The organism is Methylobacterium sp. J-118 (assembly GCF_057836565.1).
The window spans coordinates 3225001-3337322 of sequence record NZ_JBYQFA010000001.1 but is presented as its reverse complement, the minus strand read 5'-3'; the positions used below and the strand labels follow the sequence as shown (position 1 = coordinate 3337322).

109 protein-coding genes and 1 pseudogene (2 of these 110 only partly in view) are annotated in these 112322 nt (G+C 70.2%); 54 read left to right on the top strand and 56 right to left on the bottom strand.

Annotated elements, in window-relative coordinates; genetic code table 11:
- Positions 1-654 carry the 3' portion of an ABC transporter ATP-binding protein gene (locus tag AC3IF3_RS16080; protein ID WP_489229503.1) on the top strand. Its footprint begins 270 nt before the window's first position, so only the last 654 of its 924 coding nucleotides appear in the window; the start codon falls outside the window, past its left edge; the stop codon is at positions 652-654.
- Positions 655-846: 192 nt separating this feature from the next.
- The gene (locus AC3IF3_RS16075; RefSeq protein WP_489229502.1) at positions 847-2448 is read left to right on the top strand and encodes a gamma-glutamyltransferase family protein; all 1602 of its coding nucleotides are present in this window, start codon (positions 847-849) and stop codon (positions 2446-2448) included.
- Positions 2449-2661: 213 nt separating this feature from the next.
- Here AC3IF3_RS16075 and prfB read toward each other — a convergent pair.
- A protein-coding gene (gene prfB, locus AC3IF3_RS16070) for a peptide chain release factor 2 (protein ID WP_489217209.1) occupies positions 2662-3790 on the bottom strand; the annotation gives its coding sequence in 2 pieces (ribosomal slippage) (positions 2662-3720 and positions 3722-3790; 1128 coding nt in all).
- 196 nt (positions 3791-3986) lie between these two features.
- Between prfB and AC3IF3_RS16065 the strand changes: the two genes are divergently transcribed.
- The gene (locus AC3IF3_RS16065; RefSeq protein ID WP_489229501.1) at positions 3987-4325 is read left to right on the top strand and encodes a DUF3140 domain-containing protein; all 339 of its coding nucleotides are present in this window, start codon (positions 3987-3989) and stop codon (positions 4323-4325) included.
- 22 nt (positions 4326-4347) lie between these two features.
- On the opposite strand, the gene AC3IF3_RS16060 is transcribed toward AC3IF3_RS16065, so the two are convergent.
- The 4 genes from AC3IF3_RS16060 to AC3IF3_RS16045 form a co-directional block, all read right to left on the bottom strand.
- Positions 4348-4707, bottom strand: a complete 360-nt coding sequence (locus tag AC3IF3_RS16060) for a hypothetical protein (protein WP_489217207.1) — start codon at positions 4705-4707, stop codon at positions 4348-4350.
- Between the two features lie 114 nt (positions 4708-4821).
- Positions 4822-5034 (bottom strand): hypothetical protein, encoded by a 213-nt coding sequence (locus tag AC3IF3_RS16055; protein WP_243965142.1) that lies wholly within the window; start codon positions 5032-5034, stop codon positions 4822-4824.
- Positions 5035-5168: 134 nt separating this feature from the next.
- Positions 5169-6386, bottom strand: coding sequence for an LL-diaminopimelate aminotransferase (locus tag AC3IF3_RS16050; protein ID WP_489229500.1), 1218 nt, complete (start codon positions 6384-6386; stop codon positions 5169-5171).
- A gap of 107 nt (positions 6387-6493) precedes the next feature.
- Complete coding sequence (locus AC3IF3_RS16045) at positions 6494-6772, bottom strand: hypothetical protein (RefSeq protein WP_489229499.1); 279 nt, start codon at positions 6770-6772, stop codon at positions 6494-6496.
- Between the two features lie 329 nt (positions 6773-7101).
- Between AC3IF3_RS16045 and AC3IF3_RS16040 the strand changes: the two genes are divergently transcribed.
- Positions 7102-8883 (top strand): PHA/PHB synthase family protein, encoded by a 1782-nt coding sequence (locus AC3IF3_RS16040; RefSeq protein WP_489231316.1) that lies wholly within the window; start codon positions 7102-7104, stop codon positions 8881-8883.
- 55 nt (positions 8884-8938) lie between these two features.
- On the opposite strand, the gene AC3IF3_RS16035 is transcribed toward AC3IF3_RS16040, so the two are convergent.
- On the bottom strand, positions 8939-10252 hold the full coding sequence (locus AC3IF3_RS16035) for an OmpP1/FadL family transporter (RefSeq protein WP_243965149.1): 1314 nt from the start codon (positions 10250-10252) through the stop codon (positions 8939-8941).
- A 408-nt stretch (positions 10253-10660) separates the two neighbouring features.
- Here AC3IF3_RS16035 and AC3IF3_RS16030 point away from each other — a divergent pair, with 408 nt between their 5' ends.
- Both AC3IF3_RS16030 and bioB read left to right on the top strand, forming a co-directional pair.
- Positions 10661-11545, top strand: coding sequence for a fumarylacetoacetate hydrolase family protein (locus tag AC3IF3_RS16030; protein ID WP_243965150.1), 885 nt, complete (start codon positions 10661-10663; stop codon positions 11543-11545).
- A 62-nt stretch (positions 11546-11607) separates the two neighbouring features.
- Positions 11608-12624, top strand: a complete 1017-nt coding sequence (bioB, locus tag AC3IF3_RS16025) for a biotin synthase BioB (protein WP_489229498.1) — start codon at positions 11608-11610, stop codon at positions 12622-12624.
- 4 nt (positions 12625-12628) lie between these two features.
- On the opposite strand, the gene AC3IF3_RS16020 is transcribed toward bioB, so the two are convergent.
- The 4 genes from AC3IF3_RS16020 to mnmA form a co-directional block, all read right to left on the bottom strand.
- Complete coding sequence (locus AC3IF3_RS16020; protein WP_489229497.1) at positions 12629-14083, bottom strand: ATP-binding protein; 1455 nt, start codon at positions 14081-14083, stop codon at positions 12629-12631.
- Between the two features lie 218 nt (positions 14084-14301).
- Positions 14302-15078, bottom strand: a complete 777-nt coding sequence (locus AC3IF3_RS16015) for a TVP38/TMEM64 family protein (RefSeq protein WP_489229496.1) — start codon at positions 15076-15078, stop codon at positions 14302-14304.
- Complete coding sequence (locus tag AC3IF3_RS16010) at positions 15075-15728, bottom strand: class I SAM-dependent methyltransferase (RefSeq protein ID WP_489229495.1); 654 nt, start codon at positions 15726-15728, stop codon at positions 15075-15077. Before AC3IF3_RS16010 ends, AC3IF3_RS16015 begins: the two co-directional genes overlap by 4 nt.
- 25 nt (positions 15729-15753) lie before the next feature.
- Positions 15754-16908 (bottom strand): tRNA 2-thiouridine(34) synthase MnmA, encoded by a 1155-nt coding sequence (gene mnmA / locus AC3IF3_RS16005; protein WP_489229494.1) that lies wholly within the window; start codon positions 16906-16908, stop codon positions 15754-15756.
- A 248-nt stretch (positions 16909-17156) separates the two neighbouring features.
- On the opposite strand from mnmA, the gene AC3IF3_RS16000 reads away from it, so the two are divergent.
- The 8 genes from AC3IF3_RS16000 (at position 17157) to flbD (ending at position 25216) form a co-directional block, all read left to right on the top strand.
- Positions 17157-18767: a flagellar hook-length control protein FliK gene (locus AC3IF3_RS16000; RefSeq protein WP_489229493.1), complete on the top strand. Its 1611-nt coding sequence runs from the start codon at positions 17157-17159 to the stop codon at positions 18765-18767.
- 104 nt (positions 18768-18871) lie between these two features.
- Entirely contained in the window at positions 18872-19558 is a 687-nt protein-coding gene (locus tag AC3IF3_RS15995; protein WP_243966897.1) for a flagellar hook assembly protein FlgD, read from the top strand.
- Between the two features lie 91 nt (positions 19559-19649).
- Positions 19650-19925, top strand: coding sequence for a CtrA inhibitor SciP (gene sciP, locus AC3IF3_RS15990; protein ID WP_007569077.1), 276 nt, complete (start codon positions 19650-19652; stop codon positions 19923-19925).
- Positions 19926-20145: 220 nt separating this feature from the next.
- Positions 20146-21780: a flagellar basal-body MS-ring/collar protein FliF gene (fliF, locus tag AC3IF3_RS15985; RefSeq protein WP_243966896.1), complete on the top strand. Its 1635-nt coding sequence runs from the start codon at positions 20146-20148 to the stop codon at positions 21778-21780.
- Between the two features lie 18 nt (positions 21781-21798).
- A complete protein-coding gene (locus tag AC3IF3_RS15980) occupies positions 21799-22845 on the top strand; it encodes a flagellar motor switch protein FliG (protein ID WP_243966895.1) in 1047 nt (348 codons plus the stop codon).
- Positions 22842-23453, top strand: coding sequence for a FliH/SctL family protein (locus AC3IF3_RS15975; protein ID WP_243966894.1), 612 nt, complete (start codon positions 22842-22844; stop codon positions 23451-23453). The genes AC3IF3_RS15980 and AC3IF3_RS15975 overlap by 4 nt, the downstream gene beginning before the upstream one ends.
- Positions 23454-23463: 10 nt before the next feature.
- Positions 23464-23796 (top strand): flagellar motor switch protein FliN, encoded by a 333-nt coding sequence (gene fliN / locus AC3IF3_RS15970; protein WP_243966893.1) that lies wholly within the window; start codon positions 23464-23466, stop codon positions 23794-23796.
- 61 nt (positions 23797-23857) lie between these two features.
- On the top strand, positions 23858-25216 hold the full coding sequence (gene flbD, locus AC3IF3_RS15965; protein WP_489229492.1) for a sigma-54-dependent transcriptional regulator FlbD: 1359 nt from the start codon (positions 23858-23860) through the stop codon (positions 25214-25216).
- Between the two features lie 78 nt (positions 25217-25294).
- Here flbD and AC3IF3_RS15960 read toward each other — a convergent pair whose 3' ends face one another.
- Both AC3IF3_RS15960 and AC3IF3_RS15955 read right to left on the bottom strand, forming a co-directional pair.
- Positions 25295-25579 (bottom strand): hypothetical protein, encoded by a 285-nt coding sequence (locus AC3IF3_RS15960; protein WP_243966890.1) that lies wholly within the window; start codon positions 25577-25579, stop codon positions 25295-25297.
- A gap of 183 nt (positions 25580-25762) precedes the next feature.
- On the bottom strand, positions 25763-27076 hold the full coding sequence (locus AC3IF3_RS15955; RefSeq protein ID WP_243966889.1) for a KpsE/RkpR family capsule polysaccharide export protein: 1314 nt from the start codon (positions 27074-27076) through the stop codon (positions 25763-25765).
- Between the two features lie 174 nt (positions 27077-27250).
- Here AC3IF3_RS15955 and AC3IF3_RS15950 point away from each other — a divergent pair, with 174 nt between their 5' ends.
- The 3 genes from AC3IF3_RS15950 to fliP all read left to right on the top strand — a co-directional run bounded on the left by AC3IF3_RS15950 (position 27251) and on the right by fliP (position 29612).
- Entirely contained in the window at positions 27251-27691 is a 441-nt protein-coding gene (locus tag AC3IF3_RS15950) for a hypothetical protein (RefSeq protein WP_489229491.1), read from the top strand.
- A gap of 65 nt (positions 27692-27756) precedes the next feature.
- Complete coding sequence (locus tag AC3IF3_RS15945; RefSeq protein ID WP_489229490.1) at positions 27757-28824, top strand: lysylphosphatidylglycerol synthase domain-containing protein; 1068 nt, start codon at positions 27757-27759, stop codon at positions 28822-28824.
- Entirely contained in the window at positions 28821-29612 is a 792-nt protein-coding gene (fliP, locus tag AC3IF3_RS15940; RefSeq protein WP_489229489.1) for a flagellar type III secretion system pore protein FliP, read from the top strand. Before AC3IF3_RS15945 ends, fliP begins: the two co-directional genes overlap by 4 nt.
- Positions 29613-29733: 121 nt before the next feature.
- Here fliP and AC3IF3_RS15935 read toward each other — a convergent pair whose 3' ends face one another.
- The 3 genes from AC3IF3_RS15935 to AC3IF3_RS15925 all read right to left on the bottom strand — a co-directional run bounded on the left by AC3IF3_RS15935 (position 29734) and on the right by AC3IF3_RS15925 (position 34248).
- Positions 29734-33114 carry a hypothetical protein gene (locus AC3IF3_RS15935; protein WP_489229488.1) on the bottom strand — a complete coding sequence of 1127 codons (3381 nt, stop codon included), beginning with the start codon at positions 33112-33114 and terminating at the stop codon, positions 29734-29736.
- Positions 33115-33251: 137 nt separating this feature from the next.
- On the bottom strand, positions 33252-33959 hold the full coding sequence (locus tag AC3IF3_RS15930) for an invasion associated locus B family protein (RefSeq protein WP_489229487.1): 708 nt from the start codon (positions 33957-33959) through the stop codon (positions 33252-33254).
- 112 nt (positions 33960-34071) lie between these two features.
- Entirely contained in the window at positions 34072-34248 is a 177-nt protein-coding gene (locus AC3IF3_RS15925; protein ID WP_489229486.1) for a hypothetical protein, read from the bottom strand.
- Positions 34249-34624: 376 nt separating this feature from the next.
- Here AC3IF3_RS15925 and AC3IF3_RS15920 point away from each other — a divergent pair, with 376 nt between their 5' ends.
- The gene (locus tag AC3IF3_RS15920) at positions 34625-36070 is read left to right on the top strand and encodes a homospermidine synthase (protein WP_489229485.1); all 1446 of its coding nucleotides are present in this window, start codon (positions 34625-34627) and stop codon (positions 36068-36070) included.
- 95 nt (positions 36071-36165) lie between these two features.
- Positions 36166-36489: a TM2 domain-containing protein gene (locus tag AC3IF3_RS15915; RefSeq protein WP_489229484.1), complete on the top strand. Its 324-nt coding sequence runs from the start codon at positions 36166-36168 to the stop codon at positions 36487-36489.
- A 99-nt stretch (positions 36490-36588) separates the two neighbouring features.
- Here the strand turns inward: AC3IF3_RS15915 and AC3IF3_RS15910 are convergent, their stop codons facing one another.
- On the bottom strand, positions 36589-37440 hold the full coding sequence (locus AC3IF3_RS15910) for a metallophosphoesterase (RefSeq protein WP_489229483.1): 852 nt from the start codon (positions 37438-37440) through the stop codon (positions 36589-36591).
- An 8-nt stretch (positions 37441-37448) separates the two neighbouring features.
- Complete coding sequence (locus tag AC3IF3_RS15905; protein WP_489217178.1) at positions 37449-38054, bottom strand: cation efflux transmembrane domain-containing protein; 606 nt, start codon at positions 38052-38054, stop codon at positions 37449-37451.
- Positions 38055-38242: 188 nt separating this feature from the next.
- Here AC3IF3_RS15905 and croR point away from each other — a divergent pair, with 188 nt between their 5' ends.
- The 6 genes from croR to AC3IF3_RS15875 all read left to right on the top strand — a co-directional run bounded on the left by croR (position 38243) and on the right by AC3IF3_RS15875 (position 44009).
- Positions 38243-38716: a 3-hydroxybutyryl-CoA dehydratase gene (gene croR, locus AC3IF3_RS15900; protein ID WP_489229482.1), complete on the top strand. Its 474-nt coding sequence runs from the start codon at positions 38243-38245 to the stop codon at positions 38714-38716.
- Positions 38717-38780: 64 nt separating this feature from the next.
- On the top strand, positions 38781-39548 hold the full coding sequence (locus AC3IF3_RS15895; RefSeq protein ID WP_489231315.1) for a TrmH family RNA methyltransferase: 768 nt from the start codon (positions 38781-38783) through the stop codon (positions 39546-39548).
- A 174-nt stretch (positions 39549-39722) separates the two neighbouring features.
- The gene (locus tag AC3IF3_RS15890; RefSeq protein ID WP_489229481.1) at positions 39723-40346 is read left to right on the top strand and encodes a TadE/TadG family type IV pilus assembly protein; all 624 of its coding nucleotides are present in this window, start codon (positions 39723-39725) and stop codon (positions 40344-40346) included.
- Complete coding sequence (locus AC3IF3_RS15885; protein WP_243966874.1) at positions 40346-40960, top strand: TadE/TadG family type IV pilus assembly protein; 615 nt, start codon at positions 40346-40348, stop codon at positions 40958-40960. Before AC3IF3_RS15890 ends, AC3IF3_RS15885 begins: the two co-directional genes overlap by 1 nt.
- Positions 40961-41104: 144 nt before the next feature.
- Entirely contained in the window at positions 41105-42373 is a 1269-nt protein-coding gene (locus tag AC3IF3_RS15880) for a TadE/TadG family type IV pilus assembly protein (RefSeq protein ID WP_489229480.1), read from the top strand.
- A 550-nt stretch (positions 42374-42923) separates the two neighbouring features.
- The gene (locus AC3IF3_RS15875) at positions 42924-44009 is read left to right on the top strand and encodes a glycosyltransferase family 4 protein (RefSeq protein WP_489217169.1); all 1086 of its coding nucleotides are present in this window, start codon (positions 42924-42926) and stop codon (positions 44007-44009) included.
- Positions 44010-44171: 162 nt separating this feature from the next.
- Here the strand turns inward: AC3IF3_RS15875 and AC3IF3_RS15870 are convergent, their stop codons facing one another.
- Positions 44172-45251, bottom strand: a complete 1080-nt coding sequence (locus AC3IF3_RS15870) for a glucosamine inositolphosphorylceramide transferase family protein (RefSeq protein WP_489229479.1) — start codon at positions 45249-45251, stop codon at positions 44172-44174.
- Here AC3IF3_RS15870 and AC3IF3_RS15865 point away from each other — a divergent pair.
- The 5 genes from AC3IF3_RS15865 (at position 45244) to AC3IF3_RS15845 (ending at position 50880) form a co-directional block, all read left to right on the top strand.
- The gene (locus AC3IF3_RS15865) at positions 45244-46476 is read left to right on the top strand and encodes a YbfB/YjiJ family MFS transporter (protein ID WP_489229478.1); all 1233 of its coding nucleotides are present in this window, start codon (positions 45244-45246) and stop codon (positions 46474-46476) included. The genes AC3IF3_RS15870 and AC3IF3_RS15865 overlap by 8 nt on opposite strands.
- Before the next feature lie 181 nt (positions 46477-46657).
- A complete protein-coding gene (locus AC3IF3_RS15860; protein ID WP_489229477.1) occupies positions 46658-48247 on the top strand; it encodes a phytoene desaturase family protein in 1590 nt (529 codons plus the stop codon).
- Positions 48248-48312: 65 nt separating this feature from the next.
- Entirely contained in the window at positions 48313-48693 is a 381-nt protein-coding gene (locus tag AC3IF3_RS15855) for a DUF2141 domain-containing protein (protein ID WP_489231314.1), read from the top strand.
- A 4-nt stretch (positions 48694-48697) separates the two neighbouring features.
- Positions 48698-49675, top strand: coding sequence for an ABC transporter ATP-binding protein (locus AC3IF3_RS15850; protein WP_489229476.1), 978 nt, complete (start codon positions 48698-48700; stop codon positions 49673-49675).
- Positions 49672-50880, top strand: a complete 1209-nt coding sequence (locus AC3IF3_RS15845) for an ABC transporter permease (protein WP_489229475.1) — start codon at positions 49672-49674, stop codon at positions 50878-50880. The genes AC3IF3_RS15850 and AC3IF3_RS15845 overlap by 4 nt, the downstream gene beginning before the upstream one ends.
- Positions 50881-50895: 15 nt before the next feature.
- Here the strand turns inward: AC3IF3_RS15845 and AC3IF3_RS15840 are convergent, their stop codons facing one another.
- Both AC3IF3_RS15840 and AC3IF3_RS15835 read right to left on the bottom strand, forming a co-directional pair.
- The gene (locus tag AC3IF3_RS15840; RefSeq protein ID WP_243966863.1) at positions 50896-51372 is read right to left on the bottom strand and encodes a cache domain-containing protein; all 477 of its coding nucleotides are present in this window, start codon (positions 51370-51372) and stop codon (positions 50896-50898) included.
- Between the two features lie 206 nt (positions 51373-51578).
- Positions 51579-51881 carry a hypothetical protein gene (locus tag AC3IF3_RS15835; RefSeq protein ID WP_243966861.1) on the bottom strand — a complete coding sequence of 101 codons (303 nt, stop codon included), beginning with the start codon at positions 51879-51881 and terminating at the stop codon, positions 51579-51581.
- Positions 51882-52182: 301 nt separating this feature from the next.
- Between AC3IF3_RS15835 and AC3IF3_RS15830 the strand changes: the two genes are divergently transcribed.
- The 4 genes from AC3IF3_RS15830 (at position 52183) to AC3IF3_RS15815 (ending at position 56753) form a co-directional block, all read left to right on the top strand.
- Complete coding sequence (locus AC3IF3_RS15830; RefSeq protein WP_489217154.1) at positions 52183-53025, top strand: type 1 glutamine amidotransferase; 843 nt, start codon at positions 52183-52185, stop codon at positions 53023-53025.
- A gap of 101 nt (positions 53026-53126) precedes the next feature.
- A complete protein-coding gene (locus AC3IF3_RS15825) occupies positions 53127-54656 on the top strand; it encodes a phytoene desaturase family protein (protein ID WP_489229474.1) in 1530 nt (509 codons plus the stop codon).
- Between the two features lie 134 nt (positions 54657-54790).
- The gene (locus AC3IF3_RS15820) at positions 54791-55549 is read left to right on the top strand and encodes a lysophospholipid acyltransferase family protein (RefSeq protein ID WP_489231313.1); all 759 of its coding nucleotides are present in this window, start codon (positions 54791-54793) and stop codon (positions 55547-55549) included.
- A 67-nt stretch (positions 55550-55616) separates the two neighbouring features.
- Positions 55617-56753: a glycosyltransferase family 2 protein gene (locus tag AC3IF3_RS15815; protein WP_489229473.1), complete on the top strand. Its 1137-nt coding sequence runs from the start codon at positions 55617-55619 to the stop codon at positions 56751-56753.
- A 40-nt stretch (positions 56754-56793) separates the two neighbouring features.
- Here the strand turns inward: AC3IF3_RS15815 and AC3IF3_RS15810 are convergent, their stop codons facing one another.
- Positions 56794-57399 (bottom strand): hypothetical protein, encoded by a 606-nt coding sequence (locus tag AC3IF3_RS15810; RefSeq protein WP_489229472.1) that lies wholly within the window; start codon positions 57397-57399, stop codon positions 56794-56796.
- Positions 57400-57574: 175 nt separating this feature from the next.
- Positions 57575-57919, bottom strand: coding sequence for a divalent-cation tolerance protein CutA (cutA, locus tag AC3IF3_RS15805; RefSeq protein WP_489229471.1), 345 nt, complete (start codon positions 57917-57919; stop codon positions 57575-57577).
- Between the two features lie 145 nt (positions 57920-58064).
- Here cutA and AC3IF3_RS15800 point away from each other — a divergent pair, with 145 nt between their 5' ends.
- Positions 58065-58832, top strand: coding sequence for an NAD kinase (locus tag AC3IF3_RS15800; RefSeq protein WP_243966854.1), 768 nt, complete (start codon positions 58065-58067; stop codon positions 58830-58832).
- A gap of 139 nt (positions 58833-58971) precedes the next feature.
- On the opposite strand, the gene AC3IF3_RS15795 is transcribed toward AC3IF3_RS15800, so the two are convergent.
- From AC3IF3_RS15795 to AC3IF3_RS15770, 6 genes are all read right to left on the bottom strand, one after another.
- Positions 58972-59172 (bottom strand): hypothetical protein, encoded by a 201-nt coding sequence (locus AC3IF3_RS15795; RefSeq protein ID WP_243966853.1) that lies wholly within the window; start codon positions 59170-59172, stop codon positions 58972-58974.
- Positions 59173-59207: 35 nt separating this feature from the next.
- Entirely contained in the window at positions 59208-59576 is a 369-nt protein-coding gene (locus tag AC3IF3_RS15790; protein ID WP_243966851.1) for a DUF6481 family protein, read from the bottom strand.
- 107 nt (positions 59577-59683) lie between these two features.
- Positions 59684-59893: a cold-shock protein gene (locus tag AC3IF3_RS15785; protein WP_243966850.1), complete on the bottom strand. Its 210-nt coding sequence runs from the start codon at positions 59891-59893 to the stop codon at positions 59684-59686.
- Between the two features lie 359 nt (positions 59894-60252).
- Positions 60253-61380: a beta-ketoacyl-ACP synthase gene (locus tag AC3IF3_RS15780; protein WP_489229470.1), complete on the bottom strand. Its 1128-nt coding sequence runs from the start codon at positions 61378-61380 to the stop codon at positions 60253-60255.
- Positions 61377-61844 carry a 3-hydroxyacyl-ACP dehydratase FabZ family protein gene (locus tag AC3IF3_RS15775; protein ID WP_489229469.1) on the bottom strand — a complete coding sequence of 156 codons (468 nt, stop codon included), beginning with the start codon at positions 61842-61844 and terminating at the stop codon, positions 61377-61379. Before AC3IF3_RS15775 ends, AC3IF3_RS15780 begins: the two co-directional genes overlap by 4 nt.
- A gap of 25 nt (positions 61845-61869) precedes the next feature.
- A complete protein-coding gene (locus AC3IF3_RS15770; RefSeq protein WP_010683687.1) occupies positions 61870-62178 on the bottom strand; it encodes an acyl carrier protein in 309 nt (102 codons plus the stop codon).
- Positions 62179-62480: 302 nt separating this feature from the next.
- Between AC3IF3_RS15770 and AC3IF3_RS15765 the strand changes: the two genes are divergently transcribed.
- Positions 62481-63614, top strand: a complete 1134-nt coding sequence (locus tag AC3IF3_RS15765) for an AI-2E family transporter (RefSeq protein WP_243966847.1) — start codon at positions 62481-62483, stop codon at positions 63612-63614.
- Positions 63615-63731: 117 nt separating this feature from the next.
- Here AC3IF3_RS15765 and AC3IF3_RS15760 read toward each other — a convergent pair whose 3' ends face one another.
- The 5 genes from AC3IF3_RS15760 to AC3IF3_RS15740 all read right to left on the bottom strand — a co-directional run bounded on the left by AC3IF3_RS15760 (position 63732) and on the right by AC3IF3_RS15740 (position 69943).
- Positions 63732-64358: a class I SAM-dependent methyltransferase gene (locus AC3IF3_RS15760; protein WP_243966846.1), complete on the bottom strand. Its 627-nt coding sequence runs from the start codon at positions 64356-64358 to the stop codon at positions 63732-63734.
- 514 nt (positions 64359-64872) lie between these two features.
- Positions 64873-65784 (bottom strand): glycosyltransferase family 2 protein, encoded by a 912-nt coding sequence (locus tag AC3IF3_RS15755; protein ID WP_243966845.1) that lies wholly within the window; start codon positions 65782-65784, stop codon positions 64873-64875.
- Between the two features lie 594 nt (positions 65785-66378).
- Positions 66379-67158 (bottom strand): SDR family oxidoreductase, encoded by a 780-nt coding sequence (locus AC3IF3_RS15750; protein ID WP_243966844.1) that lies wholly within the window; start codon positions 67156-67158, stop codon positions 66379-66381.
- Positions 67115-68461 carry an FAD-binding protein gene (locus tag AC3IF3_RS15745; protein ID WP_489229468.1) on the bottom strand — a complete coding sequence of 449 codons (1347 nt, stop codon included), beginning with the start codon at positions 68459-68461 and terminating at the stop codon, positions 67115-67117. Before AC3IF3_RS15745 ends, AC3IF3_RS15750 begins: the two co-directional genes overlap by 44 nt.
- A 15-nt stretch (positions 68462-68476) precedes the next feature.
- A complete protein-coding gene (locus AC3IF3_RS15740; protein WP_489229467.1) occupies positions 68477-69943 on the bottom strand; it encodes a UbiA family prenyltransferase in 1467 nt (488 codons plus the stop codon).
- Between the two features lie 499 nt (positions 69944-70442).
- On the opposite strand from AC3IF3_RS15740, the gene AC3IF3_RS15735 reads away from it, so the two are divergent.
- Positions 70443-70829: a hypothetical protein gene (locus AC3IF3_RS15735; RefSeq protein ID WP_489229466.1), complete on the top strand. Its 387-nt coding sequence runs from the start codon at positions 70443-70445 to the stop codon at positions 70827-70829.
- A complete protein-coding gene (locus tag AC3IF3_RS15730) occupies positions 70826-71254 on the top strand; it encodes a GtrA family protein (RefSeq protein WP_243972360.1) in 429 nt (142 codons plus the stop codon). The genes AC3IF3_RS15735 and AC3IF3_RS15730 overlap by 4 nt, the downstream gene beginning before the upstream one ends.
- Before the next feature lie 169 nt (positions 71255-71423).
- Here the strand turns inward: AC3IF3_RS15730 and AC3IF3_RS15725 are convergent, their stop codons facing one another.
- Complete coding sequence (locus AC3IF3_RS15725; protein WP_489217135.1) at positions 71424-72851, bottom strand: hypothetical protein; 1428 nt, start codon at positions 72849-72851, stop codon at positions 71424-71426.
- Positions 72852-73686: 835 nt separating this feature from the next.
- Between AC3IF3_RS15725 and AC3IF3_RS15720 the strand changes: the two genes are divergently transcribed.
- The 3 genes from AC3IF3_RS15720 to AC3IF3_RS15710 all read left to right on the top strand — a co-directional run bounded on the left by AC3IF3_RS15720 (position 73687) and on the right by AC3IF3_RS15710 (position 78812).
- On the top strand, positions 73687-75279 hold the full coding sequence (locus tag AC3IF3_RS15720) for a TolC family outer membrane protein (RefSeq protein WP_489220353.1): 1593 nt from the start codon (positions 73687-73689) through the stop codon (positions 75277-75279).
- 197 nt (positions 75280-75476) lie between these two features.
- Positions 75477-75983, top strand: a complete 507-nt coding sequence (locus tag AC3IF3_RS15715) for a PopZ family protein (RefSeq protein ID WP_489229465.1) — start codon at positions 75477-75479, stop codon at positions 75981-75983.
- 111 nt (positions 75984-76094) lie between these two features.
- Positions 76095-78812, top strand: a complete 2718-nt coding sequence (locus tag AC3IF3_RS15710) for a valine--tRNA ligase (protein ID WP_489229464.1) — start codon at positions 76095-76097, stop codon at positions 78810-78812.
- A gap of 250 nt (positions 78813-79062) precedes the next feature.
- Here AC3IF3_RS15710 and AC3IF3_RS15705 read toward each other — a convergent pair whose 3' ends face one another.
- Positions 79063-79440, bottom strand: coding sequence for a hypothetical protein (locus AC3IF3_RS15705; RefSeq protein ID WP_489229463.1), 378 nt, complete (start codon positions 79438-79440; stop codon positions 79063-79065).
- Positions 79441-79729: 289 nt separating this feature from the next.
- On the opposite strand from AC3IF3_RS15705, the gene AC3IF3_RS15700 reads away from it, so the two are divergent.
- Positions 79730-81271, top strand: coding sequence for a Do family serine endopeptidase (locus tag AC3IF3_RS15700; RefSeq protein WP_243967919.1), 1542 nt, complete (start codon positions 79730-79732; stop codon positions 81269-81271).
- 165 nt (positions 81272-81436) lie between these two features.
- Here AC3IF3_RS15700 and AC3IF3_RS15695 read toward each other — a convergent pair whose 3' ends face one another.
- The 7 genes from AC3IF3_RS15695 to dxs form a co-directional block, all read right to left on the bottom strand.
- Positions 81437-82135, bottom strand: coding sequence for a phosphorylase family protein (locus AC3IF3_RS15695; protein ID WP_489229462.1), 699 nt, complete (start codon positions 82133-82135; stop codon positions 81437-81439).
- Positions 82136-82363: 228 nt separating this feature from the next.
- A complete protein-coding gene (shc, locus tag AC3IF3_RS15690; protein WP_243967917.1) occupies positions 82364-84361 on the bottom strand; it encodes a squalene--hopene cyclase in 1998 nt (665 codons plus the stop codon).
- A gap of 43 nt (positions 84362-84404) precedes the next feature.
- Complete coding sequence (gene hpnE, locus AC3IF3_RS15685) at positions 84405-85706, bottom strand: hydroxysqualene dehydroxylase HpnE (protein ID WP_489229461.1); 1302 nt, start codon at positions 85704-85706, stop codon at positions 84405-84407.
- On the bottom strand, positions 85706-86557 hold the full coding sequence (gene hpnD / locus AC3IF3_RS15680; protein ID WP_489217119.1) for a presqualene diphosphate synthase HpnD: 852 nt from the start codon (positions 86555-86557) through the stop codon (positions 85706-85708). Before hpnD ends, hpnE begins: the two co-directional genes overlap by 1 nt.
- Entirely contained in the window at positions 86554-87480 is a 927-nt protein-coding gene (gene hpnC, locus AC3IF3_RS15675; protein WP_243967914.1) for a squalene synthase HpnC, read from the bottom strand. The genes hpnD and hpnC overlap by 4 nt, the downstream gene beginning before the upstream one ends.
- A complete protein-coding gene (gene hpnA, locus AC3IF3_RS15670; protein WP_243967912.1) occupies positions 87477-88505 on the bottom strand; it encodes a hopanoid-associated sugar epimerase in 1029 nt (342 codons plus the stop codon). Before hpnA ends, hpnC begins: the two co-directional genes overlap by 4 nt.
- 106 nt (positions 88506-88611) lie before the next feature.
- A complete protein-coding gene (dxs, locus tag AC3IF3_RS15665) occupies positions 88612-90591 on the bottom strand; it encodes a 1-deoxy-D-xylulose-5-phosphate synthase (RefSeq protein ID WP_489229460.1) in 1980 nt (659 codons plus the stop codon).
- A gap of 200 nt (positions 90592-90791) precedes the next feature.
- On the opposite strand from dxs, the gene AC3IF3_RS15660 reads away from it, so the two are divergent.
- From AC3IF3_RS15660 to ettA, 4 genes are all read left to right on the top strand, one after another.
- Entirely contained in the window at positions 90792-91046 is a 255-nt protein-coding gene (locus AC3IF3_RS15660) for a hypothetical protein (RefSeq protein WP_243970942.1), read from the top strand.
- A 41-nt stretch (positions 91047-91087) separates the two neighbouring features.
- Complete coding sequence (locus tag AC3IF3_RS15655; protein WP_489231312.1) at positions 91088-91942, top strand: DNA/RNA non-specific endonuclease; 855 nt, start codon at positions 91088-91090, stop codon at positions 91940-91942.
- Between the two features lie 9 nt (positions 91943-91951).
- Complete coding sequence (locus AC3IF3_RS15650; protein ID WP_489229459.1) at positions 91952-92251, top strand: hypothetical protein; 300 nt, start codon at positions 91952-91954, stop codon at positions 92249-92251.
- Positions 92252-92421: 170 nt separating this feature from the next.
- Entirely contained in the window at positions 92422-94074 is a 1653-nt protein-coding gene (gene ettA / locus AC3IF3_RS15645; protein ID WP_243970940.1) for an energy-dependent translational throttle protein EttA, read from the top strand.
- A gap of 66 nt (positions 94075-94140) precedes the next feature.
- Here the strand turns inward: ettA and AC3IF3_RS15640 are convergent, their stop codons facing one another.
- Complete coding sequence (locus AC3IF3_RS15640; protein WP_489229458.1) at positions 94141-95088, bottom strand: NAD-dependent epimerase/dehydratase family protein; 948 nt, start codon at positions 95086-95088, stop codon at positions 94141-94143.
- A 257-nt stretch (positions 95089-95345) separates the two neighbouring features.
- Between AC3IF3_RS15640 and AC3IF3_RS15635 the strand changes: the two genes are divergently transcribed.
- Both AC3IF3_RS15635 and AC3IF3_RS15630 read left to right on the top strand, forming a co-directional pair.
- Positions 95346-96530 (top strand): OpgC family protein, encoded by a 1185-nt coding sequence (locus AC3IF3_RS15635; protein ID WP_489229457.1) that lies wholly within the window; start codon positions 95346-95348, stop codon positions 96528-96530.
- Between the two features lie 28 nt (positions 96531-96558).
- Positions 96559-96732: a DUF2256 domain-containing protein gene (locus tag AC3IF3_RS15630; protein WP_243970936.1), complete on the top strand. Its 174-nt coding sequence runs from the start codon at positions 96559-96561 to the stop codon at positions 96730-96732.
- Between the two features lie 4 nt (positions 96733-96736).
- On the opposite strand, the gene AC3IF3_RS15625 is transcribed toward AC3IF3_RS15630, so the two are convergent.
- From AC3IF3_RS15625 to AC3IF3_RS15610, 4 genes are read right to left on the bottom strand one after another with little or no spacing between them, the layout of a single operon-like run.
- Positions 96737-97336 (bottom strand): nucleotidyltransferase family protein, encoded by a 600-nt coding sequence (locus AC3IF3_RS15625; protein WP_489229456.1) that lies wholly within the window; start codon positions 97334-97336, stop codon positions 96737-96739.
- A complete protein-coding gene (locus tag AC3IF3_RS15620; RefSeq protein ID WP_489229455.1) occupies positions 97329-98372 on the bottom strand; it encodes a molybdopterin-binding protein in 1044 nt (347 codons plus the stop codon). Before AC3IF3_RS15620 ends, AC3IF3_RS15625 begins: the two co-directional genes overlap by 8 nt.
- Positions 98369-99070, bottom strand: coding sequence for an XdhC family protein (locus AC3IF3_RS15615; RefSeq protein ID WP_489229454.1), 702 nt, complete (start codon positions 99068-99070; stop codon positions 98369-98371). The genes AC3IF3_RS15620 and AC3IF3_RS15615 overlap by 4 nt, the downstream gene beginning before the upstream one ends.
- Positions 99070-99393, bottom strand: a complete 324-nt coding sequence (locus AC3IF3_RS15610; protein ID WP_489217100.1) for an XdhC family protein — start codon at positions 99391-99393, stop codon at positions 99070-99072. The genes AC3IF3_RS15615 and AC3IF3_RS15610 overlap by 1 nt, the downstream gene beginning before the upstream one ends.
- Before the next feature lie 229 nt (positions 99394-99622).
- Here AC3IF3_RS15610 and AC3IF3_RS15605 point away from each other — a divergent pair, with 229 nt between their 5' ends.
- Entirely contained in the window at positions 99623-101017 is a 1395-nt protein-coding gene (locus tag AC3IF3_RS15605) for an ATP-binding protein (protein WP_489229453.1), read from the top strand.
- Between the two features lie 6 nt (positions 101018-101023).
- On the opposite strand, the gene AC3IF3_RS15600 is transcribed toward AC3IF3_RS15605, so the two are convergent.
- Positions 101024-101329 (bottom strand): hypothetical protein, encoded by a 306-nt coding sequence (locus tag AC3IF3_RS15600; RefSeq protein WP_243970908.1) that lies wholly within the window; start codon positions 101327-101329, stop codon positions 101024-101026.
- 174 nt (positions 101330-101503) lie between these two features.
- On the opposite strand from AC3IF3_RS15600, the gene AC3IF3_RS15595 reads away from it, so the two are divergent.
- Positions 101504-101695, top strand: a complete 192-nt coding sequence (locus AC3IF3_RS15595; protein WP_243970906.1) for a hypothetical protein — start codon at positions 101504-101506, stop codon at positions 101693-101695.
- Between the two features lie 23 nt (positions 101696-101718).
- Positions 101719-102900, top strand: a complete 1182-nt coding sequence (locus AC3IF3_RS15590) for a pyridoxal phosphate-dependent aminotransferase (RefSeq protein ID WP_489229452.1) — start codon at positions 101719-101721, stop codon at positions 102898-102900.
- Positions 102901-102975: 75 nt separating this feature from the next.
- Here the strand turns inward: AC3IF3_RS15590 and AC3IF3_RS15585 are convergent, their stop codons facing one another.
- The 3 genes from AC3IF3_RS15585 to AC3IF3_RS15575 form a co-directional block, all read right to left on the bottom strand.
- A complete protein-coding gene (locus tag AC3IF3_RS15585) occupies positions 102976-103995 on the bottom strand; it encodes an esterase (RefSeq protein WP_489229451.1) in 1020 nt (339 codons plus the stop codon).
- A 261-nt stretch (positions 103996-104256) separates the two neighbouring features.
- Positions 104257-104772, bottom strand: a complete 516-nt coding sequence (locus AC3IF3_RS15580; protein WP_489229450.1) for a DUF533 domain-containing protein — start codon at positions 104770-104772, stop codon at positions 104257-104259.
- Between the two features lie 68 nt (positions 104773-104840).
- Entirely contained in the window at positions 104841-105176 is a 336-nt protein-coding gene (locus tag AC3IF3_RS15575; protein ID WP_489229449.1) for a hypothetical protein, read from the bottom strand.
- 237 nt (positions 105177-105413) lie between these two features.
- Between AC3IF3_RS15575 and AC3IF3_RS15570 the strand changes: the two genes are divergently transcribed.
- Positions 105414-106298 (top strand): transglutaminase-like domain-containing protein, encoded by an 885-nt coding sequence (locus AC3IF3_RS15570; protein ID WP_489217089.1) that lies wholly within the window; start codon positions 105414-105416, stop codon positions 106296-106298.
- Between the two features lie 60 nt (positions 106299-106358).
- On the opposite strand, the gene AC3IF3_RS15565 is transcribed toward AC3IF3_RS15570, so the two are convergent.
- Entirely contained in the window at positions 106359-107387 is a 1029-nt protein-coding gene (locus AC3IF3_RS15565; RefSeq protein ID WP_489231311.1) for an alpha/beta hydrolase, read from the bottom strand.
- 170 nt (positions 107388-107557) lie between these two features.
- On the opposite strand from AC3IF3_RS15565, the gene meaB reads away from it, so the two are divergent.
- Complete coding sequence (gene meaB, locus AC3IF3_RS15560) at positions 107558-108544, top strand: methylmalonyl Co-A mutase-associated GTPase MeaB (protein ID WP_489229448.1); 987 nt, start codon at positions 107558-107560, stop codon at positions 108542-108544.
- Positions 108545-108782: 238 nt separating this feature from the next.
- Positions 108783-109160 carry a CsbD family protein gene (locus AC3IF3_RS15555; protein WP_489217085.1) on the top strand — a complete coding sequence of 126 codons (378 nt, stop codon included), beginning with the start codon at positions 108783-108785 and terminating at the stop codon, positions 109158-109160.
- A gap of 46 nt (positions 109161-109206) precedes the next feature.
- Here AC3IF3_RS15555 and AC3IF3_RS15550 read toward each other — a convergent pair whose 3' ends face one another.
- From AC3IF3_RS15550 to AC3IF3_RS15535, 4 genes and pseudogenes are all read right to left on the bottom strand, one after another.
- Positions 109207-109992, bottom strand: a complete 786-nt coding sequence (locus AC3IF3_RS15550) for a 3-hydroxybutyrate dehydrogenase (protein WP_489229447.1) — start codon at positions 109990-109992, stop codon at positions 109207-109209.
- Positions 109993-110023: 31 nt separating this feature from the next.
- Positions 110024-110767, bottom strand: a complete 744-nt coding sequence (locus AC3IF3_RS15545; protein ID WP_489229446.1) for an acetoacetate decarboxylase — start codon at positions 110765-110767, stop codon at positions 110024-110026.
- A gap of 64 nt (positions 110768-110831) precedes the next feature.
- Positions 110832-111963 (bottom strand): annotated as a pseudogene (locus AC3IF3_RS15540) (patatin-like phospholipase family protein).
- Positions 111964-112124: 161 nt separating this feature from the next.
- A protein-coding gene (locus AC3IF3_RS15535; protein WP_489229445.1) for a sensor histidine kinase crosses the window boundary here: on the bottom strand, positions 112125-112322 show its final stretch. The gene runs 1275 nt beyond the window's last position; the window shows 198 of its 1473 coding nt (coding positions 1276-1473); the start codon falls outside the window, past its right edge — the gene reads right to left on this strand; the stop codon is at positions 112125-112127.

The window sequence follows — 112322 nt, the reverse complement described above, 5'->3', positions numbered from 1 at the left end:
CGGAAGATGCGCGCCCGGATGCAGACCGTGTTCCAGGACCCCTACGCGGCCCTCAACCCGCGGATGAGCGCCGGGGACTACGTCGCGGAGGCGTTCAAGCTGCACCGGCGGGACATGCGCAGGGCCGAACGGCGGGAGGCGGTCGCGGCTCTGTTCGAGCGGGTCGGGCTCGATCCGCGGTTCATGGGGCGCTACCCGCACCAGTTCTCGGGCGGCCAGCGCCAGCGCATCTGCATCGCCCGGGCGATCGCCCTCAAGCCGAGCTTCATCGTCGCCGACGAGCCGATCGCGGCGCTCGACGTCTCGATCCAGGCGCAGGTGGTGAACCTGCTCCAGGACCTGCAGGACGAGATGGGCCTGTCCTACCTGTTCATCTCCCACGACCTGCGGATGGTGCGCTACCTCTGCCACCGGGTGGCGGTGCTCTGGCGCGGGCGCATCGTCGAGCTGGCCGAGGCGGACGCCCTCTACGCGGATCCGCGCCATCCCTACACCCGCCGCCTGCTCGCCGCCGTGCCGGTGCCGAACCCGGCCGAGGAGCGCGCCCACCTCGCCGCCCGCGACCTCGGCGGCCACGACCAGCCGCCGGACGGGCCGCTCACCGAGGTGGCGCCGGGGCATTGGGTGGCTTTGCCGGAGGGGAGGCCCGCGTGACGGCCTTCACGGCCTCCCCCTATCTCCACCTCATCCTGAGGCGCGAGCGCAGCGAGCCTCGAAGGAGGGCTCCAGCCAGCCGCGCGATCCCTGGAGGGCTCCTTCGAGGCCTCCGCTTCGCTCCGGCGCCTCAGGATGAGGTCGCGTTTCGGATCCGCAGACTCTGAACCGTTCAGCACAGCAGGACATCCCGTGAGAGACTTCTCCGCCCCCGGCCGCTCCCCGGTCTACGCCGCCAACGCCGCCGTCGCGACCTCGCATCCGCTCGCGACGCTCGCCGCCATCGAGGTGCTGCGCGCGGGCGGCAACGCCGTCGATGCCGGCATCGCGGCGGTGGCCGTGCAATGCGTGGTCGACCCGCTGATGACCGGCATCGGCGGCGACTGCTTCGCCCTCTACGCACCCGCCGGGGCCACGACGCCGATCGCGCTGGACGGCTCGGGCCGGGCGCCGGCGGCCGCGACGCCCGACTGGTACGCCGAGCACGGCGTCGCCATCACCCCGACCTCGCCGCACGCCGTCACGGTGCCGGGCGCGGTGGGGGCCTGGGACCTGCTGGTCCGCGAGCACGGCACCCGGTCGCTGGGCGAATTGCTCCAGCCGGCGATCCGTTACGCGGAGGACGGGTTCGTGGTCCAGCAGCGGGTCGGCTGGGACTGGCAGCGCTGCGTGCCCCGGGTCGCGTCCGACCCCCACGCCGCCGCGACCTACCTGCCCGGCGGCGAGGCTCCGGCCATCGGCAGCGTGATCCGCCTGCCCAAGCTCGCCGCCACCCTCCGGCGCATCGCCGAGGGCGGGCCGCGCGGCTTCTATGCAGGACCCGTCGCCCAGGATATGGTGAGCCGGCTCAACGAGCTCGGCGGCCTGCACACGCTCGACGACTTCGCCGCCGCCCGGCCCGACGTGGTCGTGCCGGTCTCGACGCGCTATCGGGGCTACGACGTCTACGAATGCCCGCCCGCCGGCCAGGGTCTGGCCGCGCTGATGATGCTCAACGTGCTGTCGCATTACGACGTCGGCGCCCTGTCGGAGCTCGACCGGCTCCACCTCTTCGCCGAGGTGTGCAAGCAGGGCTATCACCACCGGGACGTGCTGTTCGGCGACGCCGCCCTCGCCAACGTGCCGGTAGAGCACCTGCTCTCCGACGCCTGGAAGGCCGCCGCCCACGGGGCGATCGACATGGGCCGGGCGCAGGCGCCGGTGATTTACCCCGAGATCGCCCGGGAGATGGAAGAAGGCCGCGCCCACAAGGATACGGTCTACCTCTGTGTGGTCGACCGGGACGGCAATGCGCTCTCGCTGATCAACTCGATCTTCCAGGGCTTCGGGTCCGGCATCCTGGCCCCCGAGAGCGGCGTGCTGCTGCACAACCGGGGCCTGTCCTTCCGCACGGAGGGCGGGCACCCGAACAGCGTCGGCCCGGGCAAGCGGCCGATGCACACGATCATCCCCGGCATGCTGATGAAGGACGGACAGGCGGTCGCGCCGTTCGGCGTCATGGGCGGCCATTACCAGGCCATGGGCCATGTCGAACTGCTCTCCGGCATCCTCGACCGCGGCCTCGACGTCCAGGCGGCCCTCGATGCCCCGCGCAGCTTCGCCTACGGCGGCAGCCTGGAGGTGGAAGGCGGGGTCCCCGATGCCGTGATGGCGGGACTGGTCGCGCGCGGCCACGCGGCGATCCGCGCGCCCCTGCCACTCGGCGGCGGCCAGATCATCTGGATCGACCGCAAGGCCGGGACGCTGACGGCCGGCTCGGACCCGCGGAAGGACGGGGCGGCGCTGGGGTATTGAGGGGCGCTTCGCCCTCCCTCCCCCCTCTGCGGGGGAGGGTGGCCCCTGCGTCAGCAGGGGTCGGGAGAGGGGAACCCGGCTTCAGGACGGGACGCTACCTTCACACCGAACAGAGTTTCGTTCTGCACCGTCGCTCCCCTCTCCCGACCCGCTCCGCGGGCCACCCTCCCCCGCAAAGGGGGGAGGGAAATCCTGCGGAGCCGGCAGCCCGCCTCAGTCGATGTCGTCGACCACGTCGGCGCCGCCATAGAGCCGCTGGGCGAGCGACGCCTCCATGAACGGATCGAGATCGCCGTCGAGCACCTCGTCCGGATCCGTCGACTGGGTGCCGGTGCGCAGGTCCTTCACCAGCTGGTACGGCTGCAGGACGTAGGATCGGATCTGGTGGCCCCAGCCGATATCGGTCTTCGACGCGGCCTCGGCGTTGGCCTTCTCTTCGCGCTTCTTCAGCTCAGCCTCGTAGAGGCGGGCGCGCAGCATGTTCCAGGCGGTCGCTCGGTTCTTGTGCTGCGAACGCTCCTGCTGGCAGGCCACCACGATCCCGGTGGGATTGTGGGTGATGCGCACCGCCGAATCCGTGGTGTTGACGTGCTGGCCGCCGGCGCCGGACGACCGGTAGGTGTCGATCCGGCAGTCGGATTCCTTGATCTCGATCTCGATCCGGTCGTCGATCACCGGATAGACCCAGACGCTGGCGAAGCTGGTGTGCCGCCGGGCACTCGAATCGTAGGGCGAGATCCGCACCAGCCGGTGCACGCCCGACTCGGTCTTGAGCCAGCCATAGGCGTTGTGGCCCTTGATCAGGAGCGTCGCGCCCTTGATCCCGGCCTCTTCGCCGTCGGTCATCTCGACGACATCGACCTTGTACTTCCGGCGCTCGGCCCAGCGCGCATACATGCGCTGGAGCATGTTGGCCCAGTCCTGGCTCTCGGTGCCGCCGGCCCCGGCATGGACTTCGAGATAGGTGTCGAACCCGTCGGCCTCGCCGGACAGCAGGGTCTCGACCTGCCGGCTCGCGGCCTCCTTCTCGACCGCCAGGATCGACGCCTCGCCCTCGCGGATCGAGGATTCGTCGCCCTCCATCTCGCCGAGTTCGATCAGGGTGGCGCCGTCCTCGAGGTCGCGCTCCAGCTTCTTGATCGCCGTGACCGCCTCGTCGAGCTGCTGGCGCTCGCGCATCACAGTCTGGGCGGCCTCGGCATCGTTCCAGAGGTCGGGGTTCTCGGAGGCTGCGTTCAGCTCCGCGAGGCGTTTATCGACTGTATCCCAGTCAAAGATGCCTCCTCAGCAGTCCTATAGACTGCTTGGCGGCATCCGAGGCTTGCTCGATCTCGGCGCGCATCTGGTTTTTCGGGGGTGGGGTGTGGGAAAGGGGTTCTGTATCGGGCCGGGGTGATACCCCCCGGGGACCAGCCTGTAAACGCCGCCCCGCCGCCGCGGCCTCTTCCCGTGCGGCGCCCGACCGCAGGGATGCGCGCGAGCCGGTCCGCCCCGGGCGCGTTGTCGGGCACGAACGGCATCCGAGCGGAGGTCCGCGAATGGCGGAGGACGATCACGCAACGACGTGGAAGGACTTCAACGAAGCCGTCAACATGACGCCGGCGGCGCTGAGGAAGCATCTCGACAGCGACGGCAGCAAGGAGGTCGGCCAGAAGAAGGACGGCGATGAATCGACCGGCCACGCGATGGGCCGGCGTATCCTGGCCATCAAGGACAAGAAGAAGGCGGACCTGACGAGCGACGACTACGCTGCCATGGGCAAGGTCGTGAGCTACGTCCACCGCCATCTCAAGCAGGGCGGTGCGGCCCGCAAGGACCCGGACTCACCCTGGCAGATGTCGCTGATGAACTGGGGCCACGATCCGCACAAGGATTGAGGCCCCGGAGAGTCAGGATGGCTCAGTAGCGCGGCGGCACGGTGTAGGACGGGGCGATCACGTATTCCTTCGGCCGCTTGCGCGCGCCGAACCGGCTTTCGGTGATCTGGTCGTTAAAGTAGTCGAACCCGGTGTAGCCGAAGCCGCCGCCATTCATCACCTCGGCCACGGGAACCGGCGGCACGGCGAGATCGGAGCGCCCCGGCGGCACGACACCCTGGCAGCAGGTCTCGGCCTGAAGGACGGTCGGGCCATCCGGGGCCGTGAACACGTAAGCGCGCGGCCGGTACGGCGCCGGCGCGTAGGCGGCGTCGGCGGCGGAGGCACCCTGCCCCGTCACGAGGGCCAGCAATCCGGCGGCGATCAGGGTCTTGGTGCTCACGCGGTGCTCCGTCACGGGGCCGGTCGGACCGGCAGGTTTCCTGCAGTCTAGCGGATCGCCAGCGGATTGTCCGGCCCGTCCGAGCGGACCGGTTACCGAAATGCCGTTCGCGGATCAGCCGCGGGCGCGCAGGACAACCTGCGGGCTCGCCGGCACCGGGCGGCAATCCGAGATGAAGGCGTTGACCGGCAACGGCTTCGAGTCGCAGGCATAGACGTCCGTGGGGCCCGGCGCCGGGATCGGATCCCGGGCGATGATCGGGTTCGGCGCGCAGGCCGAGGCCGCGGCGGCGAGCAGCAGGGCGGCGATCAGGTTCAGGCGGCGCATGCGGCACTCGGGACGCGGGAAAACCCCCGTCCCTGACCCTGGCCATCGCGGTCCGCCCTGACAAGCGCCGGAGTGGGCCGACGGTGCCTTTGGCGGAGCCTGTCGCCCCGCGGCAACAACTTCAGCCGGTCCGATTACCCGGCGCGGGCCATCGGCACGACGTTGTGCAGGGTTTTGTCGGTGCCGTCGAAGAACCGGCGGACGTTGCGCGCCGCCTGGCGGATCCGCTGCTCGTTCTCCACCAGGGCGATGCGCACGTACCCGTCGCCGAACTCGCCGAAGCCGATGCCGGGCGCCACCGCCACGTCGGACTTCTCCAGCAGAAGTTTCGAGAATTCGAGGCTGCCCATCTCCCGGTAGCGCTCGGGGATCGGCACCCAGGCGAACATGGAGGCTGCCGGCGCCGGAATGGTCCAGCCGGCCTTGCCGAAGGATTCCACCAGGGCGTCGCGCCGCTTCCTGTAGATGCCGCGCATCTCGTGGATGCAATCATCCGGCCCGTTGAGGGCCGCGGTCGCGGCGACCTGGATCGGCGTGAAGGCGCCGTAATCGAGGTAGGACTTCACCCGGGTCAGCGCCGAAAGCAGGCGCTCGTTGCCCACCGCGAAGCCCATGCGCCAGCCGGCCATGGAGTAAGTCTTCGACAGGGAGGTGAACTCCACCGTGCAGTCGATGGCGCCCGGCACCTGGAGGACCGAGGGCGGCGGGTTGTCGTCGAAATAGACCTCGGCATAGGCGAGATCCGACAGCAGGATCAGCTCGTGCTGCTTCGCGAAGGTCACGAGGTCCCGGTAGAAGTCGAGGCTCGCCACGTAGGCGGTCGGGTTCGACGGGTAACAGACCACAAGGGCGACGGGCTTCGGGATCGAGTGGCGCATGGCCCGCTCGAGGGCCGGAAACATCTCAGGGGTCGGCTCGGCCGGCACGGAGCGGATCACCCCACCGGCCATCAGGAAGCCGAAGGCGTGGATCGGGTAGCTCGGGTTCGGCACCAGCACGACATCACCCGGGGCGGTGATCGCCTGAGCCATGTTGGCGAAGCCCTCCTTGGAGCCGAGCGTCGCCACCACCTGCGTTTCGGGATTGAGGCTCACGCCGAACCGGCGCTGATAATAGCCGGCCTGCGCCTTGCGCAGCCCCGCGATGCCCTTGGAGGCCGAGTAGCGGTCGGTGCGCGGGCGCCCGGCGGTCTCGCACAGCTTGGCGATGACGTGCTTCGGAGCGTCGAGATCCGGATTGCCCATGCCGAGATCGATGATGTCGGCGCCCTGCGCCCGGGCGGCGGCCTTGATCCGGTTGACCTGCTCGAAGACGTAGGGGGGCAGTCGCTTGATGCGGTGGAAGTCGGTCATCGGCGTGTCCATCGGCGCGTCCCGAATCTGGCGTCTTTCGTAAGCCGGTCGCGCGAACCATCTGCTGTAGCAGACTTGCACGTCGCCGCCGACCCACAAAAGCGTGGCTATTGCGGGGGCGCCGGGGCCGGCTTGATCGTCGCGGCGGCGCCCTGACCGGCGCTCGCTGCCGCACGGCCGCGGGCCTCGTTGCGGCCGCGGGCGCCCTCGAGCTCCGCCTCAAGGGCCTTCTGCCCGGTGACGGTTTTTGGCCGGATCGGGCGTTTGGGCGCGTCGACGCCCACCGGCATGTAATCCTGCGTGTCCTTGTTGCGGGATCCGGTCACGAAGTCCGGTGCCGCCACGACCCGCGGCCCGTATCCCGCATCGGTTGCCAGCGTGCGCACGGCGTCCCCCGAGCAGCCGGCGAGCGGCCCCGCCAGGAGGGCGAGAATCGCCGCGCGGGCGAATCCGGGGCGGCAAGCCCGGACGTCACTGTTCGAAAAGGCACGATCCATAGTCACACGGCCATGAGACGAGGAATAGGCATGAGAAGATCGGCCGGATGTCTCGGTCACGTTCCGGGGCGGGGTGGCGAAATCCCCGGTGCGTTCCTTATTTTAACGAAAACGTGGCCCGCGCGACAGGGTCGACAGCCCATATCAGGGAGGTACGCGTGACGAGCCCGCAGGCGCCGGACCAGACTGCTCCGCCGAAGCCGGCCCCCAACGGCGCGATGCCGGACGGGACGACCGCGCCGATGCCGGATTTCGAGGCCTTGTCCCGCAATGCCGGACAGTTCGTCGAGGCGATGGGCCGCAACGTCGCCAAGCTGCTCGGCCCCGACGGGCAGCCGGGCACATCCGGCAGCGAGCTGAACGAGGCGGCGAAGGTCCTCGGGCAGGTCGCCGAGTCGTGGCTCGCCGATCCGAGCCGCAGCGCCGAGGCCCAGACCCGCCTCTCGCAGGCCTTCCTGTCGCTGTGGGGGTCCACCTATCTGCGCCTGCAGGGCCAGCCGGCCGATCCGGTGGCGCTGCCGGAGCCCCGGGACGGCCGCTTCGCCCACACGGAATGGTCGACCAACCCGTATTTCGACTTCATCAAGCAGGCCTACCTCCTCGCCACCCGCTGGGCCGAGGGCCTCGTGGACGAGGCCGAGGGGCTCGACGCGCATACGCGCCACAAGGCGCAGTTCTACCTGCGCCAGTTCACCAGCATGCTCTCCCCCTCGAACTTCCTGCCGACCAACCCGGAATTGATCCGCCACACCCTGCAGGAGAACGGCGCCAATCTCGTCCGCGGCCTCAAGATGTACGAGGAGGATCTGGCGGCCGGCGGCGGCCAGCTGCGCGTGCGCCAGACCGACCCAAGCGGGTTCGAGGTCGGCCGCAACGTGGCGGTCACCCCCGGGGAGGTGGTGTTCCGCAACGACCTGATCGAGCTGATCCAGTATGCGCCCACCACCGAGACGGTGCTCCGGCGCCCGTTCCTGATGGTCCCGCCCTGGATCAACAAGTTCTACATCCTCGACCTCAACCCTCAGAAGAGCTTCCTCAAGTGGATGGTCGACCAGGGCCTGACGGTCTTCTGTATCTCCTGGGTGAATCCGGACGCGCGCCACGCCGACAAGGACTTCGAATCCTACATGCGCGAGGGGATCGAGGCGGCCATCGACGCGATCGGGGTCTCGACGGGCGAGAGCGCGGTCACGGCCGCGGGCTACTGCGTCGGCGGCACGCTGCTGTCCGTGACGCTCGCCATGCAGGCGGCCACTGGCAACCGGCGGATTAAGAGCGCGACGCTGCTGACCACCCAGGTCGATTTCACCCATGCCGGCGACCTGAAGGTGTTCGCCGACGAGGACCAGATCCGACTGATCGAGGCGCAGATGTCCGAGCGCGGCTACCTGGAAGGCGCCCGGATGGCCAACGCGTTCAATATGCTGCGGCCGAACGACCTGATCTGGTCTTACGTCGTGAACAACTACATCAAGGGCAAGGCACCCTCGGCCTTCGACCTGCTGTACTGGAATTCCGACGCCACCCGGATGCCGGCGGCCAACCATTCCTTCTATCTGCGCAACTGCTACCTCGACAACACCCTGGCGCAGGGCCGGATGGTGCTCGGCAACGTCCGCCTCGACCTCGAGAAGGTGCAGGTCCCGATCTTCAACCTCGCCACCCGCGAGGACCACATCGCCCCGGCGATCTCGGTGTTCGAGGGCTCGAAGATTTTTGGCGGCAAGGTCGATTTCGTGCTCGCGGGTTCGGGCCATATCGCCGGCGTGATCAACCACCCATCGAAGCCGAAATACGGCTACTGGACCGGCGGCCCGGTCCGGGGGACGCTGGAATCGTGGATCACCGCGGCGGTCGAGACCAAGGGTTCGTGGTGGCCCTATTGGTTCCAGTGGATCGAGGCGCAGGCGCCCGAACGGGTGCCGGCCCGGAAGCCCGGGGGCGACGCGCTGCCGTCGCTGGGACCGGCGCCCGGAACCTACGTGCGGATGCGCGCCTGAGGCGCATCCGCCCGCGCAGGGTGTCCCCCGGTCACGGGCGTCCCGCGGGCTCGCCTCAGTACTTGCGCACCAGCGGCGCCGGGGCCGGGGCCGGCGGAGCGCCGAACACGTAGCGGAAACCGACCGAGACGATGTCGGCGCTCGAGTCGACCACGCCCGCGAAGGCGATGTTGGCGACGTTGTAGTCGCGCCCGAGGCCGGCGAGGATCCGCGACCGATTCAGGAAGAAGTGCGAGTAGGCGACGTTCAGGGTCAGCTGCTGGCTCCAGCGATAGCTGGCGCCGACCGAGACGTTGTAGCGGTCGCCGTCGGGCAGGCGCACCGAGCGGTTCGAGAAGTCGATCGGCGAGCTTTCGTAGGCGAAGCCGGTCCGCAGCGTCAGGTTCGGCGCCGCATCGTACTCGGCGCCGATCGAATAGGTGTAGCCGTCCTTATAGTTGAGCGGCAGGGAATTCACCGGCAGTCCGAGCGTCTTCGACACGATGCCGATGTTGCCGAGCCTCGACCAATTGTCCCACTCGAAGCCGAGATCCACCCGCGCCACCGGCGAGAGCGCCTGGGTGAGGCCGACACTCACCTTGTCGGGCGTGTTCAGCTTCGAGCGGACCTGCCCGGCCAGCGGCGCCAGGGCGAGCAGCGGCACGCCGATCGAACCGTCGATCTCGTGATGCACGGAGGAGCGGTAGCCGATGCCCAGCACGGTCCCGTCGCGGGGCGTCAGCGTGGCGCCCGCGGTGAAGCCCGCGCCCCAGGACTCGCCCTTGAGGAAGGAGCTCGGATAGACGGTCGGCTGGAGGCCGGGGATCGGCAGCGCCTGCCGCAGGGTCAGGCGGAAATACTCGATGTTCGGGCCGGCCGCAAGCGAGAGCCACTCGTTGACCTTGAAGCCGATGACCGGGTTGATCGCCAGGGAGAAGATCCGGGACGAGCGCCCGTAGACTTCGCCGGCCCAGACCTGCCGCGGCTTGGTCACCAGGCCGAAGGGGGCGCCGGTGGAGAGGCCGAGCCAGAGGCGGTCGTTGAGCTGATAGGAGGTCGCCCCCGCCGGCACCACGGCGCCCTGGCCGATATCGCCGGAGCCGCCGAGGCGCGCGAAGCCGGGATTGGTGCCCGGCGCGGGACGGATCTCGGAGGAGAGGCCGATATAGGTGAAGTTCTGCTCCGCGACGAAGCCGGGATTCATCGTGATGGTCGCGGGATTCCAGAAGATCGACGAGACGCCGCCCGATCCCGCCGCCGCACCCGCGAAGGCGAGCCCCTGCGCCTCGGTACTCTGCTCCCGGATGCCGAACGCCCCCGCACGCGCCGCCCCGGCGCCGAGGATCATCGCTGTCGCCGCGAGCAACGCCGCGCGCACCGTCCCGCCCATCTTCTCCCCCAACGCTCGACCCGGCGCCGTCGATTGACCACGACTCGTGATGCGGCACCATTTCAGGCATCGTGCCGGTTCGCCGCACAGATTCGCAATGCCGATCGGCATTTCCCGCGCAAAGACGAAGTTCAATGGAAAGCCCGCACGAGATCCATCTGTCCTGAGCGCATCCCTGCGACGGTGGAATTTTATCATCCGACGTCTGTATTCGCAGGGTCGACCGCGCCCATGAATAATATGTCCTTAAACGGGCATATATGCACTTTCCCGCCGATATGTTGCCATAATGCGACATCGGCTTCGATCCGCGGCGTCGCCGATCACGCTTGCGCCAGGACCGGGGCCCGGCCATGGTCCCGCCAACCGGCGCAGACCGGTTCCAGGGTAAGGATCAGGAGCGCGGCGATGAAGCTCTTCCGGCACGGCCCGAGCGGCGACGAGAAGCCCGGCCTCGTGGACGCGAACGGAGGCTTGCGCGACCTTTCGAGCATCGTGCGCGACATCGCCGGACCGGCGCTCGGGCCCGACTCGCTGGCGCGGCTGCGCGCCCTGGATCCCGAGACCCTGCCGAAGCTGCCGCCGGACGTGCGCCTCGGTCCCTGCGTCGGCGGCACCCGCAACGTGGTGGCGATCGGCCTCAACTTCGCCGACCACGCCGCCGAAACCGGCTCACCGATCCCTTCTGAGCCGATCATCTTCAACAAGGCGCCGTCCAGCCTGTGCGGGCCGAACGACACCGTGATCATCCCCAAGGGCTCGTCCAGCACCGACTGGGAGGTGGAGCTCGCGGTGGTGATCGGCCGGCACGCCAGCTACGTCCACGCCAACGAGGCGCTGAGCTACGTGGCGGGGGCCTGCATCTGCAACGACGTCTCGGAGCGCGAGTGGCAGATGAACCGCGGGCCCACCTGGACCAAGGGCAAGAGCGCGCCGACCTTCGGGCCGCTGGGCCCCTGGCTGGTGACGCTCGACGAGATCCCCGACCTGAAGACCCTCGCCATGAGCCTCGACGTGAACGGCGAGCGCCGCCAGACCGGCTCGACGGCGACGATGATCTTCGACGTGCCCCAGCTCGTCGCCTACGCGTCGCACTTCATGCTGCTCGAGCCCGGCGACGTGATCACAACCGGCACCCCGCCCGGGGTCGGCCTCGGCATGAAGCCGCCGCGCTACCTGAAGGCCGGCGACGAGATGGTCCTCCGGATCGAGCGCCTCGGCGAGCAGCGCCAAAGGGTGATCGCCTTCGACGACTGGACCGCCAAGGTCTCGGCCGGCGAGCCGACGGACTGAGCGGACACGCTTCGGCCGCCCGGACGCTTGATTTCTGGCCGCCGATCCGGCTCAAACGCAGGATGAGCGCAACGTCCCTCCCCGCTTCCCCGCAAGACGCGTCCGGCCCGATCCGCCATGATTGGAGCCTGACGGAGATCCGGGCGATCCACGACCTGCCGCTGCTCGATCTCGTGCATCGGGCCGCCACGGTCCACCGGGCGCACAACGATCCGGCCGATGTTCAAAGGGCGAGCCTGCTCTCGATCAAGACCGGTGGCTGCCCCGAGGATTGTGGCTACTGCTCGCAATCGGCCCACCACAAGGAGACCGGCCTCGCGCGCCAGCGCCTGATGCCGGTGGACACGGTGCTGGCCGAGGCCGCCGCCGCCAAGGCCGCCGGCGCCACGCGCTTCTGCATGGGCGCGGCCTGGCGCAGCCCCAAGGACGGGCCCGATTTCGACGCCGTGCTCACCATGGTCCGGGGCGTGCGGGGCCTCGGGATGGAGGCCTGCGTGACCCTCGGCATGCTGACGGCGAGCCAGGCCGAGCGCCTCGCGGAGGCCGGGCTCACGGCCTACAACCACAACCTCGATACCGGGCCGGGCTATTACGACAAGATCGTCTCGACCCGGACCTATGAGGACCGGCTGGACACGCTGGAGCGGGTCCGGGCGGCCGGGATCGGCGTCTGCTGCGGCGGCATCATCGGCCTCGGCGAGGGGGTCGGCGACCGCGTGGCGATGCTGCAGGTTCTGGCCAACCACGCGCCCCATCCCGAGAGCGTGCCGATCAACGCCCTGGCCGCCGTCGCAGGAACGCCGCTGGGCGACACCGCCGCGGCGATCGACCCGTTCGACATGGTGCGGATGTGCGCCACCGCGCGCATCGTGATGCCCCGGGCGCGGGTCCGGCTCAGCGCGGGCCGCCGGGCGCTCAGCCGCGAGGCCCAGGCCCTGTGCTTCCTCGCCGGGGCGAACTCGATCTTCTACGGCGAGCGGCTGCTCACCACGGCCAACAACGAGGCGGATGCGGATGCGGCCCTGCTGGCCGATCTCGGCATCCGCGTCGCCGAGCCGGTTCTCGCCGCGGCGGAATAGGGCCTCAGCCCTCCGGCAGCACGATCCGGAACCGCGCCCCGCCCTCGCAGGTGTCGAGGGTCAGCGCGCCGCCATTGATGCCGATCAGTTCGGCGGCGATCGGCAGGCCGAGCCCGGTGCCGCCGGAGCGCGTCGAGCCGGCGAACGGGGCGAACAGGTTCTCCCGCGCGCGCGCCGGCAGGCCGGGGCCGTTGTCGGCGACCCAGATGGTCACCCGGCCCGGCTCCTCGCGCACGGCCGCGACCTGCACTGCGGCCTCCGCGACCTTCGCCCCGTCCAGCGCCTGCACGGCGTTGCGCACGAGATTGGCGAGGGCCCGGCCGAGCTGCTCCGGATCGGCCAGGACGGACAGGTCGTCCGCCGCCACCCGCACCGCCACGGGGTGGGTCGAGAGCGCGGCGAGGTCCGGAAGCTCCGAGAAGATCGGCGCCAGCTTCGTGCTGGCCAGGCGCGGCGCCCGCTCGGTGACCCGGCCATAGGCCAGGGTCGCCTCGCAGAACCGGATCGCCCGGGCCAGGGTCCCCACGAGCCGCGGGGCGACGCGCTGGACCGTCGGATCCGCGGTGCCCTCCAGGCGGTCGCCCAGGAGTTGCGCTCCGGTGAGCAGATTGCGCAGCTCATGGCTGATCTTGCTCACCGCGAGCCCCAGCTCGGCCAGCCGCCGCTTCTGGCGAAGCTGGTCGGCGAGGCTGCGCTGCATCCGCCCCAGCGCCAGCTCGGCCTGGCCGATCTCGTCGCTGCGGCGGGACGGCGCGATGATCCGGCCGGCATCCTCCGGATCGTCCGCGAAGGCCGTGATGCTGGTGACGAGCCGCCGGACCGGGCGCACGATCAGGACCTGCAGGACCACGAAGACGAGGCCCGCCGCCGAGGCCGCGATGATCAGCGAGGAGACCAGCAGGCGCAGGGCGTAGTCGACCATCGCGGCCCGCAGCGGTGCCTCGTCGAGGAGGATCTCGACCCGGTCGAAGCCGATACCGCCCTCCCCGACCACGCGGATCGGCTCGCGCATCGGGGCGACGAGGGTGCGCCAGGCGCCGCGGACCGCCGAAAAAGCCGTGACGTCGCGTAAATCGACGGTGTCGGCGACCCGTTCCGGCACCGGCTCGATGGCGAGCAGGCGCTGCGTGCCGCCGCCGCGGACCGCGATGGCCCGGGCGTTGACCCCCGCGAGCAGCCGGCTCTCCAGCGCCTCCGAGACCGGCTCGGCCGTCCGGCCGTCCAGGACGAGGGCGGCGACCTGAGCCGCCGCCAGACGGTCGGACATCCACTCGATCCGGTAATTGGCCACCGCCGGCACGTAGGTCAGCACCTCGGCCGCCACCACGAAGGCGACGGTGACGAGGAACAGCCGGCCGGACAGGCCGAGGCGCAGCCGCCGCCGCTCGGGCCCATCGCGGGTCGGCGCGGCAACCGGCAGGGCGGGAGCCGCGACGGTGGTGTCGGAATCAGCGGCCATGCCGGTCACGCTCCGCGCTTGCATCGCGGATCGGGATCGGCGGGGTGGAGGGTGCAGATGCTCGAGCCGGGTCCGGCCTTCGCGGGAGACATGTTCGCAAGCCACAGTTTTGCAGGGGATACAGGCTCTTGCCCGTCAGCACTATACGGTAGCGACCCGCAAGCGGTTGCATGTGCCCTTCGACATCGGAGATCGCCCGCCGCTGCGGATGGCGGATCTCAGCCGCGCCGGGCGCGTCGGCTCAGGATCATGCTGGCCAGGGCGAAGACGCCGAGCATCGCGAGCCCGGCCACCATCCTGGGCGTGATCAGGTCCCGCAGCGTCAGGGCCCTGTCGCAGCCGCTCCCGTCGGCTGCCAGGCAGGCGGCCCGGGCGGCCTCGTGGGCCGCGACCACCTCCTCGATCCCCGCCCCCGTGGTGGCGTACACGAAGGCGCCGGGCAGCAGGCCCAGGACGGTCGCCGATACGAAGACCCACATCCTCACCCCGAACGCCGCGGGGGCGAGGTTGGTCACCCAGAACGGGAACAGGGGGAGGAGCCGCAGCACCACGATGTAGCCGAAGGCGTCGCGCCGGAAACCCGCGGCGAGACCCGCGAGGCGGTTGCCGCCCATCCGCCGGAGCAGGTCGGCCCCGGGGCCGCGGCCGACGGCGAACACGATCGCGGCCCCCGTCGTGGCGGCGCAGACCGCCGTCAGCGCCCCCGGCACGATCCCGAACAGGAAGCCGCAGATCATGGTCAGGATCAGCGTCGCCGGCACCGACACCACCACGGCCCCGACATAGAGGCCGTAGGCCGCCGCCAGCGCGCGGACATAGTCCGCCTCGACGAGCCCGCGCAGCCAGGCCCGGGAGGCGAGCAGCCGGTCGAGGCTCAGGATCTGCGCCGCGCCCGAGACGAGCACGAAACCCGAGATCCCGAGCAGCAGCACGAGCGGCAGCCAGCGCCGCACGCGGGTCCAGCGGCCCTCGGCGACGGGTGGGGCTTCGCTCACCCGGGCTTGCGCATCCGCAGGATCTTGAAGAACCCGCCCGGGAAGGTCGGTTTCAGCCCGACGACCTCGACACCGTTGCGCCGGGCCCAGGCCTCGATCCGCGTCGCCTTGAAGTCCGACGACCAGCCGATCTTGGTGCAGAGCGGCGCCACGATCTCCTCGACCCTGGCCACGGGGCCGTCGCTCTGGCCGAAATGATTGGCCAGCACGATGCCGCCGCCGGGGCGCACCACCCGCAGGAACTCGGACAACGCGGCCTCAGGGTCGGGCACCAGGGTGATCAGGAACTGCGCCACCACGGCGTCGAAGCTCGCATCGGCGTAGCCCAGGTGGCAGACATCCATGACCTGCAGGCCCTTCACGTGGGCCAGGTTGCGGCGCCGGACCTTGGCGCGGGCGCGCTTGAGCATGTCCTCGGACAGGTCGACGCCGCAGACGAAGCTCGACCGCGGGTAGTAGCCCAGCGCCAAGCCGGTGCCGACGCCGGCCTCCAGGATCCGCGGGCCGTGCTCGGCCGCCGCCTCGACCGCGGCGCGGGCCGCGGGCTCGGTGAGCTTGTCGTAGACCACGTCGTAGACGGGGGCCCAGCGGGCATAGGCCTTGCGCATCAGGGCCGTGCTCGGCCCGGCCGTCTGCGGCTCGCTCAGCATCGTTCGGTCTATCCTGGGAATGGGATCAGGCGGCCTCTCGGGGCCGGGCCGACAACGCGTCGACGCGCCGGATGGTGCCGCCGCCGAGCACCTGGGCCCGGGGCCCGTCATCCGCATAGATCGCACAAGCCTGGCCCGGTGAGACCCCGTCCTCGGGCTCGGCGAGCACGATTTCGGCCGCGCTGTCCGGCCCGACCGTGAGCGTCGCCGGGCGCGGCGGCCGGGTCGAGCGCACGCGCACCGCCACGGGCAGGTCGCGCACGGCCTCGGCCGGGCCGGCGCCGAGCCAGTTGAGATCCGAGAGGCGAATGCGGGTCGTCGCCAGCGCCGTACGCGGGCCGACCACAACCCGGGCGGTATCCGGCTCCAGCCGCACCACGTAGAGCGGCTCGGGTCCCGACAGGCCGAGCCCCCGGCGCTGGCCGACCGTGTAGTGCACGATGCCCGCGTGCCGCCCGACGACCTGACCCGCGAGGTCGACGATCTCGCCCGGGCGGGCGGCGTCCGGGCGCAGGCGGGCGATCACGTCGCTGTAGCGGCCCTGCGGGACGAAGCAGATGTCCTGACTGTCCGGCTTCTCGGCCAGGGACAGGCCGAGATCCTTGGCCAGCGCCCGGGTCTCAGGCTTGGTCATGTCGCCGAGGGGAAAGCGCAGGAAGTCCAGCTGCTCGGCCGTGGTGGCGTAGAGGAAATAGCTCTGGTCCCGGGCGGGGTCGAGGGCGCGGTGCAGCGCCCGGCCGCCCCCCGGCAGGGCCCGGCTCGCCACGTAGTGCCCGGTGGCGAGGGCGTCGGCGTTCAGGTCCCGGGCGAGGCCCAGCAGATCGCGGAACTTCACGGTCCGGTTGCACTCGACGCAGGGGATCGGCGTCTCGCCGGCGAGGTAGCTCTCGGCGAACTTCTCGATCACCGCGTCGCGGAACCGGTCCTCGTAGTCGAGGACGTAATGCGGGATGCCGAGATGCGCGGCCGCCCCCCGGGCGTCGTTGATGTCCTGGCCGGCGCAGCAGGCGCCCTTGCGATGGGTCGCGGCGCCGTGGTCGTAGAGCTGGAGGGTGACGCCGACCACGTCGAAGCCCTGGCGCTTCAGGAGACCGGCCACCACGGAGGAATCGACGCCGCCCGACATGGCGACGACGACGCGCGTCTCGTGGGGGGCTTTGGGAAGATCGAGGGCGTTCATCACATGGGTCCGCAGCCGCCGGCCCGGAAGCTTCCCGGCTGCACGCCGCGTCTATAGCGGGACTCGGCCCGGCTTTCCAGGGCAACGCGTCCGCCGGCCCGGATACCCGGCAGATCCTGCCGGGTATCCGGCAGCTTCGGCCGCATCGCGGCGCGCCGACAGCGAGAGAAACGTCGTGTTCTCAGCACCTTGGCCCCACCGCGCCGGTGGCGCGCACCTTGCTGCATCGGATCCGAGAGGAACCCGGCATGGCGAGCGGTGCGGCGGATCGGTTGAATGTCACCGCGTGGGCTCCGTCCACGCGGACGGGCTGGGACGCGGCGGGGGTCGCGGCCCGGGCCGGCGACTCGTCGCAGGACCGGTTCGGCGCGGCCCTGACCGAGGCCCGGACCCGGGACGCTGCCGCGGCGGCGCAGGCCCGCGCGGCCAGCCAGCGGGACGCGACCGATGCCGGGCGGGCTCGCCAGACCGCCCAGCGCGACGAGGCCGACGCCTCCCGCGCGGCCGCCGAGCGGGCACGGGACGCCGCGGTGCGGGCCGATACCCGGGCCGCGGACCGGCGGCCGGTTGCCGCCAAGTCGTCGGACGCGTCCGCACAGGCCGCCGCCCCCCCCCGCCCGAAGGAGCCCCCGGTCGATTCGGGCCCGCACCCGGAGACGTCCGAGGCCGCATCGCCGAGGGCGCCTTCGAGCGCGCAGGCGCAGACCGATCCCGCTTTGTCGAAGACCGCGAAGGCCGATCCCGCCGCAGAGCAATCCGGGACGGCCGCGGCGAATCCCGCAGCCGACGCCCCGGCCGCGGGCACCGACATGTTCGCCCGGACCGAACCGGCCGTGCAGACCCCGCAATCCGATCCCGCCGCGCAGGCCGCAGGCTCCAATCCCGCCGCCACGTTGTTGACGCTTCTCGCGGCGCTGTCCAAGGGCGGCGGCCCGGCCGGCGCGGCGGCCGTCGCGTCCGGGGACCAGGCGTCCGGGTCGGGGGAGATAGCCGCCAAGGGTGTCGCGACCCCGGCCGGCGCCGGGGCGACACTATCCGGGACGGCGACGCCCGCTGCGGGCCCGGTGGAGGCCGCCGCCGCGCAGTCCACGGGAGTTTCGGGAATCGCCCGGGCGGGCACCGGGGCGAAAGCTCTCGTCAACGCCGCAGGATCCGGGCAGCTCGATCCGAGTGCCGCGGTCGGGGCCGTTGCCACCGGCGCGGGCGATCCCGCATCCGCCGCCTCCGGCCCCGGCAAGGACTTCCTGGCCGCCCTGGCCGATGCCGGTCAGAGCGGAGGCGCGGCGCAGGCGACGGCCCCGTCCCCGGCCCCGTCCTCTGCGGGTGGATTGCCCGCGACGCCCGCGGCATCCGTCGGAACGACCAACGCCGCGCAGGCCGCCAGCGCGACCACGCCGAGCGCGGCGCCCGCCCCGACCGATCCCCCCATCCCCATCGGACAGGTGCCGATGGCCATCGGCCTGCGCTCGCTGAACGGGTCGAACGAGTTCCAGATCCGCCTCGACCCCATCGAGCTCGGGCGGATCGACGTCAAGCTGGAGATCGACAAGGCCCGCGGCACGGTCACGACCCACTTGGTGGTCGACCGGCCGGAAACCCTGGCGCTGCTTCAGCGCGACGCCGGCCAGCTGCAGCAGGCCCTGTCCCAGGCCGGTCTCGACCCGTCGGCCGGCGGGCTCAACCTGTCGCTGCGGGGCGACGGCAGCGCCCAGAGCAACGGCGGCGGCGGCGACGGCCGGTCGGGCGGCTCCCCCCAGGGCGGTTCGGCAGGCTGGACCCGGGATCAGGCGGAGGCCCCGCAGGAGACCGCCCCGACCCGGTGGCTGCGCGGCTACGGCGGCCTCGACATCAGGATCTAGGGCATCGGCCCGGGCGGCGGATGCCGGCCCGGCGCGCCTCGCGGATCGACACGGAATCATCGCGCCCGGGCCCAGCGCTCAGGCACGGCACAGGAGAGAACGGCATGTCCAGCGGCATATCCAGCCTCACGAGCACGGCGGCCACGACCAACACGGCGTCGAGCGGCGGCGCAAACGCCACCGAGATCGCGAGCAACTTCACGCAGTTCCTGACGCTGCTGACCACGCAGCTCAAGAACCAGAACCCGCTCGACCCGATGGACACCAACCAATTCACGCAGCAGCTGGTGCAGTTCGCCGGCGTCGAGCAGCAGCTCAAGACCAACGACCGACTCGACAACATCCTGACCGCGTCGCAGTCGGCCAGTTCCGCCTCGGCCACCAGCTATATCGGCAAGACCGTCACGGCAGACGGCAGCACCTCCCAGCTCGCCGGCGGCTCGGCCTCCTGGAGCCTGACGCCCGCCCGGGCGGCCTCGAAGGCGGTGATCACGATCCTGGATTCGAACAGCAACGTGGTGGCCACCCAGACCACCTCCCTCGCCGCCGGAAGCCAGTCCTACACGTGGAACGGCAAGACTTCGGCCGGGCTGACGGCAGCCAACGGGAACTACTCGATCAAGGTCGCGGCGACCGATGCCACGGGCGCCAACGTCGCCGTCGACACCAGCCTGTCGGGGACGGTGGACGAAGTCGATCTCAGCGGAACTTCCCCGGTCCTGTCGATCGGCTCGCAGAAAGTGCCCCTGTCCAGCGTGCAGACGATCGGGTTGTCCACAAGTGGCACTTAACGAATCACATCCGAGTGACTCGCTTCAACATCTCTTAAGCGGGCGCAAGTACCTTGGACTCTCGACAGGTCAGTCGAGTGTAGAGCGTATCATGACCGAACCTAGCCGCCCGAGAGTGAAGTATGTCATCGGGCCCGACGGCAGCCCCCTCACCATTGCGGACCTTCCGCCCCCGAGCACCCGCCGCTGGGTGATACGCCGCAAGGCCGAGGTCGTGGCCGCGGTGCGCGGCGGCCTCCTCAGCCTGGAGGAGGCGTGCAAGCGCTATACCCTGACGACCGAGGAATTCCTGAGCTGGCAGTTCTCCATCGACCAGCACGGTCTGGCCGGCCTCCGGACCACGCGGATCCAGCACTACCGGCACTGATCCCGGCGGCGGCGGTGATGGAACCGAACGCCCGCGCCCGCCGGTCCCGAAACATCACGAAGCCGTGTCCCGATCCCGGGCGCGGCTTCGCGGCGTTTCGGAGACCCCTTCGTGCGTCCGCGAGCCCCGGCATTAACGGCCCGCTAACCACGGCCTGGGCAATTTCTGCCGAGCGGGCCGCCAGGGACCGCCTCGCGTTCAGAGTGCAGCGAATCCGCCCGTGAAGCCGGTCCTCGATCTCGTTACGAAGTTCGGACCGGCCCGCATCGCCGCCATGGCGGCGGTGACGCTGACGCTCATCGGCTTCTTCGCCTTCATCATCCTGCGGGTCTCGCGCCCGGACATGGGCGTGCTGTTCTCGGACCTGTCGATGCAGGATTCCAGCGCCGTGGTCCGCGAACTCGACAGCCGCGGCATCCGCTACGAGACCCGGGGCGACACGGGCCAGACGATCATGGCGCCCCGGGCCGACCTCGCCAAGCTGCGCATGGACCTGGCCGGCAAGGGCCTGCCGACCCAGGGCGGGGTGGGCTACGAGATCTTCGACAAGGGGGACGCGTTCTCGTCCACCAATTTCGTGCAGAACGTGAACCACCTGCGCGCCCTGGAGGGCGAGCTCGCCCGCTCGATCCGGGCGATCGGCCGGGTCCAGGCGGCCCGCGTCCACCTGGTCCTGCCGGAGCGCCGCCTGTTCGAGCGGGACCGCGAGAACCCCAGCGCCGCCATCGTGCTGAAGCTGATGGGCGACCTCGATGCCGGGCAGGTGCGGGCCATCCGCCACCTCGCCGCCTCGGCGGTGGAGGGCCTGAAGCCCGAACGGGTCTCGATCGTCGACGAGCGCGGCCGGCTGCTGGCCGACGGCGCCCGGGACGCCGAGTCCGACGGCGCCAGCGGCTACGAGGACCGGCAGGTCACCCTGGAACGGCGCCTGCGCGGCCAGATCGAGGACGTGGTCGCCGGCATCGTCGGGCCGGGGCGCGCCCGGGTCCAGGTCAATGCCGAGCTCGATCTCAACCGGATCGAGAGCCGCTCCGAGACCTTCGACCCCGAGAGCCGGGTGGTGCGCTCTGCGCAGACCCGGACCGAATCGGCGCTCACCGGCAATGCCGACGGGCAGGTGAGCGTCGGCAACGAGCTGCCCGGCGCCAACGGCGCCGACAAGGCGCCCGCCCCCAAGGACGCCACGAACAAGAACGAGGAGACCACGAACTACGAGATCTCCAAGGTCACCAAGACCGAGATCGCCGAGGGGGGCCGGATCAAGCGCCTGTCGGTGGCGGTGGTGGTCGACGGCGTCTACGCGACGGCGGCCGACGGCAAGCAGGCCTACACCCCCCGGGCTCCGGCCGAGATCGAGCGGATCACCGCCCTGGTGCGCAGCGCGGTCGGCTTCGACAAGGCGCGCGGCGACCAGATCGAGGTGGTGAATCTGCGCTTCGCGGAGGCGCCGAGCGTACCGCAATTCGCCGAGCCGACGCTGATGCAGGCACTGCTCACCCCCACCAAGGAGGACGTGCTGCGCATGGCTGAACTCGCCGTGCTGGCGCTTTTGACCCTGATCGTCCTGCTCACCGTGGTGCGCCCGCTGATACGGCAGGTGCTGGCACCCATGCCGGCCGCGCCGTCCCTGGCCGGGCCCGGGATGGGAGGCGCGCTCGATGCCGCGGCGATCACGGGCGCCGGGGCGGGGACCATCACGGTGGTGGAGCGGGACAACCCCACCGCCCGGCTGATGGAGTTCGCCAAGATCAACGGCCAGGTCCAGGCCGAGACCGTCCAGCGCGTTGTCGACATGGTCCGGGCCAGCCCGTCCGAGACCGTTGAGGTGCTGCGCGGCTGGATCCAGGAAGAGTAAGGCGTCGAGGAACGGACGATGGCGGCAGGTCTGGCGAATACCCTAGCGAATGTGGGCGGCGACTCCTTCGCGACGATGCCCGGTCCGCAGCGCGCGGCCGCGCTCCTGCTGATGCTCGGCGAGGAGGAAGGCGCCCCGATCTGGCAGATGCTGGAGGAGGAGGAGGTCAAGAAGGTCAGCCACGCGATGGTCCAGCTCGGCACGCTGGAGGTGCAGACCGTCGAGAGGCTGATCATCGAGTTCGTGACCAAGCTCGGCAACAGCGGCGGCATCTCGTCGAATTTCGAGCGGACCGAGGCGCTGCTCCTGAAGATCTTCCCCAGCGACCAGGTCTCGCTGATCATGGCGGAGATCAAGGGCGCGTCCGGCAAGCGCGTCTGGGCCTCGATCGCCCAGGTCGACCCGGAGATCCTCGCCTCGTTCCTGCGCAACGAGTACCCGCAGACCGTCGCAGTGGTGCTCTCGCGGGTGCGCGCCGACTACGCCGCCAAGGTGCTGACCATCCTGCCCGAGGATTTCGCCATCGATTGCCTCAACCGCATGTTGCGCATGGAGACGGTCCAGAAGGAGGCCCTGCGCCACATCGAGGAGACCCTGCGGGTCGAGTTCGTGTCCACCATCGCCCAGACCCAGCGCCGCGACGCCCACGAGATGATGGCCGACGTGTTCAACGCCTTCGACCGGCAGACGGAGGGGCGTTTCCTCGCCGCCCTCGATCAGGCGAATCGCGGCTCGGCCAAGCGCATCCGCGAGCTGATGTTCACCTTCGAGGATCTGCTCAAGCTCGATCCGGGCAGCGTCCAGACCCTGATGCGCGCGATCGACAACGAGACCCTGTGCCGGGCGCTCAAGGGCGCCAACGAGCCGACCCGGGCCTTCTTCATGAAGCAGATGTCGACCCGCGCGGCCAAGAACCTCACGGACGAGATGGCCTCCCTCGGCCCCGTCCGCCTCAAGGAGGTCGACGAGGCGCAGGCCAAGATGACCGAGATCGCCAAGGACCTCGCCGAGAAGGGCGAGATCATGATCGCCAAGAATAGCGCCGAGGAGGAGCTGGTCTATTGAGCGCCCAAGCGTCCCGGAGCGCGAAGCCGTTCCTGTTCGAGACGGATTTCCGCAGCGCGCGTCCGAGCGCGGATGCGCTGCGCGCCACCGAGGCCGCCCTGCGCGCCGAGGCCGAGGCCCATGCCCGCGGCCTCCAGGACGGACGGATCCAGGCCGAGGCGCAAGTCCAGGGCCGGCTCGCCGACGCCATGACCCGCCTGGCCCTCGCCGCCGCGGGCCTGATCGCCCAGGCCGACGCGCGCGATGCCGAGCGTGAGGCGCAGGCCGTCGAGGTGGCCGTGCTGATCGCCCGGAAGGTCGCGGGCGACGCCCTGGAGGCCGCCCCGCTCGCCGGCATCGGCGAGGCGGCGCGCGCCGCGCTCCAGCACCTACGCGGCGTGCCCCACCTGGTGGTGCGGGTCCATGACAGCCTCGTCGAGGAGGCCGAGACCCTGATGAAGCGCCTGGCGCGCGAGCGCGGCTACGAAGGCCGCCTCGTCGTGCTCGGCGACCCTGACATGGCGGCGGGCGATGCCCGCATCGAGTGGGCAGACGGCGGCATCGTGCGGGAGCGTGCCCGCATCGAGGCGGCGGTGCTGGACGCCCTCGGCCTCCCGACGCGCCCGTGAAGGAATCCCGATGTCCGACGATTTCAGCCTGCCCCAGCTCGGCGAGAACGATCCCGACTACGCGGCGGGCTCGATCCGCGACGCGCCGACCACCCCGAAGACCGCCGCCGACCTGGAGCAGCTCTTCGACGTGCCGGTGATGGTCTCGGCGGTGCTGGGCTCCGCCCGGATGCCGATCGGCGATCTGCTCCGGATGGCGCCCGGCGCCGTGCTGGAGCTCGACCGGAAGGTCGGCGAAGCGATCGACGTGTTCGTCAACAACCGGCTGGTCGCCCGCGGCGAGGTCGTCCTCGTCGAGGACCGGCTAGGGGTGACGATGACCGAGATCGTCAAGGGCGAGTGAACTTTTTTCGGCACGGACGCCGGGGGGCTGTCCGCGCCACTATGGTTGAGAGGGACGAACCATGCGGCTCCTGATGATCGGGCGGCTCAACGGCGAGCTGATCACCGCCTCGAAGATCGCCATGCAGCGCGGCGCCGCCGTGACGCAGGCCGATGCCGTGCCGCAGGGCCTGAACGTGCTGCGCGCCCGCGGCGCCGATCTCATCATGATCGACGTGGCTCTGCCCATCGCCGACCTAGTCGCAGCCCTGGAGGCGGAGCGGATCCGCACCCCCGTGGTCGCCTGCGGGGTCTCGGCGGACGCGCAGACCGCCGCGGCGGCGATCCGGGCCGGCGCCAAGGAGTACATCCCGCTCCCCCCCGATCCCGAGCTGATCGCCGCGGTGCTTGAGGCGGTCGCCACCGACCGCGCCGCCTTCGTCTGGCGCGACCCGTCCATAGAGCGGGTGGTCAAGCTCGCCGAGCAGGTCGCCCGCTCGGAGGCCTCGGTGCTGATCACCGGCGAGAGCGGCACCGGCAAGGAGGTCCTGGCCCGCCACGTCCATCAGAAGTCGAACCGGGCGGCCAAGCCCTTCGTCTCGGTCAACTGCGCGGCGATCCCCGAGGCCCTGCTCGAATCCGAGCTGTTCGGCCACGAGAAGGGCGCGTTCACCGGCGCGGTCGCCCGGCGCATCGGCCGGTTCGAGGAGGCCAATGGCGGAACGCTGCTCTTGGACGAGATCTCAGAGATGGACGTGCGCCTGCAGGCGAAGCTGCTGCGGGCCCTCCAGGAGCGGGTGATCGACCGGGTCGGGGGCACCGCCCCGGTGCGGGTCGACATCCGCGTGCTGGCGACCTCGAACCGCAACCTCGCCGAGGAGGTCCGGAAGGGCACGTTCCGCGAGGACCTGTTCTACCGGCTCAACGTCGTCGCCCTGCGGCTGCCGCCGCTGCGCGAGCGCCCGGCCGACATCCTGGAGCTCGCCGCGCATTTCGCCAAGAAATACGCCGCGGTGAACGGCGTGCCGGCCCGCCAGCTCGACGCGCAGGCGCGCGCCCTGATCCTGAAGAACCCCTGGCGCGGCAACGTGCGCGAGTTGGAGAACACCCTGCACCGGGCGGTGCTGCTGGCCTCGGGGGACGCGATCGGCCCCGAGGCGATCCTGTCCCCGGACGGCGAGGTGATGAGTGCCGAGGGACCGGCGACCCGCGCCGCCCAGGCCGCCGAGGCCGCGACCCGCGGACTGGTGGGGCGGACCGTGGCGCAGGTCGAGTGCGACCTGATCCTCGACACCCTCGACCATTGCCTGGGCAACCGCACCCATGCGGCCAAGATCCTCGGCATCTCGATCCGGACCCTGCGCAACAAGCTCAACGAGTACGTTTCATCGGGCCTCGACGTGGCCGAGCCCGGCGGCGTTCGGAGCGCGGCCTGCGGCTGAGCGGCCGGGCCGGGTGACGCGGCGCAGGCGGGCATCGTCCTTCTCCGCAAGCCGGTGACTGGCTTTCGCGACGCTGCTTCAGCGGCGCCCGGCCTGCTCGGCGCGGTTGGCCTCGTTCTGGGCCGCGAAGGCGGCGTCGAGCTTGCGCAGCGATTCATAGCGGGCGACGTCGCTCTCGACGTCGCGGATCGTCTCCTCGACGAGGTGGCGCTGCAGCGCGACGCGCGGGTCCTCCGGCGGGAACGCCTCCCGCTCCTGGAGGCGGAGCACGGCCTGCCGCACGACGGTGTAGACCGCCTCACGCTCCGCCCGGGTCATCGACGGCTGGATCGCCTTCGCGACGAGATCGGAGAAATCCGACATGGACCGTTAGACTTCGCTCTTCCAGCAGGGCACGGGCGCCGCCACCCTCTATAGACCGCGCCGTGCGGGATCCAGAGGCTCGCGCATCATCCTCAGAGGTGGCCGACGGCTTTCGGCACGATGCGAACCTGAAAGCCCGCGCCTCGTACCGGTTCCGACATCCGGCCTATTGCGCGCGGCAACCTACATACGCTGGTCGCGGATGCCCGCCAGCAGGAGCGAGGACGAGCTCCAGATCACCAGGAAGCAGAAGAACGACACGATCAGCGTGTGACCCCGCTCCGGGTAGAGGCTGTCGGTCGGCAGGACCGGCGGCACGAAGGTTGCCAGGAAGATGTGCTGCTTGCTGGCCGAGACCCGCGCGCGGTCGAGCAGCATGTTCGCCGATTCCTCCAGCTTCTCGGCGATGGTCCGCTCCACGAGCAGGCCCTCGTACTGAAGCAGGGCCTCGGTCAGGTTCGAACCGCCGCCCGCGGCGCCTGCCGCACTCGTCAGCTCGTCCTGCAGGGTCTTCATCTGCTGGTCGATGGCGGCGAGATTGGCGACGAGGATCTGGATCGAGCGCGAACGCTCGTCCAGGCTGGAGCCGCGCAGGATCTGCAGGTCGTTCTCCGCCTTGAGCTTGTCCTTCCGCAGGAGCGTCAGGGTGGCCAGCGTCCCCTCGGCCGTCTTGACCGGATCGATCACGCCCCACTGATTGCGGAAGAGCTGCAGCGCGAGGTGGGCCTTGCGCAGGCGCTCCTGGGCGGTGGTGGCATCGGCCTGGGCCTGGGCGACCATGTCGGCCTGCGCCCGCTTCGAGATGTCGTTGATCAGCGCCTCGGAACGCGCCACCACGGCGCGGGAGATCGTCAGGGCGTCCTCGGGGGTGAAGGCCCGGACCGTCAGACGGATCACGCCCGAGATCGAATCGATATGCGCATCGACCTGCCTGCGCCAGTACTTGGTGAGATCCTCGATCGGGCCATTCGGATTCAGCCGTGTCCAGAAATCGGCCTGGCGGCGGGAGAACATCGTCGACAGGCCAATGCTCTTCTCCAGCGCCTCGACCATCGTCTGGCTGCCGATATAGTCGCGGACGATGAAGCTATCCTGGCTGTTATGCTTCTGGATCAGGTTGGTGTACTGGCCGAGCGCGATGTTCTCCATCGGCTCGACGTTGCCGCGGACCGCGAACTGGGCCTCGGCGACGTATTGGTCTGAGGCGAAGCCGAACAGGTACAGCCCGATCACGAGGGTCGGCAGCAGGACGAACAGGCTGACGCGGCGGACGATCCGCGAGCCGTAGGTCGACGTGTCCTCCTGGCGCGGGCGCAGGCCCGGCAGGCGGGTCCAGTCCAGGCGCCGTCGAATCGAGGCGGCCAGGGCCCGGGCGCTCCGATCGGCCGGGACCGGGCGGATCGTCTCCGCACTCCGCCGCAGCTCGCTCCTCGTCGGTGCGCCGAACGTCACGATCTCGCCTTCGCGCGTGTCGTCTTTGACGTCGTCGAAGCTCATCCGCTCATTGTTCCTGGGTCTGCGCCGGTTCCGCTCACGCGGCGCCGGCCGGAGGGCGGCCCGTGCGCGGAACTGGAATCCCGTTCTTTTCGGCCCTTTTTATGGCGCCCGGCCCGTCCGCCGCGGCGACGGAGGCCGTAGCCCGACAGGGGTATCGCGCCCTACAATCTCCCGATGATGACAGAACCGTCAATTGCGAGCGACACGGATCGCCGCCCTCCTGGCCGTTCGGCCGGCCGGTCCGCCAAGACCAAGCTCACCGAGATCGTGGTCGTCTGCTCCAAATGCGCCAAGCGGCAGGGGCTGAAGCCGCGCGCGGTCCGCGCGCTCCTGAAGAAGGCCGGGAAGCAGGACGGCCCGGATGCCGCGGGCGCGCGGCGGAAGCTCTGCATCGTCGAGTCGGGCTGCCTCGGCCCATGCCCTAAGCGGGCCATCGCGGTCGCCACCGGTGCGAGCCTGGCGGCCGGCCGCGTCGTCCTGCTCGATCCCGCGGCGGGCCCGGCGGAGGCGCTCGCGGCCGTGCTCCATCCGGTGCCGCGGCGGCCGCCCCCCGAATTCGGCCCCAATACCGCACTAGCGGCGGTACGACCCGCCGAATCGCCGCCGGCTCGCTGACCGGCACAACCCCTGGAGCCGTCGCTCTTGCCCGCCTCCCGACGCGCCATGCGCACGCCGCGGCCGTGACAGGCACGCACCTATCCGGGACACGCCGGGTCGTCCGCGCCCTGGTGCGCCGTCTTCCGCTGCTCGGCACCCTGATCGGGCTCGGCTTCGCGGTCTGGCTCGTGGCGACCAACGATCTCGACGCCGTGGCGACGGCGTTCGGGCGGATCGGCGTGGCGGGCTTCGTCGGGGTGACCCTGGTGCGGGCGCTGGTGTTGGTGCTGTGCGGCATCGCCTGGGCGCGCATCCTGGACGGGCTGTCGCCCGCGCCGGTCTCGGCTTGCCTGATCCTGCGCTTCGTGCGCGAGGGCATCAACGTCCTGCTGCCGGTCGCCTCGGTGGGGGGCGAGGTCGTCGGAGCGCGTCTCCTCACCTTCTGGGGCGTCGCCGGCTCCTTGGCGGCCGCCTCGGTGCTCGCCGACCTGCTGTTCCAGGTCGGGACCCTCGCCCTGTTCGCCGGCCTCGGGGCGGGGCTCCTCCGGCGGGTCGAAGGGGCGCAGGCGGCCGAACTCGCCGATTGGACCCTGCGGACGCTCGCCGTCGCCGCATTCGCCGTCGCGGCGCTCTTCGCCCTCCAGCGGACCGGGATCGTGCAGCTGGTCGAGGACCGGGTCACGGCGCTCGGTCGACGCTTCGTGCGCGAGGCCGAGGCTGGCCCAGAGCCGACACCGCGGATCCAGGGGGCGCTGGACGCGGTCTGGGCGGCGGGCCGGCGCGGCCGCCTCGCCCAGTCCTGCGCCCTGCACGCGCTGGCCTGGCTGCTCGGCGCCACCGAGATCGCCGTCGTCCTCACCTGCATCGGGATCGACAATGTCGGCCTGACCGACATCCTGGTGATCGAGGCGCTGAGCCAGGCGATCAAGGCCGCGGCCTTCCTGGTCCCGAGCGGGCTCGGCGTTCAGGAGGGCGGGCTCGTGCTGGTCTGCGGCCTGTTCGGCATTCCGCCCGGGACGGCCATCGCCCTGTCCCTCGCCCGCCGGGTGCCCGACGTGGTGCTCGGCCTGCCGGCGCTCCTCGTCTGGCAGAACCTCGAGGCGCGCCGCCACAGTGTGCGCCCCGCCGCGCCGACCTGCGACCGTCCGTGACCCCGATGCCCGACGCCCCGTCCGTCCCGACCCGCATCGGCCCGAGGCGATTGCGCCGGCGCCTCCGCCTAACCGCGATGCCGGCGCTCGCCGTCGCGCTCTTCGCCGCCGGGCCGGCGCTCGCCCAGAGCGTCACCCTCGACCTCGGTGCCGGCGGCACCACCGAGCGCGCCCTCCAGCTCGTCGCGCTGATCACCGTCCTGGCGGTGGCGCCCTCCGTGCTGGTGATGGCCACCGCCTTCACCCGGATCGTCGTGGTGCTCTCGCTTTTGCGCTCGGCCCTGGGCACCCAGACGGCGCCGCCGACCGCGGTGCTCGTCAGCCTCGCGCTGTTCCTCACCGCCTTCGTGATGGCGCCCACCGGCCGCGCGGCCTACAGCGCCGGGATCGAGCCCCTGATCGCCGGCCGGATCACGCAGGCTCAGGCCTTCGAGCGCGCCTCGGCGCCGTTCAAGACCTTCATGCTGCGCAATGTCCGCGAGAAGGACCTCAAGCTGTTCCTCGACCTCGCCAAGGTGCCGACGCCCAAGGGGCCGGAGGATGTCGGCCTGGAGATCGTGACCCCAGCCTTCATGATCTCGGAGCTGCGCCGCGCCTTCGAGATCGGCTTCCTGCTGTTCATCCCGTTCCTGATCATCGACCTCGTGGTCGCCTCGGTGCTGATGGCGATCGGCATGATGATGCTCCCCCCGGCCACGGTCTCCCTGCCGTTCAAGCTAATCTTCTTCGTGCTGGTGGACGGATGGACCCTGGTGGCGGGCTCGCTGGTCCAAAGCTACAGCGGATGAGGGCGCCGGGGCCGGCGATCCAAGGGCTTTGCCGATCACGCCTCGGCGTTCCGCTCCGGGGTCCAGACGCGTCCCGTCTCTGTCTCCCGGACGGCGTCCGGATCGATGACGCGCGGCCCGCTCACCCCGGCGGCGCGCCGGCGGCTCCGGCGCTGCTCTGCTGATCCGCGCCCTGCGGCTCGGCGCCCTCGGCAGCGACGGCTCGCCCCCGGTCGGGGATGGCGGTCTCCGGGTAGCGCTTGCGGTACTCGGCCAGGAAGGACGACAGAGTCTCGGCCTTCGTGGCGCGGGCCGCCACGGCGCGGAAGCCCGGCGCGCGGGTCGGATCGGTGCCGGTGAGGAGCGCGAAGGTGCGCGCATCCGGGCTCGCCGCCATAGTCTCCGAGAACTTCGCCTTGAGCCGTTCCAGGCCGATCGCCTCGCCGGCCAGGTCGTAGGCGATCGCCGCGCGCACCGCATCGGCCCGGGACTGCGCGTCCAGGGGCTGCCCGGACCGCCACGCCTCGCCGAGCAGCGCCTCGTGCGTCTCGCCGGCCTCGCGCCACCGGCGGGCGCCCCAGTAGATGTCGGCGCGCAGGCGGTCGATGTAGGGCCCGCTCTCCCCCTCGATCGTCTCCAGGGCGAGGTCGGTGCGGGTCAGGTCCGACAGGGCGCGGGCGCGGATCAGGCCGCGGGCCCGGTTCAGGTCGCGCGGCAGCTCCGGCATCTCCGTCGCGTCGAGGGCCTTCAGGGCCTGCAGCGGCTTGTCGTCCATCAGCCGCACGGTCGCCAGCCGCGCCGCGACGGCGGACCGGGCCGGGCCGGTGAGCCGGTTGTCGATCTGGTACTGAAGGAGGTCGGCGGCGGAGTCCAAGAGATCGAGGCTCACAAGGCGATCGGCCAGCCGGCGCACCACCTCGTCGCCGCGCCGCCCGATCGGACTCAATTCCCGGAAATCGAAGAACAGCGCCACGGCCTCGATCCCCGGCAGCGCGTCCCCCTTGTCGGTGAGATACAGGTTCTCGAAGGCCACCTGCGCCTCGCGCATGAGCGCCGCAGCGGTGTCGCCGTTGGGCGCGATGGCGTTGGCCCGGCGCGCGGCCGTGAAGGCATCGCGCCAGCGCCCGGCGGCCAGATAGAGGCGGTCGAGCCCGGCGGTGATGCCGTCCTCGATCGCGCCGCCGTGCCACGTCAGGGCGAGACGTTCCAGCCGCTCCGTGGCGGCCTCGGCCGTCAGCTTGCCGGCGGCGCGGGCCAACAGCGTCCTGCGCAGACTCGCCTCGACCGAGACCGGACGCACCGCAGCCGTCTCCAGCCCGGCATAAGCGTCCAGGGCGGCTTCGACCTGCCCCGTCGCCTCGGCCACGCGGGCCCGGACCAGGGCGAGCCGGTCGCGAATCCACGGGGGGAGGTCCCGGGCGTCTTCGGCGCGGGCAGCGGCGGTCTCGGCATCGCCGTTCTCGATGGCCGATTCCGCCGCGGCGGTTCGAATCAGTTGAGCGAGGTCAGGGGGGTAACTGTTGGCGAGGGGCAGGACCTTCAGGAATCCGGTCTCGGCGGCCTTCCAATCGCCCGCGCCGGCCGATGCCACGGCCCGCCACAGCACGGCCTCCGGATCCCCGGCGAGCATCGGCAGGGTCAGCGCCTTCAGCGCTTCGGCGTTCCGCCCCATCCGCACGAGCGCCAGGCCGCGCAGGAGGGCGGTGTCGCGCTGGGCGGCCAGCAGCGGATCGTCGGCGGCGGCCGCCTCGAGCGCCGTGAGGCCCTCGGGATCGAGCCCGTTGGCGAGGTCGGCGCGGGCGAGCGCGAGCCGCGCCGGGCCGCGTTCGGTCGGCGTCGCGGCGGCGGCCGCGTTGGCGAACCCGCGCAGTGTCTCGCGCACGTTCCCGGACCGCGCCCGCTCCCAGGCGTCGGGCGCGATGGCGAGCATCCCGGCCTCGGCCAGGACTATCTCGGCCTTCCGCGCCACCGCGGAGGCAGCGAGGCCCCCCGCCCGGCCGATCGTCACGGTGTCGAGGTCGGGGCGCACCGCGAGGTCGTCGGCGCCGGCGAGAACCGCCAGGCCGTGCCGGCTCGGCAGGATCTCGAAATCCACGAACCGCCGGTTCTTCGGGTTGCCCACGGGGCGCTGGGCCGCCGAGGTCACCACCGCGATGCGCTCGCCGTCGAGGTCGAGCCACGTCGCCGAGCCGGGCCGCGGCAGGCCGAGCGAGACCGCGATGCGGCCCGAGGGGTCGGGCTTGCGCTGGGGGTCGATCGTGTCGCTCGGGCTCAGGGTGTCGCCCGCCGAGAGTTCCCAGGCGGGCCCGCTCTCCGTGGCAACCGCGGTGAGATCGACCAGGCGGCCCTGGGGCACCGAGAACCGCAGGAGCGTGAGCGGTCCCGTCCGACCGGGCGCGCCGACGGGCACGAGACCCTGGCTCCCGGCGGGGACCACGACCGGCTCGGCGGTCTCGAAGGCCAGCGTGGCGACGCCGCCCCGCTCGAACAGGACGGCCGGCGGCAGGGCGTGGAACGGGAAGACCAGGCCGGACCCGGCCCGGCGCTTCGGCGGCGCCTCGGGGGGTCGATCCGGACCGGCCGGCGCCTCCGCCCGGCGCGGCGGTTCGGATGCGGATGCGGGGGCAGACGGCGTCGCGACCGCCGGCTCCGGCTTCGGGGGCCCGGGTACCTCGACGGCGGTCCTGCCGGGCTCGGGCGGCTTGCGGCGGACCACGTCCAGGAGGAAGGCTCCGTCCTCGCGCTCCGTGCCGATGCCGAACCCCTCCTCGGGGGTCACGAGCAGACTGGCCGACGTCGCATCCGTCTCGGTCGCCAGCTTGGCGATGCCGGGCCGGGAACGGCCGCGGGTCAGACCCGGATCGATGGTCCAGGGTCCGACGATCCGCAGCCGCGTCGCGGCGCCCTCGGCGGTGAGGGTGGTGACCGCTTCCGCGGGCAGGCGCAGCGACAGGCGCGTCAGCGTCGGGAGTAGAGCGAGTTCCAGGGACAGGGGCTTGCGCACCGGTTCGGGTACGCGGGCCCTGAGCGCCTCCTCGGCGGCCCGGGCGCGGCGGGCGAGATCGGCCACCACCTCGGGGGGCAGCGGCGGCGGCAGGCCGGACCAGCCCTCCGGCAGCAGGTCGACGAACACGCGCTCGCCGGCCGATTGCAGGTTGATCCGGTAGGGCCGCTGGAGGGCGACCCGCAGGCCGGTCCCGTCGGGATCGCGCCGGACGCTCGAGACATAGGCGGGCATTTCCTCGGCCAGGTGCTCGGGGCCCGGGGCGACGCGCTCGCTGTAGCCGAGGAGCAGGACGCCGCCGGCGAGCTTGGCCTTGACCGCGACGGGCTTGTCGAAGGTGAGCACGATGCGGCCGTAGCCGCCGGGGCCGGCGCCGGTCTCGCCGCCCTTGGCGCCGACCAGCTGGGCGGCCAGGGACGGATCGATCGCCGCCAGCAGCGCCACCAGCGACAGCGCCGCGCGCAGAAGCCGGGCCCCGAGCCCTCGACCGATCCGGGGTCGCCCGCCCACCGCTCTCATCGCCTCGCCGATCCGATTCCGGCGCGCGGCTCCGGCGGGGCCGCGGCGCGCGGCGCCACATGTCCCGAACATCCTGCGGCGGCGCGGCTAACGCTGCCTTAACCGTACCCCGTAAATCCGCCGGACCGCCGGGCTTTTCAGCCGCTCAGGGCGACGGCGCGGTCGAGGGCCCGGGCGAAACCCTCGAGCGGAACCGTGATCGTCGCCGCGTCGCTGCCGCCCGACTTCTGGCCGATCACGAAGAGCGTCTTGGCGGCCCGCATGCCGTCGAGGGCCAGCGTCGGGAAGCTGATCGGGACGAAGCAGCCGTCCGGCCCGCAGGCCGTGTAGGGCGCACCCTTGCCGAGGGCCTGCTCGTCCAGCTTGAAGGTGACGCCCGGCTCGATCGACAGGCCGAAGGGCATCAGCACGATCCCCTCGGAGCGGCCGTTCGCCGGGGTCTGGAGCTCGAAGCCGAACTTGCGGCGGCCGGTCTGCGAATCGCCCTGCGACTGGGCGACGATGCAGGTGATCTTCTCGCTCGGGCGCGTGCAGGTCATGGTCCAGTCGCCGTAGCTCTCGCTGACGGTACTGGCGCCGGTGGGCCACGCGGCATGCGCCGGGGCCGATGCGGCGGCGGCCGGCGCGGCGTCCGCCGCCGCAGGCTTGGCTTCCGCGGGCGCGGGCTTGACCGCCGTCTTCGGTGCGACCGGCTTCGGACGGGGTTTGGGCCGGGCCTTCGGCGGGGCATCGGCCGGGGCGGCGGCCTCCGGTTCGGCATCCTGGGCCCGCGCGGCCGCCAGTGGAACGGCGGTCAGCAGCGTCACGGTCAGGCTGAGGCGCAGGAACGCGCGAATCGTCGGCATGGAATCAACAACCCCGGGACCATGGAACGGCACAGCCGCCTAAAGCCCGAACGGGGACGACGCAATCGCCCCGGTATCCACGCCGGCGAAAGCACTCCGCCGGGGGGACCCGTCAGAGCGGGTTCGGACCACCGGCGGCGCGGGCCAGGGCGCAGCGCCGGGCAAAGGCGGCCTCGGTCCCGCTGCGGACGGCGCGGGCGCAGACGAACACGAGGGTGAGGATCCCGGGATCGCGATCCACGGTCTCGTTGACCGGGCCGGGGATCCGGGATGTGATGAGTGCGAGCATGACGGACTCCGACGGGCTGGATCTCGGACGTTTCCGTGAAAACCCCTGCCGAGCGGCCGTCTCGGCGGCCTTGTTGCAACGCAATATGAGGCCTGCGGCCGGCGCCGACCACAGGAGTGGACGCTGACGGCGCATGCATTCGGATCATGGCTTCGGGTGCTGTCCGTCAACGATGCGTTAACGGCCCGGTGCGCCGGACGGTTGACCGTGCCCGGGTGAGCCGCCATTGAGCCCCCTGCCCGGCAACGGGTCCGTCGACCGCGCCGCGATGCCGGGGCGGGCTTGTCGCCGCAGTGTCACATGCCCGCCATAACCCGCCCGCTGGCCAGACCACGCGGACGCCCGCGGCGCCCGTCAGAATCCGAGGATCTCCCGCATGTCCGAGCAGCCGACCCATCACCCGATCCATGGCCGTATCAGCGGGCCCATCGTGATGATCGGCTTCGGCTCGATCGGCCGGGGCACGCTGCCCCTCATCGAGCGCCATTTCGAATACGACAAGGCCCGGTTCACGGTGATCGACCCGGTCGACACCCACCGGGCGCTCGCCGAGAGGCACGGCCTGCGCTTCGAGACGGTGGCGCTGACCCCCGAGAACTACCGCGACGTGCTCACCCCGCTCCTCACCGAGGGGGGCGGCCAGGGCTTCTGCGTGAATCTCTCGGTCGACACCTCGTCGCGCGCCATCATGGAACTCTGCCGCGAGCTCGGCGCCCTGTACATCGACACCGTGGCCGAGCCCTGGCCGGGCTTCTACTTCGACAAGACCAAGAGCCAGGGCGACCGCACCAACTACGCCCTGCGCGAGAACATCCTCGACGCCCGCGCCCAGAAGCCGGGCGGCACCACCGCGGTTTCGTGCTGCGGCGCCAATCCCGGCATGGTCTCGTGGTTCGTCAAGCAGGCGCTCCTGAACATCGCGCGGGATACCGGCCTCCAGCGGCCCGAGCCGAAGACCAAGGCCGAGTGGGCCGCGCTGATGAAGGATCTGGGCGTCAAGGGCGTCCACATCGCGGAGCGGGATACGCAGCGCGCCAAGACCCCGAAGCCGCGCGGCGTCTTCGTCAACACCTGGTCGGTGGAGGGCTTCGTCTCCGAGGGCAATCAGCCGGCCGAGCTCGGCTGGGGCACGCACGAGACCTGGAAGCCCGCCAATGCCCGCGGACAGGAGAAGGGCTCGGCCTGCGCCATCTACCTGCTGCAGCCGGGCGCCGACACCCGCGTGCGCACCTGGGTGCCGACCGCCGGCTCTCAGTTCGGCTTCCTGGTGACCCACAACGAGGCGATCTCGATCGCCGACTACTACACCGTACAGGAAGGCGGGACGCCGGTGTACCGGCCGACCTGCCACTACGCCTATCACCCGGCCGACGACGCCGTGCTGTCGCTCCACGAGATGTTCGGCAAGGCCGCCCAGGTGCAGGAGCAGCAGCACATCCTCGACGAGACCGAGATCGTCGACGGCATCGACGAGCTCGGCGTGCTGGTCTACGGCCACGCCAAGAACGCCTACTGGTACGGCTCGCAGCTCTCCATCGAGGAGACCCGCCGGATCGCCCCCTACCAGAACGCCACCGGACTGCAGGTGACCTCGGCGGTGCTCGCCGGCATGGTCTGGGCCCTGGAGAACCCGGAGGCCGGCATCGTCGAGGCCGACGAGATGGATTTCCGCCGCTGCCTCGAAGTCCAGACCCCGTATCTCGGCCCGGTGGTCGGGGTGTACACGGACTGGACGCCGCTCACCGACCGCCCGGGCCTGTTCCCGGAGGACATCGATACGAGCGATCCCTGGCAGTTCCGCAACGTGCTGGTCCACGGCTGAGGTTGCCCGGGCCGGCGGATCGTTCCCGCCGGCCCGGTCCTGCCATCGGTCGCCCCTGTCTCAAAGCTTGACCGTACAAGCGGGGGACAGAACGGATGAGTGCGACGACCCAGGACCAGATCCTGATCGAACAGCGTGTCACCAATGAGCAACCGAGCCTGATCCCAGCCTATATCCCTTGGTTCTTTCTCGGCCTCTTCTCCGTTCATCGCTTCTATCTCGGTCTTACCGGCAGCGCGATCTTCCAGATCGTCCTGAATTGCATCGTCATCGGGGTGATCTGGCTCGTCGTCGCCCTGTTCCTGATGCCCGGGATGGTGCGGGCGAACCAGGCGAGCGTCCGCGATCGCCTGATGCGGAACCTTCAGACGTCGCGACCGGCGTCCCGCGCGGCTCTGTCCCCGCCCGACCACTTCTGAAGACGCGCCGGGGAGTGCGGCACGCGGGTGCGGCTCGACCTCGGCCGCGTCCCGATACGGGGGCAAGCTTAGGCGCCGGCCGCCCCGGGCGAGGCCGGATCAGCGCCGCGCGACCTCGACGAAGCGATCGCTTCGGTAGCCCGCCCCCTCCACCGGGTTCGACACCCAGCGGCAGCGCCCGATCGCCAGGTCGTGGCCGGCGTGGAAATGGCCGGAGATCCACAGATCCGGCCGTTCGGCATCGGCGAGGTCGTCCAGCGCCGTGCTGGCGTAGAAGGCCGGGACCCACCAGGGGACGCCGGGCGCGTCCCGGAACCGGTCCGCCGCAAGCGGGCTCGCCGGATGGTGCGTCACCACCACGGTCGGGCCGTCATGCGGGATCCGGAGCGCGGCGTGCAAAGCCGCCCGCTCGGCCCGGTGCGCCGCCATCGCGTCCGCGGGCTGCCAGGGGCTGCCGTCGGCCTTGCGGATCGAACCGAGATATTCCCGCGAGCCCGTGACCGGATCGGTCATGCGGTCGGCCGCGTAGGCCACCGGATCGACGGGCCGGTCCGGCGCGTCCGGGGCGAGCCAGCGCCCGGCGAGGGCCCAGTCGCTCCACAGGGTGGTGCCGACGAAGCGCACCCCGTCGACGATGCAGGTCTGCGCCCCCTGGAGCAGTTGGATCCGGGCGCCGAGGCCGTTGAGCCGCTTCACCTCGGCCTCCAGCGCCGCCAGCAGCTCCGGCGCGGTGCGCCTGTCCCCGGTCGGGGCGTAGCGCTCGTGATTGCCCGGAACCAGCACGATCGGGCGGCCCTGCGCGAGGTGCAGCAGCGCCGCGAGACCGCGCTCGGGATGCCCCTCGTAGAGGTCTCCCGGGCAGGCGAGCAGATCGAACGGCTCCGCGGGCGGCGGGATCAGGTCCAGCCGCCGCCGCTCCAGATGCAGATCCGAAATGGGGAAGATTCGCATGGCTTCGGTTATCGTGCGGCTCTGCGCTCGGCCGCGGCGGCCTTGAGGATGTCGGCAGCGGATTCGGCATTGAGGATCGCGATGCCCGCCGCCACGGCGAGGTCCGGCCAGGGTGTGGGATAGGCGGCGGTCACCAGCCCGGCGGCGATGATCGCGAGGTTGGCGAAGGTATCGTTACGCGCCGAGAGATAGGCCGCGCGGGTCAGGCTGCCCGATCCGGTGCGGTGCCGGGCGAGCATCAGCGCGCAGGTGAGGTTCACGGCGAGCGCCCCGAGGCCGGTGAGCGTCAGCGGCAGGGCGGCCGGGGCCACGAAATCCGAGACCTTGGCGTAGGCCGCCCAGGCGCCCGCCACGGCCGGCAGGAGCAGGATGCCCGCCATGGCGGTCCCGAGCCGCGCCCGGTTGCGCGCGCCCCAGCCGAGGCCCGCGACAATCAGCAGGTTGATCGCCGCATCCTCCAGGAAATCGAGGCTGTCGGCGATCAGCGCCACCGAGCCGATGGTCAGCGCCACCGCGATCTCGATGCCGAAATAGCCGAGGTTCAGCGCCGCGACGCGGGCCACGACGGGGCGGAGGGCGGGCGGCGCGGGCCGGGCTGCTTCATCGACGGTCACGGGACGCGTCTTCGCCGAGGCCGGCACGCCTGTCGAGGGCCGTTGAGAAATCCCTGTCCGCGACTCAAGAAAGTTCGACGGCCTTCCGCCTTCGTCCGGGTGGATTCGCCGCCGCGATCGTGCGAGGCCGGTTCCGGAGCCGGCTGCGCGGAACGCGTCATCGGCCGGAAGCGGAGGTCTGCCGAGCCATGCTGCCCGAATTGCGCGTGCTCTATTTCGAGGATCTCGAGATCGGCCTGTCGGAGACCCTGTCGAAGACCATCGCCTCCTCGGACGTGGTGGGCTTCGCCGAGATCACCGGCGACCGCAACCCGATCCACCTCTCCGAGCACTTCGCCGCCCGCACGCCGTTCGGCACCCGCATCGCCCACGGCCTGTACACGGCCGGGTTGATCTCGGCGGTGCTGGGCACCCGCCTGCCGGGACCGGGCGCGGTCTACATCTCGCAGACCCTCAACTTCCGCGCGCCGGTGCGCATCGGCGACGTCGTGGAGGTCACCGTGACGGTCGCCGAGCTGATGCCCGAGCGGCGGCGGGCGCGCCTGGCCTGCCAATGCTCGGTGGCGGGGGAGACGGTCCTCGACGGCGAGGCGCTGGTGAAGGTGCCGACCCGGGCCGAGGCCGACCCGCTCGCCAGCCGGACCGAGCGGTCGCAGAGCTGAGGTGGGCGCGGTCCCGGAGACGGTCACCGACCCGGACGATCCCCGCCTCGAACCCTACGCCCGCATGCGCGAGCGCGACCTCGTCGGCCGCGCCGGACGCTTCATCGCCGAGGGCGAGGTGACCCTGCGGCTGCTGCTCGGCCGGCGCAGCCGTTTCCGCGCCGAATCGATCCTGCTGCTGCCGGAACGCTGGCCCGGCCTCGCCGAGGCCGCCGCCGCATGCCCGGAGCCGCCCCTGGTCCTCCTCGCCGCCAAGCCGGTGATGAGCGCCGTTACGGGCTTCCCGATCCACCGCGGGGTGCTGGCAGTCGGGCTGCGCGGACCGGACCCCGACGCGGCCAAGCTGGTGCCGCCCGCGCCCGCTCCGGCCCTGGTGCTCGGCCTCGCGGGGCTGACCAACCACGACAATGTCGGTGCCGCTTTCCGCAACGCCGCCGCCTTCGGGGCGGACGCGGTGCTTCTCGACGCGGCGAGCTGCGATCCGCTCTACCGGAAGAGCATCCGGGTCTCGGCGGGGGCCGCCCTGATCCAGCCCTTCGCGCGGCTCGCCCCGGGGGAGGATTGGCTGCGCCTCGCCGATGCCCTCGACCTGGAGGCGCTGGCGCTCAGCCCGGGGGCGGCCGAGGCCCTGGACGAGCGCGCCGCACCGGCGCGGGCGCTCCTGATCCTCGGCACCGAGGGGCCCGGGCTGGAAGCAGCGCTCCTCGCCCGGGCGCGGCCGGTTCGCATCGGGATGGCCGCGGGCTTCGACTCCCTCAATGTCGCCACCGCGGCGGGGATCGCTCTGCACAGCATCGCCCGCGGCCAAAGGCGCCTCGCCGGTGGGCGATGAGCGCCGGGATGCCGCCCGGGCGGCGCATCTCGGCAGGACAACACGCTGCGCGATGATCGTGGATAAGGATCGGCGCGATCGGACGATCGATCGGGTCTTCAGGGTGGCATACGGAAAAACGTAAGACTTCCCTGGTCTAGTCGGTCCGACAACCCCAACCCGTTGGGTCAGACCGTGAGATCATTGCGCTACGCCGCTACCCGATGGCTGAGGCCACGGCCCCTCGTCGCACGGCTGTGGCGCGAGCGGAGCGGCGCCACCGCGGTCGAGTTCGGTTTCGTCGCGCTGCCGTTCCTCGCCCTGGTCGGTGCCTGCCTCGAGAACGGGCTGGTCGCCTGGGAGCAGGAGATCCTCCAGCAGGCCGTCGTCGAGGCGGGGCGCCAGATCTACACGGGCTCGTTCCAGACCTCGAATTCCGGCACGACCGATGCGGCGACGCTGATCAGCCGGTTCCGGACCGCGATCTGCACCCAACCGAGCGGCGCCGCGCGGGTGACGATCTTCACCTGCGCCAATGTCCGCGTCAGCGTCACGCAGGCGTCCAGCTACGCCTCGGCCTCGGCGGTCTCGCCGGTGGCCACCAGCAGCAGCGGCGTCAGCGACTGGAACCCCAACTTCCAGAGCTACACCTGCGGGGGGGCCTCCACGATCATGGTGGTTCAGGCCGCCGTCGACATTCCGGTCTTCTTCCCGCTCCTCGGCTTGGCCACGGCGAGCCTGCCGAACAAGCGGCGCGTGCTGCAGGCCGCGACCGTCTTCAAGATCGAGCCCTACACCACCCAATCCGTATGCTCGTGATGGCGGCCCCCGCGAAACGCCTGAAGCGCTTCCGCAGCGATGCGCGGGGCGTCGCCGCGGTGGAGTTCGCGCTCGTCCTCCCGGTGCTCATCGTCATCTATTTCGGCACGATCGAGCTGACCCGCATCCTCGATGCGAACCGCAAATTGACCCTGTTCGCACGGACGCTCGGCGATCTGTCGGGGCGCGCGGACAATCCGAAGCCCTCGACCGGCGACATGGCGACGATCGCCGGCGCCGCGACCACGATCCTTCGTCCCCTGGACGCCTCGGGCCTCCAGATCGTGGTCAATGCCATGGGCGTCGAGTCCATCTACGGCACGCTCTACGGCGGCGTCTGTTCCAGCTGGGCCCAGAACGCGACGCAGCGCCCGGCCCTCCAGATCAACGGGACGAACGGCTTGCCGGCGACGCCGGCCGCCTACCAGTTCGACGGCGCCCGCTACATCCTGGCCGAGGTCACGATGACCTACACGCCGATCATCGGCAGCGCGCTGTACAAGTGGATCTTCGGTGCGGGCGGTCTGACCTTCACCCGGCAGATCCCATGGTCGGAGCGGACCGTGAACGAGATCGTCATGCCGGGCGGAACGGCCTGCCCGAACTACAGCTAGAGCCATGCTTGATCGCGGGCTCTGCGTCCTTGTTTCAGCGCGCGCGGCGAACCGGCAAGCGGTTCGGCCGGAGCGCGCTCACGATTGCGGGAGGGTGCCCTGTCCTCGTTTCCTGGCCGGGTGAACCGGTACGTCAGACATCGGGTGCTGAACTACGGCCGCGCCCGGTCCGGGCAGGTCGCGATAACCCTCGCCCTGGTGGCGATGCCGATCCTCTTCGCCTCGGCCGCGGCGATCGATTACGGCCGACGCAACGCCGTCAAGGCGCGGCTCGACACGGCCCTCGACGGCGCCGTGCTCGCGGTCATGTCGCAGAAGACCAATTCCATCTCGACGACCAATCTTCAGAACATGGAGACGCAGTTCCGCGCGGAGGCCGCCAAGGTCCCCGGCGTGACCGTCACGTCGTTCACCCCCGGGACGCCGGTCAACGGGGCGTCGACCTTGAGCCTCACGGCGAGCTACACCGCGACCGTGAAAACCAGTCTCGCCTCGATGATGAAGGTCGTGACGATGAATATCGGCGGGACCGCTTCGAGCACCCGCAATTTGTTCCAATATATCAATTTCTATCTTCTACTCGACAATTCCCCATCGATGGGGCTGGCCGCGACCGACACCGATGTCAACAACATGAAGAATGCCACCGGCGGCTGTGCGTTCGCCTGCCATCAGCATACCTTCGATTCCTCGGGCAATGTGACCGGCGACAACCTGAACGACAATTATCACATCGCTCAGAAAAACAACATCAAGCTGCGGATCCAGGTCCTGCGCGATGCTGTGTCGGCGCTGGTCGATCAGGCCAATGCCAGCATGTCGCTGCCGCAGCAGTTCCAGATGGAGATGTGGACCTTCAACGATTCCACGACACAGACGCGCCTTCAGGCGATGACCGCGACCCTGAGCCAGATCAAGACGGCGGCTGCCAATATCGACATTGCCTACGCGTATTATAATCAATCCGACAATCAGTCCGATTTCGAACGCGCCATCACCAAAATGAATACGACGATACCGGCCAGCGGCACCGGCTCGACCGCGGCGTCGCCGATCCGGTTCCTGTTCTTCGTGACCGATGGTGTCGAAGATACCGGGGGCACCGTCACCAATCAGAGCGCGGGCTTTCAGTATCAGAGCAATCGCTTCATCGGACCCTTCAGTCCGTCGACGTGCAAGGCGCTGAAAAACAACAACGTCCGCATCGGCATCATCTACACGCAGTATCTTCCGCTTTATGACAACAGTTTCTACAACTCCTATGTCCGACCCTACGAAAACCAGATCGGGCCGTCGCTGAAATCGTGCGCGTCGGACGGGTTGTATTTCCCCGTCGCGTCCGGCGGCGACATCACGGCCGCCATGCTCCAGCTGTTCTCGACCGCCGTGGCGTCGGTCCGATTGAGCAACTGACGGGGTCTTCGACGCGACGCGCGCCGCGCCCCCGGAAAGCGGCACGGTGTCGGGTCCGAGACCGGCGACGCGGACGGGCGCGACGGTGAGCGCGCGATCCCTCGCGCCCCATCTTCGACGCTCGATGTCCGCACGCGAAAACGTCGGGGCGGCTGGGGCGTTGCGCTGGCCGTCCCGGAGATGCGTGGTCCCTTTGCGCCCCCCGGCGACCATGCAAGCCCGGCCGAATCGCGGTTCAGCGCCGCGTCGAGGGAAACAGGCCGCGGCTCGCCTTTTCAGGCGCCACAGCCGGTCAGGCGGTGTTGCCGCGGCGACGTTTCATGCAACCGCCCAAATTTTATCCGGCAAATACCGGGCGGTATGCGCGATTAGAGTCGTGTTACGTAGTTACTGCCATCATAATACCGCTGGAAATTAGGCCATACCGTTTTGCCACTCCCAAGCCCCCGGGCAATGGAAGTTTCAACGGCGCGCATCACAACCAGCTCAAGATGTTAATCGTATTGGCAAAACTTATTACCGGCACGACAAGCTCGATACGGAGCCGTGTATGAAAATCTTGCACGCCGCGAACGAGTTGGTCAATAAAGGCAACGGAATTGTCAATTCGGCCGTCGATCTGGCCTGCATGCAATCGGAGGCCGGACACGACGTGTCGTTCGTCAGCTCCGGAGGCGGGTATTTAGATCTTTTATCTGAATTTAATATTCATCATGAATACGCGAACATGTACATTCGATCCGGTTGGCCATTCTTCAGAGCTCTGCCTCGACTCCGGGAGATCATCAGGTCACGCAAGCCTGATATCGTCCATGCCCATATGATGACCGGCGCCGTGCTGATGCGACTGGGTCGAGATCTGGCCGGCTTCGGAGACTATGGTCTGATCACGACCGTCCACAACGAGTGGCGATTGACATCGAATCTGATGCAGGCCGGTGACCGCGTCATCGTTTTATCGGAGAGCGGGCGGCGCGCTTTTCACAAGCGGGGTTTTCGCTACGACAAGATGCACGTGGTCCGGCACGGCATCCTGCAATCGCCACGTCGCCGGGCGGAGGTCCATGCACGGGAGGTGCGTCCTCCGGGTCGCAGGCCGCCCGTGATCATCACCGTCGCGGGCCTGTACCGCAGGAAAGGCGTCGGTGATCTGATCTCCGCGTTCGGGGACATTGCGAACGAGTTTCCGGACGCCACGCTCGAAATTCTGGGATCGGGACCCGATCGCGACTATTTCGAAGCGCTCAAAGCCCAGACGACCGGTTCGGATCGCATCCACTTCCAAGGCTTCATCGCCAAACCCTACCGAGCCTTGCGGGAGGCTTCGGTCTTCGTGCTCGCATCGCATACCGAAGCCTTTCCCCTCGCCGTCGCAGAGGCGCGAGAGGCCGGATGCGCCGTCATCGCGACCGCCGTGGGCGGCATCCCGGAACTGCTCGATCATGGCCGCGCCGGCATCCTGATCCCGCCGCACAACCCGGCTTTCCTGGCGCAGGAGCTGCGGCGCGTGCTGCGCGATCCGGTGGAACTGGAACGGTGGCGCCGGGCCGCGAGAACCAACCTCGATTGGCTGTCCTGCAAGCGCATGGCCGACGAGACGATCGGCGTCTATCGATCGCTGCTTCAACCCTCGTAGCGCGTGGTCCCTCTCCCGAGACCCGACGGCCAGCCCTCGGGACGACGGTCTGAGGCCCTGGCCGAGCACGTCGGATCGGACCACGGCGCGCACGCATCGCTCGATCGCGCGCCCTAAGCACCATCGGCGTCCCCGTCGCCAGGAAGCACCCTGCGCGGCGGTTCAGGTCCCGCCGGCAAACGGCGACCAGCGCAACACATTGGCCGAGCCGTCGATGAATTCGAAGCCGCCGCACTGGCTCAGCGTGTGCAGCCGCCGCCCGGGCCAAGCCTGGCACGGGGCGAGCGTGTTCCGGACATTCTGTTCGTAGCCGGCCGTGTCGAGGCGCGTGATCTCGGCCAACCCGACGGCGGCGCCGTAATGGTGGCTGCAATCCTGGACCGGTCTCCACAAGCAACCGTCGCGACGCACGATCGGCCCCGCCGAGCGCGCGGTGCGGACGTCGTGCAGCACCGGGTTGCCCGGATGGGGGCGCCACGGGCCGAAGAGGCTCGCCGCGTGGAACAGGCACAGATCCGCCGAGGCGGAACCGGGATTCTCCAAGGTCGCGAGCAGCCAATACAGACCGTCGTGCTGGACGAGGGTCGCGTCGGTCAACGGCATTCCGTCGATGAGCACGGCCTCGCGGGTCCAGCGATCCGGGAACGGGTCCGCGCGATAGAGGACAACCTCGCGGTTCTCGCAGCTTTCTGGAATCATCCAGATGGCGCCATCGTGCTCGAACACGTGCGGGTAGGACAGGTGCCAGGGTTCTTCGAGCACTGGGCGCACCGGCCCGACGGGTCCGGCCGGGGTCAGCTCGACGGCCGAGATGACGCCTTTCTGCCGGTGATGGTGGAAATCCTCCACGAACAGGATCGTCCGCCCGCCATGCGCAATCGCCATCGGATCGGCGAAGAAGCGGATGCCGGGATCCGGCAGGCGGTTCCAGCGCGTGTCCGCCAGCGATTGCGTATCCCACAGGTCGGGACCCGAGACATGCCGCCAGCCGACGCGCCAGTGCGGGGACCGGAACAGCTTCGCGTAGACATTCTCTGCAACGAATTGCCGTAGACGACCCATGAAACGCATCGTGATGGCGGATGATCTCGACACGTAAGGCGGAGACAGAATTCGGCCAGCGATTCGCACGTCCAAGGCGCAGGTCGTCGAGATCCATCGGTCGCCTGGAAGCGCGGCGCAGCGCGAGAATTCGTTTTCCAAGGGCGGTCGGCGCGTGTTCAATCGGCGGTCGATGAGCACGACACGTTCCATCCCCGCCGCCCCGCGCCGCACGAACTGGCCGATCGTCGGGAGCGGTCTCGTAGTCCTCGCGGTCGCCATGGGGATCGGCCGCTTCGCCTTCACGCCGCTCATGCCGCTGATGATCCGGGACGGCACCCTGAGCGCCGCGTCGGGCGCGGAATGGGCGGCCGCCAACTACGTCGGCTACTTCCTCGGCGCCTTGACCGCCGCGTGGTTCGCCGGCGACCCGCGTCGCGGCCTGCTGCTGAGTCTGGTCGGCGTCGCGCTGACGACCCTCGCGATGTCCGGGGTCGATGCCGGGGCGACCGCGCTGCTCGGCCTCGCGTTGCGGGGGGCGGCCGGCGTGTTCAGCGCCTGGGCGCTGGTCTGCGCGAGCGGCTGGTGCCTCGCCGAACTCGCACGAAAGCGGGCCGGACGGTCCGGGGCCTGGATCTACACGGGCGTCGGGCTCGGCATCGCCCTGGCCGGCGTGCTGACATGGCTGGGGGGACGCCAGCCGGCACACCGGCTGTGGCTGGAACTCGGCGCGGTCGCCGGCGCCGGCGCGCTGCTCGTCTGGGCGCTATCCGCGCTGCGGCCCTCCGGGCCCGACACGGAAACGGCCCCGCTTACGGAGCACGCGGCCGCGGCGACCGTGCCGCGCCGCCGGAGCAGGCAGCTGAGCCTCGTCCTCTGCTACGGGACGTTCGGGTTCGGCTATATCGTCCCGGCGACGTTCCTCCCGTCGATGGCGCGGGCGCTGGCGCCCGATCCGCTCGTCTTCGGGCTGACCTGGCCGCTCTTCGGCCTCGCCGCCGCCCTGTCGGTCGCGGCCGTGGCACATTTCGCGCCGCACGGGTCCCGCCAGCGGATCTGGGCCCTGGCGCAGGGAATCATGGCGCTCGGCACCGCCCTGCCCCTGTTCGTCCAGAGCCTCCCGGCCATCGCCACCGCGGCGGTGCTCGTGGGCGGCACCTTCATGGTCGCGACCATGGCCGGTTTGCAGCTGGCCCGTGAGGTGCGGCCCGAGGATCCGACGCCGCTGCTGGCGCAGATGACCACAGCGTTCGCCGCCGGACAGATCGCCGGCCCGCTGCTGGTGCGCGCCCTCGGATCCGGCCGCTGGGCCGGCTGGGGCGCCCTGGAATGGACCGGAGCGGCCGCGACGCTGTCGCTGATCCTGACCGCGCTGTGGCTGTGGCGCACGGTCCAGCCCGGCCCCGACAGGCCGCGTCCGGCATGAGGGGGTTTGCCCCGGTTCCGCCCCTCCGATGCGATACCCCCGCGGGGACCGGTCGACGGCCCTTCACGGGTCTCGAAGCCTGTGCTGTTCTGCGCGCGACAAACGGCAGCAATTGCCGCGCGCGACGAGCGGTCTAGCTTGACGGTTGTGGTTCGGGGGATTCTGGCAGGAGTCGGCGGCGTTGCTTCAGTCTGGGAATGGGTTGCGGGCGCTCACCGGACGCCGGGTAGCCGTGGTCGGCGCCGGTCCGGGTGGCTTGGCCACCGCCCTTCTGCTGGCGCGGGCCGGAGTCCACGTGACGCTGTTCGAGAAGGACGCGCAGGTCGGTGGCCGCACCAAGACCGTGGCGGCGCCGGGCGGCTACAAGTTCGATATCGGGCCGACCTTCTTCCTCTACCCCCAGATCCTCGCCGACATCTTCGCGAGCTGCGGTGAGCGGCTCGAGGATCACGTCAAGCTCGAACGGCTCGATCCGCAATACCACCTCGTCTTCGAGGGCGCGGACGGCATCTCGGGCACGATCCGGGCGACCGGCGACATCGCCCGCATGGAGCAGGAGATCGCCCGCCTGGCGCCGGAGGACGCCAAGCACGTCAAGGCGTTCTTCACGGAGAACCGGACCAAGCTCGACTACTTCAAGCCGATCCTCCAGCAATCCTTCCACACCCTGCGCAGCATGGCGAGCCCGGCGATGCTGGCGGCCCTGCCCTACCTGCATCCCGGGCGCAGCGTCGACAAGGATCTCAAGCGCCACTTCGCCGACCCGCGGGTGCGCCTCGCCTTCTCGTTCCAGACCAAGTACCTCGGCATGTCGCCGTTCCGGTGCCCGAGCCTGTTCACGATCCTGTCGTTCCTCGAATACGAGCACGGGGTCTACCACCCGGTCGGCGGCTGCGGCGCCGTCTCGAATGCGATGGCGGGATTGGCCGGGCGCATGGGCGTCGATGTCCGGCTCAACAGCACCGTCGAGCGGGTGACCTTCGACGGCAAGCGCGCCAGCGGCGTCGTGGCGGATGGCGAGACCTTCAACGCCGACGCGGTGCTGATCAACGGCGACTTCGCCAAGGTGGTGCGGGCCCTGGTCCCGGAGCGGCACCGCCCCCGCTGGCGCGACGCGAAGATCCACAAGGCCCGGCTCTCCTGCTCGACCTTCATGCTGTATCTCGGCCTCGAGGGGTCCATGCCCGACAGCCTCGGGCACCACACGATCCTCCTGGCCGACGGCTACGAGAAGAACATCCGCGAGATCACCGAGGGCACGCTGCCGATGCAGCCGTCCCTCTACGTGCAGCACGCGGGCTACACCGACGGCGGCATGGCCCCCCCGGGCCACACCGCCCTCTACGTGCTCGTACCGGTGCCGAACCTGAAGGCCGGGATCGATTGGCCGTCGATCCGTCAGACCTATCGGAGCCTGATCCTGGAGCGGCTGAAACTCCTCGGCCTCGGCGATATCGAGTCGCGGATCCGCTACGAGCGAATCATCGACCCGACCCAGTGGGAGGAGGATTTCGCCGTCCACGAGGGCGCCACCTTCAACCTCGCCCACGACCTGATGCAGATGCTGTATTTCCGGCCCCACAACCGCTTCGGGCCGGGACTCTACCTCGTGGGCGGCGGCACCCATCCGGGCTCCGGCCTGCCGGTGATCTACGAGGGCGCCCGGATCACGGCCCGGCTGCTGATCGAGGAACTGGCCGGCGCCCGCGCCGCCGCCACCGCGGGCATCCCCGAGACCGCACCGCTCGCCACCTCCGGCGAGGCTTCGTGACCAAGCCGGCGGGCCGGCGGAACGGTCTCGCCGGGTTCGTCCTCGCGGTCTGCCTCAGCGCTACCCTGCCGGCGGCGGCCGCGAGCGTGCAGGTCGAGATCGACGGGATCGAACCCGGCGGCGGGCCGGTGCGCATCGCCCTCTGCCAGGGGAGCCTGTCGGAGGCCGCCTGCGCCCGGGGCGACGAGGCGCCGGCCTCCGGCGACCGGATCCAGTTCACCTTCCGCGGCGTGCCGGCGGGGACCTACGCGGTGGCGGCCTTTCAGGACGCGAACGGCAATGGCCGCCTCGACCGCACCGGGCTGGGCCTGCCCCTCGAACCCTACGGGTTCTCAGGCCTCGCCGGGCGGCGGGCGCGGCCGGATTTCGCCGAGGCGGCGTTCGTGCTGCGGGAGCCGGGCGCAGCCCTGCGGGTGCGCCTCGCCCGCGCCCTGCCCCGGCGCTGAGGCGATGGCCGATCCCCTGGTCCGAATCGCGGGCGTCGATCTCGACCTCCGCGGACGGCGGGTCCTGGAGCGTGTCGACCTCGATCTCGAACCGGGCGAGACACTGGCACTGCTCGGGCCGAACGGAGCGGGCAAATCGTCTCTGATGCGCCTCGTGGCCGGCCGCCTGCGCCCGAACGCGGGATCCGTGCGCGTCGCCGGGGCCGATCCGTACCGGGAGGGCGGTGCCCGGCGGGCCATCGGCTGGGTGCCGCAGGAGATCGCCCTCTACCCGAAGCTGACCGTGGCTGAGAATCTGGGCGTGTTCGGCCAACTCGCGGGCGTCCCCCGGCGCGACCGGCGGGCAGCGGTGGAGGCCGCCCTGACGATGGCCGAGATCGGCGGGGTGGCGCGCCGCCCGGTCGGGACCCTGTCGGGGGGCTACCGGCGCCGGGTCAATATCGCGGCTAGCCTGATGAACCGGCCGCGCCTCGTCCTCCTCGACGAGCCAACGAGCGGAGTCGACCTCGCCGCCCGGGCGGCGATCCACGCCGTTCTCGACCGGCTTAAGGCGGCCGGCACCGCGATCCTGATCGCCACGCACGACTTCGCCGAGGCGGAGCGCCTCGCCGCGCGGGTCGCGTTCCTGGCGCAGGGGCGGATCGTGCGCGCCGGCCGCCTCACCGATCTGCTGGCGCAGCTGCGCACGGGCGTCCCCGAGCGGGAACTGAGCCTCACAGTCCCGGCCGACGAACCCGCAGAGGCGGCCCTGCGCCGGGCCGGCTTCGCGGTCGCGGAGCCGGGTGGCCTGACCTGGCGCTCGGTGGAGCGGTCCGGCCTCGACGGCGCGGCCCTACTCGGCAGCCTGCGCGCCCAGGGCGTGCCGGTGGCCGAGGTCCGGGTGCGCGCCCCCCGATTGGAGGCCCTCTACCTCGACGCGCTCCGGCCCCGCGCGGTGACCGACGCAGAAATCCCCACCCTGCGGGACGGGACGGCCGGGTGATCGGCGCCGCCTTCCGCGTGATGGCCCTGAGCCTGCTGCGCGACCGCGCCGCCCTGGTGATGGCGTTCGTCCTGCCGACCGTGATTTTCTCGATCTTCGCGGCGATCTTCTCCGGGGCGACCGGCGAGCGGATCCGCATCCAGCTCGGACTCGCCGACCTCGTCCAGACCGCCGCGACACGCCGCCTCACCGACGCGCTCGCTGCCGATCCGTCCCTGCGGGTCACGCGCTTGCCCGAGACCGACCTCGCGGGCGTCGTCCGGGCCGTGCGCTCGGGCGAGGTCGACGTGGCGCTCGCCCTGCGCGGCGATCTGATCGCGACACCCTCCGAGGGCGCCCCGGGCGCCGCCGACCGCCCGGTGGTGCTGGTGGAGAATCCCGCCAAGGCCCTGGCGACGCCGATCGCCCTGGGCCAGTTCCAGCGCGTTCTGAACGAGTCACTGCCCGACGTGGTCCTCTCGCGGATCGTCGCCGACGTGGAGCGCACCGGCAAGATCGGCCCGGACGAACGGCGCTTCCTCGACGAGGCCTTCGCCGAGCAGCGGGCGAAGAAGGAACCGTTCAGCTTCGCCGACATGGTCGAAAGGCGCAGTACCGCGGCCAGCACCACCAACGCCCGGATCAGCTACTATGCGGGCGCGATCACCGCGGTGTTCCTGCTGTTCGCCGCGATGCAGGGGGCGATGTCGCTGGTCGAGGAGCGCGAGACCGGGCTCAGCGAGCGGCTCATGGCCGGGCCGGGTGGGCTGCCGGTGGTGGTGCTCGGCAAGTTCGGCTTCCTGACGCTCCAGGGCGTCGTGCAGGCGGGCCTGATCTTCCTGGCCGCCGCGCTGCTCTACGGGGTCGAGATCGGGCCGCACTGGCCGGCCTTCCTGGCCACGTGCCTGCTGGTCTCCGCGATGGCGGCGGGGCTGGCGCTCGCCGCCTGCGCGCTGGCGGCCTCGCGCCAGCAGGCGCACCTCGCCTCGACCTTCGGGGTGCTGCTGCTGTCAGCGGTGGGCGGCTCGATGGTGCCGCGCTTCCTGATGCCGCCCTGGCTCCAGCGGGCCGGCTGGCTCACCCCCAACGCCTGGGCGATCACCGCCTATCAGGACGCGCTCGGCGAGGGCTTCACCGCCGCCGCCCCGGCGCTGGCGGTCCTGGCCGCGCTGGCCCTCGCCGGCCTCGGCTTCGCCCTAGCGCTCGCGGCCCGACGGACGGTCTGAGCGGGCGAGGCAGCGCTATTCGACATAGACGCCGGCTCCGATGAGCGCCTCGGAACCCGCCACGTGCGTCTGGCAGACGTAGCTCCATTTCACGGTGGGGACGGACTGACCCGGCTTCGGGAACATGTAGTCGATCCAGCCGGACCCGAACCGGCTGACGGTATCGATGAAGTCCCGGTGGAACTGCTTCCCGTTGGCGTCGCGTTCGCCGAGCAGATCCCGCCCCTCGCGGTCGGGCTCGGCGGCATTGAACAGGACGATCCCGCGCATGTCGACGACGAACAGGTAGACGTCGCCATACCGCCAGGGGCTGCCCTTGCTCCTGAAGTCCGCAAAGGCGCCGGTGCCGCGCTCCTCCAGGAAGTCGGACGCCCGGTTGACGAGGGTCTCGATCTCCGGAGCCTGATGGACGACCGGTCGCAGCCGCTTTCCGAAGGCCGGACACGCCGCGCCGATCAGGAGCAGCACGGGCCATATCAACAGGGCTCTCATCACGGCGTCGCCTCCCTGAACCACCCTTCCAGGCCGCACGAACTGCCGGGGACCGCCGACGGCTGTCGCGGGGTTCCGCCCCCCGCTCTCGGCGTCGCATGTTCGTGGCCGTCAGGCCCCCGACAGGGCGGCGAAGCCGGGGAGGCCACCATCCGACATGTCCGCCCGGCGCAGGACGGACGAGCGTGCGCAGCGGCCGGAGCGGATCAGGCCTGCGTTTCCAGGGCGCGGCTTCCGCTCGAGAGGTGCCGCCGCATGACGGACAGCCAAGTCCGTCTGGGCGGGACGGGCTGGCTGACGGCGTTGGGCAGCGCCTCGAAGGCCAAGCGGTTTCGGTGCGTTTCGATGATCCTGTGGAGGTGCCGGATCGCCACGAGGCCTTGCGTCGCCATCAAACGATGCCCGTCGCAGGCCTCGCTCTGGCCGAGGCGATTCGCGGCATCCTCGGCGCGTGCGATGAGTGCGCGGGCCTCTAAGCAGTAGAGTTCAACCTGAGCGAGATCGTGCATCCCAACCCCCCGTCGATCCTGTAACCGCATTCGCGATCGCTGGATACAATCATAACCAGCCATGGCGCATCCTCTGTTTGGATGTCGCCGCATATATCCGCCGATCACAGCGGCAGACCGGCCGATCCGATCATCGGATACTGTATTCTGCCATCCTGAATACCGGGAGCCGAGGCACCCGCTCGGCATCGCTTCGAAACGGGCCGGGGCGCGACGATCCGCGCCCGCCCTGCGACCAGCCGCGCGCGGACACGGTCGCCGCGATCGGGCACGGTCCGGGCCCGCTCGACGAAGGAACCCCATGCTGCGCCTGCTCATCGCCGACGGCAACGATCGCGCGGCCCGCGACCGGCACGTCGCCGCCACGGGCCGGACCTCGGCCGAATCCTACGCGGCGGTCGTGCGGGATCTGGCACCCGGGACCACCTGCCGCCTCGTCAGCCCGGCCGATGCCGACGCCGCCCTGCCGGCGGGCCTCGCGGATTTCGACGGGCTGATCTTCACCGGATCGACCCTCAAGGTCGCGGAGGACACGCCCGCGGTGCACCGGCAGCTCGACCTGATGCGGACGGCCCTGGAGGCGGGGCTCGCGGTCTTCGGCTCGTGCTGGGGCGTGCAGGTCGCCGCCACGGTGACCGGCGGTACGGCCGCCGAGAACCCGCGCGGGCCCGAATACGGGTTCGCCCGGGCGATCACGCCGACGGAGGAGGGCCGAACCCATCCGCTGCTCGCCGGCCGCCCGGCCACCTGGGACGCCCCGGCGATCCACTCGGATGCCGTGCTGGAGCCGCCCCCGAACGCCCGCGTGCTCGCCGGCAATCGTGTTCTCGGCATCCAGGCCCTCGAGATCCGGCACGGCGCCGGCTGGTTCTGGGGGACGCAATACCATCCGGAACTCGCTCTCGACGAGTTGGCTGCGATGCTGCGCCTCTGCGACACGGCCCTGGTAGAGGCCGGTTTCGCGGAGGATCCAAGGGCCGTGGCCGTCTATGCCGACGAGATCGCCGGCCTGCAGGGGACAGACCCGGAGGCGGCCCGTCGCCTGGCTTGGCGGCACGGGATCGGCCCGGAGGTCCTCGATGCGGATCTGCGCCGCCGGGAAATCGGCAACTTCCTGGCGCAGTTGTCGACGACGGCCCGCTGAAGATTCGTCACCGCGACGGGGTGGCGCGTTGACCCGCCCGGTCCCAGGTCTAGCTTCGCTTCTGCGGGCCGGTTCCACGGCCCGGGGAGCGACACGTCAGGATGAGCCAGGATTCCACGGTCGCCGTCATCGGCAGCGGGCTCGGCGGACTCGCAGCCGCGTGCGTCGCGGCGGCGCGGGGCCACCGCGTGACGGTCTACGACAAGAACGGCTGGCTCGGCGGCAAGGCGGCGGTGCTGCACGAGGGCGGCTTCCGCTTCGACATGGGACCGACCATCCTGACCGTGCCGCGCGTCCTGGAGCGGATCTTCGCGGAGGCCGGCCGCTCGGTCCACGATTACATGGACCTGCGCCGCCTCGACCCGCAGTGGCGCTGCTTCTTCGACGACGGCACCCATATCGACCTGATGCAGGACATCGAGCGGATGGCCGGCGACATGGATCGCTTCGCCCCCGGCACCGGTGACGGCTACAAGAAATTCCTCACCATCTCGGAGCACCTTCACGGGGTTTCAGAAAAATTCTTCTTCTGGAAGCCCGTGGAGGACCTGTTCGATACGATCAACATCCGCGCCAACATGAATCCCGGCACGCTGCGCGACGTGCTGTCCCTGCGCATGCACGCCTCCGTCGCCTCGACGATCCGCGGCAAGGTCAAGGACGCGCGGCTCGCGCAGATGCTCGACCACTTCGTGCAATATGTTGGCTCCTCGCCCTACGGCGCGCCGGCGGTGCTCTGCGCCATCGCGCACATGCAGACCGCCGACGGGGTCTGGTACCCGATGGGCGGCACCCGCGCGGTGGCGGAGGGGCTGGCGAAGCTCGCCCAGGAACTCGGCGCCACCTGCAAGACCGACACCGAGGTGACCGGGATCGAGACCGCGAACGGCGCGGTCCGGGGGGTGCGGACCGCCACGGGCGTGACGCCCTTCGACGCGGTGATCTCCAACATGGATTCGGTGCGCACCTACCGGGAACTCGTCGGCGGCGCGGCCGGCAAGGCCTACGCGAAGAAGAACCCCGAGCCGGCCTGCTCTGGCGTGGTGCTCTATCTCGGGCTGAACAGGCGCTACGAACACCTGAACCACCACGATTTCGTCTTCTCCCGGGACCCCGAGGAGGAGTTCGACTACATCTACAACAAGGGCGAGCCGGCCCCGGACCCGACCGCCTATCTTGCGGCCCCCTCCTCCACCGACCCGAGCGTGGCGCCCGAGGGCGGGGAAGCCCTCTACGTCCTGGTGCACACGCCCTATCTCCGGCCGCACCACGACTGGCGCCCGGACGGGCCGCTGTTCCAGAACTACCGGCGGACCATCCTCGACAAGCTTAAGCGCACCGCCGGCATGCCGGACCTGGAGGAGCGCATCGTGGTCGAGCGCCACCTGACGCCGCAGGACATCCATGAGCGCTATCGCGTCCTGAACGGCGCGATCTACGGGCTCGCCTCGCACGGGCGGGTGATGGGCGCGTTCAAGCCCGGCAACCGCTCGCGGCAGGTGCGCGGGCTCTATCTCGCCGGTGGCGCCGCCCATCCCGGGCCCGGCATGCCCATGGTGATGATGTCCGGCTGGATCGCCGCCGACGCGCACGATCAGGACGCCCGCGGCGCCCTGCGCGAGACGGCGTGACAGCGGCGGCCGCGCCTCCCCCCGCCCCCGATCCCGGTTCGGGCTTGCCCGGGCAGGCCCCGGACCGGCCGGGGGGCGGGAGACGGACGCGCATCGCCGCCCTGCCCCCGGTCTCGCGCCGGATCCGCGACTTCATGGTGGCGTGGTTCGAGCGCTACCTGCATCGCCACCTCGACGCCCTGCGCCTGCCGCTCTGGAGCACGCCGCCGGCACGCGACCATCGCGGCCCCCTGGTGATCTACAGCAACCATCCGGCCTGGTGGGACGCGGCCGTGATCCTCGTCCTGGCCGGCCGCCTGTACCCGGAGCGGCTGAGCCGGGCGCCCTTCGACGCCGCGACGCTGGCGCGCTACCGCATCTTCGCGCGGATCGGCGCCTTCGCGGTCGACCTCGACAGCCCGCGAGGAGCGGCGCAGTTCCTCGATGCCGCCCGGGCGATCCTGGCGGCGCCGGACGGCATGCTCTGGATCACCGCGCAGGGCCGCTTCGCCGACGCCCGTACAAGGCCGCTGGGCCTGCGACCGGGCGTGGCACGCCTGGCCGAACTCGCCCCCGACGCCCTGTTCGTGCCGCTCGCCCTGGAATACGCCTTCTGGGACGAGCGTGGCGCCGGGGCCTTCGCGGCCTTCGGGCGCGGCATACCCGGAGCGGAACTCGCCGCCCTCCCCCGGCCGGCGCGGCTCGCCCGCCTGGAGGGCGATCTGACCGCGACCCTGGATCGGCTCGGCGCCGATGTGATCAGCCGCGAACCCGAACGCTTCCGAGCCCTGGTCTCGGGTCGCAAGGGTGTCGGCGGCGTCTACGACTTCTGGCGGCATCTGGCGGCCCGGCTCTCCGGGCGCCGCTTCGACCCGGCCCACCGCCCCGCGGACGGGCGGGATCGCGTCGCATGACCGCTTCCGCCCGGCCCGCCCGGCATGGTCTAGGAACCGGCGACGTCCCATCCCGGTGCGGTGAACCATGACCGACTGGATTCTCACCGCCCTCGCCCTGCTCGGCCTGGTCCTGACCCTCCTGCCGGCCGTCGTGGCGGCGGTGAACCTCGCCGTCCTGCGCCGGCCTGAGCCGGAGGCGGATCCCGGCCTCGTCTCGATCCTGATCCCGGCCCGCAACGAGGCCGGCAACATCGCCGCCACCGTCCGGGCGGCGCTCGCCAGCGCGATGGTGCCGGTGGAGGTGATCGTCGGCGACGACCATTCCACGGACGCGACCCCCGAGATCGTGCGCGCCATCGCCGATCCGCGCCTGCGCCTCGCCGCCGTGCCGCCGCTGCCCGAGGGCTGGACCGGCAAGAACCACGCCTGCAGCCACATGGCCGGTCTCGCGCGCGGGCGCCACCTGCTGTTCATCGACGCCGACGTGTGCCTCGCCCCCGAAGCCGCCGCCTCCCTGGCGGCGCGGGCCCGCCGCACCGGCGCGGCGCTGGTGAGCGGCGTTCCGCGGCAGCGCGTCGATACGCTGGGCGAGAAGCTCACCGTGCCGATGATCGACTTCCTGCTGCTGGGCTACCTGCCGGTGCCGCTGATGCGCCGCCTGCCCGACCCGTCCCTCGGGGCGGCCTGCGGCCAGCTCATCCTGTTCGAGACGGCGGCCTACGCGGCCACCGGGGGCCACGGCGCCATCCGCGCCGCGCTGCACGATGGCGTCCGCCTGCCGCGCCTGTTCCGCGCAGCGGGCTACCGGACGGACCTGGTTGCGGCAGCCTCCCTGGCGACCTGCCGGATGTATCAGACCTTCGCACAGGCCTGGGCGGGCTTCTCCAAGAACGCCCACGAGGGCATGGCCACGCCCCGGGCCCTACCGGTCTGGACCCTGCTGCTCGGAGCCGGACAGCTGCTGCCGCCACTCCTCGTGGCGGCCGGCCTGCTCGGCCTCGCACCGCCCGCCGCCCTGGCCCTCGCGTCGGCCGCTTTCGCCCTGTCGCTGGCAACCCGGGGCGCCATCACCCTGGCGGTTCGGGCCCCCCTGGCGACGATCCCGCTCCACCCGGCCGCGGTCGCGGTGGCGCTGGCGATCCAGTGGAACGTGCTGCTGCGCCGGGAGCGCGCCGGCGCCGCGACCTGGAAGGGCCGGAGCTATCCGGTGAGCGGCGTCTGAGAAGCCCCTGCGTCCCGCTGGCTCCGATCCGCGCGGCCGGTCATTTCGGGGCCGGCTCGCAGGGACCGGTGCCGGAGGCCTGCCCCGGCAGCGGCTTCTTCGACGACACGATGAGCTGCACGGTCGGCGCGGCGCCGACCTGCCGGGTGAGGTGCCCGGCCCGGCCATCCGGCCCCTGAGGGGTCGACCCCGCATCGGCGTTGAACTGGACCTCCCCCGGTCCCTGCTCCAGCACGGTGCCGTCCGTCGCCTCCACCGACCAGCGTCCCGAGAGGGTGATCACCCATTGCGGGCCGGGCGCGCTGTGCCACGGGCCGACATAGCCGACCGGCAGCACCGCGTAGGCGATCGCCGCCACGTCGCCCGGCGGCGTGCCGACGTATTGCGGTGGCGCGGGCGGGGCGTAGCTCTTGAAGGTGAAGTTCGTCAGATCGCAATATTGGACATGGCTGCGTCCTGCGGCGTCAGCGTAGAGGACGCCATACCGGAGGGCGGGCGGATCGGCGGTGGCGAGACCCGCCGGACCGGACGGCGCCGGCACGATGGTCATCGGCGGCGGGCCGTCGGCCGCCCGGACACCCGCGCAGCCTGGAGCGACCGCCATGAGGAGCGCAGCGACGCGACGTCCGGTCTTCGATGATGCCATGGTGTCATCTTCCCCATCGTGCCGGCCACGGAGCGTTCGGCCCGCCTTCGGCACGCGTGGTCACGGCCGGCTTGCCGAGGTCGCGCGGACGGACCGGGGGAGAACGCGGCAGGCGCGGGTTCGAAGCATCCGGATCGCCCCGGCCCCGCGGGCGCTCTCCGGGCGGGGCCGCCGATCAGGTCGAAGGCCCCGGCGCCCCAACGAACCCGGTCTCGGCCAGGATCCAGGCCGCGGTATCGGCGTCGGCGCCGGCGACCGGCAGGTGCAGGATGATCGGCGTCTCGTAGGGATGGCGCGCCTTGAGGGCGGCCGACAGGGGCTCGGCCAGTCCCTCGCGGCTCTTGAGGATCGCCGCCACCTCCTCGCTGCGCTCCACCGCGCCCTTCCAACGGTAGACCGAGCGCATGCCCGGCAGAACGTTGATGCAGGCGATCAGGCCTTCGCGGACGAGGGCCTCGCCGATGTCGAGGGCCGAGGCGGCATCGGGGAAGGTGGTGTAGACGAGGAGCGGACGCTCCATGCTATGCCTCCGGGTCGCGCATGCGTCCGGTGAGAGAGGGACATGCGGGGCACCGACGTCAACCGGGCGGTTCGCTCGTCAGCACTGGAGCCGTGACGTGACCTCCGACGCGACCTCGACGCCCCCGCCCGGCCTCGCCTGACCGATGCCGCATTTCAAGAAGATCGCCTTCGTGGCGAGCCCGACCGGCTATGCCCGCGACGCCGCGGCCGCCCTGATGCGCCGCTACGACCACGTCTCGCCCGAGGAGGCGGATGTGGTGGTGGCGCTCGGCGGCGACGGTCTGATGCTTCAGGTCCTGCACCGGTTCATGGACAACCCGAAGCCAATCTACGGGATGAACCGCGGCACGGTCGGCTTCCTGATGAATGAGTTCCGGGACGACGACCTCCTGGAGCACCTGGACAGCGCGCAGCGCAGCGTCATTCATCCGCTGGTGATGGACGTGCTCGACACCGAGGGCCGCTCGCACCGGGCGCGGGCGATCAACGAGGTCTATCTGCTGCGCCAGACCCATCAGACGGCCAAGCTGAAGATCGCCGTGGACGGTCATGTCCGGCTCGATCTGCTGATCGCAGACGGCGTGCTGGTCGCCACGGCGGCGGGATCCACCGCCTACAACCTGTCGGTGGGGGGGCCGATCCTGCCCCTGGACGCCAAGCTGCTGGCGCTGACCCCGATCTCGGCCTTCCGGCCCCGGCGCTGGCGCGGCGCGCTGCTGCCGGACTATGCCCGGATCCGGATCGACGTGCTCGACGCGCCCCACCGTCCAGTGGCGGCGGTGGCCGATCACACCGAGTTCCGCCGGGTCTGCACGGTGGAGACCTCCCTCGACCGCGCGACCGAGCTGGTGCTCCTGCACGATCCCGGGCACAGCCTCGACGAGCGCATCCTGCGGGAGCAGTTCGGCTGACCGGCTGCCGCCCGCTGGGGTTCCATCACGCCGGAGCAAGGTTCGGCCCGTTCCGGAGACCTGTCGGAGCGGGGAGCATCGCCGTGGCGACTCACCCCTCGCGGCCTCCCGTGGTGGGCCGGTCCAGGACCGGCATAGATCAGAGGTGGGGCGCGGCCACCAGGTCGCTCTCGCGGATCGCCCGCTCGCCGGACTGGGTGCGGATCCGGTAGCTGGGCTCGCCGGTCTGATCCGCCGGCATCAGCCGGAGGACCTCGAACACCTCGCCCTCGCCCTTGTCGCCGGGCAGGCCCAGCCGGGGACGGCGGACGCGTTCGCCGATCTTGAATTTGTGGGACATGCCGGCCTCCTGGGACGCGATATCGAAGCGGCGGTTCAGCGCCGCTTCTGGGCCTTGGCCTTGCGGGCGAGGTAACGCGCGTCGCGCTGCGCCTTCTGCTCGGCCTGAAGGGCCTTGGCGCGCTCCTGGGCGGCCAGCTGCTCGGCCTGCTTGCGCTCGATCTCGGCAAGGCGATCGGCCTCGGCCTGGGCGGCGCTGCGCTCGATCTCGGCCTGGCGCTGGGCGGCGCGCTCGGCCATGCGGGCCTCGCGGGCATCGACCACGGCGCGGCGGGCCGACTGACGGGCCAGGACGGCCGGATCGTCGGCCGTCGGACGTGCCCGGAACCGGGCCAGCATCTCGGACCGCGCCTTGGCGGCCGTCTCCAGGCGATCAACGACGCCCTGTTTGTTCGGAAAGCTCACAGACACTCCTGGGTCGGGCGCGGCGAAGGCCACGCCCCGAAAGGGATGGTCGATACGAAGAAGCCGCTCTTGGGGAGCGGCTTCGGAGAGAGACGTCCGGTCGGAGATCAGGCCGTCTGGAGCTGGCCGGCGGACTGCTTGCCGCTGCGGCGGTCGGTCTCCAGCTCGTAGGTGACCTTCTGGCCCTCGTTCAGAGCCCGCAGGCCGGCGCGCTCGACGGCTGAGATGTGGACGAACACGTCCTTGCCGCCGTCATCCGGCTGGATGAAGCCGTAGCCCTTGGTCTCGTTGAACCACTTCACGGTTCCGGTGCTCATGGCAGTCCTTGATCTTCGCAGGCATAGTGAGTGATGGCTCCTACCCGTTTGGGTCAGCGCCGGTATCGACCGATAGCGATAGGAAAGTCAGAACCGCCCTGCGAAGGCGTAACGGTCCAAGATATCCGGACACGTGCCGATGGCGTTGAGATAGCGCCGTCTCGGTTTTTTGGCAAGCGCAGAGGCATGTTTCCGCGGGTGTTCGGGTCTGCGCGGGGGCGCTTTCTGGCCCGATGAATCCCGGTGCTGGGGCTGGAACGGGTCGCCCGCCCGGGGCCGAAGCGGATTCGGCCCCGCATCGGCATCCAAATGCGATGGTCGGCGGGTGTCATTCGGCACGCCCTGCAGACCGGGACCGGTCAGGCCGGAACGACGCGGAGGACGCCCTCGCCGCGGCGATGCCCGACCGTCGTCACGACGACCTCGCGGGCGCGGCCGGCGGCGACCAGGGCGGCCGCCAGGGCCGCCCCGAAGGGGGCCGCCACTTCGAGCCCGTGCCCGATCACGTCGCCGAGGGCGCACAGGTGCGCCCCGGGGGCGAGCCGCGCCAGGGTGTCCCGCTCCTCCGCGGTGATCGGCACCACCCCGGTCGCGCCGGACAGGACCCGGTCCGGAGCCACGAGTCCCGCCTGCCCCCACAGGGCTTCGAGGCTGCCGGCGACGCTGCCCGGAGCGCGCCGGGTGCGGTCGCTCGCCACCGGGTCGAGCCGGGCGAGCGGCCGGGCGCCGCGGGCGGCGGCGTGGGACTCCGATTCGAGCATCAGGAAAGCCGCGCAGCTGCCGAGGATGAACCCGCCCCGCCCCGCGCGTTCGAAGACCGGCCGGAACGCGTCCCGGGCGAGGTAGCCGCCCATCTCGTGGATCACCAGCACGTCGGGCCGCTCGGCGCTGTACGAACCGCCGACCAGGATCGCGTCGATCTGGCCGGAGGCCACCCGCGCCTGGGCGATCCGCAGGGCGTCGACCCCGGCGGATTCCTCGCCCATGAAGGTGCGCGACGCCCCCGTGACCCCGTGCACGATGGCGATGTTGCCGGCCAGCAGGTTGGAGAGCTGGGCGAGGAACAGGGTCGGGCGCAGGTCGTTCTGCAGCCGCTCGTTCAGGTAGGCGCCCGGATCGGCGGCATCCCGCAGCCCCGTCAGGATCGCCCCGTCGACCGCGTAGTCGCGCTCGCCGCCGCCCGCCGCCACCACGAGGTGGAGCGCCTGCTTGAAGGCGGCGTCGTCCTTCACGCCGGCCGCGTCGAGGGCGAGGCCCGCCGCGTAGACGCCGAGGCGCTGCCACGCCTCCATCTGGCGCTGGTCGCTGCGCTTGGGGATCTGTCCGTCCCAGACGATCGCCGGCGCGGGATGGACCGGGTAGGGCGCGAAGGTCTCGGCGTCGGTGCGGGGGGCGACCCCCGCGTCGAGGGCGACAAGGTGGGCCTCGACGCCCTCGCCCGCGCAGGAGACTAGGCCGAGGCCGGTGACGACGACAAGGCGGCTCACGGCTGCACCCGGTCCGGGAACAGGCCGATCGCCCGGGCGCGGGCGCGCATCGGCGCATCGAGCCCGTCCGGGAACGGCATGGTCCGGAAGCGCAGCTCCGCGTCGCACAGCGCCTTCCCGGCGTGGCTGATGGCGGCCTTGGTCACCGCATAGCCGGAGCCGTCATGCTCCAGATGCGCCGTCACCACGAGATCCGCCCCCGGCCCGACGAAGGACCGGAACCGGGCCTTGTCGACCCCGGTGAGGAACGGCATCCGGGCGAAGTCCAGATGGGCGAGCACGAGATAGCCCGAGGCCTGCGCCATCGTCTCGGTGAGGAGCACCCCGGGCACCAGGGGATGGCCGGGGAAGTGCCCCTCGAAGACCGGGCTCTCCAGGGGCACCCGGGCGAGCGCCTCGATGCGGCCGGCGGCCCGGTCGAGGAGCCGCACGGAATCGATCATCTCGAAATATTCGAGGCGCATGGCGGGGCGGACCGGGCTGCCGGCCTCAGACCTTGGCGGCCTTCTCTGCCACCAGGCCGTCGATGCGCGCGCACAGGTTCTTGAGGACGAAATACTCTTCCGCCGGGACCTTGCCCTCGTTGACCTCCTGGGTCCAGCGCTCCAGGGGCAGCTTGATCCCGAACGCCTTGTCGACCGCGAAGGCGATGTCGAGGAAGGCGAGGCTGTCGATGCCGAGGTCGTCGATGGCGTGACTCTCGGGGGTGATCTTGTCCCGGGGGATGTCGGCGGTCTCGGCTATGATGTCGGCCACGCGCTCGAAGGTGGCGCTGCCGTGGGCGGGCTCGTCGGACATGTCTTCTCGCGGGCTGGTCGGATTCCGGATCGGTCGGGCGGGGCGCCCCCTGGCGCCGGGCAGCCCGGCGCGCGCACCCCGCGCGGTCATCCTACGCGTCTGCGGGCCCCGATACACGGCCCCACTGAATGGCGGCGACCTCTACACGAGGGTATCAGGGGCGGCAACCGCAGCGGTTCCCCGGCGTTTCAGCGCGTGTCCACCATCGCACGCCGCCGCGTGCGAAGACGTGCGTACCGTACGGCGGCGCAGGCCCGAGCGAACGGGCGCGACCGACTGCGCGTCCCCAGGAGATCAGACGGATGCCACCGATCACAAAGCCCCTCGCCCCGCCGGCGCGGATCGAGGCGCCGCCTCCGGCACTCCAGGATGGACCGCCGCACGAGCGCGCCCGCTCGCAGGGCGCGGCCCGCGTGCTGCTGGTCCTGGCGCTCTCCGCCCTCGGCCTCTGGATCCTGCACGGGTTCCTCCCGGCCCTCGCCTGGGCGCTGGTGCTCGCGATCGCCCTGTGGCCGCTCTATGCCCGCCTGGAACACCGGTTCCCGCCGGGCAAGCACAACATCCTCCTGCCGAGCCTGATGACGGTAGCGGTGGCGCTGGTCTTCCTGGCCCCCCTGGCCATCCTGGGCGTTCAGGCGGCCCGGGAGGCCCACGACGTGGCCGATTTCGTCCGCAACGCCGAGGCGAACGGCGTTCCGGCGCCGGAATTTCTCCAGCACCTGCCCTACGGGGCCGCACAGGCGACCGATTGGTGGAACAACAACCTCGGCCACGCCCAGGCCGGCTCGGACCTGCTGCACCGGTTCGAGAACAATTCCGTGATCGGGGCCTCCCGCAATTTCGGGCGCGAGGTGATGCACCGGATCGTGCTGTTCGGTTTCAGCCTCGTGGCCCTGTTCTTCCTGTTCCGCGACTGGCGGACCGTGCGGGACGAGTCGCTCACCGCCTGTCACCGCCTGTTCGGCCCGCGCGGCGAGCGGGTCGCCCGCCAGATGGTCGCCTCGGTCCACGGCACCGTCGACGGCCTGGTCCTGGTCGGCCTCGGAGAAGGGTTCATTCTCGGGATCGTCTACTACTTCGCCGGCGTGCCGCACCCGGTCCTGCTCGGCGCCTTCACCGCCGTGGCGGCCATGATCCCGTTCGGCGCCGCCCTGGCCATCGCCATCGCGGCCATCCTCCTGGTGGCGGCCGGCGCGACGAAGGCCGCCATCGTGGTCGCGGTGGCCGGTCTCGTCGTCACCTTCGCGGCCGACCACTTCGTCCGGCCCGCGCTGATCGGCGGCACCACGAAGCTCCCGTTCCTGTGGGTGCTGCTCGGCATCCTCGGCGGCGTGGAGACCTTCGGGCTGCTCGGACTGTTCCTCGGCCCAGCCGTGATGGCGGCCCTCGTGCTGCTGTGGCGGGAATTCACGGAAGGTCCCGAGGCGACGGCCTGACCCCCCCGGGCAGGCCATCCGGAGGCTGCGCCCCGGCGCCGACCACGGCGCCAATCGGCCGGCGCCTCGTCGGCGCCGGCCCAGACTCTGTCCCGGTGCCCCTATAGGGCGACCGGGTCAGCGTCGGGCAAACGCCCAGACCGTGACGGGGAAGTTCTTCTCGTTATGGAGCGGCTTGTACCAGCCGTATCGCGGCCAACGGCGGAAGTTGGCGCGCACGCAGGCCCGGTTGCCCCAGGAGGCGGTCTTGATGTTCTGCGCCTCGAAGCCGCATTCCTGCAGGAGATAGGACATCCCCGTCTCGGTCCAGCGCGAGCAATCGATCGGGCTGTCGTGCAGCCGGATCAGGAACGGCGTGGTGACGATGAAGGTGCCGCCCGGCTTGAGCATGGAGAAGACGTTCTTCCCCGCGCGCTGCGGCCATTTCAGGTGCTCGAAGACCTGATCGGCGATAATGAGATCGAACGTCCGGTCGAGCCGACCCTCGCAGATATCGAATTCCGGATAATCGGCCGCGGTATAGGACTTGAATTGAAACCTGCGCTTCCATTGCGGACCGGCCGCGATTTCGAGCGTATCGAGCCGATGCGGGGACAGGCTCTCGATGAACGAGAAGCACTCCCGGTACATGACCGTCCGAACCCAATCCGTCGTATCGTAGCCCAGCCTGTTGACGAGCGATCTGACGCGCGACCGCCCCCCCATCAGACCGGAAATCCTGTCGACGACATCCACATCGGCCATTCGATAACTCCGGTCCTCAGCCTATAGAGCGGCCGTTTCATCACCAAATATAGGATTTCGGCACGATGCCAACAAAGATTTTCTCGATCTCAACAGCATGACATTTCCTGCCGATCTGTGCAGGATCTCTACACCGGCCTCCGGCCACCGAGCCGGCGGCTCTTGCTTGACGTCGGCTGAACTAGGGCAAATCAATCCGTTGATTGATGTGCCAACAATATTAAGCCTTACCGATCCGGGAAAGCGCGCTTTTCGGACCATCAACATGATTTAGCGGTCTACTCTTAACGTTAAGATCTCATACATTACACCAATCCCGCCCAGATCACACGACACGGCCCCGACAAGCCCCCGCGCGGCTCCTGCAAATGGCCCCCGGACACTGAGGAAGGAGTCGGAGGACCGGCTTTCGACGCCCGCTCGTCACCGCAGCAAGACCCGGCGTCGCGCAGATCTGGCCCTCTGGAAGACGTTGCTTGCCGCATCGGTTTCATCCAGGCGCTCGCGTTCAGTCCTATAGGACCATGCGTTCGCCCGGTCTCGGTCGATCCAATAGGGCCACCGCCTGCGGATTGATCCGTCCGCGGATCACATCGCACAATCCGAGAATGTTGCCCAACAGCCTGCCTCTCCTGTCGAGATACGGCTCGGGAGAAACACTCCGCGTCACGTTCATCGCCATGTTCCGCAGCATGAGGAACAGCGCATGTCTCTTCTTCATGCTCCCCTTCTGGATCAGATAGATCGGATTGACGATCTGCGAGTATCCGAACTTCTTCCCGGGCGTGCGACCCATCTTGATCCCGAGATGGACGCCCGCGACCGCGGACACATCGACGATCTTCCCGGTTCTGCTGAGCTGGTGCGAGAAGTCGACATCCTCCAGCCAGCCATAGAGCGGCAGATTCTCATCGAACCGGACGCTCCTGGCGTGTTCGAGCCGAATCGCCATGTTGCAGCCGTAGCCGACGATCTTCTCCTGCACGGTCACCGGGCGCGCGGGATCATGCTGCGTCTCCTCCAGCATCCTGTTCGCCTCCGCCACCGGGATGCCGGGACCGATGATCCCGTCCTTGATGATGAAGCCGTTGGCCAGCGCGATATCCGGACGGGCCAGCATGATCGTCTTAATCGCGGCGAGATAGGTCCGATGCACGAAAAAGTCGTCGTCGATGATGAGCAGGATCCCGTCCTCGCCCTTCAACATGTCCAGCATCGCGTTGCGCTGCGAGCAGGATCCCTTCGGGGCCTGGACATGAATCAGGTTCAATGTCGGGTCGTATTCCGGCGTCTGACTCTCTTCATCCTCCGGGGTGCAGAGGATCACTTTGTCGGGACGCAGAACCTGCCGGCTGAGATGCTCGATCGTGCGGCTCAACAACTCCTTCCGACCCGAACTCGGAATGCCGACAACCAGACTCGCCATCTAATTTCTCTCTCTCAGGATTAAGCGATGAGAATATGCAGATCTGAACAGGCATATTGAAACACGATCAATGATCTCCCAGGGCAACCTCCGTCTCGAAAGCACCGATGGCCGGAATTCGTCGTTCCAATGCATGGGCAGCCGTTCCGAGCGGGAGCTGAAATACTCGACGCGGGATAGGAGGTTTTTCTGTCAATCTTCGGCGCTGGCGACCGGAGACGGCTTACGGCAAAGCCCGGATTTATCAAGTCCCGAACCGTGCTGAGGCCTGGTGTCGCCCAAGCCGGCGCGGGCAGCCCGTGCGGTCTCGACTGCGGCCGGGCAGCCCCGCGGCGACGGCCGGACGTTCGACCCGTCTCATCACCCCGCGGTGCGGCAAACCTGCCCCGACTTAAACCGCCGGGGGATCCAATCCGCGTTTCGCGCAAACACAGGGCTTGAAATCACGCTCCGATGCCGACGATGCACGCAATCATAAGTGCGCCGTCGCCACACCATCCACGAACGCTCAGCAGGAAATGGACAGCATCAACGAAAACCACATGGCAACCAATTCGGCGGCGATAGAGATGACGTCTCTAAGAACCCTGTACATTACATGGAGAGCCGCTTGAACACGATTTCCGGCACGTTCCGGATCACCGCCATGATCAGCCGCCAGATCGGCCGGACGTAGATCGTGTCCTTGCCCTTGGTCACGGCCGTGAAGATTGCCTGTCCGACCTCGTCCGGCTGCGCGGTCAGCAGCGGCGGAAGCTTCATCCCAGCGGTCATCGCGGTCGCCACGAAGCCCGGCTTGACCGTCACCACCGTCACGCCCCGGCGGAAGAGGCGGTTGCGCAGTCCGGCCAGGAAGGCGGTGAAGCCGGCCTTGGCCGAGCCGTAGACGTAGTTGGATTGCCGACCCCGGTCGCCCGCGACCGAGCTGATGCCGACGATGCAGCCGCTGCCGCGCATCGCCATCCGCCGGGCCGCGGCCAGGAGGTAGCAGGCCGGCCCGGTGTAATTGGTCGCCATGACGGCGCTCGCGGCGTCGAGATCCGCCTCGCTGCGCGGCTGATCCCCGAGCAGGCCGACGACCATGACGACGGTGTGCGGCAGTTCCGGGAGCGCGTCGAAGAAGCGCTCGGCCTCCCCGTCGGTCACGTCGAACTCGATCGCCTCGGCCGCGACCTTGAAGCGGATCCTGAGATCCGCGAGTTCGTCGGCCAGGCCGTCGGCGCGCCGGGCCGCGAGGATCACCGAGGCGCCGCTCTGGGCGAAGCGCCGGGCGACGGCGCGGCCGATATCCGAGCGCGCGCCGAGGATGAGGACGGACGATGGCGTCACACTAGATCTCCAGGCGATCGGAGAGGGCCGATCGGAAACGCCCATCGAGGCCGTAGCTTCGCCGGACGGCGTCGAAGCGCTCCAGCCGGGGATAACCGGAGCGCAGCATCGGCGCGCGCATCCGCGCGTCCTTGGCGAGGTAGAGCCGGCCGCCGCCCTCGATCACGATGCGGTCCAGCCGCTCAAGGAGCGCGAAGGTGTCGGCATGGGCCGGGAAGTCGAGGGCCAGGGTATAGCCCTCCCGCGGGAAGGAAAGGTAGCCGAACGACTCGCGCCCGAGCCGCTTGAGCACCGCCAGGAAGGAGGCCTGCCCGACGCGGGCGATCTCCGTGAGGAGCGCCGTCAGCCCGTCCCGGCTCGTTTCGAGGGGCAGCACGCACTGATACTGGACGAAGCCGTGGCGCCCGTAGATCCGGTTCCAGTCCTGGATGGCGTCGAGCGGGTAGAAGTACGGATCGATGTCGACGACCTTCCGGCCCGGCGTCTGGAGCCGGTAATAGACCTTGTTGAACAGCGAGACCGAGAGCCGATTGAGGGCGACCGTGGGGAAATCCACCGGGACGCGTTTGCGGCGGGGGGCCGGGCGCGCGAAGGGCGTCGCCCGCTGACCCGGCTCGATGTCCGCGGGCGTGGCGTGCTCCCCGAAGATGATCACTGACCGGCCGAGATCGGCCCCGGAGGCGAGGCAGTCGATCCAGGCGACCGAGTAGGTGCGCGCGGCCCCCGCCTCGAACAGATCGATCGCGGTCGCGAGATCGGGCGCGCGGACCGTCTCCTGCAAGATCTTGGACGAGTGCACCGGGATCAGCCGGAAGGTCACCGTCAGCACGGTGCCGGTCAGCCCCATTCCGCCGCAGGTCGCGGCGAAGAGATCCGCATGTTCCGTCGGGGAGCAGGTCAGGATCGTCCCGTCGCCCAGTGCGAGGCGGACCGAGAGGACGTGATCGCAGAACGAGCCCGCCCCGTGGTGGTTCTTGCCGTGCACGTCCGAGGCGACCATGCCGCCGACGGTCACGAACTTGGTGCCGGGCGTCACCGGCGGGAACCAGCCGCGCGGCGTCAGCACCGCGATGATCTCGCTGAGGAGCGTGCCGGCCTCGCAGGTCAGCACCCCGGTCGCCTCGTCGAAGGCGACGAGCCGGCCCAGGCGGCGCATGTCGAGGGTCAGGCCCGGGCCGAAGCTGGCATCGCCGTAGGAGCGGCCGTTGCCGCGGGCGATGAGCGGCAGGCTCGGGGAACGCGCGGCCGCCGCGGTGGCCGGGTCGCCCGGTGCCGCGACATCGCAGTCGCGGCGCGGGTACCGGCCCCACCCGCTGAGCGGGACGCGCGGGCGGTCAGGTTCTGGCACGTCGGGGGCCTGGGTTCAGATGGAGATGGCCAGCACGGCGGCGACGCAGGCCCCCGTCGCGAGGCTGATGCGATCGGTCAGGGCGTAGACCACCGGATCGCTGTGGAGCTGGTTCCGGTTCGCGAGGAGGAACATGCGGCTGACCCAATAAATGAGCAGGGGGCAGATCAGCCACAGCCGGTTGGGGTGCGTGTAGAGCGCGGCCACCTCCGGGCTCGACATGTACAGCGCGAAAACGAAGACGGAGCCGTAGCCGGCCGCAGCGCCGAGGGGGAACAGGACGCGCAGATCGTCGGCTCCGTAGCTGCGGCCGTTAAGCGTCTGCTTCTCGCCGGGCGCCTCGTTCCGGAGGGTGGCCGTCAGCTCGCTACAGCGCTTCACGATGGCGAGGCTGGTGAAGAGGAAGAGTGAGAACATCAGCAGCCAGGGCGTCTGCGACAGCCCGAGGGCGGCGACGCCGCCGAAGACGCGGATCGCGTAGAGGCCGCCGAGCACCACGATATCGATCATCATCCGGCGCTTGAGATAGAACGAGTAGGCGAGCGTCAGGACGAGGTAGATCAGGAGCGCCAAGCTGAACTTCAGCGGCAGCAGGAACGACACCGCGAAGGCCCCGGCGCCGAGGAGCGCCGCGAGGACGACCCCGTACAGGACCGGCACCGCCCCCGACGCGAAGGGCCGCCGGGATTTGCTCGGGTGGGCACGGTCGGCCGGAAGGTCGAGCAGATCGTTGATCAGATACGCGCTCGACGCCGCCATGCAGAAGCACAGAAAGGCGGTGAGGGACTCGAGGGTGCTCGGCGCATCGAAATGATGACCGGTCACCAGCCCTACGAAGACGAGGGCGTTCTTCGCCCATTGATGCGGGCGGAGCGCGCGGACGATGTCCCGGGGCCGGACCCGCGGCACGGCGACGATGCGGGCCTCCGGGAAGGACTCCATCACCTTGCGGGAGAAACCGCGGCCGTGGGCGACAGCCAGTACATTGCGCGCCGCCCGCCACACCGGAAAGTCCACGGGGGCGTCGCCCACGTAGTCGAACCCTTTCTCGCCGAGTTCCGTCACGAGGCGCTGGGCCTTGGCGGCACCGGCCAGGTTGACGCCCGCCTCGGTCGAGAACACGCCGGCGATGCCGCCGACCCGGTCGGCCAGGGCCTCGACGAGGCGTCCGTCGGAGGCCGAGGCGAGATAGACGCGGCGCCCGGCCGATTGCGCGTCCCGGATCACCGCGATGGTCTCAGCGCGCAGCGGGATCGTCGCGATGCTCGGTTCCGCGCGCTCGGCGAGATGCCGCTTGAGCTCGGCTCTGCCGCGGGTGAACAGCCAGTGCGGCAGCCGCCAAGCCTCGAACGGGAAGCGGGCCAGGAACTGGAGCGCCGACTCGTAGAGCAGGTCGCTCTTGATCAGCGTGCCGTCGACGTCGACGACGAGCGGAACGTCGCCCACGCCCTCGTCACGGATCGCTGCGATCGCGGCGCTCATGCGGGCACTCTCAGCAAGTCGTTTCCAACTGTTAAGCCGGCCGCTCTCTACTATTTTCCTCGGTAATCAGTGGAAAATCGGAGAACCGTACATGGAGAAATACGTGAGCTACCCACGATGAAAATGTCAAGGCTCAGGCGGAAGGCGTCCCACCCAAAGTGCCCTGGCGTGGCGGCGGTAACAACTGAGACGCTGCGAGATCGCCGGGTTGGAGCGTTGGCCCACGAAGTAGATACCGGTTCAGCACCAGGGAAAGTGTCAAATCGAGGACTGGGATCAGTTTCCGATCGTCACGCGACCGGCGACGATTCTGGCAACTCAGCAGTCTCGAAGTCACAATCTATACCGCGGCCCGACCCATTCCGCGTACAGCGGTAACGCTAATTCGTTGCGACACAATTCAATAAAGCGCCACCGAACGCGGGAACGTCCTTGTTGACCTGCGGCATATTCGATAGGGGTCCCGCACGGTTCGGCTTGTATCGAGAGATTCTCGCGGATGGGACGGATTGTGATCACGAGCGGTGCGGGCCTCGTCGGTCAGAACCCGATCCCGTTCGTCCAGGCGGGCGGCTTCACCGCCATCGCGATGGTCGACAAAGCCGCCGCGAACGCCGCAATCCTGAAGGACAGCCACACCGTCATCGACGCCGTCGTGGCCGACATCGCCGTCGATGACGGCCGGCAGGACAGGCTTGCTGGGGTCGGTGCGCTGGTCCGCGCCCAGCCGCTCCGCGAGCGCGGTTTCGCCGCGCCTCTGCCCACCGCGCAGGGGTCGAACGCCCGACTTCCCATCGCCGACATCCCCTTCGCCTGCTCGGAAAACCGTAGGATTTTGCCGAGCGTCCGGCGCGCCAACGCGATGGGCGCGGGGATCTCGGCATGAGCGCAGCGGCTACCCGACAGAGCGACAGGCGGCAACTCGCCAGCTTCGTGGTCACGGGCGGCACCGCGGCCCTGGTCAACCTCGTGAGCCGGTGGCTGCTGAGCTTCGTCGTCGTGTACGAGCTGGCCGTCATCGTGGCCTACCTCATCGGCCTGAACCTGGCTTTCGTCCTGGCACGGCGCTACGTCTTCACATCCACGGGTCACTGGCTCGGCGAATACGGGCGGTTTGCTCTGGTCAATGTCGTCAGCTTCCTGATCGTGCTCGGTGTCAGCAGCAGCTTGGCGCGCGCGCTGTTCCCGATGCTCGGGTTCACTTGGCACGTGGAGGACGTCGCCCACTTCATCGGCGTCGCGAGTCCGATCCTGATCAGCTTTTACCTTCATAAATACTATTCGTTCGGCAAGGTGGCACAGCGAGCCTGACCGTCAGGGCCGCCAGCGGCTCGTCGAGGTCCCGACCGGGATGCCCCGACCGGAGCGTCATCATGGCCGGAACCGGATCGGTCAGGACGTCATCCCGAGCGGGCCCGCCGGCAGCGCTGTTCCCGGGACTTGCCATGCCTCGGCCTCGAGGATCCGGATCGGACGGCCCTCACGTGGCCGGCACGCGCCGCGGCTTTATCCCGGCCGGCACTGCGGACGCGCTCTGTTCGCTCTCACTGACGGCCATCGACATGCCGGCGCAGATAAAGAACAGCAATCCGAGATCGACGAAGGGCGAGCCGATCGACGATAGCACGACCTGGCTGATGCACGCCGAGCGCGTGGCCTTCTGAAAGCTCTTCGTCCGTCCATCGCTGGCAGGCCGTGCGAAGAAGAACAGGAGGACAAAGGCCAGATAGGTGATCGTCCCGATGACCCCGAGGCTTGCGAGGACCGCGAGGGGCCAGCTGGACGTGCGCGTGCTGCCCACGCCAACCCCGAGCCCATGGGTTTCAAAGAGGTTTTGCAGCCCCTGGTAATTCCAGGAGCTTCTCTCGACGCCGGAGTCCGAACTCAGCTTCTCCGAAAATGCGGCTTGGTAGATGTTCTGGCCCGCCGTCCAGACGGCTTCCTGGAGGGCGGCGAACATGACGATGAACACCACGACGAACGGGCCGAGAAATATGAAGATCGTCGCGTTTCTCGTGGAGTTGCGATGAATGACGAGCATGTACAAGCAGGTCAGGTATTCAAAAGCCACGACGATCGCCAGCCCGGCATAGGCAGTGGTGGACGTGGAGGCGATGACCGCGATCAGCGACACTGCGGCCGCGATGCCGGCTCTGCGGGGAAACACCCCTTCGAGCCACAACCGACCCGTGAATGTGAAGAAGAACAGCGACGCCGACCCGTAGGTGGAGGCTTCGGAGAAGGAGCCGACCACTCTCTTGAAGCCGGCCATCTCGACTTCGACGAGCATTGTATAGCCCGCATTCCGGAGGAACGACAACAATTCTCCGGTGCCGGTCAGATAGGTCGCGACGTCGATCAATCCGAACGCGAAGTTCGCGAAGGCACAGACCACCACGGCGGAACAGAGCACCTCGAGATTTCGCGACCCCAATTCGCGAGAACAGGCGTAGAATGCGACATAAGTCAAAAGATCTGAAGCAAAATATAGGCTTTGTGTTATGTTTCCGGTCGTCGGAACCAATGGCACCAGCGCGATCCGCACGCCATCACCGAGGCGCGCGATCGCGTAGACGTTGGTGCTTCCGGCGAACAGTCGCGTGAGCAACACCGCTCCGACCAACGAATACAGCACTGTGATGAGAAGCCAGAAGCCCGGGCGCGGAAAACTGAGGGAGGAGAGGCCGTCCGCGAGCCGATAGGGATTGGAGCCGATCTTCAGCAGGACGAAGAGGAGCATGAGATGTGCCGGCTGCAGGCTCGCTCCGCCCAGGAAGGTGAGGATCGCCGCAGCCGACGCGCCGAGGAGCGTACTGAGGAAGATCATGTAGACCGAAAACCCGGGGCCGCGTCCCAGGCTGATGAGCCCGACGACGAAGGCGATGACCCCGATCAACTCAATCTGCATGATGCTTCAGCTCGAGGACGAGGGCGCTTTGGACCGATAGCCGGCTTCGGGCGGCTGTTCTTGCCTGATCAGGGCCGGCATTCCTGCGAGCGCCGGATGATCGAAATTCCAATCTCGCGGCCCTGATATCGATATCACGGGCGGCGATCAGGTGTGAAGCGATCAATCCCGCGCATCCCTATAGCTATCGAGAACGCCTGGATCTCAGGCTTGCGCGACGATGCGCCCGATCGATTCAGGCGTTCCGCTGGCGGGAGGATGCCCGCACGCGGCGATGCGCGGTGACTGATGCACGCCCCTGCCCCGCCCCGGGCAATCGCGACGCCCGGAGCGATACACGGGTCAACGCAGCGATGGCCACGCCGTCACGGGCACGGTCGAGGCGGCCGCGGGCGCATTCTATAGGGGCGGCGCGGCTGCGGAAGGCGGCCACGGCGCTCCGGGACATTCGCAGCGTCGAGGCGGGTCGCCTGCCCCTGGGACAGCGGATGCTCCGATCGACAAGCCGGTCGGCGCCCATCGGATCCGGGCCTCGGCCGAGCGCATCGGAGCCACACTTCGGACACCCGCACGACCAACAGTCCGCTGGCGGGCGGTGTGTCACCTTAATGCCCCAACCCCCGCACATTCTGACTCCCCCAACCCACCAGCCCGAGCCAAAGCGAGGGATTTGCGCTAAGCGTGACGGTGGGGTGGGCTTGATCGAATTCCAGCGGAACGCCGTACCTTGGCTGTTTGCTTTGCGCGTATTCGGATCGGAAGAGGCCGGAAGGGCTTGTTCATCGTGACACGACGTCCGCCAGCGAGTCGCTCCACATTCCGCACGGTCGGGATGATGGTGTCCGGTCTCGCGATCTCGGCAGCGGCCCCGGCCACCGCCGAGACGCTGGAGAGCGCTCTCGCGAAGGCCTATCAGGGCAATCCAACCTTGAATGCGGGCCGCGCGGGCGTGCGCGCGGTCGACGAGAACGTGGCGATCGCCCAATCCGGGTATCGGCCGCAGGTCAATGTCGGCGCCTCGATCGGGGTGCAATATCTCCAGACCCGCAGCGGCAGCACGGTCGCCGCCGCCGCCGGCGCAGCGTCCACCGGCGCGACGACGGCGAGCACCGGCACGTCCATCGGCGGCACGTCCGGGACCTCGGCGGGCACGACCGGCGTCGGCACGTCGACGGGCACGACCGGCATCGGGACGACCGGCACGTCGACCTCCGGTGTCTCATCGGGGACGAGCGGTTCAACGGGGTCCGGCGGCGGTGTCTCGACGTCCTCGACGGCGACCACGACCCAAGCCGTCACCTCGAGCCGGACGCTCCGAGAGACCTACCTCCCGTCGACGGCGAGCCTCACCGTCACGCAGACGCTCTTCAACGGGTTCCAGACCGACAACCTGACCCGCCGCGCCGAATCGACCGTCTACAGCCAGCGCGAGACCCTGCGCTACACGGAGCTCACGGTCCTCTACAACGCCGTCCAGGCGTATATGAACGTCCTGAGCAACACCGCCACCCTCGAACTCAACCGGAACAACGTCGAGGTCCTGGAGGAGCAGCTCCGGCAGACCCGCGACCGCTTCAATGTGGGCGAGGTGACCCGCACCGACGTCGCCCAGGCCGAGGCCCGGCTCGCCGGCGCGCGCTCGCAGGTCAGCTCCGCCGAATCGGCCCTCCGGACCAGCATCGGCATCTATCGGCAGAACATCGGCGTGGAGCCGCGCCAGCTCGCGCCCGGACGCCCGCTCGACCGGTTCGTGCCGGGCTCGCTGGATTCGGCTATCGCCGTCGGCCTGCGTGAGCATCCGCAGATCGTATCGGCCATTCACTCCGTCGACGCGGCGGAAGCGCAGGTGAAGGTTTATGAGGGCCAGCTGGCCCCGAACCTGAGCCTGCAGGGCTCGCTCAGCCAAGTCTACGACCAGACCGGCCCGAACCAGGCTTACTTCGTCGGTTTCGTCGGCGGCAAGCTGAACATCCCGATCTACGAGGGCGGCCAGACCTACGCTCAGATCCGGCAGGCGAAGGAGCAGGTCGATCAGGCCCGCATCCAGGTGGATCAGGTCCGCGACCAGGTGCGCGCGCAGATCGTCGATTTCTGGGGCCGGCTCGAAGCCGCCAAGGCGCAGGTCATCGCCGCCCAGGCGCAGGTCCAGGCCAACGAGGTGGCGCTGAACGGCGTGCGCGAGGAAGCCCGCGTCGGCCAGCGCACGACCCTCGACGTGCTGAACGCACAGCAGGAGCTCCTGACCTCGCGGGTGAACCTGATCGTCGCCCAGCGCGACCGCGTGATCTACTCCTACGGCGTGGTCCAGGCGATCGGACAGCTCACCGCCCGGTTCACGGCCCTGCCGGTCGAGTACTACAGCGCCAAGGTTCACTACGATCAGGTCAAGGATCTGTGGTTCGGCCTGCGCACACCCGACGGGCGCTGACGCCTTTTCCACGGGGAGTGTGTTGCGGGCGCGCTTGCCGCGGTGAAACGGCCTGGAATACTGATTGAACACCGACCCGTTCGGGTCACATTCCAGTCTCCCATGCCCGAGTGCACCTGCCGATGAGTGCAGCTAGCCCCAAAATCCCGGACTCGAAATTCCAGGACAAGGCTGCCGATAAGGCGCAGGAGCCTTCGATGGAAGAGATCCTGGCCTCGATCCGGAGGATCATCGCCGACGACCAGGCCACCAAGCCGGTCGAGGTCGCCCCCGAGCCGGAGCCGGAGCCGGATGACGTGCTCGACCTCGCCGAGGTCGCCCAGCCGGTGGCGCGTCCCCGCGCCGTCGTGCCGGAACCCGAGCCGCTCGATTTCGACACGATCGACTTCGACGCGCCGGCCTTCGCCGAGCCCGAGCCGGTTCCCGAGCCGCCCGCGCCCCCGCCCCCGCCGGCGGCGGTCCAGGCGCCGCGGCCGGCCGAGCCGGCACCCGAGGCCCTGGTTTCGCCGGCGACCGATGCCAGCGTCGGCAGTGCCTTCAACCTGCTCGCCCACACGGTCCTGACCCAGAATGCCCGGACCCTGGAGGATCTCGTCAAGGAGATGCTCCGGCCGATGCTGAAATCCTGGCTCGACGACAACCTGCCGGCCGTGGTCGAGCGGCTGGTGCGCGCCGAGATCGAGCGGGTCTCGCGCGGCCGCTGAGCCCTGTCCCCGGCGGTGCGGGCGTCGCGCCGCCGCCGGCGTGTTGACGGGAGCGGCCCGACGGTCGAAAGCGGGTCCAACCCTGTTGGACAAGCGCCACCCGTATCCGCGATGATGGACAAGACCTTCGAGCCCGCCTCCGCCGAGGCGCGGATCTCCGCCGCCTGGGACGAGGCGGGGGCCTTCCGCGCCGGCCGGCCCGAGCGCGCCGGCGCCCCCCCCTACTGCATCGTGATCCCGCCGCCGAACGTGACGGGCTCGCTGCATATGGGCCACGCCCTGAACAACACGCTCCAGGACGTGCTCTGCCGGTTTGAGCGCATGCGCGGCAAGGACGTGCTCTGGCAGCCGGGCACGGATCACGCCGGCATCGCCACCCAGATGGTGGTCGAGCGCCGCATGGCGCAGGCCGGCGAGCCGAGCCGCAGGGAGATCGGCCGCGCGGCCTTCCTCGAGAAGGTCTGGGCCTGGAAGGCGGAATCCGGCGGCGCCATCGTCAACCAGCTGAAGCGGCTGGGCGCCTCCTGCGACTGGTCGCGGGAACGTTTCACCATGGACGAGGGCCTAAGCCGCGCCGTGCTCAAGACCTTCGTGGACCTGCACCGGCAGGGCCTGATCTACCGTGACAAGCGGCTGGTGAATTGGGACCCGAAGTTCCAGACGGCGATCTCGGACTTGGAGGTCCAGCAGGTCGAGGTGAAGGGCCATCTCTGGCACTTCGACTATCCCGTCGTCGACGAGACCGGCGCCGAGACCGGCGCCATCATCACGGTGGCGACCACGCGTCCGGAGACGATGCTGGGCGATACCGGCGTCGCGGTCCATCCCGGGGACGCGCGCTACACGGCGCTGGTCGGCCAGCGCGTGCGCCTGCCCCTGGTCGGCCGCCTGATCCCGATCGTGGCCGATGAGTATTCCGACCCGGAGAAGGGCACCGGCGCGGTCAAGATCACCCCGGCGCACGATTTCAACGATTTCGAAGTCGGCCGGCGGCACGGGCTCGGCCTGATCAACGTGCTCGACCCCGAGGGGCGGATGCTGCTCGAGGGCAACGCTGCCTTCCTCGACGGGACCTCGCCCGAGCCGGAGGCCCTGGCGCTTCACGGCCTCGACCGGGCGCAGGCCCGAAAGGCGGTCGTCGCCCTGATGGAGGCGCGTGAGCGCCTTCGCCTGATCGAGCCGAACACGCACGCCGTGCCCCACGGCGACCGCTCCGGCGTGGTCATCGAGCCCTATCTCACCGACCAGTGGTACGTGAACGTCAAGCCGCTGGCCGAGCGCGCCCTCCAGGCGGTGCGCGACGGGCAGACCAAGTTCGTGCCCGAGAACTACGAAAAGACCTTCTTCCAGTGGCTCACCAACATTGAGCCCTGGTGCATCTCGCGCCAGCTCTGGTGGGGCCATCAGATCCCGGTCTGGTACGACGACGCGGGCGCGGTCTTCGTGGCCGAGAGCGAGGCCGAGGCCCTGGCCCAGGCCGAGGCGAAGCACGGCCGGCCGGTGCGGCTGAACCGCGACGAGGACGTCCTCGACACGTGGTTCTCCTCGGCGCTCTGGCCGTTCTCGACGCTCGGCTGGCCGGATTCGACCCCGGAACTCGCGCGCTACTACCCGACCAACACCCTGGTGACCGGCAAGGACATCCTGTTCTTCTGGGTCGCCCGGATGATGATGATGGGCCTGCACCTCACCGACCGGGCCCCGTTCGACACCGTCTACCTGCACACCCTGGTGCGGGACGCGTCGGGTGCGAAGATGTCGAAGTCGAAGGGCAACGTCGTCGATCCCCTGGAGCTGATCGAGAAGATGGGGGCGGATGCCCTGCGCTTCACCCTGTGCGCGCTGGCCGTCCAGGGCCGCGACATCAAGCTGTCGGAGGACAGGGTCAGGGACTACCGCAACTTCGCGACCAAGCTCTGGAACGCCGCGCGCTTCGCCGAGCTGAACGGTTGCCATCTCGATCCCGCCTTCGACCCGCGGAAGGCAACCGGGGCGATCAACCGCTGGGCGCTCACCGAGGCCGCCCGGGCGGTGGAGGAGGTGACGGCGGCGCTCGACGCCTACCGGTTCAACGACGCGGCGGGGGCCGCCTATCGCTTCGTTTGGAACATCTTCTGTGATTGGTACCTGGAGCTGGCCAAGCCGGTGCTGCAGGGCGAGGGCGTCGATCCGGCCGTCCGGGCCGAGACGCAGGCGAGCGTGGCGTTCCTGATCGATCAAGTCGCCAAGCTCCTGCACCCGTTCATGCCGTTCCTCACGGAGGAGCTGTGGGCGATCAAGGGCGCCGGCCTGCCCGACCGTGGCCTCCTGACCCTCGCCGCCTGGCCGGACCTCGGCGGCCTCGCCGACGCGGCCGCCGAGGCCGAGGTCGGCTTCGTGGTCGATCTGGTCACCCAGGTCCGCTCGGCCCGTTCCGAGACGAACGTGCCGGCCGCGGCGCAGATTCCCCTGGTGATGGTCGGCGCGGCTCCCGAGGTCCGGGCCCGGGTCGCGGCGTGGCGGGACACGCTGCTGCGCCTCGCGCGGCTGTCGGAGATCACGTTTACGGAAACGCCGCCGAAGAACTCGGTTCAGCTTCTGGTGCGTGGCAGCGTCGCCGCGCTGCCCTTGGAGGGCGTGGTGGACCTCGCCGCGGAGGTCGCCCGGCTCACGAAGGAGAAGGGCAAGGCGGAAGGCGAGATCAAGAAGATCGACGCCAAGCTCGGCAACGCCGATTTCGTCGCCCGCGCCCCCGAGGAGATCATCGAGGAGAACCGCGAGCGGCGGGAGGTCGAGGCCGCGCGGCTCGCCAAGATCGAGGAGGCGCTGGCGCGGTTGAGCGGAGATTGATCGCCCCGATCGGATCAGCAACGTTCCCTGCGTCGATGTCCCTCGGCCGGCGACCTTTTGGCGGCTCACCGCCGGGGTGTCGACGGGCGCAACGAGGCATGGATAACCGCATCACACGCGGTTATTTTTGATGCCGCGCGGGGGAGAACGTTATGCGTACGACGATCAACCTCGATGATGATTTGATGCCGAAGGCCCGGCATTCCACTGGGATATCGGACCACTGAGGCGTCGGGACCGGGCAGCCGCCTCACCGGCGGGTGCCGAGGGAACCCGCGAAGGGATTGGGCGCGCTGACGCTGCCATACGAGTCATCGATCGAGCTTCCGAAGCCGTCACCCGACGAGCCGCGCGGATGGGTGGAATAATCGGGCGGCACATAGATCCCGGCCCGGATCCTGTACCCGGCTTTCAGGGTATCGGGATTCGTGGCGCCGACGCCATTGTCGTAACGCCGAGCATCGACGTCTTCGATCGAGCGGTTTTTCGTCTTGGAAACTTTCGAATTCATTCGAGCGTTGGGAGCCGGGCCGGCGTCGAAGTAACGCCGATAATCCGAATAGCCGTCAGCGGCCATCGATCCGACCGTCGATCCCAAAAGTATGGCTGCCGCCAACAGCGTCTTCATTGCCGGATCCTCACGCCTCTCGCACCGCAGTGACCGACTGGGTCGATGCTTACGGCGCCCTGCCGGGACTCGTGACAATCTATTTCGTCTTCCCGGATGCGCAGGTGACAAGCGGCACGCGCCTCGGGTTTTTCCAATGCCGGAATCCCGCGACGCGCCCGTGCCCCGCACATGTCCAAACCGTAATTTGACCGCCACGCCCGGGTCAGGGGCCGCCCTCTAGACCGATCGCATCGACCGCCGCGTGACCCGGCGTCGTCCAGATCCGTCCCCAGAGGTTGAGCCCCCTATGACCGAGACCCGTCCCGCAGGCCGCACCACGCGCCGCGCCCTCGCCTCCGTGGCCGCCGCCGCCCTGATCGCCGGTGGCGCCCTCGGCAGCGTCGCCCTGCCGTCCGTCACCCCGGCCTACGCGCAGGCCCTGCCCAAGACGCCGATCGAGGCCCCCGAGCATCCGCCGGGCTCCTTCGCCGGCATCGTCAACAAGGTGAAGCCGGGCGTCGTCTCGGTGAAGGTCAAGCTCGACGATTCGGCGAGCGGCGACGACGAGGACGGCCAGGGGCCCGGCCAAGGGCAGGGGCGCAATCTGGAGAACGTGCCGCCGCAGCTGCGCGAGTTCTTCAAGCGCTTCGGCCAGAACGGCCCCGGCGGCATGCAACCCCAGCACCAGGGTCCGCGCGGCGCGGTCGGCTCCGGCTTCATCATCTCGGCCGATGGCTATGTCGTGACCAACAACCACGTGGTCGATCACGCCAAGACCGTGCAGGTGACCCTCGACGACGGACGGACCCTCGACGCGAAGGTGATCGGCAAGGATTCCAAGACCGACGTCGCGCTCCTGAAGATCAACGAGGGCTCGAACTACCCCTACGTTCAGTTCGGCAAAGCCGCCCCACAGGTCGGCGACTGGGTGGTGGCGATCGGCAACCCGTTCGGCCTCGGCGGCACCGTGACAGCCGGCATCGTCTCGGCCCGGGGCCGCGACATCGGCGCCGGCCCGTACGACGACTTCCTGCAGATCGATGCCCCGATCAACAAGGGCAATTCGGGCGGCCCGACCTTCAACGTCAACGGTGAGGTGGTCGGCATGAACACCGCCATCGCGTCCCCGTCGGGCGGCAGCGTCGGCTTGGCCTTCGCGATCCCGGCCGAGACCGTTCAGGCGGTGGTCGATCAGCTCCGCACCGACGGCAAGGTCGCCCGCGGCTATCTGGGCGTCCAGATCCAGCCGGTGACGCAGGACATCGCGGAGGGTCTGGGCCTCGACAAGGCCAAGGGCGCCCTCGTCGACCACGCCGAGAATGGCACCCCGGCCGCTCAGGCTGGGCTCAAGGCCGGCGACGTGATCGAGAAGGTCAACGGCGACACGGTGGACAGCGCCCGTGAGCTCTCGCGCAAGATCGCCGGCATGAAGCCCGGCGCCAAGGTCGAGCTCGGCTACCTCCGCGGCGGCAAGTCCGACACCGCCACGGTGACGCTCGGCGCCATGCCCACCGACGGCACCAAGGTGGCGAGCCGCGGCGATGACGACTCGGCCAACGGCCAGCCGCGGCTCGGCCTGCAGCTCGCGCCGGCGAGCGAGGTCGGCCTGTCCGATCAGGGCGTTGCGGTGGTCCAGGTCGATCCCGACGGGCCGGCGGCCGCCAAGGGCATCGAGGCGGGCGATCTGATCCTCGACGTCGGCGGGCAGAACGTGTCGCGTCCCGCGGACGTGGCCGCGCAGATCCGGGCGGCCGAGTCGAACGGACGCAAGGCCGTCCTGATGCGGGTGAAGAGCAGCAAGGGCCAGACCCGCTTCGTGGCGGTCTCGCTCGGTAAGAAAGCCGGCTGAGGCCGGCTCCTCCCGGCGCGGGGCTTCGGCCCCGCGCCGTCTCGTGGTGACCTCCGACTCGCGCCGGCTGAACAGGCCGGCGCTTTTTCGTGACTCGATCCGCGCCCGCCTTCGAGAGGCTGGGTGGCCTCGCTCCCCTTACAGTGACGGCGAGTCTGCGGCGTCTCAGCCCCCTGCCGCCGGTATTCCCAGCCCCGGCCCGAGCCGGGCGCGGCAGCGGCCGAGCGCCGCGAAGGCGGCGTTCGAGTCCCGGGCGAGGCGCATCAGGTCGCCCAGCCGCGCCCGGCCGCGGGCGAAGGCGAAGAACACCGCGGCGATATCGGGCTCGCCATCCGCCGTCAGCGCTTCCGCCGCGAAGGCCGGCAGCGCCTGACCGGCGGGGTCGCAGATCACCCGCAGGGCCGCGAAGGGCAGACCGTGCCGGCCGGCAAAGGCCGCGGCCACGTGCGATTCCATGTCCACGGCCGCAGCGCCGGTGGCGGCCCGCAGTTCCGTCTTGCCCTCCACCGCGAGGATCGCCGTATCGACCCCGGCGAGATCCGCCGGGATGACCCGGGGTCCAACCCCCGACAGGATGTTGAGGAGCACGGCGGAAAGGTCGAGATCGGCGGTCCGGCGGCCCTCCTCGCCGACCACGCCGGTGCCCACCACCACATCGCCGGGCTTCAGCGACGGATCGAGCCCCCCTGCGATGCCGAAGCTCACCACGGCGCGGCAGCCGGGCGGAATACGTGCGTCGAGAAGCTGGCGCAGGCGATGCGGGTTGCCGCCGGCGCCCACCGCCTCGACCCCGTCTCCAGCGGCCATGCGGCGCTCACGGGCGAGGCCGGTGACGGCCAGGACGGGGGCGGCGGGATCGATCATGGCGCGCTGGTGGACCAGTCCGGCGAGGTCCGCAAGCAGGCGCGCACGCCGCGGCGGTGACGCGGGCCTCGGATCCGCCGCGGGGCGGGGTTCGCCCGGTCCCACGGGGTCGGTGTCTGTGGAGGCCACGTGTCGGATACCGGGCTCGCGGGTCGGTCACCGGGACGGTCGAACGCGCTGCGATCCGGTGGAGCAAGAGGCCGGTCCGTCGGGACCGGCCCCGTCGCATCACATGCCGAACTGCACGCGCCGGCTGTTGGCGCGCTTGAGGTTGCGGTAGCGCGCCATCGCCCAGAGCGGGAAGAACTTCGGGTAGCCATGATACCGCAGGTAGAACACCCGCGGGAAGCCCGTGGCGGTGTAGCGTTCTTCCTTCCAGAACCCGTCGGCGCCCTGCGTCCGGGTGAGGAAGTTGATGCCCCGGGTCACGGCCGGATCGTCGACCGCGCCGGCCGCCATCAGGGCCAGCAGCGCCCAGGCGGTCTGCGAGGCGGTGGACGAGCCAGCCTCGAAAGCCGGATCGATCTTGTACGAGTTGGCGTCCTCGCCCCAGCCGCCATCCGGGTTCTGGATGCGGATCAGCCACGAGACCGCCCGTTGGATCCGCGGATCCGCCGGATCGACCCCGGCCGCGTTGAGGGCGCAGAGCACCGACCACGTGCCGTAGATGAAGTTCATGCCCCAGCGGCCGTACCAGGAGCCGTCCTCCTCCTGGTCGTTCAGGAGATAGTTCACGCCGCGGTCCAGCGCCCGGGAGCTCTCCCGGGTCTCGCCGAGCTGGGCCAGCATGCCGACGACGCGGGCGGTGACGTCCGCGGTCGGCGGATCGAGCAGCGCGCCGTGGTCCGAGAACGGGATGTGATTGAGATACATGTGGTTGTTGTCGGCGTCGAACGCCGCCCAGCCACCGTCCTCCGATTGCAGCCCCTCGACCCATTCCCGGGCCCGGGCGATCGCGGCCTTGTAGTCCGGCATGCCGGCCACCAGCCCGTGCTGGTGCATCGCCCGGTCCATGGCCATCACCACCACGGCGGTGTCGTCGAGGTCGGGGTAATGGGGATTGGCGTACTGGAACGCCCAGCCCCCCGGCCGGACCTTCGGCTTGCGCGCCGCCCAGTCGCCGACGATGTCGAGCACCTGGCGAGGCTTCAGCCAGTCGAGCCCGGCGCGGGCCTGAGCCTCGGCCTCGGGGCCACCGGCCTCCAGGAGGGCGTGGCTGGCCAGCGCCGTATCCCAGACCGGCGAGACGCAGGGCTGGACATAGGCCTCGTCGGCCTTCTCGACGACGAGCTTCTCGATAGCGTCGCAGGCGACGCGGACCTGCGGGTGATCGGGCCGGTAGCCCATCACCTCGTACATCAGCACTGAATTGACCATGGCGGGGAAGATCGCGCCCAGGCCGTCCTCGCCGTTCAGGCGCTCGCTGACCCAGGCCCGGGCCTTCTCCATGGCGCGCTGCCGGCTCTTGCGCGGCATCCGGTCCTCGACGAGCTGGAGGATCCGGTCGATGAAGCCGAAGATCGGCGTCCAGGGCCATGTCGCGTGCGGGGAACCGGGCCAGGAGCGCACGCTCTCGGGCGGCGTAACGAACAGCTCCTGCACGCTGACGCCGCGCGGGTTGCGGGCCCGGGGCTTGGTCGCCTGGAGCACGAACAGCGGCACCACGGTTGTGCGGGCCCAGTAGCTGATCTTGTCGAGGTGGAACGGGAACCACTTCGGCAGGAACATCACCTCCACGGGCATCACCGGCACGGCGCGCCACGGCACCTCGCCGTAGAGCGCCAGCATGAACCGGGTGAAGACGTTGGCGTTGGCCGCGCCGCCGCGGGACAGGATGCCCTCGCGGGCCCGGCGCATGTGCGGCGCCTCGATGTCCTCGCCGATCATCTTGAGGGCGAAATACGCCTTGACCGTGCAACTCATGTCGAAGGGCCCCTCGTGGACGAGGGCCCAGCCGCCGTGCCGGCCTTGCGTGCGGCGCAGGTAATTGCCGATCTTGGCCTCGAGGCCGTCCGGGACCGGCGTGCCGCGGAACTGGTGGAACAGGATGTACTCGGACGGGATCGTCGCGTCCGCTTCGAGCTCGAAGCAGATATGCCCGTCGTCCTGCGCCAGGGCTGCGAGGGCACGCGTCGCATGCGCGACGCCGCGCTCGACATCGTCGAGCGAGATCCCCTGAGTCTTCGAGCGCTGCAGCGCCTCGACCTTGCTTACGGCCTCTCTCATAGTCCTCGACCTCGAACGACCGCCTCGCGGCGGACGTTATGCCTCAAGCTGCGCCGCGCGCCCGGGTTCCGGAGCGCGCGACCGATCCGGCGCGCAGGGCGCGCGCGGCAGTCATGCCCGAACGGATCGCTCCCTCGATCGTCGATGGCAGGCCGGTGGCTGTCCAGTCGCCTGCCAGGACGAGATTGTCGTAGGCGGTTCCGGCCGCCGGGCGCCGCGCGGCCTCCGCCGGCGTCGCCGCGAAGGTCGCACGCTTCTCCTTTACGATCTGCCAGCTGGGCAGTTCCGGTGCAAGATTGCAAAGCTGTGCGATCTCGGACCAGATCCGGCGCGCGAGGTCCTCCCGGGGCACGTCGAGCAGCCGGTCGGCACCGCTGATCGTCACCGAATAGCGGTCCGGATAGGCGAACAGCCACTCCGTGAGCGCATTGACCACGCCGAGGACGAGCGGGCTGCCGGGCTTCGGCGCCAGGGCGAAATGGGCGTTCACGATGGAGCGGAATTCCACCGGGGCGAGGAGACCGGGCAACACCTCGCGGGCCACCCAGGGCGGCAGCGCCAGCACGATGCCGTCGTCGGGCCCGAGCGTCTCCGCGCCGTCCGAGAACAGGAGCTGGCCGACGCGGCCCTCCGCCAGGTCGAGCCCCCGCAGGCGACGCCCGAACCGGACCTCGCAGCCGCGGGTCGCGAGGTGGCGCAGGGCCGGGTCGACGAAGGCGTAGGACAGGCCTTCCACCGCCACCAGCGGCCGGCAAGCCTTCCCGCCGGCCCCCAGGGTCTCGCGCAGGATCCGGGCGGCGAGCCCGACATCGCTGTCCCGCGGCTCGGTGTTGAGGGCGGCGAGCAGCACCGGATGCCAGAGCCGCCGGTAGAGGTCGCCGTCGCAGTCCATATGGGCGCCGATCGTGCCGCCGGCCCCCTCCGGCTTGCCGGAGGCCGCCCGCAGGATCCCGAGCGGGGCGAGATAGTCCCGGGCCCGGGTGCCGGGGACGCGCCGCGACGGGCTCATCACCCACCAGGGCAACCGCCCGGCATTGGGGCGCAGGCACCAGCGCTCGCCGGACGCGAGGTCGGCGAAGTCGAACGCGGCCTCGTCCGGACCAGTGAGCGCGTCGGCGGGCGCGCCGATGGTCTTGAGGAAGCCCAGCGCGTCGGCATTGCCGGAGAGCAGCAGGTGGTTGCCGTTGTCGAGGGTCAGGCCCAGCGCCGGGTCGTAGTAGGACCGGCAGCGCCCGCCCGCTTGCTTGGCGGCCTCGTGCAGAACCACCCGGGTGCCGGTCTCGGCCAGGGCGACGGCGGCGGACAGGCCGGCCAGGCCGGCCCCGACGACGTGGACAATGCCCATCAGATCAGGCCGTGGCGGAGGACGACGCCGAGCAGGGCGAGCTTGCCGGGCTTCACCCGAGCCCGGGGCATCGCCCAGCCGCGGGCGATCACCGCCTTCAGGTAGAGATGATACGCGGCGGCCATCAGCCGGGCGGCCTTGGTCGCCTTCCGGGGGCTGCGGCGGATGATCTCCCAGGTCGCCTGGTAATGCTCCTCCGCCTCGCGGGCCAGGGAGGCGCAGACCTCGCCGATGCGCGGATGCGCGATCGCAGCGGCCGGGGTCGGCTCCGGGAGCCCGATCGCGAAAAGCTTCTCCCGGGGCAGGTAGAGGCGGCCGCGCTCGGCATCCTCGTCGATGTCGCGCAGGATGTTGGTGAGCTGGAGCGCCCGGCCCTGGTGCCAGGCCAGCCGGATCCCGTCCGCCTCCGGCATGCCGAAGATCCGCACCGACAGCCGGCCAACCGCGCTCGCGACCCGGTCGCAATAGAGGTCGAGGGTCTCGGCATCAGGGGCGACGATGTCCGCGACCGCATCCATGGCCATGCCGTCGATGACCGCCTGGAAATCTTCGCGCTTCAGGCCGAACCGGCGCACCGGCTCCACGAGGTCGCGGACCCGCGGGACCGGACGGCCGGCATAGAGCGCGTCGATATCGGCCCGCCAGCGGTCGAGCTCGGCCTGCCGTACGGCCCGGGTACCGCCGTCGTCGGCGACGTCATCGACGGCCCGGCAGAAGGCGTAGACCGCGTACATGGCCTCCCGCCGCTCCTTCGGGAGCAGGCGCATCGCCGTGTAGAAGGAGGAGCCGGCGGCCGGCAGCGCCGGGGCGGATTCCGCCCCGGCGGCGGCGGGGGTCGCGGTGGCACTCACGGGCGGCTTCCCTGCGCGCGGCTGCGCTGCGCGCGGAGTCCCCGGTCGGCGGCCCGCACGACCCGGCCCCGGAAGGGGCGGCGCGCCAGCGTCGCGGCGACCCCGCCGAGCGCCGTGAGGGCGAAGGCGCGCTTGCTGTGGTGGACCTTTTCCGAGAGCGGATCGCGCTCCAGCAGGCCGCGGGCGAGGACGACGGCGAGGCGGTGGATCGCGGCGATCTCCATCGAGAGGCGCAGGTCGTCGATCAGGTCCGGCAGGACCGCGCCCTCCTCGAGGAGATCGAGGCACTTCTGCGCCAGTTCACGGATCACCGCCTGGAGCTGCGGCGGCGCCGTATTTTCGCCCAGCATCGCCACCGTGGCGCCGTGGCGGTCGAGGGCGTCCTGCGGGAGATAAACCCGGTCGAGGGCGGCGAAATCCTTGCCGCAATCCTGGAGGTGGTTGATCACCTGCAGCGCCGCGCAGATCGCGTCGGACGGGCCCCACACCCGGATCGGATCCTCGCCGTGGACGTCGAGCACGAAGCGCCCCACCGGCATCGCCGAATAGCGGCAATAGTGGAGCAGTTCATCCCAGGTCGCGTAGCGGTTCTTCCGGGCGTCCATTCGGAAGGCGTCGAGGAGTTCCAGCGCGTGGCGGGGCGGCAGGACGCGGCTCGCCAGTTCGCGCTTGAGCGGAGCCGCCTCCGGATCGGACGGGCCGGCTCCGGTGAGCGCGTCGGCCAGCCGGTCGAGGAGTTCAATCTTGCGCTCCGGGGACAGGTCCGGATGGTCGGCCACGTCGTCGCCGGCGCGGACAAAATCGTAGAACGCCAGGATCGCCCCGCGGTGATGCGGGTGGATCAGGTGCGAGGCGACCGGGAAGTTCTCGTCGCGGTGCCCCTTGCCGGAGCGGGCCGCGGTGGCGCTGTCGAGGGTGCTCATGCGAGATACCCCGCCTCCCGGAACCAGTGAATCGCGTCGGACAGGCCCTCGCGGTAGGGCCGTGCCGTGTAGCCCAGTTCCGCGCGGGCCTTCCGATCCGAAAAGAACATGCGGTAGCGCGACATGCGGATCCCATCGATGGTCGCGAAGGGCTGCCGGCCCGTGACCCGGGCGGCAAGCTGGGCGAAGAACGCCACCGGATAGACCGCCGCCCGCGGCAGCCTCACGGTCGGCGGCTTGCGCCCGACCATGCCGGCGATGTCGGCGAGCATCTGCGACAGGAACACGTCCTCGCCGCCGAGGATGTAGCGCTCGCCGATCCGGCCCTTGCGGAGGGCGAGGAGATGACCCTCGGCCACGTCGTCGACATGGGCGAGGTTGAGGCCGGTATCGACGAAGGCCGGCATCCGGCCGAGCGCCGCCTCCTGGATGATCCGGCCGGTGGGCGTCGGCTTCACGTCCCGGGGTCCGATCGGCGTCGACGGGTTGACGATCACGGCCTTCAGGCCGTCCCGGGCGATCATCTCCTCGACCACCCGCTCGGCCACGACCTTGCTGCGCTTGTAGGCGCCGATGGCGGTCTCCGGCGTCAGCGGCATGGTCTCGTCGGAGGGCGTCGCCCCGTCGGCGGGCGGCCGGATCGTCGCGACGCTCGACGTGTAGACGACGCGCTCGACCCCGGCCTCCAGGGCCGCGCGCATCATCAGGCGGGTGCCGTCGCGGTTGGTGCGGACGATCTCGTCCCTATCGGGCGCCCAGAGCCGGTAATCGGCCGCGGCGTGGATCAGGTAGCGCTGTCCGCGCAGGGCCGCCGCCACGGCGGCCGGGTCGCGCATGTCGCCCTCGGCGATCTCCACGTCGGTCCAGGTGAGGTTCCGGCGCGGGCTCGTGGCGCGCACGAGGATGCGCACCGGGAAGCCGGCCCGGCGGAACACGTCGACCAGGGCCGAGCCGAGGAAGCCGCTCGCGCCGGTGATCAGCACGGGGCCGACCTCGGTAGAGCCGGGGAATATGGCCTCTGCCATCACGGATCTGGAGGTTGCGGAATAGGAGCGCGTCCGGGGAGTCCCGTCGCGCCGCGCTTGTGTCATCGAACTGCCCGGGCAGCAAGCCGCGGCCCGGGCGCTGCCCTCAGGCGAGCCGCAGGTGCGACCGGCCCTCCTTCCGCTCGGGCAGGGTGTCGAGCGCCATCCTGACGATGGCGGCGGCATCGAGCCCGGCCTCGGCGTACATCTTCTCCGGGCTGTCGTGGTCCTGGTACAGGTCCGGCAGCGTCAGCGTCCGCACACGCACCCGGCCCGCATCCAGCGCGCCCTGCTCCGACAGCAGGTGCAGCACCATCGCCCCGAACCCGCCGCGCGAGCCCTCCTCGATGGTGATCAGCACCTCGTGGCTCTGCGCCAGCTCCAGGATCAGCGCCTCGTCCAGCGGCTTGGCGAAGCGCGCATCCGCGACGCTCACCCCGACGCCCTGATCCGACAGCGTGTCCGCCGCCTTCAGCGCCTCGGACAGGCGCGTGCCCAGGCTGAGGATCGCCACCCGCGCCTCCGCGTCCCGCCGCACCACCCGGCCCTTGCCGATCGGAAGCACCTCGCCCCGCTCCGGCAGCTCGACCCCGACCCCCTCGCCGCGCGGGTAGCGCAGGGCGATCGGGCCGGAATCGTGCGCGTGGGCGGTCGCCACCATGTGGACCAGCTCGGCCTCGTCGGAGGCCGCCATCACGGTCATGTTCGGCAGGCAGCACAGATACGCCAGGTCGAAGGCCCCGGCATGGGTCGCCCCGTCCGCCCCGACCAGCCCGGCCCGGTCCAGGCAGAACCGCACGGGCAGGTTCTGCAAAGCCACGTCGTGCACGACCTGGTCGTAGGCCCGCTGCAGGAAGGTCGAGTAGATCGCCACGAACGGCCGGTAGCCCTCGGTGGCCAGGCCGCCGGCAAACGTCACCGCGTGCTGCTCGGCGATGCCGACGTCGAAGGTCTTGTCCGGATGCGCCTTCCCGAACAGGTCGATGCCGGTGCCGCCGGGCATCGCCGCGGTGATCGCCACGACCCGGTCGTCGGCGTCGGCCGCCTTGATCAGGCTCTCGCCGAACACCCTTGTATAGGCCGGGGCGTTCGGCTTGGCCTTGGCCTGGACGCCCGAGACCACGTCGAACTTGACCACCCCGTGATAGCGGTCGGCGCTGGCCTCGGCCGGGGCGTAGCCCTTGCCCTTCCGGGTGACGACGTGGAGCAGGATCGGGCCGTGCTCGGCGTCGCGGACGTTCTTCAGGACCGGCAGCAGCTGGTCGAGGTTGTGCCCGTCGACCGGGCCGACATAGTGAAAACCCATCTCCTCGAACATCGTGCCGCCGCCGACCACGAGGGAGCGGGCATATTCCTCGGCCGCGGCCGCGCGCTGGTAGAGCGCCTTCGGCAGGAGCTTGCCGAGCTGCTTGGCGGTCTCGCGCAGGGACTGGTAGGTGCCGCCCGAGGCCAGCCGCGCGAGGTAGCCCGACATCGCGCCCACCGGCGGGGCGATCGACATGTCGTTGTCGTTGAGGATCACGATCAGGCGCGAATGCAGGGCGCCGGCATTGTTCATGGCCTCGTAGGCCATGCCGGCCGACATCGAGCCGTCGCCGATCACCGCGATGGCGTTGCGGCGCGTCACGCCGCGGCCCTTGGCCTTGGCGGCGGCCGCGTCGAGGTCGCGGGCGACCGCCATGCCGAGCGCGGCCGAGATCGAGGTCGAGGAATGGGCCGCGCCGAACGGGTCGTAGACGCTCTCGGAGCGCTTGGTGAAGCCCGACAGGCCGCCGCCCTGGCGCAGCGTCCGGATGCGGTCGCGGCGCTCGGTGAGGATCTTGTGCGGGTAGCACTGGTGGCCGACATCCCAGACGATCCGGTCGTCGGGGGTGTCGAACACGTGGTGCAGCGCGACCGTGAGTTCGACCACGCCCAGCCCCGAGCCGAGATGGCCGCCGGTGACCGAGACCGCGTCGATCATCTCGGCGCGCACCGCCTCCGCCACCGCCGCAAGCTCCGATTCCGGAAGACGGCGCAACGCCGCCGGATTCGGGACACGATCCAGCAACGCCGATTGCTCAGGTGATAGTGCCAATGGTCGCATCCGCTCGTTCGAGTATGGCGACGGCCGCTGCGCGTGCCCTCGGCCCCGCGACGCTCGCACCCGGGGTTACGCGTTCATGCTAGAACCCGTCCGTCCGTCGCTGTCATGATAGTGCGAGGTACGGATGATCGGCGGCCCGATCAATGTCGCGCCGACGTTTTTTTCAGTCACGTGCCCTCATTGCCACAAGAGGTCCGCCTTTGAGCCCGGCTCGTCTGTGCACAATCCTGCTCACGCTCGCGATTACGGGACCTGGCCAAGCTTACGCCGAGCCGCGACCGCCGGACGGCAATCTCGACTTCCTCTGCAACTTCCTCGGCGATTGCCCGCCGCGTCTCGCCCCGGGCGGCCCAGACCGCGACGCGCGGCCCTTCACCGGCAGCCTGGGCCGCCCCTGTGCGTGGCGGGACCGTCCGACGCCGGAGGGGGTGCGGCGGGTGCGCGTGTGCTGGTGAGCCTGCGTGCCGGGCTCTTTGCCGCGGCCTTCGGAGCGGCCTTGGCCGCGGCGGCGTTCGACGCGCCCCCCGCCGGCGCCGGCGAGACCTGCCCGGCCCTGTTCGCCGATGGCCGGGCGCCGGTCCTCACCAACCCGAAGCTCGCGGCGCGGACGGTCCCGCTGTGCTTCGAGGCCTTCACCGTGCTGCATTCCGGAGTGACGCGCACGCCACTCTATTCGGCCGAGCATCTCACCCGGGCGAGCGTCGCCGAGGCCCGCACGGTGGCCCGAGACGATGCCTTCCACGAGGAAGCCCGGCTGCCCGCCGACGACCGCGCCGCCCTGGAGGATTACGTCCGCAGCGGCTTCGACCGGGGCCACCTGTCGCCCGCGGGCGACATGCCGACGCTGAGCGCCCAGGCCGAATCCTTCAGCCTGGCCAACATCGTGCCGCAGAACCGGGTCCTGAACCGCGGGCTCTGGGCGGATATGGAGGAAAGCACGCGGCGTCTGGCGAGCCGGCGCGGCGCGCTCTTCGTGGTCACCGGCGTGATCTTCTCCGGGGACGCGGTGCAGCAGATCAAGGGCGGCGTGCTCGTGCCGACGCAGCTGTTCAAGGCGCTCTACGACCCCGCGAGCGGCGAGGCCGGCGCCTATCTCGCCCGCAACGACGAGTCCCGGGACTGGCAGGCGGTCTCCATCGACGCGCTCGGCCGCCAGGCCGGGATCGACGTCTTCCCCGGGCTGCCGGCCGGCGCCCGGACGACCGCGATGAGTCTGCCGGATCCCCATGCCTCCGCCCGCGCGGACGAGCGCCGACCCCGCAACGAGCAGACGTGGCAGGATTGGCTCCGGCGCGAGGGCCTGCGCGCCCTGCGCCGGTTCATCCGCGACCTGCTCCGCACGGTCTTCTGAGAGGGATCCATGCCCGAGAACAAGCACCGCGCCCGGACCGCCTCGGAGACGTCCGACGCCTTCGCGCCCTTTGCCGACGCGGCCGGGGTCCGCACCGTCGGCGCCCTCTCCTTCGAGAACGGCACCGACCGGATCGCCCTGCACGGCTCCCTCGACCTGACCCGGGACCGGGCCGGCCTCGCGCAGGCCCGGCTGCTCCGGGAGACGCTCGACGCCATCGTGAAGGCCCTGGAGGCCGACGATCTCCCCGAGACGGTGGCCGAGGCCCCCGCGGCGGCCCCGACGTCGGTCCCGAACCCGTTCGCCTGAGCGCCCCGGCGCGGCGGCATCCTTGCCGCTGCCCGGCGGGCCTGATACTCGAACGGGGTCATTCCTAGATCGTGGGGACGTGCGGACAGGACGGGGATGAGACCCCGCGCCTGCCCCGTGCCGCTGGCACGCACCGCGCATTCCCGCACAGCACGCCGAGGATTTCCGCGATGGCTCGCGAATTCATCTACCACATGCGCGGCCTGACCAAGGCCTATACCGGCGGCAAGAAGGTCCTGGATAGCGTCAACCTGTCCTTCTACCCCGACGCCAAGATCGGCGTCCTGGGCATCAACGGCTCCGGCAAGTCGACGCTGCTCAAGATCATGGCCGGCATCGACAAGGAATTCACCGGCGACGGCTGGGTGGCCCAGGGCGCGCGTGTCGGCTACCTGCCGCAGGAACCCCAGCTCGATCCGACCAAGTCGGTCCGCGAGAACGTGATGGAGGGGGTGGCCGAGAAGCAGGCCATGCTCGACCGCTACAACGAACTCGCCATGAACTACTCGGAGGAGACGGCCGACGAGATGACCGAGCTCCAGGACCGGATCGAATCGCTCGGTCTGTGGGAGCTCGATTCTAAGATCGATCAGGCCATGGAGGCCCTGGGCTGCCCGAGCGACGAGCAGCCCGTCGCCACCCTGTCGGGCGGCGAGCGCCGCCGCATCGCCCTGTGCCGGCTGCTCCTGTGGGAGCCGGAACTGCTGCTCCTCGACGAGCCGACCAACCACCTCGACGCCGAGACGGTGAACTGGCTGGAGGGTCACCTGCGCCAATATCCGGGCGCGATCCTGATCGTGACCCACGACCGCTACTTCCTCGACAACGTCACCAGCTGGATCCTGGAACTCGACCGCGGCAAGGGCATCCCCTACGAGGGCAACTACTCCGCCTGGCTGGTGCAGAAGCAGAAGCGCCTGGAGCAGGAGGGCCGCGAGGACATGGCCCGGCAGCGCTCCATCTCCCGGGAGCAGGAGTGGATCGCCGCCTCCCCGAAGGCCCGCCAGTCGAAGTCGAAGGCGCGCATCACCCGCTACGAGGAGCTGGTCGCCAAGCAGAACAACAAGATCGATGCCTCCGCGCAGATCGTCATCCCGATCGACGAGCGGCTGGGCAACAACGTCATCGAATTCGAGCACCTCAACAAGGCGTTCGGCGACCGTCTTCTGATCGAGGATCTCTCGTTCAAGCTGCCGCCGGGCGGCATCGTCGGGGTGATCGGCCCGAACGGGGCCGGCAAGACCACCCTGTTCAAGATGATCACCGGGCAGGAGAAGCCCGACGCCGGCAAGATCGATGTCGGCGAGACGGTCAAGCTCGGCTATGTCGACCAGTCGCGCGACGCCCTCGATCCGAACGCCACGGTCTGGCAGGAGGTCTCGGGCGGCAACGACATCATCTATTTCAACAAGCGCGAGATCAATTCGCGGGCCTATTGCGCGGCCTTCGCGTTCAAGGGCCCCGACCAGCAGAAGAAGGTCGGCACCCTCTCGGGCGGCGAGCGCAACCGGGTGCACCTCGCCCGGACGCTGAAGGGCGGCGCCAACGTCCTGCTCCTCGACGAGCCGACCAACGACCTCGACATGGAGACGCTGCGCGCCCTCGAGGACGCGCTGGAGGATTACGCGGGCTGTGCGGTGATCATCAGCCACGATCGCTGGTTCCTGAACCGGATCGCGACCCACATCTTGGCCTTCGAGGGCGACAGCCACGTGGAGTGGTTCGAGGGGAACTTCTCCGACTACGAAGCCGACAAGGTCCGGCGGCTCGGGGCCGATTCGATCATGCCGAAGAAGATCAAGTACAAGCGGTTCTCGCGCTGAGCGGGCCCTCCGCCCCCTCTCTGCGGCGGAGGAAGGGTGCGTGGCGGCTTTGGACTGCCAGACCCTTCACCCCAAGCGCGACCGGGCATCGGCCAGGATCGCCGACAGGCTCTGCGCCAGGGGAATGGCCGGACTCCAGCCCGTGGCCGCCGTGAAGGCCGCCGGGTCGCAGCCCTCGGCGCGGATGCCCGCCTCCCGGACCCGATCGGGCACCACCTCGACCGTGAATGCCGCATCCGTCAGGCCGCGAAGCGCGTCGAGGATCCCGGAGACCGACGTCACGGTGCCCGACCCGACATTGAAGATCGCGCCGTCGGGCAGATCGTCGATGCGCTCCGCCACGCGCAGGCAGGCGGCGGTAAAATCGGCCACGTCGAAGAAGTCACGCCCGGCCGAGAGGTCGCCGACCGCGAGGCTCGGCGGCGCGAGGCCGCGCTCGATGCGGGCGATCTGCCCGGCGAAGGAGGCGACCACGAAGGTCTCGGCCTGCCCAGGCCCGATGTAGTTCGACGGGCGGAGCACGAGGTGCTTGACGCCGGCATTGGCCAGCACATCGCGGAGGATGTACTCGCAGGCGGTCTTGGTCCGCCCCGAGATGGTATCAGGCCGCGGCGTGACGCTCTCGTCCGGACGCGTCCGATCCTGGAACGCCTCCCCGTAGACCACGGTGGCGCTCAGGAACACGAGCGTCGCGCGGGATGTCGCCAGAGCCTCTGCAAGATTCAGGGTGCCGAGCAGGTCCGCCCGCCAGGCGTAAGACGGCGTCTCGCTCGACTGCGCCACCGAGGCCAGGGCGGCGAGGTGGAACACGAGGGTCGGGTCGAAGGCCGCGACCGCCTCAGCGAGGCTGTCGGCATCGAACGGGTCGACCACGAGGAAGGTGACGCCGTCGAGGGACGGTTGCGGCGTCCGGTCGATGCCGAGGATGCGGCTGCCGGCCGGCAGGTCCCGGCGCAGCGCCTCGAGCAGGCGGCGACCGAGATAGTCTCCGGCTCCGGTGACGAGGACGCGCATGAACCCTGCCCCTGCCCGCCGCCGTCGCTGGCGGCCGGGATCGATCCGCCGCGTCTATACCGGCTCGACGCGGGAGGCGAGCGGCGTTCGCCGGTCCGCGGCCGCCGATCCGCGCTCATGCGGTCTCCAGGCTTCGGTGACGCGGAACGGCAGATCGGCACCCGGCGCCGAACACAGACGCGTGATCGATGCAGTCTCCACGGGCGGCCGCGCTGCGCTGCGGTATCACCGGGCGCCGATATCGGGGCGAAGACCGAGTGAACAGCAGCGACGATCTCGAACGTCCCGCGGCCGGCGACGCCCCGCCCCCCGCCGGCCACCCCGTCGCGGTGCGACCGGCGAAGCCGCTCCGGGATGCGCGGGTCGACGTTCTGCGCGGGCTCGCGCTGCTGACGATCTTCGTCGATCATATCCCGCAGAACGCCCCGGCCCTGCTGACCGTGCACAATTTCGGCTTCTCGGACGCCGCCGAACTCTTCGTGCTGCTGGCCGGCTATTCCTCGATGATGGCCTATGGCGGCCTGTTCCGGCGAGCCGGGGCCCGGACGGCGCTGGCGCGCATCGCCCGGCGCTGCCTGCGCATCTATCTGTTCCAGGCCGGTCTGCTGCTCGCCACCCTGATCATCGTCCGGATCTGGATGGACCTCACCGGGCTGACGCCGCGCTTCGGGGTCGCGCCGCTGCTGCAGATGGGCCTGCTGCCGGGGCTCCTGCGCGGACTCGCGCTCAATGCACTGCCCAACTACCTGGACATCCTGCCGCTCTACATCCTGCTCCTCGCCCTGTTCCCCCTCGTCTATGTCGGGATGCGGCGCGGGGTCTGGGGGGTGCTGGCGCTCTCGGGCACCCTGTGGCTCGCCGCCAACCTCGACCCCCAGCTCAATCTGCCGAACGCCGCCGCGGTGGATGACGGCTGGTACTTCAACCCGTTCGCGTGGCAGTTCCTATTCGTGATCGGGGCGGCCCTGGCGCTTGCGGTCCGGGCCGGGGGCGGGCTGCTGCCCTGGCGCAACTGGGCTGCGGCGGCCTGCACGGCCTATCTCGGCTTCGCGCTGCTCCAGGGCGGATCCTGGACCGCGTGGGGCCTGCCGGATCTCAGGCCGCTGGCGATCGCCGCGCCGGACAAGAGCCATGTCGGCCCCCTGCGGCTGCTCGACATCCTGGCGCTGATCTACCTGCTGTTCAGCGCCCCGCCGGTGACGCGCCTCAGCCGCTGGCGGTCACTCCGGCTGATCGACGCCTGCGGCCGCCACTCGCTGGAGATCTTCGCGGCCGGCTGCCTGGCGGCGCTGATCGGCCGCATCCTCTACCGGACCTTCGACGCCACATGGCCGCTCCAGGTCGCCGTCAATGTCGGCGGCCTCGCCGCGATGCTGGGTCTCGCCCACTTCCTGGATGCCGGAGCCCGGCGGACGGAGGTTCGGGACCCGCCAGGCCGCTGAACCGGATACGCGAACGGACGAGGGGACGATGCCGCCGATGCGCCGCAAGGGCGACCTTCCGGAGAAGGTCTGCGCACAGTGCGGACGGCCCTTCGCGTGGCGGAAGAAGTGGGCGCGTGTCTGGGACGAGGTGCGCTACTGCTCCGACCGGTGCCGGGCCGAGGCCCACACGGCTCGCAAGCGCGCCGAGGCGGGACCCTGACCGCTCAGGCCGGGCCGCCGCGCAGGGCGGCGAGCGCGGCCGGCGTGTCGATGTCGAGACCGGTGGCCGCGTCGCCCGGGATCTCCAGCACGTCCACCCGATCCCGGAGGAGCGGGCCGGCGCCGTGATCGCCGGACAGCCCGGCGATATCCGCGCCGAGGCGGTGCAGGTTGAGGAGCACCGGGTTCCCACGCCGCCGATCCCGCACCGGGACCACGGCGGCCGGCTCCCGCCCGGCCGCCGCGAAGGCCTCCACGAGGCGGTCGATATGGGCGGCTTCAACCTGCGGCATGTCCCCGAGAACCACCACGGCGGCGTCGCAGGACCGGGGCAGCGCGGCAAGGCCGGCGCGCAGGGAAGTGGCGAGACCCGCGCGAAACTCCGGATTGACGGTGAGGGTCAGGTCGAGCCCCGTCAGCGCGGCCCGCACCCGGTCCGCATGCGCCCCCAGCACGGCGATCACCGGACGCGGCCGGGCGCCCAGGGCGGCTTCGGCTGCGTGGCGCACCAGCGGCCGGCCGTCGAGGCGCGCGAGCAGCTTCGGTTCCGGCCCGAAACGGCTGCCGAGACCGGCGGCGAGCAGGATCGTCCCGATCTCAGGCATCCGCCGCGGTCTCCGCCTCGTCCCCGGCGCTCCGGCCGCCGGCCCGGGGCTGCGGCCGGGAAACGATCTCCATGAGCAGGCCGCCCACCCCCAGCGCGACGATGTCGGCCCGGGTCACCGACAGGTCCGCCAGCAGCCGGTGCAGGATCCAGTCGAAGCCGTTCTCACGGGGGGAGCGTGCGCAACCGGGCGCGCCGATCACCGGCACGGCGCCCCGGGCGCCGACGAGCAGGAGATTGCCCGGATCGACCGGCATCCCGAGATGCGCGACCGCGCCGCCGGCCGCCGCGACTCCGGCCGGGATGACGTCGCGCCGGTCGGCGATCGCCGAGGCGCCGAACACCACCACGAGATCCGCCCCGGCTTCATCGATCGCCGCCGCGAGGGCGGAGGCGACGGCCCCGGCCGCGTGCGGCACCCGGATCTCCGCGACGATCGCGGCCCCCGTCGGCGCGAGGCGTTCGGCCAGCACCCGCAGGGTCCGGTCGATGGTCGTCTCCTTGAGGCTCGGCAGGCGGGTCGAGACCACGCCCACGCGCTGGCGGCGATAGGGCGCGACCGCAAGCGTCCCGCCCGCGGCCGCCGCGCAGGCGCGGTCGAGCACCGCCCCCGGCACCGCGTAGGGGATGATCTTGACGGTAGCGACCATCTCGCCCTCCACCACCGGCTTGAACCGCGGCAGCGTCGCCACGGTCACGGCCTCGTCGACGGCGTTGACCGCATGGATCCGCGCCGGCTCCAGGGTGAGCACCCCCGCCGCGGCGGCGAAGAGGTTGCAGCGGCCGGTGAAGGGGGCGTCCACCCGCAGGTTCGAGCCGGCCAGATGGTCGGCGAGACGCGCGGCCGCGGCATCCTCGCCGACATCGCCCGGTTCGAGCGCCGCCGCCACGATTTCCGACACGCCCGCCTGGGCCAGACCTGCGGCCGCCTCCGGGGCGATCACCGCGCCCTTGCGCAGGGTGACATCGGCGCGCCGGACGCTGTGGGCGCTGATCAGCCCGGCCGCCTCGGCGACCGGCACGGGTCCGAACCTCACGCGGCCTCCGGGCGGGGGGCGCGGCGTAGGGCGGTTACGATCTCGGCCAACACGGCCAGCGCGATCTCGGCGGGGCTGACAGCCCCGATGGGGAGCCCGATCGGCGCGCGGATCCGACCGATCTGCTCCGGCCCGAACCCGGCCTCGGTGAGCCGCGCGACCCGGGCCGCGTGGGTCTTCCGCGACCCCAGCGCGCCGACGTAGAAGCACTCCGCCGCGAGCGCCGCCGCGAGGGCGGGATCGTCGATCTTGGGATCGTGGGTCAGGGCCGCGAGGGCGCAGTAGCGGTCCAGCGGCGGCACCCGGCCGCCGAGGGCCGCGTCCGGCCATTCGGCCACGAGGTCGACGTCCGGGAAGCGGTCGGGACTGGCGAAGGCGGTACGCGGATCGATCACCGTGAGCGCGAGGTCGAGCCCGGCCGCCATCGGGGCCATCGCCTGCGAGATATGGACGGCACCGATCACCACGAGCCGCACCGGCGGCACCTGGACGGTGAGGAACAGGCTCCGTCCGTCCACCTCCACGAGGCCACTCTTGCTGGACGCGAGGTGCCGGCCGAGTACCGCGCCGAGCGGATCGGCGCCGATCTCCGCCTCCCGGACGAGGCGCTGGGCGCCGTCGGCGATGTCGGTGACCAGGATCGCGGCCCGGCGCGCCGCCCGCTCTCCGTTGAGCTGTGCCAGGAGGTCGGCGCGCATCAGTCGACCCGCTCGACGAAGACCCGGATCCGGCCGCCGCAGGACAATCCGGCCCGCCACGCGGTCTCGTCGGCGACGCCGAATTCGAGGACCCGCGGCGCGCCCGCTGCGATCACCTCGATCGCCTCGGTGATCACCGCGCCCTCGACGCAGCCCCCCGAGACCGAACCGAGGAAGGTGCCGGCCTCGTCCACGACGAGGTGGCTGCCCACCGGCCGGGGGGCCGAGCCCCAGGTCTCGATCACGGTGGCCAGCGCCACGGCGCGGCCGTCACGCCGCCAGGATTCGGCGGCGGTGAGGATGTCTGTATCGGTGCTGAGCATGGCCTGGAGGACCTTCGGCCCGCGGGCGCCCCCCGCACCCCACAGGTATGGCCCGGGCGCCGCCCTGCAAGGCGCGGCGGCGCGTGCCTTGGCCGATCCCCGCGCGGATGCGATAACGCGTCAGCCCCCCGCACCCGTCAGCCCCCATGTCCGCTGCCGCCGACCGGACCGCACGCCAGCCGACCTGCCCGTGCCGCCGCGGGCCGCCGCGGCAGGGGCGTGCGAGCCCATGAACGCCCCCGATCCTGCCCTCGCGCGGGCGCTCCGGACGGATCCGCCGCGTTCCGGCCCGCACCGGCTGTGGAAGCGGATCAGCCGGGCGATCGGCGACGTCCTGCCCAAGGGGCTCTACGCCCGCTCGCTGATCATCATCATCGCGCCCGTGGTCCTGCTCCAGTCGGTGATCGCCTACACGTTCATGGAGCGGCACTGGCAGCTCGTGACCAAGCGCCTGTCGGCGGCGGTGACGGCCGACGTGGCCGCGCTGATCGACATCTACGAGAGCTACCCGCAGGACAAGGACGCCGACACGCTCTCGCGCATCGCGGGCGAGCGGCTGAATCTGGACCTCGACATCCTGAAGGGCGCCAAGCTGCCGCCGCCGGGGCCGCGGCCGTTCTTCTCGATCCTGGACGAGGCCCTCTCGGACGAGATCAAGCGCCAGATCCGCCGGCCCTTCTGGATCGACACGGTCGGCCGCTCGAACCTGATCGAGATCCGGGTGGCGATCCCCGACGGGGTGATGCGCATCACCGCCCGGCGCAGCCAGGCCTACGCGTCGAACTCGCACATCTTCCTGGTCTGGATGATCGGCTCGTCGCTGGTGCTGCTCGGCGTCGCGATCCTGTTCCTGCGCAACCAGATCAAGCCGATCCTGCGGCTCGCCGCCGTGGCGGAGGGGTTCGGCAAGGGCCGGGAGATCGAGTTCCGGCCCCGCGGCGCCCGGGAAGTGCGCCAGGCCGGCCACGCCTTCATCGAGATGAAGCGGCGCATCGAGCGGGCGATGGAGCAGCGCACCGCGATGCTGAACGGCGTGAGCCACGACCTGCGCACGATCCTGACCCGGTTCCGCCTCTCGCTGGCGCTGGTCGAGCAGACCGACGAGATCGAGGATCTCACCCGCGACGTCGACGAGATGAGCCGGATGCTGGAGGGCTACCTCGCCTTCGCCCGGGGCGATTCGGCCGAGCCCGCCGCTCCCACCGACATGCGCGCCCTGCTGGAGGACCTGCGCACCGACGTGGAACGCCTCGGCGCCCATGTCTCGGAGGTGGATCTCGCGGGCGCGCCGGAGATCACCGTGCGCCCGGACGCCTTTCGGCGCTGCCTGTTCAACCTCGCGGCCAACGCCGCCCGCTACGGCGAGACGGTGGCGATCTCCGGCCGCCTGGAGGCCCGGGCCTTCTTCGTGTCCATCGACGACGACGGGCCCGGCATCCCGGTGGAGAGCCGCGAGGCGGTGTTCAAGCCGTTCGTGCGGCTCGACGACGCCCGCCAGGACGCCGGGGGCTCCGGGCTGGGGCTGGCCATCGCCCGGGACATCGCCCGCGCCCATGGCGGCGACATCGCCCTGCACGACAGCCCGCTCGGCGGCTTGCGGGCGACCGTGCGGGTGCCGGCCTGAGCCGCTTCAGGTATCGGCGGGCCGGCGCAGGCGCAGGACTTCGGCCTGGACGTTGCGGATCAGGTGCTCGAGGCTCGCCGCGTCGAGGCCGGCGGCGGCGAGTTGCGTGCGCAGGCGCGCCTCGCCGTTCCAGGCATAGCCCGCGTCGAACGGCAGGTGGCGCCGCAGGAGCGGGCTCACGACGGTCTCGCGCCGATAGGCCGGATGACGCAGGAGCTTGCCGATCTGGACGGCCAGCACTTCGACATTGGGCACTTCGGCACCGGACTTGCCCGCGCCTTGCCCGTTCCACGTAACCGACGCCCGCTTCATCGAGATCCGCCCTCCCGAATATCAGTATCGGGCAAAATGATTGCGCATCGGTGAGCGGCCGGACGGTTCGGCGAAAAACTGCCGGCGGCGGGGTCCCAACCGTCGCCGCAGGGTGATATGCAGGGTGCTTCCCACGAGCCGCGACCCACCGCGCGCCGGATCCGAGTGTCGACCATGAACCCGCTCGTCCCCCTCTTCATCCTGCTCTCGCTGCCGCTCGCGGCGATCGGCCTCGTGCTCTACACCGACACGGGCATCGAGCCGGCCCTGTTCTACGCCGCGGTAAAGACCTTCGTGATCCTGGGGCTGATCTCGGTGGCGATGTCGGTCGCCGCCATGAAGCTCGCCGACCGCGCCAAGCCCTGACGGCCTAGGCCCCGGAGGGCGCGATGCTGCACGTGGTCCCGGCCTTCTCGCGCATCGGCGAGGAGAATGCCTTCGCGGTTCTTGCCCGCGCCCAGGCCCTAGCGGCCCAGGGCCGCGACGTGATCAATCTCGGCATCGGCCAGCCGGACATGCCGACGCCCGCCCACGTGGTCGAGGCGGGCATCAAGGCCCTGCGGGACGGCCATCACGGCTATACGCCGGCGGTGGGCATCCCGCAGCTCCGCGAGGCGGTGGCCCGCGACATCCACCGGCGCCACGGCGTGGACGTCTCTCCGGATTCCGTGATGATCGTGCCCGGCGGCAAGGTCACCATGTTCATGGCGATCCTGATGTTCGGTGCGCCCGGGACGGAGATCCTGTACCCGGATCCCGGTTTCCCGATCTACCGCTCGATGATCGAGTTCACCGGCGCGACGCCGGTCCCGGTGCCGATCCGCGAGGAGAACGGCTTCGCCTTCTCGGCGGCCGAGACCCTGGCTCTGATCACCCCGAAGACCCGCCTGCTGATCGTCAATTCCCCCGCCAACCCCACCGGCGGCGTGACCCCGAAGGCCGAGATCGACGCCCTGGTGACGGGGCTGGCGGCGCATCCCGACGTGGCGGTGCTGTCGGACGAGATCTACGGCACGATGACCTATGACGGCGAGGCCCACCACTCGCTGCTGACCTACGCGGAGATCCGCGACAGGCTGATCTATCTCGACGGCGCGTCCAAGACCTACGCGATGACCGGCTGGCGGCTCGGCTGGTCGGTCTGGCCGAAGCCGCTCTACGAGGCGGCGCGCAAGCTCGCGGTCAACGCCCATTCCTGCGTCAACGCGGCCACGCAATGGGCGGGCATCGCGGCGCTGGACGGCCCCCAGGATTGCGTAGCCGAGATGGTGGCGGAGTTCGACCGGCGTCGGTCGATCGTGGTCGACGGGCTGAACGCCCTGCCGAACGTGTCCTGCAACGCACCGAAAGGGGCGTTCTACGCTTTCCCGAACGTCTCGAAGACCGGCTGGAAGGCGAAGGCCCTGGCCTCCACGCTGCTGGAGGAGGCGGGGGTGGCGGTGATCGGCGGCCCGGATTTCGGCGTCCATGGCGAGGGCTATATCCGCCTCTCCTACGCCAACTCGGCGGAGAACATCCGCCGGGCGCTGGAGCGGATGGGGACGTTCCTCGGCGAGCGTAAGCCGGGCTGAGGCGCCTGCGTCCGGCCACTTGCCCGCATCGGGAAGCAACGTGCGGACCTCATAATCCGACGGGGAACCCGCCGCTCACGACCGCCCCGGCACCCGCTTCTCGATCCAGCCGGCGAGCCAATCGGCGATGTCGAGGCTGTTCTTGTCCTGCATCAGCATGTGCGAATTGCCGTGGATGCCGATCTCCGGCAGCAGGATCAGCTCGGCGCGGCCGCCAACGGCATTCGCCGCCGCCACGAAGCCGCGGCACTGCTTGAGCCGCGGGGCCCAGCGGGGCGAGGCGTCGACGTAGTCGCCGAACAGGACCAGGATCGGCAGATCCTTGAAGGGGGCGAGGTCGTCTTTGGCGGGGTCCGGGCAGGCAGCGGGCTCGATGGCGACGACCGCCCGGATGCCGGCGCGGTCGAGGGCGGCGGTCTGGAACGGGTAGATCCCCGATTGCGAGTGGGAGATCAGCACCGCGCCCTTGAGGCGCTTGGCGAGCTCCGACAGGGCCGGCACGGTCGGGTTCGGCACGGGCAGCGCCGCCGACCAGTCCGGGACCATCTGCTTCCAGAACTCGCCCTGGGCCTCCAGGGGGAACTGCATGCCCGGAAAGACCTTCGGGTATTCCGGGCCGAACCGGAAGATCGCCCAGGCCGGCTCGCGTCCCGCCGAGAAGACGGCTGGCAACGAGTTGGGATCGGCACGGCCGATCTTGACCGCGTCGATCTGAGCCGGGCTCGCCGCCGAGCGGCCGCGCCAGGCCTGGTCGATCACGTAGGTCGGGAAGCCGCGGCGCACGAAGAACTCGTCCCAGCCCATACGGCCGTCCGGCGTCGTCTCCCAGGTCTTTCCGGTGAGGCAGCAGCCGTGGATCAGCACCAGGGGCGACCGCGTCGGCGCGACGGGGATCTGGTAACGGACATAAACCTGATCGACGTTGATCGTGCCCGAGGGCGCGTAGGCCGGCAGGGTCGACAGCGTGTCCGACTGGACGTCGCGGCCGCCGACGAAGAAGCTGCCCTGCTCGGAAATCGTCAGGGGTTCGGGTGATGGATCGGCCGCCCGGGCGCCGCCCGGGATCGACGGCAGGAGCCACAGGGCCGCCGCCATAGAGAGCGCCGAAAAGACGCGCGACGCAGCCGGCACCGATATCCCTGGCATCAACGGTCCCGGCTCCCTCGATCGGGCCGACCGGCCCCCCTCACTGCTGCCGAGCCTAAGCGGACTTGCATCGGCTCGCCAACGCTTCGTCCGCTCAGGTCTTTCATCGAACGCCGGTTGTGTCGCAGGACCGGCGGCCCCTTTCGCGAAAGCTGGCTCGAACGGACCGCGCCGGCGGTGGGCGATCCCGAAGACGCGGGCGATGTCCGTTCAGGCGGCGATCTCGTGCTCGACCCGGTCCGCGACGTCGGCCGGCAGATCCAGGGCCTCGGCCAGCATCTTCAGGAACTGCCGCTCCTGGAGCGTGTCGGGATCGATGGCGAGACGGGCCGCCGCGTAGATCCGCGCCGCCGCGTCCGGCCCCGCGACCCGGTCGGCGATCTCGTCGATTTCCGCCGGGCTGGCGAGCTCACCCTCCAGCCAGGACCGCCCGTCGGGATCGAGCCCCGCCTCGGCGACGGCCGCGTCGAGGCGCCGACGCTCCGCGGCGTCGATCATCCCGTCGGCGGTGGTGGCCGCCACCATGGCCCGGAGCATCAGCCGGGCCTCGTCCTCGTCGACGGCGGTGAAGTCCGGCCCCCCCGTCGCCGCGGGCGGCGGCGTGCCGCGCAGGGCGCGGAAGGCGAGGCTGCCGATCAGCGCCAGCCCGCCGAGTGCCGCCCCCGCGGCGAGGCCGCCGCGCCGTGAGCGCACCAGCGCGTCGACCATCCGCCTGCTATCGGCCATCCATTCCTCCTAGGTCGTTTCCGAATCGAATCGGAAACGACACGGGAGGCGATCGGGTTCAGCCGTATTCAGGCGTCGGCCTCGTCCTCGTCCTCGTCGATATCCACCAGGAAAACGATGTCGGCCTCGTCCTCGTCGTCCGAATCGGCGTCGGCATGGTGCGGCTCCTCGGTGAACTCGCCCTCCCCGTCATCCTCGGCCAGCGCGTCCTCGAAGATCTCGATCTCGTCCTCGGTGGCCGGTCGGACCGTGAGCGCCGAGGTGCCGTTCCAGAGCGGCTTGCCCTCGCTGGTCATGGTGCGGATGTCTTCCTTGAAGCCCGCACAGGTGAAGAGGTCCTTGGCGGACGCCTCGTCGCTGTTGATCACCGCCACGGCGGTGCCCTCGATCTCGAGCGTGAACATGGCCGGCATCCCTCTCGTAACCGTCCGAAAGCGCGCCCGGTCGGCGGGATCGCGCGGGTGCGACGCCGGGCCCCGGGCGAAAAACTTCTGTGTTTCGCCGAGGGCCCGTGAGCGCCGCGCGGGGATGCTGTAGGGGTGAAGCGGCCGGGCGCCAACCCCGTCCTCGCCGGGTCGGGGTGATTTGGCGCCGCTCGGCACGGCGACCGCAAGCAGGACCGGACGGAAGGATCACCGCGCATGCGGATCAGGCTCGGCTGCGAGATGCGCTACGCCTTCCCCTATCCCGTGCCCATGGTGGTGATGCTCAACGTGCATCCCTCCCGGGCCGGTGCCCTGGAAGCCCCCGATTCCCTGCGCACCGAGCCGCCGGTTCCCGTGGAGATCTACCGCGATGGGTTCGGCAACCTGTGCGGCCGGCTGACCGCGCCGGCCGGCAGCTTCACCCTCGGGACCGACGCGGTGATCCGCGACGACGGCGCGCCCGATCCGGCCCATCCGGAGGCCGAACAGCACGCCGTCGAGGCGCTGCCGGCGGAGACGATCGTGTTCCTGCTGCCGAGCCGCTACTGCGAATCGGACCTGCTGGCCGACGAGGCGTGGCGGCTGTTCGGCGACGTCGCGCCGGGCTGGGCGCGGGTCCAGGCGGTCTGCGACTTCGTCCACGACCACATCGCGTTCGGCTATGAGTTCGCCCACCGGGACCGGACCGCCATGGACGCCTATGCGGGCGGGCGGGGCGTATGCCGCGACTTCACCCACCTCGCGGTGGCGTTCTGCCGCGCCCTCAACGTGCCGACCCGCTACTGCACCGGCTATATCAGCTTCATCGGCGAGCCGGAGCCGCACCCGGCCGGCGACTTCGCCGCCTGGATGGAAGTCTATCTGGGTGGGGCCTGGCACGTGTTCGACCCGCGCAACAACAGTCCGCGGATCGGCCGGGTGATGGTGGCCTACGGCCGCGACGCCGCGGACGTGCCGCTGACCCACACGTTCGGGCCCAATCCCCTGGTGGGCTTCCGGGTCTGGGCCGAGCACATTGACCATCGCGACAGCTCCGACGAGGCTGCCATCCCGCCCGAGGAGCCGCTGCCGCCGCAGAGCATGACGACCCGGATGGGGTGAGGCCCGCCCGGGCCTTCGTCCGGGAGGGTGGCGGCCGGCTTTCGGAACAAGGACGACGGGCTAGACGCCGGCGCCCCGGGCGATGGCGCGCTTGACCACGCCCTGTACCTCCGGGTTGGAGAGGAACAGGTCGTGGTTGATCAGGCCGCCGCCGTAATCGGACGCGTCGGCGACGCGCACCCCCAGCGCTTCGAGCTTGCCGCGGTCGACCGCGCCGGCCCGGACGCCGCCGGCCAGCGCCGCGGAGAGTTCCAGCGCCCGGTCGTTGGTCGCCGAGATCACCGTGATCTTCGATACGTCGGGTCCGAGGCGTGCGACCCCGTTCGAGAACAGGTCGAAGTCGATATCGGGGGCGGCCAGCACCACCGCGCCGATCTTCGCCATCGCCGATTCGCCGGCCTCGGCCCGAAGCATGCGGATGGTCTCGAGGGTCAGCAGCGTGCCCATCGAGTGTGCGACGATGTTGATGCGCCCCCCGCTCGGCGAGGCGGCCAGCGCCTTGAGCAGGTCCTCGAAGGCGTCCCGGGACCACAGGGCACTCTCGCGGTCGTAATTGTAGTCGAAGGTCGCCGCCGCGGAGGGCCAGGTGAACAGGCCGGAGACGCCGCGGAACCGGATCCCATCGGACAGCCGGGCTGCACTGACGGCGGCCGATTCGAACGATTCGCGGTAGCCGTGCACGTAGACCAGCACGTCACGGCCCAGGGCTGCCTGCGCGAAGGCCTCGGCGGCGCCCGGCCCGGTCTCGGTCTTCGGCACCGCCCCGATCGTCCAGTCGCCGGTGATGACCGCCGAGACCTTGCCCAGCAGCGACCGGTCGGGGGGCGACAGGCGCACCTCCGCGAAGCTCAGGCCGCGGCCGCGCTCGGAACTGAAATACGGCGGGCGGGGCGGAGTCCCCACGGGCTTGCGGGTCGTAGCGACAAGCAGCACCGGCATGACGTCCAGGGCAGACTGCTTCTCCGGCAGCGCCTGCCCTGAGCCGAGATCGTCGGTGACGCAGGCGCCGAGCGACGGTGCGAGGCCCGCCGCTCCCGCGAGGGCGCCGATCCGGAGGAGTGCGCGGCGTGAGACGGTCTGGCTCGACATGATCCGGGTGCGTTCGGGCGGGGCGCGCACCGTCGCGCAGGATCGTGACCATGGCGGGGCACGCCGCCCCTCGGTGCCTGTGGAGTGCGGGCACCGCCCGGTTTGTTGTGTGCGGGACACAGGCGCTCGTACCCCTCGACGGCGGCCCTCGCCGACGCCATGAAGGGCATATGACGCCGTCCATCGACATCGAGAGCCTGCGCGAGCGCCTGCTGCGCGGCGACCGCGCCGCCCTGGCCCGGGCCATCACGTTGGCCGAGTCGAAGCGGCCCGATCACCGCGCGCTCGCGGCTCAGCTGATCGATTCCGTGCTGCCGCACACCGGCACGGCGATCCGCGTGGGGATCACCGGCGTACCCGGCGTCGGCAAATCGACCACCATCGACGCCCTCGGCTCCAACCTGACGGCCTCCGGCCAGAAGGTGGCGGTGCTCGCGGTCGATCCGTCCTCCTCGCGCACCGGCGGTTCGATCCTCGGCGACAAGACCCGGATGGCCCGGCTCGCCCACGATCCGAACGCCTTCATCCGGCCCTCCCCGTCCTCGGGCACCCTCGGCGGCGTCGCCGCCAAGACCCGCGAGACCATGCTGCTCTGCGAGGCGGCGGGCTTCGACGTGATCTTGGTGGAGACCGTGGGCGTCGGCCAGTCCGAGACCGCGGTCGCCGACCTGACCGACTTCTTCCTCGTCCTGATGCTGCCCGGGGCCGGCGACGAGCTGCAGGGCATCAAGAAGGGCATCCTGGAACTCGCCGACATGATCGCGGTCAACAAGGCCGATGCCGGCGAGGCCGAGCAACGGGCCAACGCGGCGGCCTCCGAATACCGGGCGGCGCTGCACATCCTCACCCCGGCCTCCGCGACCTGGACGCCGCCGGTGGTGACGATCTCAGGCTTCCATAACCTGCGGCTGGACGCCCTGTGGGCGAAGATCGTCGATCACCGGGGCAAGCTCACCGCCACCGGCGAGATCCAGGCCAGGCGCCGGGCCCAGGACGTGAAGTGGATGTGGGCCCTGGTCGACGAGCGCCTGCACCAGCGTCTCGTCGGCTCGCCCGAGGTCCGGCACCGCACGGCCGAGGCCGAGGCGGCCGTGGCCCGGGGCGAAACCTCGCCGGCCGCCGGCGCGGCGTCCATCGCGGCATTGATCGGCCTCTGACGCGCCCTCCGCCGAGGCGAAAGGCGCTGCGGCGCATGGGCGTCTCGATACAGTCGGGGCGTCAGTATCGCGGTCGTATCGTCTTTCAGAGGCGCATCGGACAGGGCCCGTCCGACCCGCGACGGCGCGCACAAATTCGCGGCGGCGGGGGGCACAAACCCGATCTCGCGCGTTCGGTGGACGACGGCGTATCGAGTGGTGCCCCCGTTTCGGTGCCGCGCACGTCCAGGAGAGTGCCATGGTGGATACGGATCGGATCGTCGGCGGCGCCAAGGAAGCAGTCGGCAAGGTTCAGGGGGCGGCCGGCGATTTCGTGGGCTCGAACCGCGACTCGGTCGAGGGTCGTGTCCGCGACGCCCAGGGCCAGGCGCAGAACGCCTACGGACAGGTGAAGGACAAGGCCCGCGACATCGCCGACAATGCCGGTGATTACGCGAACGAGGCCTATGACCGCGCCGGCGACCTGGCGAACGACGCCTACGAGCGGGGCGGCTCCTATCTGCGGGACGGGCGCGCCGCCGTCGGCGCCCGGGTGGAGGAAAATCCCCTGGTGGCGCTGCTGATCGCGGGTGCGGTCGGCTACGGCATTGCCCTGCTGATCCACGGCCGCCGCTGAGCGGAGGGGCGGCCCCGCCCGATCCCGGGTGGGGCCGCGTCCGGCGCTACTGTGCCGTCCAGCCACCATCCATGGCGATGTTGGCGCCGGTGATCTGGCTCGCGGCGTCGGAACACAGGAACACGGCCAGCGCGGCGACCTGATCGACCGTGACGAATTCCTTGGTCGGCTGCGCCTTCAGCAGCACGTCCTCGATCACCTGCTCCTTAGTCAGCCCGCGGGCCTTCATGGTGTCGGGGATTTGCGCCTCCACGAGGGGCGTCCAGACATAGCCCGGCGAGATGCAGTTCACGGTGACCTTGTGGGGGGCGAGTTCCAGCGCCGCCGCCTTGCTCAGGCCGGCGATGCCGTGCTTGGCGGCCACGTAGGCCGACTTGAACGGCGAGGCGACCAGCGAATGGGCGGAGGCGGTGTTGATGATCCGCCCCCAGCCCCGTGCCTTCATGCCGGGGATCGCCGCACGCATCGCGTGGAAGGCCGAGGACAGGTTGATCGCGATGATCTGCTCCCACTTCTCCGGCGGGAACTCCTCGATCGGCGAGACGAACTGGATGCCGGCATTGTTGACCAGCACGTCGATGGCGCCGAACTGCTCCTGCGCCTCCCGCACCATCGCGTCGATCTCGGCCGGCTTCGACATGTCCGCACCGGAATAATGGGCGCGCACGCCGAACTCCGTTTCGATGCCGGCGCGCTCCCGCTCGATCTCCTCCGGCTTGCCGAAGCCGTTGATCACGATGTCGGCGCCCTCGGCGGCGAACGCGCGGGCGATGGCGAGCCCGATCCCGCTCGTGGAGCCGGTGACGAGGGCGGTCCTGGTCTTGAGGGTCATGGCAACCTCCGGTTCTGGCGCGGGCGTCCGGTCAGGCGAGATAATCGTGCAGCACTTGGCCGAAGGGGAGGGTGAAGTCCACGACCATGTGGCGCGCCCCGACGATCCGCCGGACCGGGAGATCGGCGACGCGGCAATTCACGTGCGGGATCAGGTGGAGGCGGCCCTCCCCGTTCCAGGCGCCGTGCACGGTGATATCCTCGAGCCGGTAGCCCACGAGCTGGGCGACCTTGGGCGTCCCGTCGACGTCGGGTAGGAGCTTCAGGTTGATATTGAGCTTGCGCAGGCCCTCGCGGACCGAGCCCAGATCGTGTTCCAGGCTCTCGTGCTTGTAGGTCATGGTGCCCATCGCGACGCGCTGCTCGTCGTAGAAGAGCGAGCCGGTGAGGGTGTCCTTCTTGAGTTCGAGCCGCGGCTGGCCCCATTTCTTTGGAAAGCCCCAGATCTCGCGGCCGGCGGTGATCGGCGGCTCGTCGTCGAGATACATCTGGATCGAGAAGTTGCACGGCTCGCCGTTATAGGTGGCGAACGCGCCGCTGCCGCTCTCCTCGTAGTCGCCGAAGCCGGATGAATCGGGCATCTTCATCCACTCGTAGAAGACGAGATTGTCCGGATGCGGCTCCAGCGGCTCCGGCAGGGCCCGGCGCAGGGCGACCGGATTGGTCTCGTAGGTGATGATCAGGTATTCGCGGTGACAGAAGCGGTAGGGCCCGCGCGGATAGCTGGGGCTGAAGGCGGGCATCGAGGTCGTGGTCAGGATCTCGTCGCGGGTCATGGTCAGGTCTCCGCTGGTTTGCGCAGGGGCGATCCGGCTCGAGCCGCCCTGCGTGGGGGCGGTCTCAATCGCGGGCGTGCCGGGTGAGATCGAAGACGGCGATGCCATCCTCGTTGTGCGCCCGCTCGCGCCACCGCCGATGACGCAGGGACCGGATCGCGTCGTCGAGACCGGCCTGCCAGTGCTCCACCATCGTGGTCCGGGAGAACTCGTAATCCTTCGAGTTTCCCTCGTAGCTCTTCTGCCGGTAGATCAGCTGCATCAGCGTGATGAAGTTCTCCCGCGTGACCTGCCGGAGGAACGTCACGTCGTCGTCAGCCTGCATCTCGGGCGGCAGCCTCTCGATGATCCGGCGCATGGCACGCTTGGCCTTGCGGATCTCGATGTTCTTGTCGGTATTCAGCCGGGTGCGACTGGAGTAGCGGATGTCCTTCTCGCGCTCGGCCGCCTCGACCAGCGTTCGGGGCATCGTCCCCTGGGCCGGAAACAGGTCAACCTGGAACACGACGAGGTCGCGCCGCCGCTCGGTGTCGAGGACGTAGTCGAGGGGCGTGTTCGAGACGAGACCGCCATCCCAATAGGCCTCGCCGTCGATCACGACCGGCGGAAAGCCGGGGGGCAGCGCCCCCGAGGCCATGATGTGCTCGGGGCCGATCCGGTCGTTCCGGTTGTCGAAATAGACGAAGTTGCCCGAGCGGACATTCACGGCCCCGACGCTGAGCCGGACATCGCCGCGGTTGATCCGGTCGAAATCGACGAACCGCTCCAGCGTGCCCCGGAGCGGGCTGGTATCGTAGAGGCTGAGCGCCTCCGGTGCGCCCGGCGGATAGAACGCGGCGGGCGGAATGCGCGGCAAGAAGAACCCGGGTACGCCGACGGCGGCGATCCAGGCCGCCGCCATCTCGTTAAAGGCCGTGCGCGCCTGCTCGCCGGGAATCATCGGCTTCGCGGTCAGATCGGAGGAGACGCGCTCCCAGAACTCCCGCAGCCGGGCCACGCGCCGTTCCGGCGGGTTGCCGGCGATCAGGGCCGCGTTGATCGCGCCGATCGGAGATGCCCGCGACCCAGTCCACCGCCACGTGCTGCTCGGCGAGCGCCTGATAGATGCCGGCCTGATAGGACCCGAGCGCTCCACCCCCTTGAAGGACGAGAACCGACGCCTCGCCGGAGGGATAGAGGGTCTCGGGTGTGTTCATCGGCCTGCCACGCGTTGCGTTGTCCGCTCCTTTGACAGCCCGAGATCGTAGGAATGTGACACTCTGTCCCAGACACCCTGCGCCTGGGCCCGCGCGGATGCCGCGGCAGGGGCCGGCACCGCCACATCGGGTGGATGTCGATCGCGACAGGCGCACCGTCCCTATCGGGATTCCGGCTGGACGAGCTCCATCGGACGTGTCGAATCGCCCTGTGCCAGCGGGAGGGACATTTCCACGCGCAGTCCCGGCCCGTTGTCATGCAGGTGCAGGCTGCCCCGGTGGAGCCGAACCACGGCATTGACGAGGCTCAGACCGACACCGAGTCCAGGCCGCGAGCGGGATTGCTCGAGGCGGACGAA

Excerpts from the sequence above, each read along its gene's own strand:
- AC3IF3_RS16065 (WP_489229501.1), top strand. The coding sequence starts at position 3,987 with ATGGCGGAGGACGATCACGCAACGACGTGGAAGGACTTCAACGAAGCC.
- AC3IF3_RS16055 (WP_243965142.1), bottom strand. The coding sequence starts at position 5,034 with ATGCGCCGCCTGAACCTGATCGCCGCCCTGCTGCTCGCCGCCGCGGCC.
- AC3IF3_RS16050 (WP_489229500.1), bottom strand. The coding sequence starts at position 6,386 with ATGACCGACTTCCACCGCATCAAGCGACTGCCCCCCTACGTCTTCGAG.
- AC3IF3_RS16040 (WP_489231316.1), top strand. The coding sequence starts at position 7,102 with ATGCCGGACGGGACGACCGCGCCGATGCCGGATTTCGAGGCCTTGTCC.
- AC3IF3_RS16035 (WP_243965149.1), bottom strand. The coding sequence starts at position 10,252 with ATGGGCGGGACGGTGCGCGCGGCGTTGCTCGCGGCGACAGCGATGATC.
- AC3IF3_RS16030 (WP_243965150.1), top strand. The coding sequence starts at position 10,661 with ATGAAGCTCTTCCGGCACGGCCCGAGCGGCGACGAGAAGCCCGGCCTC.
- bioB (WP_489229498.1), top strand. The coding sequence starts at position 11,608 with ATGAGCGCAACGTCCCTCCCCGCTTCCCCGCAAGACGCGTCCGGCCCG.
- AC3IF3_RS16020 (WP_489229497.1), bottom strand. The coding sequence starts at position 14,083 with ATGGCCGCTGATTCCGACACCACCGTCGCGGCTCCCGCCCTGCCGGTT.
- AC3IF3_RS16010 (WP_489229495.1), bottom strand. The coding sequence starts at position 15,728 with ATGCTGAGCGAGCCGCAGACGGCCGGGCCGAGCACGGCCCTGATGCGC.
- mnmA (WP_489229494.1), bottom strand. The coding sequence starts at position 16,908 with ATGAACGCCCTCGATCTTCCCAAAGCCCCCCACGAGACGCGCGTCGTC.
- AC3IF3_RS16000 (WP_489229493.1), top strand. The coding sequence starts at position 17,157 with ATGGCGAGCGGTGCGGCGGATCGGTTGAATGTCACCGCGTGGGCTCCG.
- AC3IF3_RS15995 (WP_243966897.1), top strand. The coding sequence starts at position 18,872 with ATGTCCAGCGGCATATCCAGCCTCACGAGCACGGCGGCCACGACCAAC.
- sciP (WP_007569077.1), top strand. The coding sequence starts at position 19,650 with ATGACCGAACCTAGCCGCCCGAGAGTGAAGTATGTCATCGGGCCCGAC.
- AC3IF3_RS15980 (WP_243966895.1), top strand. The coding sequence starts at position 21,799 with ATGGCGGCAGGTCTGGCGAATACCCTAGCGAATGTGGGCGGCGACTCC.
- fliN (WP_243966893.1), top strand. The coding sequence starts at position 23,464 with ATGTCCGACGATTTCAGCCTGCCCCAGCTCGGCGAGAACGATCCCGAC.
- flbD (WP_489229492.1), top strand. The coding sequence starts at position 23,858 with ATGCGGCTCCTGATGATCGGGCGGCTCAACGGCGAGCTGATCACCGCC.
- AC3IF3_RS15960 (WP_243966890.1), bottom strand. The coding sequence starts at position 25,579 with ATGTCGGATTTCTCCGATCTCGTCGCGAAGGCGATCCAGCCGTCGATG.
- AC3IF3_RS15955 (WP_243966889.1), bottom strand. The coding sequence starts at position 27,076 with ATGAGCTTCGACGACGTCAAAGACGACACGCGCGAAGGCGAGATCGTG.
- AC3IF3_RS15950 (WP_489229491.1), top strand. The coding sequence starts at position 27,251 with ATGATGACAGAACCGTCAATTGCGAGCGACACGGATCGCCGCCCTCCT.
- AC3IF3_RS15935 (WP_489229488.1), bottom strand. The coding sequence starts at position 33,114 with ATGAGAGCGGTGGGCGGGCGACCCCGGATCGGTCGAGGGCTCGGGGCC.
- AC3IF3_RS15930 (WP_489229487.1), bottom strand. The coding sequence starts at position 33,959 with ATGCCGACGATTCGCGCGTTCCTGCGCCTCAGCCTGACCGTGACGCTG.
- AC3IF3_RS15925 (WP_489229486.1), bottom strand. The coding sequence starts at position 34,248 with ATGCTCGCACTCATCACATCCCGGATCCCCGGCCCGGTCAACGAGACC.
- AC3IF3_RS15920 (WP_489229485.1), top strand. The coding sequence starts at position 34,625 with ATGTCCGAGCAGCCGACCCATCACCCGATCCATGGCCGTATCAGCGGG.
- AC3IF3_RS15915 (WP_489229484.1), top strand. The coding sequence starts at position 36,166 with ATGAGTGCGACGACCCAGGACCAGATCCTGATCGAACAGCGTGTCACC.
- AC3IF3_RS15910 (WP_489229483.1), bottom strand. The coding sequence starts at position 37,440 with ATGCGAATCTTCCCCATTTCGGATCTGCATCTGGAGCGGCGGCGGCTG.
- croR (WP_489229482.1), top strand. The coding sequence starts at position 38,243 with ATGCTGCCCGAATTGCGCGTGCTCTATTTCGAGGATCTCGAGATCGGC.
- AC3IF3_RS15895 (WP_489231315.1), top strand. The coding sequence starts at position 38,781 with ATGCGCGAGCGCGACCTCGTCGGCCGCGCCGGACGCTTCATCGCCGAG.
- AC3IF3_RS15885 (WP_243966874.1), top strand. The coding sequence starts at position 40,346 with ATGGCGGCCCCCGCGAAACGCCTGAAGCGCTTCCGCAGCGATGCGCGG.
- AC3IF3_RS15875 (WP_489217169.1), top strand. The coding sequence starts at position 42,924 with ATGAAAATCTTGCACGCCGCGAACGAGTTGGTCAATAAAGGCAACGGA.
- AC3IF3_RS15865 (WP_489229478.1), top strand. The coding sequence starts at position 45,244 with ATGAGCACGACACGTTCCATCCCCGCCGCCCCGCGCCGCACGAACTGG.
- AC3IF3_RS15850 (WP_489229476.1), top strand. The coding sequence starts at position 48,698 with ATGGCCGATCCCCTGGTCCGAATCGCGGGCGTCGATCTCGACCTCCGC.
- AC3IF3_RS15840 (WP_243966863.1), bottom strand. The coding sequence starts at position 51,372 with ATGAGAGCCCTGTTGATATGGCCCGTGCTGCTCCTGATCGGCGCGGCG.
- AC3IF3_RS15835 (WP_243966861.1), bottom strand. The coding sequence starts at position 51,881 with ATGCACGATCTCGCTCAGGTTGAACTCTACTGCTTAGAGGCCCGCGCA.
- AC3IF3_RS15830 (WP_489217154.1), top strand. The coding sequence starts at position 52,183 with ATGCTGCGCCTGCTCATCGCCGACGGCAACGATCGCGCGGCCCGCGAC.
- AC3IF3_RS15825 (WP_489229474.1), top strand. The coding sequence starts at position 53,127 with ATGAGCCAGGATTCCACGGTCGCCGTCATCGGCAGCGGGCTCGGCGGA.
- AC3IF3_RS15820 (WP_489231313.1), top strand. The coding sequence starts at position 54,791 with ATGGTGGCGTGGTTCGAGCGCTACCTGCATCGCCACCTCGACGCCCTG.
- AC3IF3_RS15815 (WP_489229473.1), top strand. The coding sequence starts at position 55,617 with ATGACCGACTGGATTCTCACCGCCCTCGCCCTGCTCGGCCTGGTCCTG.
- AC3IF3_RS15810 (WP_489229472.1), bottom strand. The coding sequence starts at position 57,399 with ATGGCATCATCGAAGACCGGACGTCGCGTCGCTGCGCTCCTCATGGCG.
- cutA (WP_489229471.1), bottom strand. The coding sequence starts at position 57,919 with ATGGAGCGTCCGCTCCTCGTCTACACCACCTTCCCCGATGCCGCCTCG.
- AC3IF3_RS15800 (WP_243966854.1), top strand. The coding sequence starts at position 58,065 with ATGCCGCATTTCAAGAAGATCGCCTTCGTGGCGAGCCCGACCGGCTAT.
- AC3IF3_RS15795 (WP_243966853.1), bottom strand. The coding sequence starts at position 59,172 with ATGTCCCACAAATTCAAGATCGGCGAACGCGTCCGCCGTCCCCGGCTG.
- AC3IF3_RS15785 (WP_243966850.1), bottom strand. The coding sequence starts at position 59,893 with ATGAGCACCGGAACCGTGAAGTGGTTCAACGAGACCAAGGGCTACGGC.
- AC3IF3_RS15775 (WP_489229469.1), bottom strand. The coding sequence starts at position 61,844 with ATGCGCCTCGAATATTTCGAGATGATCGATTCCGTGCGGCTCCTCGAC.
- AC3IF3_RS15770 (WP_010683687.1), bottom strand. The coding sequence starts at position 62,178 with ATGTCCGACGAGCCCGCCCACGGCAGCGCCACCTTCGAGCGCGTGGCC.
- AC3IF3_RS15765 (WP_243966847.1), top strand. The coding sequence starts at position 62,481 with ATGCCACCGATCACAAAGCCCCTCGCCCCGCCGGCGCGGATCGAGGCG.
- AC3IF3_RS15760 (WP_243966846.1), bottom strand. The coding sequence starts at position 64,358 with ATGGCCGATGTGGATGTCGTCGACAGGATTTCCGGTCTGATGGGGGGG.
- AC3IF3_RS15755 (WP_243966845.1), bottom strand. The coding sequence starts at position 65,784 with ATGGCGAGTCTGGTTGTCGGCATTCCGAGTTCGGGTCGGAAGGAGTTG.
- AC3IF3_RS15750 (WP_243966844.1), bottom strand. The coding sequence starts at position 67,158 with ATGGGCGTTTCCGATCGGCCCTCTCCGATCGCCTGGAGATCTAGTGTG.
- AC3IF3_RS15740 (WP_489229467.1), bottom strand. The coding sequence starts at position 69,943 with ATGAGCGCCGCGATCGCAGCGATCCGTGACGAGGGCGTGGGCGACGTT.
- AC3IF3_RS15735 (WP_489229466.1), top strand. The coding sequence starts at position 70,443 with ATGGGACGGATTGTGATCACGAGCGGTGCGGGCCTCGTCGGTCAGAAC.
- AC3IF3_RS15730 (WP_243972360.1), top strand. The coding sequence starts at position 70,826 with ATGAGCGCAGCGGCTACCCGACAGAGCGACAGGCGGCAACTCGCCAGC.
- AC3IF3_RS15725 (WP_489217135.1), bottom strand. The coding sequence starts at position 72,851 with ATGCAGATTGAGTTGATCGGGGTCATCGCCTTCGTCGTCGGGCTCATC.
- AC3IF3_RS15720 (WP_489220353.1), top strand. The coding sequence starts at position 73,687 with ATGGTGTCCGGTCTCGCGATCTCGGCAGCGGCCCCGGCCACCGCCGAG.
- AC3IF3_RS15715 (WP_489229465.1), top strand. The coding sequence starts at position 75,477 with ATGGAAGAGATCCTGGCCTCGATCCGGAGGATCATCGCCGACGACCAG.
- AC3IF3_RS15710 (WP_489229464.1), top strand. The coding sequence starts at position 76,095 with ATGATGGACAAGACCTTCGAGCCCGCCTCCGCCGAGGCGCGGATCTCC.
- AC3IF3_RS15705 (WP_489229463.1), bottom strand. The coding sequence starts at position 79,440 with ATGAAGACGCTGTTGGCGGCAGCCATACTTTTGGGATCGACGGTCGGA.
- AC3IF3_RS15700 (WP_243967919.1), top strand. The coding sequence starts at position 79,730 with ATGACCGAGACCCGTCCCGCAGGCCGCACCACGCGCCGCGCCCTCGCC.
- AC3IF3_RS15695 (WP_489229462.1), bottom strand. The coding sequence starts at position 82,135 with ATGATCGATCCCGCCGCCCCCGTCCTGGCCGTCACCGGCCTCGCCCGT.
- shc (WP_243967917.1), bottom strand. The coding sequence starts at position 84,361 with ATGAGAGAGGCCGTAAGCAAGGTCGAGGCGCTGCAGCGCTCGAAGACT.
- hpnE (WP_489229461.1), bottom strand. The coding sequence starts at position 85,706 with ATGGGCATTGTCCACGTCGTCGGGGCCGGCCTGGCCGGCCTGTCCGCC.
- hpnC (WP_243967914.1), bottom strand. The coding sequence starts at position 87,480 with ATGAGCACCCTCGACAGCGCCACCGCGGCCCGCTCCGGCAAGGGGCAC.
- hpnA (WP_243967912.1), bottom strand. The coding sequence starts at position 88,505 with ATGGCAGAGGCCATATTCCCCGGCTCTACCGAGGTCGGCCCCGTGCTG.
- dxs (WP_489229460.1), bottom strand. The coding sequence starts at position 90,591 with ATGCGACCATTGGCACTATCACCTGAGCAATCGGCGTTGCTGGATCGT.
- AC3IF3_RS15650 (WP_489229459.1), top strand. The coding sequence starts at position 91,952 with ATGCCCGAGAACAAGCACCGCGCCCGGACCGCCTCGGAGACGTCCGAC.
- ettA (WP_243970940.1), top strand. The coding sequence starts at position 92,422 with ATGGCTCGCGAATTCATCTACCACATGCGCGGCCTGACCAAGGCCTAT.
- AC3IF3_RS15640 (WP_489229458.1), bottom strand. The coding sequence starts at position 95,088 with ATGCGCGTCCTCGTCACCGGAGCCGGAGACTATCTCGGTCGCCGCCTG.
- AC3IF3_RS15630 (WP_243970936.1), top strand. The coding sequence starts at position 96,559 with ATGCCGCCGATGCGCCGCAAGGGCGACCTTCCGGAGAAGGTCTGCGCA.
- AC3IF3_RS15625 (WP_489229456.1), bottom strand. The coding sequence starts at position 97,336 with ATGCCTGAGATCGGGACGATCCTGCTCGCCGCCGGTCTCGGCAGCCGT.
- AC3IF3_RS15615 (WP_489229454.1), bottom strand. The coding sequence starts at position 99,070 with ATGCGCGCCGACCTCCTGGCACAGCTCAACGGAGAGCGGGCGGCGCGC.
- AC3IF3_RS15610 (WP_489217100.1), bottom strand. The coding sequence starts at position 99,393 with ATGCTCAGCACCGATACAGACATCCTCACCGCCGCCGAATCCTGGCGG.
- AC3IF3_RS15605 (WP_489229453.1), top strand. The coding sequence starts at position 99,623 with ATGAACGCCCCCGATCCTGCCCTCGCGCGGGCGCTCCGGACGGATCCG.
- AC3IF3_RS15600 (WP_243970908.1), bottom strand. The coding sequence starts at position 101,329 with ATGAAGCGGGCGTCGGTTACGTGGAACGGGCAAGGCGCGGGCAAGTCC.
- AC3IF3_RS15595 (WP_243970906.1), top strand. The coding sequence starts at position 101,504 with ATGAACCCGCTCGTCCCCCTCTTCATCCTGCTCTCGCTGCCGCTCGCG.
- AC3IF3_RS15590 (WP_489229452.1), top strand. The coding sequence starts at position 101,719 with ATGCTGCACGTGGTCCCGGCCTTCTCGCGCATCGGCGAGGAGAATGCC.
- AC3IF3_RS15585 (WP_489229451.1), bottom strand. The coding sequence starts at position 103,995 with ATGGCGGCGGCCCTGTGGCTCCTGCCGTCGATCCCGGGCGGCGCCCGG.
- AC3IF3_RS15580 (WP_489229450.1), bottom strand. The coding sequence starts at position 104,772 with ATGGCCGATAGCAGGCGGATGGTCGACGCGCTGGTGCGCTCACGGCGC.
- AC3IF3_RS15575 (WP_489229449.1), bottom strand. The coding sequence starts at position 105,176 with ATGTTCACGCTCGAGATCGAGGGCACCGCCGTGGCGGTGATCAACAGC.
- AC3IF3_RS15570 (WP_489217089.1), top strand. The coding sequence starts at position 105,414 with ATGCGGATCAGGCTCGGCTGCGAGATGCGCTACGCCTTCCCCTATCCC.
- AC3IF3_RS15565 (WP_489231311.1), bottom strand. The coding sequence starts at position 107,387 with ATGTCGAGCCAGACCGTCTCACGCCGCGCACTCCTCCGGATCGGCGCC.
- meaB (WP_489229448.1), top strand. The coding sequence starts at position 107,558 with ATGACGCCGTCCATCGACATCGAGAGCCTGCGCGAGCGCCTGCTGCGC.
- AC3IF3_RS15555 (WP_489217085.1), top strand. The coding sequence starts at position 108,783 with ATGGTGGATACGGATCGGATCGTCGGCGGCGCCAAGGAAGCAGTCGGC.
- AC3IF3_RS15550 (WP_489229447.1), bottom strand. The coding sequence starts at position 109,992 with ATGACCCTCAAGACCAGGACCGCCCTCGTCACCGGCTCCACGAGCGGG.
- AC3IF3_RS15545 (WP_489229446.1), bottom strand. The coding sequence starts at position 110,767 with ATGACCCGCGACGAGATCCTGACCACGACCTCGATGCCCGCCTTCAGC.